This window comes from Bradyrhizobium sp. Gha, assembly GCF_900113735.1.
Classification (GTDB): Bacteria; Pseudomonadota; Alphaproteobacteria; order Rhizobiales; family Xanthobacteraceae; genus Bradyrhizobium.
On the sequence record NZ_FOQM01000005.1, the window covers coordinates 111,396 to 226,738 of the forward strand.

Sequence of the window (115,343 nt, forward strand, 5' to 3'; positions counted from 1 at the left end):
AGGAAAACACCGACGAAACGGTATTCTCCGCGGCCCAGTCGGCGATCGCTGCGAAAGTCGCCCAATATGGCTCTTCCGTCAGGCTGGCGGCCTTGGGTTCGGCGCCGGTGACGATTACGCCATCGAGGCGCCTGTTCAGCAGATCGTCGATTCCACGATAGTATCGCCGCACGTAGTCGCGGCCCCATTCCGAACGGGGGGTCGCCGCCATCGTATAGAAATGCAGCCTGACGAAAAGGCGTCCGGCCGCCGCATTGATGAGATCGAAGAGCTGGCGCTCGGTCGACATCAACGCAGCATCCGACATGTTGTTGATGACCCCGATGTCGAGGCACTCCACCTGGTTTCCCGGTGAGGCCGTCGCGTAGGCGCCTGCGCTCGTCGCTCTCGAGAAGAGGTGGTGTTCGTGCGAATCGATGTCGATCAAGACAGTCATGCGAATGCCTTCATGGTTCACGACACATCAATTCGCAGCACGGAGGGCCTGATCGAGATCCGCGATGATGTCGTCGATGTGCTCGATTCCGACGCTGAGCCTGATCATCTCCGGCCGCACGCCGGCTTTGTCCTGTTCTCCTGGCGACATTTGCCGGTGCGTTGTCGACGCGGGATGACAGGCGAGTGTTTTCGCGTCGCCGATATTGACCAGCCGCTTGCTGAGCTTCAGCGCGTCGTAAAACCGCTTGCCTGCCTCGAAGCCTCCAGCCACGCCAAAGGTCAGCAACGAGCACGCCCGGCCACCTAGATACTTCTGCGTCAGCGCATAATAGGGGCTGTCGTGGAAGCCCGCATAGTTCACCCACCCGACTCGGCGGTCGTCTCGCAAGAACCGCGCGACCTTCTCGCCATTTTCGACGTGCCGCTCGATGCGGAGCGCGACTGTCTCGATACCCTGGAGCAGAAGGAAAGCGTTCATCGGCGCCAGGACGGCGCCGGTGGTCCTCTGGGAGACGGCGCGACAACGCGCAATGTAGGCGGCGGCCCCGTAGCGCTCGGTGAAAACAAGACCGTGGTAGGATTTCTCCGGCTCGTTCATCATCGGGAAGCGCCGGCGGTGCTCCGCCCATGGGAACCTGCCGCTGTCGATGATAATTCCACCGAGCGTGGTGCCATGCCCGCCCATGAATTTCGTCAGCGACTCCACGACGATATCTGCGCCAAACTCGATTGGCCTGAGCAGAATCGGTGTCGGCACCGTGTTGTCGACGATCAGCGGGACGCCGTACTTGTGCGCGACTCCGGCCATCGCTTCGATGTCGCAGACGTTTCCGGCCGGATTCCCGACGCTTTCGCAGAACACCGCCCTCGTATCGTCGTCGATCAGTCTTTCTACGCTCTCCGGCCGGTCATCCTCCGAAAACCTCACCGCAATGCCCTGCCTCGGCAGGATGTGCGCGAACAACGTATGCGTGGTGCCATACAGCTGCGGGACCGAGACGATATTGGTGCCCATCTCCGCGATGTTGACCACCGCATAGTTCACCGCGGCCTGACCACAGGCCACGCTGAGTGCCTCGATGCCTCCTTCGAGGGCGGCGACGCGCTTCTCCAGCACGGCGTTGGTCGGATTGCCGATCCTGGTGTAGCGGAATCCGTCCGCTTCGAGATTGAAGAGCGCGGCTCCATGATCGGCACTGTCGAATGCATAGGAGGCCGTCTGGTAGATCGGCACGGCGACGGCCTTCGTTGCCGGATCACTTTCGAAGCCGCCGTGGACGGCGAGAGTCTCTCTTCTCATGAAGGCTTGCCCTTCGGCGTTTCCCTGCCGGGCTAGCTCCCGACTTCCGTCGCGCATCAGAGCTCCTCGAGACCCGAAGGTCCCCCGCGGCGGGTCTGCGCGAATCCCAGAAGGTCCCGCACCGCGATCGGCCACTGGGCGACGTCTTTGCCGTGCGTATGGAACATGGCGACGGCGAGACGGTCCATTCCGAAGGCCACGCAGGCGGTGTGGGCCGGTTGGGAGGCGGCATCGACAATGCCCCAAGCGGTGCCGAAATGATCTCGGTGGTAGTTGAAGCTCATGCATGCGGTCGGCCGCTGCTCGGAGCGTAGAGGCACCAGCAACTCGAACTTCAGCGACTGCTGCTTTTGGCTCACCGCCATCATCTGACCGACACGGCCGAAGAAGGGGTCGTTCGCATAGTCGACCTTGAAGGTCAGTCCGAGATCCCGGGCGATCTCCTGGGCCCGTATCATCCAGCGCTCCCGGAACGACGAGACATGATCGGGGCTACCGATACAGACGAATTCGCGCATTCTGAATGACTGCAGCCGGTCGAGATGGCGGGAGGGCTCGCGACGGAAACAATCGGCCGCCACGTCGAAACTCCAGCCGCCAGCCGGCACCGGACCTCGGCTCGCCGCGATCGGATAGACCGGATAGCAGGCGGCCGGCGACAGAACGAGATCGGCCGCTGATAGCGACGCGGTCCAGTCGCCGCCGGCATCGAAGCGGTTGAGCACCGCATCGATCTCGCTTGCCGTGCCGTGCAAGCCACAGACGCAGCCGAGGAGGTTAGGAAAGCTCTTCAGATAGCCCGACCTTTCGAGCTGGGCGCGGTTCATGACGGGGGGGAAGCGCATCACCTCAGTGTTCGGTTCTCGATTCCGCGAGATCACCGACCCAATTCGCTCCACGACCTCTTCATAGAGCGCGGTGCGGCCATAGACGCCGGGGGATCCCATCTCATGGAACAGCGTGTCAGCGAGATGGTCCAACGGATCGGCCGGAGACGGAGTGGAGTCCGCCGGTGCTTCGACAATGCTCAGGTTCATCAGTCCATTCCTTTGGGAGAATTCAATCGCGAAGAGCCTCCGGGACGCTGCTCATCAGCGTGGCGGTGCCGATGCTGGCGAGGATACGATCGTTGTTGATCATGATCGGTGCGGACAGCACGTCGCGCAGGTGGCGGCCGATACTTACGTCGGTGTCGTTGCGGTAACCCGACAGGCCGCAGGCGCGCATTGCGTGCATAACGGCCGCGACGGCGAGCTCGGAGGCCTCCACCTTGAGAAGATTGATCGAGGACTGGAAGTCGACGGACGACAGCGCACGCTCGTCCCGTTCACGAGATTCATAGAACTGGAGATTCGCAGTGATGACGGCGCGCAGTTTCGTCAGTGTCATTTTAGCGGCGGTGAAATGCGCCGCCCCGGGAGGCATATTGCCGCCCGCCCCGCGGGCCGCCTTGCGGATGAAGAGCTGCGCTCGATCCACCGCCGCAGCCGCGACGCCCGCCCAGACCGAGGACCAGCACAGATGGGCGACGGGTGTCATCGTCTGCGCATGGATCCTTTCGTATGGCACGGGGAATATCCGGTCGGCGGCGCCCCTGAAATTCAACTTGAACCCGGCGCTGCAGGTTCCGCGCATGCCAAGCGTCTCCCATGCGAGAGTGGGCTCCAGCGTATAGTCGTCGCGGGTGATGGCCAGCAGCACCTGATCGGATCCGGCGGAGGAGTCGGAGCGGCGGGCAACAGTGACGATGCCGTCCGCCTGGGCCCCGTAGGAAATCACCGTCGCGTCGCGCACCAGCGAAATCTCGGTATCAGCGCGCTCCACTGCGGCCGAGCTGAAGCGTATGTTTCCGCCGTTCTGGCCTTCCGTGGTCGATGATGCCAGCAGCAGCTGTTCGGCAGCCACACGGCGCATGAGGCTTTCGTGCCAGCCGCTGCCCGCGCCGTGGCGGACCAGACACGCCACCTTGGTCTGATGCATCGCGAAGATCATCCCGACGGAGGCGCACGCACGGCCGAGGCCGTAACACATATCGGCCACCTCGGAGATAGACGCACCGTCCCCACCGAACTCGATCGGTATCTGAGCGCCGAGAAGTCTCTCCCTGCGCGCCGCATCGATCGCCTTCCGCGGGAAGCGCGCCTCGCGATCGACCGCCTCGGCCTCGGCCGCAGCGACCTCCGCCACATTCGCGAGCCGTTGCCCGAACGAGGAACCGTCGGGACAGAAAGCTGCTCGGCCGACTTCCGTTGCGAAATTGCGACGCTTGACCTCCTGCACACTCATGCGGCAAAGCCTCCCTTTTTCATCGCTGGACGACGCGAACCGGGTCGAGACAGGTCCGCTCAAACTGCTAGCCCACTTCCCTTGCTGCGTCGTTGGCGCAGAAGTGGGTGTGGAGGAGCTATCACTCCCGGGCGAGGTACCTCCGAAGCAGAGCTATTGACCCGAGGAGCAGTTGGGTATCGTCGTCCCGATTGTGATCACGCTCGACCACGGCGAGAGGCCAAGTGAGATGCACGACTTTGTCGTCAACGTTCAGAACCGCGTTCTATCCGTCGTCAGAAGCGTCCTCCAGCAGAACGCGATCACCGCCGATGTGCACCCGGAGTCGCGCTTGGTGGATATCGGGCTGAGCTCGATGGGCATGGTCGAGCTGATGCTCAAGGTTGAAGCGGAGTTCGATCTCATCCTTCCCCAACTCGAAATCACGCCCGAAAATTTTCAATCCGTGAAGACGATGGAGCGGATGATCCTCAACCAGCTCGGCTGCGCACGGACGCCGATCCAGCCAGACCGCATGATCACATCGTGAAGACAGCCGTGATCCCGCGGACGACCGGACCGGCTTCGCAGCGCAGGCGCTCTACTGCCAACACGTGGCTGCAAGGCATCGCGCGAACCGCGCGGCTCGAAGGCCGGCCGCATCGGTTATTCGCCGACGTCGTGCAAGAATGGGCACAGCGTCAGCCCGACCGGCTCGCCTTGCTCTCGGATGGCCAATCCTTCACCTATGGCGAACTCGCCGCCCGGATCAACCGGTATGCTCGCTGGGCGCGGGACCTTGACCTTCGCGCCGGCCGCACCGTCTGTCTGCTGATGCCGAACCGGCCGGACTACATCGCCTGCTGGCTCGGCATCAGCAGCGTCGGAGCAACGGTGGCGCTGATCAATACGAGACTGGTCGGCCGGTCCCTGGCTCACTGCATCGACGTCGCGCAGGCCGATCACCTCATTCTGGCTTCCGATTGCGTGAATGCGTTTGAGAACGCACGTCCGCACCTTGACCGCGTGCCGCAACTTTGGACCCTCGGCACCGGCGACGAAAGCGATCTGGATAAGGCGCTCGTCGCCCTCGATTCTCGTCCGCTCTCCTCCGCCGAACGTGGCGACGTCACGATCGATGCACGCGCGCTCCTCATCTACACTTCGGGCACCACGGGACTACCGAAAGCGGCGAATGTCAGTCATCGCCGGATACTCACCTGGGGCGGATGGTTCGCCGGGCTGACGGACGCATCCACCGACGATCGTCTCTACGATAGCCTGCCGCTCCATCACTCCGTTGGTGGCGTTGCAGCTCCCTGCAGCATGCTCTGTGCTGGTGGTTCGGTCGTCATTGCTGAGAAATTTTCCGCAGGCAGCTTCTGGGACGATATCCAGCGTTTCGACTGTACCATCTTCCAATATATCGGCGAGCTCTGCCGCTATCTGCTGAAGGCGCCGGCGTCGGAGCGAGACCCGCGACACGGACTGCGACTGGCTGTCGGCAACGGATTGCGCGGCGACATCTGGGAGGTTTTCGCCACCCGGTTCGCAATTCCGCAGATCCTCGAATTCTATGCCGCGACGGAAGGCAATTTTTCGCTGTTCAACGTCGAAGGAAAACCCGGTGCGATCGGCCGGATTCCACCGGTGCTGGCGCATCGCTTTCCTGCCTCGATCGTCAAGGTGGACGCCGACAGCGGCAATCCGCTCCGCAGCGACGCCGGGCTCTGCATCGCCTGCGCTCCTGGCGAGACCGGCGAGGCTGTCGGGCATATCGGCAGTGCTGGTCGCGGTGGCGTGCCTTTCGAGGGTTACACAGATCAGGCCGAGACCGCGAAAAAGATTCTGCGCGACGTCTTTGCTGAGGGCGATGCATGGTTCCGCACTGGTGATCTGATGCTGCGCGATGAGCAGGGTTATTTCCACTTCGTCGACCGCCTCGGCGACACCTTCCGCTGGAAGGGCGAAAACGTCGCGACCAGCGAAGTGAACGACGCAATTAGGGACTGCCCCGGCGTTCTCGATGCGTCGACCTATGGAGTTGCCGTGCCGGGGGTCGATGGCCGCGCCGGCATGGCGGCGCTGGTGGTGGACCGCCGTTTCGATTTCGGGATCTTCAGAGAACAGCTTTCGTATCGGCTCCCGCGCTATGCAGTTCCAGCCTTCGTCAGGTTGTGCCGTGCGCTCGAAGCGACCGACACCTTCAAGCAAAACAAGCAGAGGCTGATCCGCGAGGGGTTTGATCCTTCGGTGACGGACGATCCGCTGTTCCTGCGCGATCCGGCGACCGGCGACTATCGTTCGATCGACCGCGCGATCCACGCGCGCATCATTGCGGGCGAAATCAGGCTCTAGCATCGGCTCGGAAAGCCGAGATGTGAGGTGTACCATGTCAGTCAAGTCGAAGATTTTCTCCGCGATGACGCAGATCGCCGACGAACAGAAGATCACCCTTCCGCCGCTTGAGGACGATCTGTCGCTGAACGAAACTGGCTTCGATTCACTGGCATTCGCCATCCTGGTTGCGCGGCTCGAGGACGAGCTCGGTATCGATCCATTCACCGTCGCCGAGGACGCAGCTTTCCCGTCTACCGTCGGAGAGTTCGTCAGAGCCTACGAGAATGTCCCCGCCTGACATCATCGCGCCGCGCCAGTATCTCGGGCAGGCGTCCAAGAACCGCACGATTTCCGATGCCGGCACGTTGCGTCGCTGGCGGTATGATTCAGCACAGTTGCTTGACTGGCAGATCCTGCGAGTTGTCCGGCCGCTCTTGACGCCGACGCGCCGCCTCTCCCCGACGCCCAGGGGTTCGTGGATACCGGCGAAATGGTCGAGCTCCGCGGCGACAGATACCTAACGCGGCTTGACTGCTGGAGCAGGCCATGGACTCGAGCCTGGCCCGCGTCAGTTTTGTAGACCCTCCCCTCGGCTCTAAACCTCGACCGGGCCGTGCAGTCATTTCAGCGACAGCCCATTCAAATACTCGAGCATCGTATCGCAGGCCTTCTCCGCTTCCGCGAAGGTCGCAAACGCCGAACCGGCAATCCTGATCGCGCCGTTCCCTCGATAGAGCAGCCGCCACGACGCCACATACCCAGGACGTCCATGAAAGCCGGCACCAGCAGGGGTCTCATACGTGATCACAAAGGAAAAGCCGTCGCGGGCCGCGCTCCAAATTTCCATGTCCTCGACGGCACGGTGAAACTGAAGGGGCATCAGGATGCGTCCGCGCACTCGCTTTCAACCACAGAGTCTCGGTCCTGTTGGCAAGCCGACTACGGAGACGGCCCTGGCCACTTGGGGGGCAGGGCAGGAAAGGGCCAGGGCCGCCGCTCCAGATGTGCCGAGTGCAGTCGGCACACCTTTTCGTCTGCATCTGGATGCCGTTGGTTACCCGCGACCTGTTCTACCTGACAACGGACGAACCGCGATGAACCCAGAGCTGCAGATGACGAATAATTGCACTTTCCTCCCGCCGTCCTGGCTGCAATTCTGGATCAACCGCCAGTCCTGACGGACTACCCATTTAGCTTTCCGCACATTGGCCTAGCCAATTAAGCAGTTCCCGCCGGGGCCGGCGCTTCCAATAGTCCCATCGCGGCTTCGACGAATGGTGGTGCGTGCAGACCTTCTCAGCGATCGCCATTCGTCGGACTCAATCCGGAGTGCGGAGGCTTCTCCCGCGCGGCCGCCGCGCGATCATGCTGCGAGATGGCAAGGGCCGCGAGCACCGTCCGATTGCTGATTTCAAGCTTTTGAAAGATGTTGTGAAGGTGCACTTTAATGGTGCCGTCGGCAATGTTCAGCCGCCGCCCGATTTCCTTGTTCGACAATCCCTCGGAGACCAGACGCATGATCTGGCGCTCGCGTTCGGTCAGCGTTGTCAGCCCATTCTCCCAATTTGCGCCCTGCTCGTGCGACACGATCGATTCGGATGGGGTGGACGGCAGCACGTTGTGACCGTTGGCGATCAGCCGGAGCGACTGCACCAGCGCGTCGGGATCGGAGTCTCTGAGGATGATGCTGCAGGTCACCGGCGTCGCCGCGAGCACCAGTTCGCAATCCTCACTCGCAGCGAAAAACACCACATGCGTCGAACGATTTTCTGAATTCACGGTCGAAAGAATTTTCGCGGCGGCAAGCTCAGGCATTGCGGGATCGACAATCGCGATATCGGGCGCCAGGTCCCGGATCGCCTCGATGCAACTCGCCGCGTCGCTACAAGATGCGACGATGATGAAATCGGATGCGGCACCGAGCACACTGCTCATTCCGCGCAAGACGACCGGGTGCCGGTCTGCAATGACTACACTAATACGTCGCATTGGGCGCTCCTCAGCCTATCGCCTCCCAAAACATAAACTCCGCACACCCTTTTGCTATTTCACCTACTCTTAGGAGACTCACCCGAAATTTCCATTAATACAACAACTGTCGACGTCGCAGGGCAATACTTAGAGTTATCAGGCACCGCTGCTCTGCTCGCTTCCCGACTCTCGCTCCATCAATTTGCGATTCGAAAGCCCGTAAGAACCCGGCAATCAGCCCGTGGCGCGCCGGCCTCCATGTCTAGCCAGCCCGGACAACAGCGTTAACGTCACCGTGCAGGCCTTCGATATTCCTCTATCTCAGATCGATATGCGCCCTCGTCGACACACTCACAGGATGTGTTCGTGCAGACGTCGCATCGACGAACAAAGACATCGTCAGGTTTTTCACTCTTGAATGAACATCGCTATCTAATTCACCCAGAGGCTGCGCCAGAAGGTGTTTTTCTGCACCGTACTTGCACGGGTTAACGCTGCCTACCGCCTATAACGAACGATATATAGGGTGATCTTAAATTCGCATCTAACATTCAAAAAAGTTTACTCAACTTTAATTACTCGATTTCCGCCGACGTCGTCGGACAAAACAAAAAGGGAGGATCGCGATCGAGGTAACTCGATATTTCTGAAGACCAGAACCGGAGGGAGAACGACCAAACGAACAACAAGGGCACATTCGTCCGTCGAGAAACCAAAGAAACTAGATTGAGTTTAACCGCCCATCGCTGTTGTGTCATTGCGTAGTAGGCTGGAGGGTAAAATGAGGAGGCGGCATTCTTGCGAGACCGTTCTTATTGGAAAGAACGTTTTGATTAGAGAAGGCATTGCTAAAATCTTGCACGCGGCCAATTTTCACATCCCGGTCTCGGTGTCGAGCCCCGAGGAATTGCCGCACTCACTTCAAGCAGAGAAATTGATGTTCCTTATCGTCCATACGGGCGACGGCTTCAATCTCACGATAGCGCAAATCGGATTTGTGAAAGATCGCTATCCGGATGCGCGCATTGCGATCGTTTCGGACAATTATCGGCCAGTCGACCTCGCCTCGGCATTTCGCGCAGGGGCGAACGGCTACTTTGTCAACGTCAATTCATGCGACGCATTCATCAAGTCGGTCGAACTCGTGACAATGGGCGAGACCGTCTTTCCACCTGCATTCCTGTCATTCGCCCTTGATGCTAGTCGCGAACGCGAAACGGCGGAGCCCGGCGAATGCGAACACGCCATCCTCGCCGTTGCGGAGGACGCGATCTTGCCGCAGCTCTCTCCTCGCGAGAAGGCAATCCTGTCCTGCCTTATCGAAGGCGATTCCAACAAGTGCATTGCCAGAAAGATCAACATCGCCGAGGCCACCGTGAAGGTTCACGTCAAGGCGATCCTGCGCAAGATCCGGGTCCAGAATCGGACACAAGCGGCGATCTGGGGAATGAACCATGGGTCGCGGATACGAGCGATGGACGGTAGCATCCCCTCAGCCGTGGATACAGGCAGAGGGATCGCGACGAATCTCGAGGTGATCTCCGAAATGAAGCATCTCGAGGAGCCGGCTTCATTGGTTCCCAACGCTGGTCACGCCGCGGTACCGCCCATCGACGGCCTGCTTCGCAAGGCCGGAGTTCGAGGGCCTGGCGCAGCGGTACGGCTCTGCAAGTAGATGCAGGGTCCTCGAAGCGCCCAGGGGTCTTGAACCTCTAACGTCGCGCGACCGGTCCATCGTGGAGTGGCGCCGCGACGTTTTCGTCGACATCTCGACACCGGGCGCTTCGCACGATGTCCCTGCTACTCCAGCGCGGGTAGCAGGCGTGATCGCCGGACACTCTCCTCGGGCGGTGACCACGCCGAACGCGCAGGCCGCGGAGCCCGCTGTTGATCGCTCCAGCGGCGTCTCCTGCTTGTTTGTATCTTGCCCAACGCGGAGAGACGGTGGCTGACGATCCTGCGCGGGCCTGTCTCAATCTCGACCGTCACCCCCGAGCCTGAGCCCATCCTCGAACTTGCATGTCATGTCGCGTTGACCCGCAGGCGGCGTGCCCGGACCACAACGCTCCTGGTTTTTAAGGCTCCTCGCCTCGCGTAAGCGGCCAATCGGGCCGAGCGCCGCGCTTCCTCTGTAGGAGTTCACTCCACAGCCGTCGTTCAATGGACGACCACCGAGTTACCTATTTATCGCCAATTCCCATTCAGCCGCCTGTAATATACTGATTTCGTCGACTTGAGCGACGGAGTGGTAGAGTGCCATGGGCGATGCGTTCTTCACCAATCTGCCGGCCTCTACAACGTTTCCCGCACATTTGGTCGACGGCGGCAGAGCGACCCCAGCAAGCGTCGGTAGGGGTCGTTTAGTTCTCTCGTGCGACTTCGTCTGCTGCCGACCGACGTCCCCCTTGGTAAATCGCGGCACATATTCAACACAGGCATCGTCGCGAAGCCTCAACTGACAGCGCTGGTACGAAAATGATGCAGACCAATAGAACGGACAATCGGGATAACATGCCTCGTCCGGCACCGTCCGTGTCGCTGGTAGAAGTGCTAACCTTCATACGACGACATCTCTGGACCATATCGCTGACATCCGCCGCAGCGCTTGGCATTGCTATACTTTATCTCGTCGCCGCGGTACCGACGTTTACTGCGAAGGCGGAACTCGTCGTAGATTCGAAAGCGATCGACCCTACGTCGGTGTCAACGGTCGTGGAAAGTCAAATCAGGATCATAAAGTCTGACTACATCGCGAGCGCTGTGATCGGAAAGCTCGGCCTTGCTCAAGACCCGGAATTCGCCGACCAAGCCAGCCTCTTGCGCACTATGACCAGGTCGATATCCCGTTTGCTTGGCTGGAGTAACCCGGACACGAAAGCAAATGCCGCCCGCTATGTCGTGGAATCATTCCAACGTAAGCTTTCGGCCAAACGTCTCGGCCCTACGTATCTCGTCGAGATTACTTTCGACTCCAGAGATCCTAATCGAGCGGCGCAGATCCTAAACGCGGTCGCGGAAAAATATATTTCCCGGCAAATGGACAATGCCGGCTTGCAAGATGATTCATGGGTGAAGGATCGATTGAACGATTTGAGGGCCCAGGCATCGGCTGCCCAAAAGGCACTGGATGATTATAGCAGAAAAGAGAAAGATGCTGCGGAGTCCGCGGCTACCATGGACAAGCTGGCAGCCGCTGCCGAATCATCCAAAGCCGCCTATGACAATTTTAGCCACGTGCTGCGCAAGACGGAAGCCACGCAACAACAATCCTCGCCGGTGTTTGAGGCGAGTTTCATCACGGGGGCTTCGCCTCCCTTGAGCGCCAGCTCGCCGAAAGCCAGAATTGTGCTTGGAGCAGCGATCATTGTAGGCGCACTTCTTGGCATAGCGATCGGAATACTGCGCGATCTTTCGCAAATTCTCGCCAGCGGGCGAGAACCTGGTCTAAGCGCGCACGATGACGGCATCGAGCGAGCTATTCCGGATGTGGTTCGAGCAGGTCTTCAGTCTGACGCATCGGCAAAGACACGGCCGGCCCGCCTCACGAGTTCGGGGTGAAGGATCATTGGCCGATCTCGGCCTCGATCACATGATCCATTTCGATCCCGAGGCGCGCCAGCTGGCCGGGGAGACGTCGTTCAAGCGATCCGACATCGCCAGATTGCGCGCAACGCTCCCCTGCTCGGCTTCGTCTATCGCTCCCGCAGCGCCTCCTGCTTGTATCGCGCCAGGGGTGAGAGCAGGTAGCTGATAATCCTGCGCGCGCCGGTCTTGACCTCGACCGTTACCGCCATGCCCGGGCCGAGCTTGACGAGCTTGTCCTCCACCTGCATGTGCGTGCGGTCGAGGGAAATGCGCGCCGCATATTCCAATTCCTGGCCCTTCGGCTCGCTGCTGCCTTGCGCTGTGCCCGACGCGCGGTCGTTCGATGCGCCCGGCCTGTCCCGCGTGATGGCGTCGGTCGATACGCTGAGCACGTCCCCGTGCAGCAGCCCATAGCGCGTGAAATTGAACGTATCGACCTTGATTTCCGCCTTCTGTCCGGGATGGACGAAACCGATGTCGCGGTTCGAGAGCATGGCCTCGATCTCGAGCTGACTCTCGCTCGGAACCACGACGGCCAGCGCCTGCGCCGGCGTCACCACGCCTCCCACCGTGTGAACGGCGAGCTGCTGCACGACGCCGTCGACCGGCGCAGTCAAATGCTGAAGCTTCGTGCGCCGTTCCGCCTTGACTACTTCCTGCGCAGCGGTCGCCGCCTTCTGCTCGGCCTTCGCAAGTGCGTCATAGGTCGCACGCCGATACTCGGCGGCAGTCTTTTGCTTCGTTTCCTTCAGCAAGGCGATGGCGGCATCGGCTTCGCGGAGCCTGCTCTGCTGGAGCACCAGATCCTGCTGAAGACCGACAAGCTCCTGATACTCGGAGAGATAGACAACCTTCGAAGCCAAGGCCTTGTCGACGAGACCCTTGCGAATGTCGACCCGCTCCTGGAGCACCGGTATCGTCGCCTGTAGCTTCGCCACGCTCGCCAACGTGGTCGCCCGCTCCGCTTCCTTCTGACCTTGCTGGCGCTCGATCTCGGCGAGCTTCGCGTTCTGCTCGGCACGCTGGCTGATCAGAAACTGCCGATGCATCTCGATCTCCGCGGCGCTTGCGTCCTGCGGTGCCCGGAAGGCGGCAAGCGGATCGTCGGTGAGTGCAGCGCGCAGCCGCGCAACCTCGAGCTCGGCCGCAACGAGATCGCTTCTCTGGCGTTCCTGATCGGCTTCCGTCATCGTCGGGTCGAGCTCAATCAGAACGTCGCCGGCCTTGACGCTCTGTCCATCGCGCACGTGGATCGCGCGAACAACGCCCGTCTCGAACGGCTGGATCAGCTTGGTGCGTCCGCCGGGCACGATCTTACCCGTCGCAGTGGCAACGATATCGACGCTGCCGAATGATGCCCACAGCAGTGCAACGCAAAAGATCGCGATGATGCTCGCCCCGATCGCGCGACCGATCGGCGACGGTGGCGATTCGGTGATCTCGAGGGCCGCGGGCAGAAACGCAATCTCATGCTCACGCCGTCGAACCTGGGCTCTGGGAAACGTAACGATATTTCGGCTAGCGGAAGTCATTGATACCGGCCTGCAGATAGTGGAGGTTGGCGTATCGCCCGTTCGAACGAATCAGCTCATCATGGCTGCCGTCTTCGACGATGCGGCCATGCTCGAGAGTGATGATCCGGTTCGCATTGCGGACGGTCGACAGCCGATGAGCGATGACGAATACAGTCCGGCCAGCGGCAATCCGTTTCATGTTCTGCTGGATAGCGCGCTCGCTCTCGTAATCGAGCGCGCTGGTCGCCTCATCGAGGATAAGGATGCGCGGGTTGGTAATGAGCGCGCGAGCGATCGCGACACGCTGTCGCTGTCCGCCCGATAAACTGCTGCCGCGTTCGCCCACGATGGTGTCATACCCCTCGGGCAGTTCCAGGATGAAGTCGTGAGCGCCGGCGAGTGACGCTGCCTCGATGACACGCTCCATGGGCATGCTCGGGTCGGCGAGCGCAATGTTCTCGCGAATCGAGCGATTGAACAGCACGTTCTCCTGCAAAACCACGCCGATCTGACGTCGAAGCCAGGTCAGGTCGACCATCGCGAGGTCGACGCCGTCAACCAGCACGCGTCCGCTCTCCGGCACGTAGAGACGCTGGATCAGCTTGCCGATGGTGCTCTTGCCCGAGCCCGAAGAGCCTACGATACCGACGACCTGGCCGGGCTCGATGCCGAAGGATACGTCATGGAGCACTTCGGGCCCGTCAGAGCGATAGCGGAAGGTTACATGCTCGAACGTGACCTTGCCGCGGATGGGCGGCAGCGCGGCGCGGGCCGAACTGAAGCTCGGCTCCGGAATGGTGTTGAGAATGTCGCCGAGACGATCGACCGACAGACGGGCCTGATGGAACTCCTGCCAGATCTGCGCGAGCCGAAGCACGGGCATGCTCACCCGCCCCGCCAGCATGTTGAACGCGACCAGCTCGCCGACCGTCAAGTCGCCGCCGATCACGAGCCTTGCGCCAAAGTAGAGCGTCGCGGCGGTGACGAGCTTGTTGATCATCTGAACCGCTTGACTCGCCGTATTGTTCAGGCTGAGCACGCGGAAGCTCGCACCGACGTAGCCGGCGAGTTGCTCCTCCCAGCGGCGTTGCATTTGCGGTTCGACCGCCATCGCCTTCAGCGTCTCGACCCCTGTCACGCTCTCGACCAGGAAGGCCTGGTTCTCCGAGCCACGATTGAACTTCTCATCGAGACGCCGGCGAAACAGCGGCGCGGCCCCGACGGAAATTCCGATGTAGAACGGGAACGATGCCATGACGATCAGCGTCAAGGTCGTCGAATAGTAGAACATGACCGCCAGGAAGACGACGGTGAACAAGAGATCGACGACGAGCGTGAGCGCCGAACTCGTCAGGAACTGGCGGATGTTCTCGAGCTCGCGAACGCGTGCGACAGAATCGCCAACGCGGCGTGTCTGGAAATATGCGATCGGCAACGCCATCAGGTGGCGAAACAGCCGGGCGCCGAGCTCGACGTCTATGCGGTTCGTCGTGTGCGCGAACAGATGGACGCGCAACGTGCCGAGAACGGTCTCGAACAAGGTCAACGCGACGAGGCCCGCGACCAGGACGTCGAGCGTGCTGATGCTTCGATGCACGAGCACCTTATCGATGACCACCTGGAAGAACAGCGGGGAGACCAGCGCAAAGACTTGAAGGAAGAACGACGCGATCAGCACTTCGCCGAGCAGACGGCGATACTTGTGGACCGCACCGAGAAACCAGCTGATATCGAAGCGCCGGGAGAGATCCGTCAGCGCGGCGCGCCGGGTCATCAAAATGATGTCGCCGTCCCAGATGACCTCAAGCTCCGCCTGGGTCATGGATTCAGGGCGGGGGGACAACGGGCGCTGAACAAGAAGCTTGTCGTCGATGACCTTGCCCAGGATCAGGAAGCCGCCGTCGCGCAGCACGGCAATTGCGGGCAGCGGCGTGACGGAAAGCCTGTTCCAGCTCGATCGCTGTGCACGAGCCTTCAGCCCGTACTCCCTGGTACAACGCAGGATTTCGGTCACACCGACCCGCGACGCCCCCATGCGATGCCGAATTTGCTCCGGGTCGGCCGCAATGCCATGGCAACGCAGCAATATCGCCACCGCAATGAGCCCCGACTGATCGCCACTCTCAGGCTCAGGACCCGCCTCCTGGACGGGCGTCTCGCGACGCTCGGCGGAATAGGCACGCGTCAGGGCGTCACCGGCCTGGCCAACCAGATCGCGCCCGCGCGCAATCAGACCGGCAAAGGCGTGATGTGCCCGAGCGGCGAGACTATGAGATCCGGTCAGGATCAACCGGCCGTCCCAGATTTCCTCGAATTCCGCACGCGGCATCAACTTCGGATGTGACGAGGTCGGATGCAGCACAAGCGCGGCATCGTCCTCGACCTTCCCGAGCAGCAGAAATCCGCCATCACGCAGCGCTGCGATTCCGGGCAGGCGGATGCCTGCAAGCTGCTTCCAATGTGTCGTGCGCGAACCGACCTTCAGCCCGAAATCGCGGGCGCAGCGCAGCATCGCCTGGATGCCGATTGCGCTCTCGCCACAGCGAGAGCGGAGCTGGTCGGGCTCGGCGTTGACGCCGTGAAGGCGCAGGAACAAAGCCAGGGATCGAAACCCGAGATCCGCGGCATGGGCATTTCCATTCTGGATCGCCATTTTTTACTCAACCTTTCGCGGCTACCGACCGCGTACGTGGTTCCTTCTCATGCATTCACTGAGACCGACGGTGCCGCACCCAGGCACTGAGCCTGGGTGCGGCCCGGCATTAGTGTTGCGGTCGGGCCAGCAAAGGTTCGTGGCCCAAACCGATCGCTTGCGACACAGCCGACACGATCTGACCGGCATCCACATGGCCGGTGTGGCCGGCCAGATACTGGTTCAGTAGCGCAAAGCTCTGGCTTGCCAAGGACGCCATTCCGGCCCCAACCGGATGATCTGCAGCAGCAATCGGCTGCGGCGCGGTCGTTGCCAGAGTGCTGGCGGCCGGATCAACATGCTGTTGGAGCAGCGCGAAGGCCCGGCTTGCCAAGGACCCCGTGTTCGCAGCGGTCTCCTGCGGATGGACCGCAGGGTCGACCGTGTGTGGCGAGGTCTGAGTCACCGCCGTCGTGGTGGGATCGGCATGGTGATGATCCGTCGCGAGGTGGTGGTGGTGGTGATGGTGGTGATGATGAACCGCGGAGTCGATCGTCTGTGACGACGTCGGCGTCACGGCCGTCGTGGCGGTAGCAGCATGCTGATGATCCGTCGCGACGTGGTGCTGGTGGTCGGACGACGAGGTGGTGGTGGCCGTGGCGGCCGTGGGTTGAGGATCGATCACGGTGATGGTCTGCGGCGAAGCCGTCGAAACTGCGCCGGTTGACGGATCCTTCGCACTTGCCGTCAGGGTAAGTGTCGCAACCGGATGGCCGCCGCCGCGATAGCTCGAGGTCAGCACCAATCCGCTGTCGACCTGCGCGGCCGTCAGCGTGATGTTGTTTCCGCTGAACGTTTTACCGTCAAGCTTGTCAGTGATCGATTCATACTTCGGCAACCCCGTGATGTTCACGGTCACGAGATCGTTTGAATCGGTCGTTGTCACCTTCGCACCGAGATCGACCGTGCCGCCTCTCCCGGCCACCGTGAGCGAGTTATTCGCAATGGTGAGAACCGGCGTGGTCGACGACGGGGTGGACGGCGTCGTTGGCGTCGTTGGCGTCGTTGGCGTCGTTGATGTCGTTGAAGTCGACGACGTCGGGTCGACCTGCAGACCGGAGAACGTTTTCACCGCGCCGGCAAGGTTCGCAGCGACACCGCTGGCGTCCTTGATGGCCGCACCGCTCGGAAGATTGACCCCGGTGATGGCAAGCGCCGAAGTGCTGGTGTTGGTCGAGGCGACAGTCGTTTTGAAGGTGAGCGTGCCCGTGCCCGAACCACCGGCATAAGTGGCCGTGCCGCCGTCATTGAGCGACAGCGTCGGCGTACCCGTCACCGTGACCGCCTCATTGAAGCCGAGCGTCAACGTGATCGCGTCTCCGACGTGCTCGGTGCCAGTGCCCGGAGAGGCCGTGGCCTGCGTCACCGCCGGCGCGATCGGATCGATCTGGAGACCGGCGAAGGTCTTCACCGCGCCCGACAGGCTCGCTGCGACACCGGAAGCATCCTTGATGCTCGCGCCACTCGGAAGGTTGACGCCGGTGATGGCAAGCGCCGAGGTGTTGGCGTCGGTCGCCGCGACAGTCGTTTTGAAGGTGAGCGTGCTCGTGCCCGAACCACCGACATAGGTAGCGGTATTGCCGTCGTTGAGCGAAAGCGTCGGCGTGCCCGTCACCGTTACGGCCTCGTTGAAGCCGAGCGCCAGGGTGATCGTGCTTCCTGCCTGTTCGATGCCCGTGGCCGGGGAAGCGGTGGCTTGCGTCACCGCCGGTGTGACCGATGGGGTGGTGGGTGAGGTGCTGCCCGACGGTGTCGGCGTGCCCCCGCTCACCGCCTTGAGCATTGGAAGGACCGAATTCATGTCCAGACGGAGCGCGTTCATCGTCGCTGAGTCATAGGAGTTCGCCTGGGTGCGAATGGCGGTCTGGGTGCCTCCAGTATCGACGACGTAGGCGCCATATTGCTGGAGGGCGTGGAACACCTCCTGGCCGAGCGTCGAAAGGCCAGAGGGCATTGGCGTTCCGGGCGCAATGGCCAGAAGCTCTCCTTCCTGCATTATGCCGCTGGAACTGCTGCCGTCGGTGGCGATAGCGGGGGAGACGTAGCCTGACTTCAGGAGCGAGCCGTCAACGGCGAGCTGCAGGGCGTGATCGATCGTGCCCGTGTCCGTCTGCGCCTTGATCAGCATCCCGCCCAGCTCGCTCGCGCCGACGGCGAGGATGCCTGCGCCCTTCCCGGCGGTGCCCCAACCGGTGTCCGTGACAGCGTTTGCTTCGCCATATGACTGGGCGGTCGCGGTGGTGTTGCTGGTGCGGTTGAAGCGCCAGAAATTATAGACGTTGTCGCCGTCGACGATAACGATCGAGGAGTCGGTGGGGGTCCCGCCGGTCGCCCCGACCGGAACATGGACGCTAACGGTCCCGCCGGGCCATCCCCAGCTGGCGGGAACAGACACCTGCACGACAGGGTCCGACGACGAGGCGACGTAGACTGGCACGTTGCCCCAGCCCACATCGTAGTTCCAGCCGGTCGAGGTGGGCCAGTTGAGCGAGGTATAGGTTGCTCCGGTCGGGACCAGCTGGTTCCAAGCAGAAGTCGACGAGAACGGAGTGGATGACAAGTTGAACGACATACGTACCCTTTCGTTCGATTTGCAGAGTTACAGAGTCTTTTCGTTGGCAACGGAATTCCACTGCCGCGCATCGCGAAGGCGCGCGACATACCACGTGCCCGCAACCTCAGGTCGCGAGCAAATTCCAACGCATCGCTGTCTCTGACCGCGAGCGGATTCCAACGCATCACAGTCTCGGACTGCGAGCGGATTCCAAAGCAGTGGGATTTTTGGATTTGCCCCCCGACTGCTAGGTCGGCTGGCTAATGAGCAAAAATGGCGAAAAAACTTTCAAAGTGTGATTTATACCCAAGTATGTCGCGCTCTTACGGGCCTATGTTGCGCAAGGTATTGAATTGGTTGGCTCAAGACTCGCGCGTTCAATTTACCTATCAGCTTGTTTCGCCCTGGGAGAGGTACAGCTGTGTGCCCTGCCGGGATGGGAACGTCGCGTAGGCGAGCACATCATTGCTGGGCGCTGCTCTTGTCCGCATGCGCCAACGCGTTGTGCAAGAAGTGCAGGCGGCAACGCATGCAATGTGGCGTCGGTGGTCGATCTGTTTGAAGCAAGGTGGCGTTGCAATTCCACCGGGCGGCATAGCGCAGTCGTCTTGCGGCTGAACAGTTGCGCTCCACGGCGTCTCTATCGCGGGAGCTGGCAGTTGCCCGTCCGGGTCGGCACCCGAATCTTCGAAATCGCATTTTCAATGAAGGTTTTGAAAGCCAGTTGCTTCCGCTCTCAGTGAGGATTCACATCGGCTGGCGTCCCTGCACGTGCGCGCCTCGGCGCCAGCGCCGCATAGGCAGCGAGGAGGGAACGCTTTTCGAGCTCCCACTGAAATGCGCCGTAGGCACGTTCCCTGCCGTAGTTCCCCATACGCTTGCGCCCGGCCTCGTTTTCAAGCAGCGCCACGATTCCTTCGCCGAGCGCCCGCGGCGTCGGCTCCGCCACCACCAGGCCAGCGTCGCCCGCATCACCCCTCGCCTGTGCCAAGTCGAAGAGGACGAAAGGCAGCCCGAGGGCCATGTATTCAAAGACCTTGATCATCGACATGACCACGTTGCAGGCATTGGGCGGATCCGGAACGACGCCGATGTCGCAAGCCGCCAGCATGGCGGGAAGCGGATCGCCCGAAACGTACCCGGAAAATTCGACATTGTCGGTGATCCCGAGTTCGCTTGTGAGCGTCCTGAGCCGACCTGCCTCCGGCCCGTCGCCGATGATCAGACAGGCGATATCCGTTCGATGCAGGCGCTTGACGATGTGCTCCATCGCTTTGACCAGGAGGTCTACGCCGTCCTGCTCGGCCATCATTCCCACATAGCCGACGAGATATCGACAGTTCCGCCTGACCGACAGTTCGGGCTTGACGCGGCTGAAGCGCCCAAGCTCGGGGACGCTTCTGACAATCCACACGCTGTCTGGCGGCATGCCGCCTCGCTCCACGGCCTGCCGCTTCAGGGTAGGGTTTGTCGCGAGGCTCCCGTCGGCCAAACGAAACGTCCAGCGTTCAAGCAGAAGCAGGACACGATAAAGGAAATCCCGGCGGCCGAACTTGACCTCATAAAGTTCGGGCACGGGATCATGCTGATCAAACAGAAATTTCTTGCCGAAGAAGACTTTGTAAAAAATCGCAATCAAAAAGATCAAATCCGGTGGATTACATGCATGAAGGATATCGAATCCATGCCTGTACAACACCTTCAACGAGAGAACGAATTGCCAAAAAAGGGCGACGGTATATTCGATAAGATAAGTCAGCGCGCTCGAGCCTTCCACACCCCGTGGATGGCGGTAGATGTGCACACCGTCCATCTGCTCGTACGCCTTGTCATATCCCCGCCCTTTCGGACAAATGACCGAGACGGTGTAACCAGCCTGGTGCAGCGCTGTGGCCTGCGGCCAGACCCGGCGATCGGCCGGCACCGGCAGGTTCTCAACGATGATAAGGACCGCGCCGGCTGCATCACCTGCCGCAGATATCTTCGTTGAGAGAACCATTGCGTCTACCTCGGTCAGTGGGAACACGGCCAGCTTTCGTATAGGACTTCCCAAGCACAATCGCGAGGTCGCGGACGATTGGCAGGATGCCCTCAAACGGATTAAGCCAAAAAAGCAAGATCACCGCGCCACCCGCGATCCGAGCCCTATTCAGGCTATGAGGGCTGGTCGATCCGTCCTTTTTTGAAAATCCGAACATGCGGCAGATCGCGTTCAGAGCGCGATCGTAGGGCAGATGCGCGGACCGGCAGCATGAGGAAACGAGAGGCCAAGCTGAACGCGGCGGGCGCGCTCAGCCCGTCACCGCTGCAGATGTTTCCCGGGAGCTTTCCTGCGTTGAGTGCCGGGTTCCCCAAGGGCCGGTGATAATATTCTTCTGAACGATCTTGGCTGGATTGCCCATCACGATGGATCCCGCCGGGACATTTTGCAAAACGACGCTATTTGGTGACACGATGCAGTTATTTCCGATCTGAACTCCTGGCATTATTACCGAACCCGCTCCGATCAGACAGTTGTCGCCAATATAAACGTCCCTGTACCTTCCGTTTATGAAATCATGAGCAAGTATTGCTGATCGAAAGGCGACCGCAGTATTCTGACCAATGTGTATGCCCGTAGGATTTGTCTTATCAAGCTTTGCGCTAAGCGAGATGCGTGACCCCTCTTTTATGTCCATTTTCCAAAAGTGAACAAAATACAACCGCCTCAATTCATAGTTGAGCAGGGCTAACTTGGATCTAACGCGCGAGATCATCGGTGTTGGCATGTTATTACTCCGCACCATACTTGCTGCCGCAATCGTCGCGCGCTCTCGAGGATATTTTCAGCGCGTGCCCGCTTGGCGAGCCGGAATCTGTATGTCGCGTCCCACCGACGCTGCGGAGCCATTGCTCCAGCACGACGATGCTAAAGAGTATCTTGTGGTGGTCGCCCCGGCCTGCCGCGTGGTCGCGCAGCATGGATTGCACCGCGGCCGGCTCCAAGAACCCGTAGACCTGTGACTGCGGATCGGCCAGGTATTGCCGGATCCGTCCGTCGAGGGATTGGTGAAACCAGCCATCGACCACGTTCACCGCAAATCCGCGTTTCTTGCGATGGACTATTTCCGACGGCAACAGCCGCTTGCTCACTTCGCGATGAAGCCACTTGCGAACACCGTGACGCACCTTGAAGGACGCGCCCAATTGCTGGACATGCTCGACCACTTCGCGATCGAGATAGGGTACGCGAACCTCGAGGGCGTGCGTCATCGACAGCTTGTCGCCATACATGAGCAACTCGTCCGGCAGCGACGAGCGCAGCTCGAGCAACTGAAAGGCGTTCAGGTCGTCCAGGTTTTCGAAGGCCGGCCGGTATTCCTCCCAGCAACGGGATGCCACGGTCGCTTCGCCATCAGCGATCAGCTCCGGGCGAAAAAGCCCCCGCATCGCCTCATCCGAAATCAGGGAGAATACCTGCTGGAAACGACGAAGCCGGTCGGGTTCGTGCAGCGAGTAAACGCCACGCTTCATCGTATCGTTCCGCGGGAGGGCGCGCGCGAGTGCAGCACTGGGTGTCCGCAACCAGCCGGGTAGCGCGCGCCAGGCGGCGCCAAGGTGCACGCCTAGGTGTCGGGTATATCCGCCGAACAGCTCATCCGGCCCCTGGCCGATGAGCGCCACCTTCACGTTTTCACGAGCTCGCTGGCAGACGAAATACATGGGCACGATCGACGAAGAGGCGACCGGTTCCTCGAGGACCTCCACGATGTGGGGCAGGACGTCTTCAAACGTTTCCCGGGTGAGGTGAACCGCGTTGTGTCTGGCCCCGTAGGTCCGGGCCGTTTTGACGGCATCCTCGAGCTCATCATCGGCATACAACGATCCATACCCGACGCTGAACGTGTCCCAGTCGCGGCCATAAAAGCTCATCAGCGCCAGCAGCAGGCCCGAATCCAGTCCGCCGCTGAGCAGCAGTCCGACCGGAACGTCGCTGGTGAGATGCCGCTTCATGGCCACCTTGTACAGCTCGATCAATTTTTCCGCCGCCTCCTGCGGGCGGGGCTGCGGGGCGAATGGCTCCGGGACGAACTGGTAGTAGCGCGAGACGTGCACCTGGCCGTTTTCGACGACGAGTTTCTCACCCGCGGCCAGTTTCTGGATACCTCTGAACATCGTGCGCGGGGCCGGCGTGTAGCGATAGCGCAGAAAAAGAGCGACGGCTTCGGGATCAACGCCCGGCGGCTCGCCGAGAGCAACGCGGACCGGCCGGATCTCCGAACCAAAAGCGAGCGATCCGTTGGAGATCGCGTAGTAGATCGGCTTGATGCCCATCGGATCGCGCGCCAGCAGCAGCCGGCGCCTGTTCACGTCCCAGATGGCGAGACCGAACATGCCGTTGAAACGGTTCAGCACGGCGTCACCCCACTGCTTGTAGCCGTGCACGATGACCTCGGTGTCGCAGTTGGAACGAAACACGTGGCCGTGCCCCTGCAACTCGTGCCGGAGCTGCTGATAATTGTAGATCTCTCCGTTGAAGACCACCCACACCGTTTGGGCCTGGTCAGACATGGGTTGGTGGCCGGCGGGTGACAGATCGATGATCGACAGCCGGCGAAAACCCAAGCCGAGATTCCCGTCCAAATGCTGGCCGGCGTCGTCGGGACCGCGGTGGATGATCGTGCCCATCATCGCTTCGATGGTGGAAGCGGTGGCGGGCGCACCGCTGCCGAAGTTAAACTGCCCGCAGATGCCGCACATGGTGGAATCCTTTGGCGTGCTCGATCGTCTCGTCAACGACAAACCAGGAAGACAGAAAACACTCTCGCATTGCCTGGTCGAGACTGCCTGGTTCGGCGATCATTTCACCAGCGCCCGCGATCCGCCGCCCGGCAACACCCTGATGCAGCGCGGGCTATCACGCCTAGTTCTGGGCACCATTATCGCAGCAGGAACTTGTCGTTCATTGAAGCCTCACCGGATGGATACGCCGAGATCTTCGTTAATACCTTATCATACGGCAGGTTTCCCAAACTGTTTCTTCAATTCCAGCGCCGGCGTGACTATCGGCGGTGAAGTATTCGTCGGGACGGCGTGCCGTTGATCAACGATCGCCATCGGCGCCTTCTCCTGCTTCCCGAAAGAACGCGCTCGTACAAAGATTGTATTCGCCTTGCGACCTTTGCAAGCGAAAGTTCATGAACTGCGGCACAACCACCGGAAAGACGCTTTCCACGGACCAACACCTTCTCTGCAGCTTCCGCGATAGAGGTCGGTTCGTCAGACACGATGTAACATCCCTCGACCTCTTTAATTCGCTCGGCCACGTCGCCAACGTCGACGGAAACAATCGGCAGATTGCAGGCAAGAGCTTCTTTCACGATGTTCGGAGAGCCCTCATGAGCGGACGTAAGCAGCAAGCAATCGACGGCGTTCAGGAATCGCGCCACTTCTTCTTGAGGTCTCTTATCGAGTGTGAGCAATTGGGCAGATGGATTGGATTTTCGAACCAACTCAAAAGCGGCTTCGGCGAGCGGGTATCTCTTATAAGGCCCTGCTGAGGGCCTGCCTGCAAACAGGACGTGCTGCTCGTCTTCCTTTAGACCTACTTCGTGCTTAGCGACCGCTCTGGGATAGAAGACATCGAGATCCACCCCATTGGGAATGATGGACGTTGTTTCGGCGCGAAGATATTTTGCAAGGCCGGCACTCTTCGCAATATTGTGAGCCGTCGCACACGACAATAAACGGGAGAATAGTCCGTGCAACACTCGATTCAAGGGTCGATAGTCTCCCCGGTCATTGCAACTTCCAAATACGTCGTTGCCCATAAAAGAAACAACGAGTGGCAGGTTGGTAGCGAATCTGGCTGTCCAGCCTGCGTACATATAATGCGCATGAACGATATCGTAGTGCCTCGAACGCAAAGCCTTCCGTACTTCAGCAACACCATTGATATATTTACCAATGCCATTGCCCTTGAGCAGGCAAACATCAACATCAATCCCAATCTGCGCCAGCGACTCCACTTGAGTGCGGATGAAAACGCCCGCAGACGGATTCTGTGCAGTAGGGTACGCCCCCGTAACATGCAGAACAATCATCGCAGCTTGCTCCTCGTAGCCTCCCGGAAATGGCTACCACCTGAAAATTCGCTCATCCGATTCACGTCAAAACCCCCGTTTGATGGCCAAATAGGGAATCAGACCCAGCTCTACTATCGCGGGCAACGGGTCCTCTGAGCTGAACACCGATTCAATGCCGGCTCGTCGTAGCGAGCGAAAGTAAGCCCAGAAATCCTGCCGGCCTCGCAGGATTTCCAGGGCCGCGGTCGGTGCGTCAGTGACCAGGCGAACCCAGTTGACACCGGCGCGGCCGCGGCAGGGTTTCACCGGGTATCCAAGCAGATCCGCAAAGAGAAGATAGGGAAAATCCACGCCGGCACCCGAGCCGAGGCTGTGATAGCCCCACGTACGTGCGTTGACGTCGAGCAATTTGTACTTGCCGTCGCGCGGATCTAATTTGTACTCCAGCTCCACCAATCCGTAGTAGTTGATGGCGCGCAGGAAGCGTTCGGACATGGTCTCGAGCACGGGAATGTCGATCGTTTCAACGTAGGTGCTTGCCCGCCCGAATTCAGGCGGGTGCTGCCGGCGTCGTCGAACGACCATACTTCCGATCGCCTGGCCGTCTTTGAAAAAGGCGCAATAGGCAAACTGCTGACGGCCGTCGCCAGGAATCAACTCTTGAACCATCACTTCTTCCGGGCCGACCTGAGCGGCCGCCCGCCCGAAGAGCTCCCGTAATTCGGCGTGGCTGTCGGCGCGCCAAGCCTTTGCCTTGGTCGTGTAGATGAAATGCTCTTTGATGGCCGGCTTGATAGCAAACGGCGGGCTGGCGGTGACGTCCGGTAACTCCCCCGTGCTGCGCGCATACCAGGTCGCGGGCGTCGCCAGCCCGAGTTCATTCGCCAGACGATACGTATTCCGCTTATCCCAGACCCACTTGACCGTCTCCCAAGCGGGCGTCGGCAGGCGAAAGAATTCGGCCAGCGCGGGCCGATACCGCGAGAGCGCCGCAACGGTCTCATCCCGCGTCGGATATACGACCCAACCTTTCAGGTCCAGGCGATGGCCAAGGTCCAGGATGATATCTGCGGCCTGTTTTTCTTCACGCAGGCTCGGTACCTTGATGGCATGGGTGGTGTAGCGGGAAAAACGGGCGATGGAGATTTCGTCATCGATGACGCAGACGGGAACGTTGCGGCGTCCGAGGCTGCGCGCGATGCCTAGACCCTGGTAGTCCCCTCCAATGACGAGGGCGCCCACCGGCTTTTTTGCGGACCCGGCCGACAATTGCCGTGTGGTCAGGAACTCGCGATTTGCGGCAAGCATCAACGTTGTCCCGTTTCAACGGGAGCGAGATGGTTTTGCTGCGATGCTCGGACCAGTGCGTGAGATGCGTAACGTGCGCCGGAGACAAACTGCATGAGCGGGCCGAAACTCCAGCGGGCCGGCGCGCCGATGATGTGAAGGCCCGGGACCGACGTTTCAAGCCCCGGTTTCAACCGCGGGTAGCCGTTGAATCGGTCGATGGAATGAACGAGGCTTGGGGCAAGGAATTTGTACTTGGACACATCGACCCGGTAGCCGGTCGCGAGCAGAATGTGATCGACGGTGCGCTCGCTGTGATCGTCCAGTTTAACCTTCACCTTTTCCGCAAGCGGTGTAACCCCTACAACCGCCCCTCCGAGCCTGATCGGAGTATTTTTGAGCCGGTCCACGAGCCAACGAGCCCCGGCCGGCCGGACGGCACGTTTTGTGAGCTTGTCCTGCAAGGCGCGCGGCAATTGCCTGACCAAGTGCGGACGGGCCAGGAGCTGGCTCAGCACCGCCGGCCCGACGTCCGTCGGTGCGTACAGCAGGTTTCGCGTAAACTTACCAAGCCGGTGGTGCAACGTTCTGGAGGCCCTCCCGCCAAGCCAATGGATGCGAGGCGAACGTGCGACGATCTCAACCTCGGCGCCGCCTTCGTGCAGCAACGCCCCCGATTCCAAGGCGCTCTGCCCGCCTCCGACGATTAGCAGCCGCTTTCCCGCGAACTTCTGGAAGTCGCGGTGCTCTGAAGAGTGGGACGTGAGGTTGGTGGGCAGGCTCTGAAACTCCGGCGGCCGCCAGGCGAACGAACCGATGCCAGCCGCGATCACCACACGCCGAGCAAGAAGTGAATCGCCGTCGTCCAAAAAGAGGCGGAACCCTTTCGGATGCGCTTCGAGATGAGCGACTTTCCGACGATCAAGGTCAGGCACCGCCTGGCGTTGATACCAAAGTCCATAACCGACGAAGTGCTCGATCGGCACCGGTAAGGCGAACTTGATGCCATGCGCCGCTTGGTACGCTTCCAGGGTCAGTTCATCGTTCGGATCCGCGATCTGCGTAGCTGTCCAGTTCGAGCGGAGAAACATGCCGACGGGCATATTCTGATCCCAGAACGACATGGGTTCACCAAATACGCGAAGCTCCAAGCCCTTAACGGTGCGGAGGTGTGCCCCCGCAGCGAGGCCGTAGGGGCCCGCGCCGATGATCGCTACATCGAGGATCGTCATCCTATACGTCACATTTTCCGTAATGGTCTACGCTTCCCAGCCGATCTGAAGCCCCGCAAAGACCACCGGACCATAATTTTTCGGCGTGTTGCGGCATCAAGTTCAATCGGATCTCCGTGTTGCACGACTGGTATTTACCACCGCGGGTCTAACCGAGGAAATCTGCTTTCGAGGTATCCCGTTCGGCGTAGGCGCAGCATCACTGCTCGAGGGATCTGCTCTTCGTAGAACTTGATCACCTCGATCAAGTTTTCGATTCCGAAGTCGGTGAAGGCCATGAGGACATCTTCTCAGGCGCGATAGGATCGGCCACGCTTTGATGTTCGTCTCCTTGGGATCAAAGGCAGCCGTGACCCTCGTCCAGAATTTGCACGGGCGTAACGCCGGAAACGGTGTCCATCTCATAAACAAGGTGATCATTCACCCGAACCGCGTACGCAATCCTGGCTCGTTCGCTCCCCTTACCGATAATCCTCCAGGAGCCTTCCAAATTAACGAGCGCCAACTCACTCCGGACCTTCCACCATTCAGCGATTTGGCCGGGCAAGGCGACGCAGAGCTTGCCCATGGCGCGCAACTTGGAAAGGTATGCGAGCAGCTCGACGTAGACTTTTCGCGGTGCCGGATCGATGACGTAGTCGGGGTGAACGATGAAGCTGATCAGGCCGTGCTTGGCACGGATCCGGTCGATTTGCTCCTGCCAGAGCCGGGTCGAATGATCCTTGAGCACGTGAAACAAAGAGTAGTCCTGCGTCGCAGTTACCGGCAGTTCGACGGTTGTACCGATGAAAAAGGGAAAAACGGTGCAGCACCCGCCACGCTGCGGGTCAAGGTGCGCCACATTCGGGATCGACATGTCATAGGCGAAACCGAGTGAATCGCACCAGTCCGCATTCCGGTACAGCACCGCTGAGCGGAAGCCCGAAGCCTTGAATTCTTGCGCGTAATGTTTGATCCGTTCGGCCCGGCGCAGAAACTCGGTGTGGTCGTCAAAAAGATGACCGTCGTGATTCAAGTCGTGGACGTTCACTTCGAACCCTCGCTGCCGGATATCCTCCAGAACGCTGGGCGGCAGCGCGTATCTCCCTTCCGGCACAAGCTGGAAAGAGGATTTGATGCCGAATGAATCGTTGAGATCCATGAGCTGCGGGCAAAAGTTCAGGCCAGCGCGCGTTTCGACGTCATGCGTTACCATCGCACAACTCTGGTGGCCATCCGGCCAGAACCAGATGAACGGAACGCGCTCGAGATTTCGGGATTTCATTGCCAGGATCAGCAATCGCTCCAGAATGTTCTCGACCGTCATATCCACCGGCCAGCAGGGAAACGGAATTTTTTCCCACCCCCGCAAGTACCAGGATTGCAGGTGCTTACGTATCGCGACGGGCATAAATGGGCGCGCCGTGTAGTACAGGTTTCTTACAATGTTGCTAGCCCAGGGCGGAACGCTGCGCGCTGCGGGTATGCCACTATACCGCTCCAGGCGCAGGTTATTCACCACCTGGACCGGATCGAAAGGGAGTAAAATCGTATCACCCTGCGCCCTTGTGTGCATAAACGCGTCGGAAAGATTTCTCGCCGGCAAAGTCGAGCAAACCCTGAGATGGCATTGCCCGAAACAGACCGCTCCGGATCCGAACTGAAAATAACCCGGCACCGGCGGAAGATCTCGTGCGACCGCGAATTCGACGAGATCGTCGGGACATCGATAGTGGCCCGACAAAAGCGTCTTAGTGTCGGTTTGTAAGAAGCGCATTGTGCCATCAGCGATGTGCCCTTGCGTCATGCACTCCTCTCCTTCGTGCGTCGAGGACACTTTACACGAATTGCCCAAAAGCCGGTTCAATTCCAAGCCGATCGCGCACGAGATGCAGCACCCGCTCTCAGCGTCCCAAGGTGCCCTCGTGTACATTCCCTAGAGCGAGTTTATTGGCGCCGCTATTCCTCTACTTGCAACAGACTCGGCCAGAACCTCTAGGTCCGAACGGCCCCGCCACGTGAGCGAGGCAACGCTCGGCGCCCGACGAATATCTCCCCTAATGCATATTTCGCCATAATCCGCCCCCTCACCGTCTGGTCCGCGATGCAATCGCATCCGCCATCGTGCGCCGAACGTTGCAAGGTCTCCGGCTGCGCGGCGAGACTCGAACACGCAATCCGGCACATTCCGACGAATGCCTCTCAGCAGTGTTCAAAAAGGGCCGTTCGATTAATCTGAAGCGCCAGCTCGCAGTCAAACCTCAACAGAAAGCGCTATTCCCGCTTGCCAGCTGCCGAAACAACTCAACGTGCTTCTGCACCATTTGTTCAATTCCGAACTTCTGCTCGACCAGCGCTCGTCCTGCACGACCGAACGCGCTTCCAAAGTCAGGACGATCGACAATTTCCATTATCCGCGACGCCAGTGCATTTTCGTCTCCGGACGGGATCAAGAATCCACTCTCTCCGTCCTTGACGACCTCGCGATTGCCCGCCGCGTCTGTGGCTATGACAGGCTTTTCCAGCGCCATGTACTCCAGAATCACATTAGATATTCCCTCTCCGTTTGTTGAAACCAATACTCCGACGGAAAAGGTTTTTATGATTTCTTCGACCCGTTTTCTGGCGCCCAGAATGCGTATGTTCGACTGACCGTCGCACTTCAAACGCTCCTTGAAGCTTTCCAGATCCGGACCTTCGCCCACAGCGACGAATGTAATGTCCTGCCGCTCGCTGCACACCAATTTTGCCGCCTTGAAAAACGTACTGTAGTCTCTCTCTGGATGGAATCTTCCGACCATTCCGACTACGTGTTTGGTTCTTATATCCATCGAACGCTTGACGTCGTTGACATCCGGAAGATCGTTTACTCGATCAAAATTAAAACCGTTTCGTATGCAACGACCTTTTTTTTCATCAACTCGAAACGCTCGCAGTCCCGCCAGCGAGTTTGCCAATATTACAGTTGAAAATGGAGCCGTCAGAAGGAAACGTCGGTACGTATAATCTTTAAAATTCAAACAGAGCGGTGCGTTTTGTATCATCCCGTTGATCAAGGCCGATCCGGATATCAGGGCAATCGGAGACGCATACACCGAACACATCGACTCCCATGAATATATTATGTTCGGTCGGTATCGTCTCGCCAGGCTATAAAGCTTTTCGAAAATGCTGAAGTCCCATGGCCGGCTTCTTTTGAAGATGTGAATTTTTATTCCAAGTGACATAACCTCATCGTAGTGGATGGTATCTGATAGAACGACCAGTTCGTTGATGAACCCATCTACTTTGTTGAACCCGCGCAGCAGTTCAACCAATTGCCGCTCCTTGCCCCCGGAGCCTAAGGCATCGGTTATATGCAGCACCCTGATTGCGGGCCTTGATGGATTCAGCATTCCTACACCCGACCTTATGACCGCAGTCGCAGCGCCCACTCTGATATAGGTTGATATCCGTTGGCGACGCGGAGAATCCTCTCGATGAAGTGTTCTCTGTTCCCTCGACGCTTGGCGCGGACTGCCAGCTCGTCACAGGTCTGCGCCGCTGACCTCTCTGAGCCGTCTTCGGATCTCCGCCGGCACGCCCATCACGAGGACACCGTCGGGCACGTCCTTCGTCACCACCGCACCGGCCCCGACGATCGCGCCAACGCCGATTCTGACGCCTGGCAGTAGGTTGGCTCCCAGGCCGATCGCCGCGCCGCGCGCGATATGGGGCCCGAGCATGGGAGAGCCATCGTAGCCGTTGCGGCCGATCGCATTGTCGTTCGACGTGCCGACGCAGCCCGAAACAAACACGTCGTCTTCGATCGTCATATTGCCCGCCAGCCAGGTGTGATCCTGCACCCGCACGCGATCGCCGATTTGCGTGTTGTAATTGACCGTGACGTAACGTCCGACAACGCTCTTCGAGCCGATCCGTGATTGTTCACGGATCGAGGCGCCGTCACCAATCAGGGTCCCCGCGCCGATCGAGACGTCGTAGAAGATTACCGAGTGCGGTCCGATAGAACAATCGGCACCGATATCGACCCATGTCTCGAAATGCGGCGGGCGCGACAACGCGCCGGCGCCCTTAGGCGCCTTGCCGATATAGGCCCCCGGAAAGATTTCGACGTTGTCTCCGATTCTGGCGCCGCTCTCAATCACGGCATGCGGGTGAATGACCACCCCGTTGCCAATCGTGACATCAGATCGCACCACGGCGAACTCGGCGATCGTCACGGCCTCACCGATCGCCTCGGTCTCGACCACCGCCCACGCACTGATTCGATTCATCACCACTCCTTCTCGACCTCGGCCTGCAGTGCGGCGGACGAGTACGTCGACTTCCGCTGCAAGTTCGTGTGACCGTCCCGCTCGGCCGCAGCGCGCACAATCGCGGCGACACGGCGCACCTGGTCGCGTGTGAGCTCGGGGAACATGGGCAAGGACAATGATCGCGCCGCCACCGCTTCGCAGCACGGCAAGTCGCCGTGCCTGTAACCGAGATGGTCGAAAGCAGGCTGTAGGTGGAGCGGCACCGGATAATGGATCCCTGTCGCCACGCCAGCTTCCTCTAACTTGCTTCGCATTGCGTCACGATCGTTCGTGGTGATCACATACAAATGGAAGACGTGCGTCGACCCCGTTCGAACGAACGGCGTGTTGATCCCCGACTGCGCCAATTCCGCGGCGTACCACTCCGCAGCGCGCCGCCGATTGGCGTTCCATTCATCCAGACGCCGAAGCTTGATCTGCAGGACTGCCGCCTGGAGCGCGTCTAGCCGGCTATTGAACCCGATCTCGGCGTGGCTGTAATGGGTGGTTCGACCGTGGTCACGCAGTCGTTCGATCCGCTCGGCGATCGCTCGATTGTTGGTAGTGACCGCTCCGCCGTCCCCATAGGCCCCGAGGTTCTTCCCCGGGTAAAACGAGAAACATGCAACGTCACCGAGCGCCCCGGTTCGGACCCCCTGATACTCCGCCCCGTGCGCCTGGGCTGCATCCTCTAGTACGTACAGGCCGCGCCGCCGTGCGATGTCCTTGATTGGACCCATGTCGGCTGGCTGCCCGAACAGGTGGACCGCGATGATCGCTCTTGTACGATCCGTTACGGCACGCTCGATCATCTTGGGATCTATCGTGTAGGTGCCCGGATCGATATCGACGAACACGGGTCGCGCTCCCGTCGACACGATTGCGGCCGCCGTGGCAATGAAGGTATGGGCGGTTGTAATCACCTCATCGCCATGACCTATACCCAACGCCCGCAGCGCCAGATGAAGCGCGTCCGTGCCGCTCGCCACACCGCGCGCATAGCGCACCTGGCAATACGCGGCGAAATCCCTCTCGAACGACGCAAGTGGCTCGCCGCCTATGAACTGCGCGGAGTTGAGCACGCCCCGAATTGCTTCGGCCACCTCGTCTTTTAGTGTCTCATATTGCGCTTTGAGATCGACGAACGGAATGTGCATTTTTCGAACCTCACGAGAATCCGTCTTTATTCCTTGGGAGCGTCATCGGGCACCGCGCCCCCGCAGCACCGCGGGAAACGTCAGGGCAATCAGCTTCAGGTCGGTCCATAAGGTCCAGTTCAGTGCATACTCGACGTCCATCTCGAGCATCACCTCCGGGCTGACACGACCCCGACCGCGCACCTGGGAAATTCCGGTTATTCCGGGCTTCACGATGTGACGCTTATGGTGCCAGTCCCGGAAGTATTCGAGTTCGTAAGGGATCGCCGGCCGCGGACCAACGATGCTCATTTCGCCGCGCAATACGTTGAGGAATTGAGGCAACTCGTCGAGGCTGGTTCTCCGCAGCAACCGTCCCACGCGCGTCACGCGGGGATCGTCTGTCAGCTTGTATGGGGCGGCGGGGTCGTTCGAGAGAGGTTCCTTTGCCCACGCCCTCCGGATCGCATCGCGATGGACGTTTTCGTCAGCGTCGTGGCGGAGTGTCCGGAATTTGAAGCAGTTGAACGGCTTCTCGTCTCGCCCGATGCGACGTTGGCGAAAAACTGCTGGCCCCGGACTGTCGAGACGGATTGCTATCCACACCACGATGAAGACGAGGGCCAGTGGCACGATCGCAAGAACGCTGATCGCGACGTCGAGCGCCCGCTTGCCCAATTCCCGGAGGGACGGTCGCGTGGCCTCATGCGACGGCAATTTCGGGACCTCCCGCCGGCAGGTTTCGCCGCCGAAACATTCGTTGATCCTTACCGTTGCCACCGTGCTTGTGCTTGAGCCGCAGGCACGCCGATGCCGCCTCGAGCGCTTCGACAACGCGCAGCCCGTGCATTCCATCCGCGCGCGGCTGTTGCCCGGTCGTGATCGCGTTGACGAAGTCGAGCACCTCGAGTTTCAGCGGTTCGGTGCTGGATATGGCGGGGATATGCACGTCGCCGTGATGATAGGCAGACTGGAAGTCGGCATAGGAGTCGCCGGTGATCCGCGGCCTGAATCGCTTCTGGTAAACGCGTACTTTCTCGGACGGCTGCACGTCGTCAAACACCAGCATTGCATCGCTTCCGACGACCGTGATCTGGCGCACCTTGACCGGATCCAACCAGGAAACATGGACGTGGGCGGTCGGGCCGCTCTTGAAGCCCATCTTGGCGTAAACGACGTCCTCGACGTTGGGCAGAACGTGCGCGCAACCCCAGGCGCCGATGGTCTGCGGTACCTCCTCCAGCAAGCAGAAGATGATCGAGAGGTCGTGCGGCGCCAAGTCCCAAAGGACATTGGCGTCCTGCCGATACAGACCGAGGTTTAGCCGCCGCGAATCAATGTAGTAGAGTTCGCCCAGAGAGCCGCTCTGGATCATCTGGCGCATGACGCCGACCGCCGGGTGATATTCGAACGTATGCCCGACCATCAGCACACATTTGCGCTGTTCGGCGATCGCATTCAACTCGCGGCATTGCGCGCTCGTCATAGCCAACGGCTTCTCGACGAGTGCGTGCTTTCCGGCCTGAAGCACCGCTCGCGCCAATTCAAAGTGCGTCTCCACAGGGGTGGCGACAATGACTCCGTCTATAGAAGGGTTATTCAGTACCGCGCCGATGTCACGCGAAACGGCGACAGAAGGATATTGTGAACGGATATATTCCAATCTGTCAGGGCGTGGATCAACGGCCATCGACAGCCTTGCGTCGCGTATATCGCAGCTGACACGGATGTGTTTCGAACCCCAGTAGCCGCAACCGATGACGGCGAGCGACGGGCTGCCGTTCGCGGTACGGATTGCCGCGACTTTATTCGCCATGTTGGCTCCTTGTTTGAGGGCGCTCAGCGTCCAATTCCCGCAAAGATAACGGATTGCTCGCGCGCGCTGAGGTAGATCATGGATTATGATCTATGCTCTTTTGGAGTACACATGTTGGAACATCGCGCGCCTCCCTCTTGTGGCGTCGGTTGCAACTAAAGTAGCTGATCGGCTGATCCGATATCTAACGCCTTGTCATTCCAGTGGTTCTTCAGCGCAACGGCCGCGCCGGTTGCGACAAAGAGCTGGGTGTTCTGATCCATGAATTTCTGGATCGTTTTTTTGCCGGCCTGCTCAAGCGAAGGCGCCAAATGACAGCGCGGCGGCTTGAAAACTAAGCGCGAACTGAGGGATTTACAGATCGGTCAACTAGCTCTGGGCTGCTGGTTGAAGGTGAGGCTTATCGCCAAAGTTTGACGACCGACCCGCATCAGCGGCTTTGAAGATGAAGAACCTTGGGCTGCACAGCCCAGCGCTGATGGAGAACCATACCATTGCGCCGGCGTCCTCCAGTGGAAACCTGGCGATCTTTGATATAGGACTCGCCAAAGAGGAGCACAGTCTCGAGGTCCCGGACGATCCGCAGGATGTCCGCTGGCCTTGCCGAGGAAAGATGCGACAACCGGGATGGAGTGCCGACGCCATGGACACGGGGTCTTCGATCGCGCTTCTGCTCCGCAACGACGACACCCCTTTGCCCGAGGATCGCAATCTAACGGAAATCCTCGACTTTTTCGGCATTCCCTGGACGAGGCTGACGGTCGGCGAAGCGAGCGCGGACAAGGTCGCCTCGTTGACGGCAAGTCATCCGCAGTTCTCCATCCTGACTTCCGCGCGCTGTCTCGCCGAAAGCTTGCAGCCCTGCACGGCCGGAACGTTTCCGGCTTGGTTGGCGGCAGCCGCTTCCGTGTTCGTCTATGGATTTCGAGCTGACGATCGCTGCCGAACTCTGCTGCGCCGGATCACGGGAGACCCGGAGGCGGACATCCGCGGCATCGACGCGTGGCCGATAACCGTGTCGGTTACTGATGATTTTCCGGAAATGTGCGGCCCAATGTCGGCCCTGCAGATCCAACTCGAGCCCGGCGCCGCGGACGCGGCGCTCGTCATTCGGGATGGTGGCGAACTGCAGAGCATCGTCGGGGCATCCGAGAGACACCTGTTCGCCCGACTTGCTCGGTGTGGCGTGCGTTTTTTTATCGATGCGTCGCTGGCGATGGTGGACATTCACGAACGCGCTGCGACCTATTTTGATGTAAAGAAGCGTTTCGCCGGTGCGGTGCCACTCGTTCTGTATCTGAAGTGGTCGTTCCGCGGCGTCTGCTGGACCACTTCCGAAACAAATGCGTGCCTGATCATCGACGATCCGCCCCTCTGGCCAAGGTACGGCTTTCTCGATTTTGGCGAGCTACTGCACTTGGCCAACAAGCAGACGTTCGCGACGACCGTCGCCTTCATTCCATGGAACTGGCAGCGAACAAATTGCGACACCGTTGCCGCCTTTCTGAAAAATAGCGGAAAACTGTCCGTCTGTGTGCACGGCTGCGATCACACCCGTGGTGAATTTGCAGCCCGCTCAGCCGAGCTGCTCGACAGAAAGCTGAAGACCGCCAAGCGTCGGATGCAGTCCCTTCTCAACAAAACCGCGCTCGATCATGAAAATGTGATGGTTTTCCCGCAAGGGGCATTTTCGCCCGAGGCAGTATCGGCTCTCAAGCGAAACGGCTTCGTCGCGGCCGTGAACACGGAAGTCGCGCCAGCCGATGAGGCATCGAACGAAACGACACTTGCCGACCTGTGGAGTGTCGCCTCCGTCCGCTATGGGGGATTCTCGATTTTTACCCGGCGGTACATTCACCACGGCATTGAAAACTTCGCATTTGACGGAATCCTGGGCAAGCCGTGTTTCATCGCCGCGCATCACGACATTTTCCGGGGCCATGGCAGCGAACTAGCGGAGTTCCTCCGACAGCTTGCATCCTTACGATGGAAACTCTGTTGGCGGACTCTCGGGCACGCCGTTGTCCGCAGCTACAGCATCAAACCCGGCGATGGAACGAGCCTAGTAAGGATGTTTGCTGAACAACTCCGCATCGAGAACATGGAGGCGGTGACGCGACGGATCCAGGTTGTGAAGGAAGAACCACAGGTCGTCTCCTTGAAAAATGTTACAGTCAACCAGGAGGTCGTCGCGCACGAATACATGGATGGATGTCTTAGAGTGATCCTCGATATCCCGCCCGGCAGAACGGCGGATATACGCTGCGTTTATCACGAACAGCCGGATGCTTTCCGGGGTTCAGAATCGGTCTCATACCGACTTCGAGTGGCGGCTCGGCGCTATCTATCCGAACTTCGAGACAATTACGGGTCCAGCGGCCTGCTTCGTTTTCGCCTGTAGCCGGGAGGCGCATCGTAATCGAGGGTGGCCCGCGCCGTCTCGACGATGTCTGGTGTGAAGGGCATTGCGGCCGCGGCTTGGCGCGCTGGTAAAGGGATTACCCCCAATTCGCAGAGTTCACGCAGCATCAGACACTTGCATCTGAAGCGCGAGACGGCGACTCTCGCGCACTATCTCAATCTGGTCGCGAATGAGATCAGCTGCTGGTAATCGATAATGCCGGGTTCGATTGACGGCGCGACTTCGTCATCCGTGATGTCGCTGACGATGACGGCGCACAAAGGGTCATTCGACAATACGGCGATCGACAGATGAACGGCTCCTTCTCGAATTCCAGCTCCGTCCCACTATTGCGAGCCGACACTTTGCTCCTGATTCTCATTGGGATCTTCGGCGTGATCGGGGGCGGATTGACGGCACTGGTCGGGGGAGCGATTCCCTTTTTCCTTTATTCGTTGCCGATTGCCGCTGCGGTGGTCCTCGCCAACTACCGGAATGGAGTCTGGCTGTTGGTGTTACTCTTGCCCTTCGCGTCGACCCAAATGATTCCGCGTCAGGTATTCGGGGTAACGGGACTTAACCCGGAAAATTGCCTCCTCGTGCTCACGTTCTTGTCCCTATGCTTGGCTACTCTCCGAGAGGCCGTTCGGTTCCCGCAGCTGCCGCTGACCCTGTTGGTGTATGTCGCACTCATTGCACTTGCCGCCTACAACGGGTCCGGTTCGGCAGAGCACGCAATCACGATTCCTGGTGAGGAGCCTTTAACCGTGACTGCCTACGTGCTCGACAGTTTCGCTAAGCCGATGGTTATTCTTGTCGTGGCTTGGCTGGCGGCTGTGGTCTCGCGAAATGGAAATGGGCAAGCTCTGATCTGGGCGCTCGCAGGTGCACTCGTCATCTTCTTCGTGCTCGTCGTGAGCGACCTCATTGGCAACGGCATCAGCCTGAACAGTCTCGCGTCCGCAGGAGAGCGCGGTTTTCTCAATTGGACTGGAATGCACGCCAATGAAATCGGCCTCATGGCGAACTTGGGGTTTGCGATCCTGCTCCACACGGCGGCCGCCGCCTCCCGACCGCTTCCCCGCCTGACGCTTTTTGCATGCGCCATCGCCGTTGCGGCGACGGCGGCGCTGACCTTTTCTCGAGGCGCCTTTGTCGGACTTGCCATCATCGTTGGACATTATCTGATCACCCGGCGCCGAACAGGCCAGATTGTTCTTGCACTGGCGTTCACCGTCGCTGTCGCCTTGATATTGCCGGACGCCTTCGTCGAGCGGGCGACGACGGGCTTCCAGACGGAGGATACCCAGGCAATCTCGGCCGGTCGCCTGGACATGATCTGGCTCCCATTATTGCCAACCTTCTGGGAAGCGCCCATCCTCGGGCATGGCCTCGGTTCGACCCAGTGGGCCACTCCCAATATCGAGGGAGCCATGCTGCCGGTGGGACACCCCCATAGCGCTTATCTCGGCGTTCTTCTTGATCTGGGAATCGTGGGCGGTGCAGTCGTTGCAGCCTTCTTCTGGTCGGCTTGGACGATGTTCAGGCAACTCGCGAAGAACCATCCTGATCCACTATGGCGCGGGATTTTCCAAGGTGGGGTCGTCTGTCTGATATGTCTCGCCGTCCAGGGATTGACGGATGACCGATTTGTGCCGACCTACCCGCAGGTGGCCCTTTGGTTGTGTTACGGGCTTGCCCTCGGCCAAGCCCAATCAACCTATTCGGCCCAAAGAACGCAGCCATGAAGGTGTGTTTCGTCGGCCTTGAAAACCTCCCTGTCCTTGCCCCGGAATACAATCGCCATGGGATTGGTGGGGAGGAGGTCCAACAGACGCTGCTCGCGAAAGCACTCGTTGCTCGTGGGTACCAGGTTTGCATTGTCGTCGGGGATTATGGTCAGCCCGACGCAGAAACCTGGCAGGGCATCACAGCCTACAAAACATATCGCGCGGAAGCGGGTCTTCCGGTTCTCCGTTTTGCTTATCCACGTTGGACCGCAACGTGGGCGGCGCTGATGCGAGCCGATGCCGACGTGTACTACACAAGTAGTGCCGCCATGCGCGTCGGCCTGGTCGCGATGTTCTGCCGCCGGCATGGACGTGGTCTCGTCCACCGATTGGCACATGACACGGATGCCGATCCAGAGAAGTTGCTGATACGCTACACGCGGGACAAAAAGCTTTACGAATACGGATTGAGGAGGGCCGACAGTGTTCTTTGCCAGCACTCCGGCCAGCAACGCACGCTCTTCGCAAATTACGGATTGACGAGCGTGGTCGCTGACATGCTGGTGGATCCGCCGGATCGGCAGCTGGATCGTGATCAGCGCGACCTGGAAATCCTTTGGGTCAACAACCTGCGTGACTTCAAGCGCCCCGAGCTCGCCATCGAGTTGGCGCGTCGCATGCCTTCCCGACAAATCCACATGGTCGGCGGTCCACAACCGGGCTACTCCGAGCTGTACAGCAAGATCGAGTCTGCCGCGAAGGAGCTGCCGAACCTGACGTTTCGCGGACGAGTGCCTTATCACGCCGTCGGAGATCTCTATGACCGCGCCAAGATTTTCGTCAATACGTCGCAAACTGAGGGTTTTCCCAATTCCTTTCTTCAGTCCTGGCGTCGCGGTGTTCCGGTCGTATCGTTTTTTGATCCTGATGGACTTATCAAGCGCGAAGGCCTGGGTGCCTCCCCCCAGTCCATCGATGAGATGGCTCACGTCATCGATCGCTTGGTTGCCGATGAAACGGAATGGCGAAAGGCCTCCGAGCGATGCAGGAGCTACATGAACCGAGTACATGGCGATGACGTGGTGCTGAAACCCTATCTCGCAGCAATCGAGGACGCGGTTCGCCGAAGGAAGAAATGACGCGCGTCGAACAAACCGGTGTAGCGATGTGGTTCCTGATCAACGGCAATCGACGCAGGAGGGAAGGCATGCATGCGCGTCAGCGCGTGCATGGCCTCATTTCCCTATGACCGATGCGCTCGCAGCACGAAAGTCTGCTGGGCAAGGCCCCATGGAGGGGGGCGCGCGCGGCACGACGTCAGGGATTCGCCGCAAGGCTGGTTTTCTGGCTGCTGCAGGGGTGTTCGAGTATGCCATGCAAATGGCGCTGCCGGTCATCCTGGTCCGCCACCTGAGCCAGCAGGAGTTTGGGGACTACCGCCTGATGTGGTTGGTTGCCGGGACAGGGTTGATCCTGTTTTCCCTTTTCTTGCCGCAGTCCCTGATTTATTTCCTGCCGCGCGCCGCTCCCGGAACTCGGCCTAAGCTAGTGGGGAATACGCTACTCAGCCTGTTCGCGCTCGGTGGTCTTTCGGTTCTCTCGCTTCTGATCCTGATGCCCGTCTTGCCTGGCTCGATCGCCGGCTTGCAGCGCTACTCGCCGCTGGTGCAGATTTTCGTCGGCACCTGGATATTGGCGTCAATCCTCGACGTATTGCCGAACGCGGATGGCAAGACGGAGTGGCAGGCCGGCATAACGGTGGGCTTTGCGATACTCAGGGCGGCGGCATTGGCAGGTGCGGCAGTCGCCTCGGCCGACGTGGCCTGGGTTCTGGTCGCCATGTGCAGCGTGGCTGTGGTGAAAGTCGGGATAGCGCTCGTCTACGCTCTGTTTGCCGCGGAGGAAACGGGACTCGCATTCGACCGGCAGCTCGTGCGCATGCAATTGAACTATTCTTTGCCCTTTGCCGTCGCCCAGGGACTTTTCCTTTTGCGCGTGCAGGCCGACCAATGGGTCGTGGCGGCGAACTTTTCGAGCACGGCGTTTGCACTTATCTCGATTGCATCGACGGTTCTGCTGGTCGGAACGTTAACTCGCCAGCCGCTCAATGATGCTCTTCTACCTAAAATCAGCTCCTTGGTTGGGGCTGGCAAACTTGATGACGCTCGCTCCCTTATACAGAAGGGATATCTCGTGTTGGGACTTATGCTGCCCCCAATTCTCGGGTTGCTGATCTCGACCGCGAACGAGCTCGTCGAACTCATATATACGCGCGAGTATCTGGGGGCCGTGCCGCTCATGCGCGTCTATCTGCTGGGACAGATGGCTACCGTCTTCGCGGCCGGCCATCTGCTTCAGGTATTTGGATTCGGCCGGCGGGCTGCAATGATCGGCACAATATCTCTTCTGCTGTCGATTGCCTTGAGCATTCTTGGTCTTCAGTTTTTCGGACTAGCCGGCGTAGTTGCAGGAAGCACCACGAGCCTTGTTGTTTGGGAGTGCTGGGCCTTGAGCATGGTTGCCAAAGCGCTGGGAACCAGCATGGCTCAATTGATACGGCTGGATCAGAGTTTCAAAGTCATCGTTGTGGTCGCAGTCGGGGTCCTCGTCGTCCACTTCCTCTGCTCCGGGCTGGACACATCCGTCTTTCTTCGCCTCTTCGTGAAGTCCTCGGTCTTTGTGATGGCTGTGGGGCTTGGGTTTGTGCTCACGAACATGCATCGGCCGCTGATATCTCTCCTTCGTGAACGGCGGAAGTGACGCCCAATGGCTGAACGAACCGGCGCCGACATTCGGTTGGGTTTGCGTAAGGTCGAGACAAACACCAACAAATGCGAGCCAATCGCGGTACTTGAAGTTCATTGGAGTTGGAGGGTGTATGGAAGAAAAACGACCGCACGCACCGTTCGTGGTGCTGGGCGTTGGTGAGCGGGCCGGAAGATACGCACCCCTGGCAAAGAGCGCCTGGAGCGCATGGTTCACTCATCGAGCGTGTCTAGGAGCGCTGCTGGCCGCTCTAAGCTTCGCCGCCGCGCATGCAGGCCCTGCCAAGAGCGAGCCATACGTCTGGACAAACGTGAAGTGGGGCGGGGGTGGGTACGTCACCGGAATCGTCGCACATCCATCCGCCCCCAACCTGCTCTACATCCGCACCGATGTCGGTGGATGCTACCGGTGGGATGCTGCCAACCAGCGCTGGATTCCATTGCTCGACTGGCTCCCGCTCTCGCAGCAGAATTTGTTCGGCGGAGAGAGCATCGCCATCGATCCATCGAACCCCAACAACGTCTACTTCGCTGGCGGGATGTTCAATTGGTGGCGCGGCGGACCGTGGGATGTACTTAAGTCCACGGATCAAGGCAAGACATGGCAGCGCACCAATCTAAACGTCGTAATGCACGGCAACGATTTCCAGGGCGCGCTCAACGGTGAGCGCCTGATTGTGGATCCGAATGACGGCAACGTCCTTTACTTTGGTTCACGCAACGATGGCTTGTGGAAGAGCACCAACGCCGCAGCCAGCTGGCAGCGGGTCGAGAGTTTCCCCAAAGGCACGGCGGGAGTCGGGATCACCTTCGTGGGCATCGATCGCACGACAGGCAGGGCGGGATCGCCTTCTTCAACAATCTATGCCGCCGTACGCGGCCGCGGCGTCTACCGCAGCATGGACGCGGGGGTCACGTGGACGCTCACAGCCGGCAGCCCGGTTGACCCTCACCGCGAGGCCATCGCCTCTGATGGAACCCTCTACGTGACTCACGACGAGGGAATCGCGAAATTTTCCGGAGACGCCTGGACCAACATCTCGCCGTCCCAGGAGAGGCGCAACTTTTCGGCTATCAGCGCCGACCCGACCAATCCGAACGTCGTGGTCACGATGGAGAGCCATTACGGCTGGTATCGCTCCACGAACGGCGGCGCCACTTGGACCTCTTGGAACGTGAGAGCCACTTCCTCGGTTCCGTGGCTGCCCAACAGCGAGTTTGCCGATGGGCCGTCGGCGATGGTAATCGATCCCGCCGATCCGAAGCGGGTTTGGTTCACGGACACTGGCGGGGTGTGGCGCACCGACGACATTACCGCCAGGCGCCAAATTTGGCAGAGCTATGTAAATGGGCTGGAGGAGATGGTCGTCTTCGACGTCAAGTCCCCGCCCCGGGGCGCTCCCCTGCTGTCAGCTGTGGCTGACCACATCGGTTTCCGAAACGCCTCTCTCACCACGCCACCGCCCAACGAGTTGGGATATACGCCCTTTGGCACCTCCACCGGAATCGATTTCGAGGAGGCGGATCCAGACTTCGTGGTGCGGGTGGGACATGCTGGAGACACCTCGCCGGCCGGTGGCTATTCCATCGACAATGCGCAGACCTTCACGGCTTTTTCATCCTACCCAAACGGAAACTTCGACGGCCGAGTGGCGGTTTCGGCCACGTCACGGCGGATCGTATGGCTGCCGAAAGGAAGCCCTCCCTACTACTCGACCGACCTGGGCGCCTCGTGGACGCAGTCGGTTGGAGCGCCATCGGCCGCCGTCGAAGGAAAGCACCACTGGACCAAGAACAAGCCGCTGGCCGCGGACCGGACAGATGGAAGCAAGTTCTACCTGTACGACTACAACAGCGGGCATTTCTACCGCTCGAACGATGGTGGGGCGACATTCGAGAGCATCTCAACTATTCCGTCGTTGGGCTGGCGACAGCAGGTCGTAGAAGCCGCCCCAGGAATGAACGGGGAGGTTTGGATGAGCAACGGTGCCTCGGGCCTTTATCGTTCGTCGAACGCAGGCGGGACCTTCGCCAAGCTTGCCAACGTCAACGCCGCCTTGATGTTCAGTTTCGGAGCGCCGCCGAACGGGTCGAAAGTCCCGACGATCTTTCTCCACGGCACAGTGGAAAACATGACGGGGATATTTCGGTCCGACGACATGGGCACCAGCTGGGTTCTCATCAATGACACCCAACACCAGATGGGCGATCTCGTAAACGGAGCGGGGGCCATGGCGGGCGACCGGCAAGTCTCAGGCCGAGTGTACATCGGGACCGACGGACGGGGCGTCTTCTACGGTGTACCATCTGATGCGGCCCCAGGCGCGCGGGTGCAGTGATTGATTTTGTCCGCTCCTCAACCCGTGAAGATTTGACGAAGAGCGCCCCTCCTCTGTAACTTGCGACCTTTCGAGTATCGTTCTTTTTGCAAAGAAAAATGATCGGGCAAGCATGTGCGGAATTGCCGGCATAGTCGAGACCGAGAAGCCGGTTAGCTTTCAATTGCTGCAAGGGATGTGCAATGCACTCGCCCACCGCGGCCCGGACGACTCTGGTGTCTGGCTCAGTCCTGATCGGCGGGCCGGCTTAGGTCATCGGCGCTTAGCCATAATCGATCTCAGCCCCCTCGGTCATCAGCCAATGAGTTCGGATGATGGCCAAATCCAAATTGTTTTTAATGGTGAGATTTACAATTTTCAGGACGTTCGAGCCGAACTCGAGGCGCGCGGAAACAGCTTTCGCAGCGCAAGCGATACCGAGGTCGTGATCGCCGCGTATCGAACGTGGGGCCCCGCGTGCCTCGATCGTTTGGTCGGAATGTTCGCGCTCGCGATCTGGGACGGCGCCAAACGACGCCTGTTCGTTACTCGCGATCGAGCTGGCGAAAAGCCTCTTTTCTATTTGCACAAGAACAACCGGTTCGCTTTCGCATCGGAACTGAAGGCTATTCTCGTTGATCCGGACATTCCACGGCGGGTCAATCGCGAGGCGCTCGACGATTACTTGGCGTATGGTTACGTTTCCGGGTCGCTTTGCATCCTCGACGGATTTGCAAAACTACCGCCGGGGCATTGGCTGACCTACGAACCCGATCTGGATCGGCTGCAGATCAGCAGATATTGGGACCTACCGACACGTGCCAGCGACACCGCACGCAGCGATCTGCAAGAGCTCACGAGCGAACTCGAAGCCCTGCTGATGCAGAGCGTGCGCGGCCAGCTCATCGCCGATGTGCCAATTGGCATCATGCTGAGCGGTGGCCTTGATTCGAGCCTCGTGGCTGCCGCAGCCGTCAGAAGTTCGGAACAGGCTATTCGCACTTTCAATGTCGCCTTTCCAGACTATCCGAGCTTCGACGAGTCGCGCCATGCGCGTCGGGTCGCCGATTATCTCGGATCAAACCATACTGAACTCGTGGCTGAGCCGGGCTCGGGCGAGTTATTGCCTTCACTCATCCGTCAATATGACGAGCCAATCGCGGACAACTCAGTGCTTCCCACCTACCTGGTGAGTCGCGCAATTCGAAAGGAATGCGCTGTCGCCCTGGGAGGCGATGGGGGCGATGAACTCTTCGGTGGCTACATTCATCATCCCTGGCTTCTGAAGATCGCGCAACTGCGGCAGTTTGGTCTGCATCGGCTCGGGTTGGAGGCACTCGCCGCAAAATCGATACCCGTGGGTATCGAAGGACGCAACGCGATCTTGGGACTACTCAGCAGGAGTGAGCCACACACAGCAGTGACGCGACTGCTTGATCCGATTACGCGCTCGCGACTGACGGGCAGGCTTGTGTCGGTTGCCCCGGAACTTCGCCGCGCCGGATTGGAAACAGTCTACAGAGGCATAGATGCGATTTGTGCCACCGAGTTCCGCAGCTACCTGCCCGATGACATTCTTGTCAAAGTCGATCGAGCCAGCATGCTCACGTCCCTGGAGGTGCGCGCGCCGCTCCTGGATCATCGAATCGTCGAGTTTGCTTTTGGACGATTACCCGGAGCGTTCAAGCTCGAGGACGGTCGAAGAAAGATCATCTTGCGTGCTCTCGCACAGCGCTGGCTCCCTCCCGACTTTGATAGCCATCGAAAGCAGGGTTTCTCAATCCCTCTGCATGAATGGTTCAAGGGACCTTGGAGACCGCTCGTGGACGATCTCATCGCGACCGGCTCGCCACTTTTCGACAAACGGTTCTTGGCGCGCTTCCTGTCGAGACTTCGGTCGACAGAGCGCGGAAGTCGCCGCCTATTTCAACTCATGATGATCGAGATGTGGCGCCGTGAGTATCGTGCTTCCGTACCGGAATAGTTTGCAGCTCGGTTCGAGCGCGTTCGCCAGTAGCGCCTGCGCCTGGTGAATCCTGGCGCCGGCGTGATCATCGACGGCAAGCGTTCGTCGGCGATGCGTACCGTTCTCCAACGATCGTCATCTGCGTGCCCATGGGTTACGAGCAGGAACTCCAACAGCAAGAGAGCGGCCAATCCGCCCCCTTCCGACGCGCCCTGCGATCGCCGCACCTCCATCGACCGGAAGGCGGGTACAGGCCCGCAAATTGATGAAGGACGCCAAACTGGATGGAAATTGGCGAAAACCGGATGGAAGGGGCAATAAGTGGGTAACTACGATGGTCGGTTGAGCCCGGACAGCACGCGACTAGATTCGGGCAGCAATCGTTCGATTGGTTTTTTTGAAGGGCACCGAGCGGTTCGGCGCCAGAGAACAGAACGTAATTCGCGGATCGCCTGTGTGGACGCTTACTCTGATGGTCGTCGACTTGCTGCTTTCCGCGAACAAACAAAGACTCTCACTTCGGTGACCACGTTCGTACAGGGAATGACGCCATGCCGAACTCCAGACTGCGCAATAGCTTCCATGTCGACGTCTCTGGCAGCGACCTGGGTCGTTGCCTCAAATGGGCCTTGGTGGCTGTTGGCCTGGCAATCTCCGTCACTCAAGCAAAGGCGGAATATCTGGTAAACATCGGTGATGTGCTGGAGGTTGCGGTGGCCGGCGTGCCGGAGCTTCGGCATCGCGCTCCCGTTCAAATGGACGGGACTATTTCGTTGCCTCTGGTTGGAACGCTTCCAGCGGCCGGCCTGCCCTTACCACAGATCCGAGCCAAAATCGGGGCTGCACTTGCGCGCAAGGTATTTCGGCAGCGGACGTCCGATGGCCGCGAGACGGTCGTCGTGATTGACGCAGACGAGGTCACGACGATCATCGCGGAATACAAGCCCATATACGTAAATGGGGATGTATCGAAGCCGGGCGAATACCCGTATCGTCCGTCTATTACCGTACGCCAGCTCCTCGCGGTCGCAGGCGGCTACGACATCATGCGGGTCAAGATGAATAACCCGTATCTCGAGGCAGCAGACCTGAGAAGCGAGTATGGTTCGCTTTGGACGGAGCTAGCCAAAGAACAGGCGCGTATGTGGCGCATCAAGACCGAACTTGGTGAGGGAGCCCAAATCAATCCAGCCCCCACGATGGACGCGCCCTTGGCTCGATCGGCGATTTCGGAAATCGTTAATTCGGAAGCGGAATATCTGAAGACCAAGCAAAGTGATTATCAGCAGGAAAAGACGTTCCTCCAGCGCGGCATTCGACAGGGAGACGACGAGATCCGGGTGCTGTCAGACCAGCAGAAGAAGGATGAAGAGGGCCTTCAGGGCGATCTTGAAGACCTGCAGAAGACGACCGAGCTCTTCAGCAAGGGTTCCCTGATCAGCCCTCGCGTTACGGATGCGCGTCGCGCGGTGCTGTTGTCATCAACCCGGAAGCTGCAAACCTCGGCGCAACTGCTGCAGGTCAAGAAGCAGCAGGACGAGTTCGTCAGGAAGCTGGCCAAGCTAGATGACCAGCGAAGGCTGGACCTGCTCCGTGAGCTGCAAGATACCAGCGTAAAGCTCAATGAAATTCGCGAGAAGCTGCAGAGCGTCGGCGAGAAGCTTCAGTACACTGCGATGGTTCGATCGCAACTCGTGCAAGGAACCGGCAACACCCCGGAGATTGCCATCATCAGGAAGGGCAATAAGGGGCAAGACCGGATCATTGCCAATGAAGATACCGAGTTGCAGCCGGGTGACGCCGTCGAGGTCAGCCTCCAATACCAGGATGGTCCTGCCGTCCCTCCCCGGAGGCTAGGCAGTTCAGATACTCCGGCTGAGACAGGCCGGACCGGTTCGGTCGCTGGCGGTTCGGTACGTGTCGGGCAGAGATGATAACGGCCGGCCTCATTCCGGAACGGAAGCTGCGGCACCTTCCCGCGCATCCTCGCGCCCACGGACCAAATGATTCTGTTTGCCGGAGGACTGGTTGGATCGGGTTGCATGTCGGAGTCGCGTTGCCGGATGCTGATCCGGCGGCCTTGATCGGCAAGGAGCGCGACCTTGCTGGGCTGGAAAGCAGAGCAGGTCCGACTTGGAACGTCAGGACGCTTGGAAATGGGTGATGCGACGATCGTGAGCGCTGTAAGTCTTGGTCGAATTGATTTCGGCACTCGGGAAAACCTGGACGATACGCGGAGTGTCCCATCAGAGGTAATACGTAAGGTTCGCAATCTCGCCACCCCCGTGGCGCGACTTGCAAGTAAGGTGATGTCGACCCTCAGAGACAAGTGATGCTGCATCAGGGTGTTTGCGTTCTGGCCGGTTCCGCGACGGGCCTCAGCAGGGCCGCCGGGGCTTCATTGCAGCAAGTTCTGTTGCGAGGTCGGCTCTGGAGAACCAGGCCGGCGCCGATGCAGGCATAGGAAGGTTGTGCGAGTGCGGAAGGTATCCGAGATGATCTTGGTGACCGGAGGTGCCGGCTACATCGGGTCCCACGTCTGCATCGCATTGCTGGACGCCGGGCTGGACGTCGTCGTTGTCGACAATCTTTCGAACAGCACCAAGGCGTCGCTGGACCGCGTGCAATCCATCTGCGGGCGTTCGCTCGTCTTTCGGCACGCCGATATCCGGGATGAAGAGGTGATCTGCGAGATACTTCGTGACTTCGGAGTGACCGCGGTCATTCACCTTGCAGGGCTGAAGGCGGTGGGCGATTCCAATGTACGACCCATGACGTATTACGAGAACAACGTCCTGGGAACGATGCGGCTCGTGTCGGCCATGAAAACGGCGAATGTAAAGACGCTCGTCTTCAGCTCGTCTGCGACCGTCTATGGGATACCTAGATACCTGCCGCTTGACGAAAGGCATCCCCTCGCCCCGACCAATCCGTATGGCCGCACAAAGCTCGTGATCGAACAGATGCTGAATGACCTCTACAGGTCTGACGACAGTTGGCGGATCGCCAATCTGCGCTACTTCAATCCGGCTGGTGCGCACGAAAGCGGGCTCATCGGAGAAGACCCGTTAGGCGTTCCCAGCAACCTGCTGCCGTTTGTCGCGCAGGTGGCGATAGGACGGCGGGAGAAGCTGCGCATTTGGGGAGGCGACTATGACACGCCTGATGGCACCGGCATCCGCGACTTCATTCATGTGGTCGATCTCGCAGCAGGTCATTTGAGTGCCTTACGCCAACTCAGACAACCCGGTCTGCTCACGGTCAATCTTGGAACGGGCTACGGCAACAGTGTCTTGGACGTCGTTCGCACATTCGAAGCGGCGAGCGGGCGGTCAGTCCCATATGAAATCGTGGAGCGCCGGGCCGGTGATGTCGCCGCCTGCTATGCCGACCCGACCTTTGCGAAGGATGTGCTGAGCTGGACGTCGACGCGGTCGTTGCGGCAAATGTGTGCGGACCATTGGCGCTGGCAATTGCAGAACCCCAATGGCTTTCGTGCAGGCGAGCTCCCGAAGGCTCCAGAGCGGTCCAGTCATCTCCGCCGTCATGCGTGAGCGCTCCGGCCCAAGGTTTTGGCCGAGGACCGGAGCCCAATCGCATGAGCTGAATTCGGGACGAGCCTCGGCAGCAAGCATACCGCCCAACAGAGGTAGCTCGTAATGACCCGAAATCTCCGCGCCGCGGAGCAAGGCTGCAGCTAAGATGCTGTCGCGCATGGGAAGACGCGATGCCACACTATCGTGCATACGTTCTGGACGAACACGGCCGCCTGGGGGGCGTCGTCAATCTTGAATGCCCAGACGACGCGTCCGCAACCCAGCGGGCCGGGCAGTTGGCGGACGGTCACGAGGTTCAGCTTTGGCGGCTTGTCGCCGAGCTGAAATTTGATGACCCGCAGCACCGATCCAAGCGACGGCGGAATGTCCGGGCACCCATGCACTAGGCGCTCGATTGGCGCTTCTGTGAACTGCGCCTCGGAGAAGGTGCCGTTCCGCGGGGCATGTGAATCGCAAGAAGCCCTGGGTGTGAAGATCAGCCTGCTCGTCAACAGCGTTTGTGTGTCAACGGGTCGGTATCTTCGCCAAATGCGCCATCATCCGATGGGACGCGGCGGACACCGCGAAACCGACGCAGGCCGCGAGCGCATCGACCACAAAATCCGCAAACCTCGCGTGCCGTCCCGGCACCCATAGTTGCATGATTTCAAGCAGGCCGATCAGGAGAACGGCGAGCGCAGAAACAGACCAGCGCCGCTGCGGATAGGCGAGACCGAAGCTGATGCCGACCAGAACGAAGGCGAGCGCATGGTCCCCGTGCTGTCCAAGGATCGGGTGAGGCCGAAGATCGTGAGGACCGAGCGTTACGAAGGTAACGGCGGCCGCAAGCAGCCAGGCGACAAGCCGAAGAAGAGCGGTAATAACCACTAAAGCGTCTCGATTAACCACAGCCGGGGGCTCGTCATTTCTGGACTCGATTTCAAGAGCACGCTCCCTCCGATCAACGCAAACGCCGCCATCAGTTCCAGTTCAGCGTTTTCTTGGTTTAACTCTTATCAGCCGGCTTCGGGGAGTTTGCAGGACCAAGTATAACCGGATGATTCAGGTCGCGTTGAGCCAGATCGACCTGCCGGTTTCCACGTCTGAGGATGGATTCCCGTGTGCGCGCACGACGGGGGAGTACTCCAAAGGAGGGTTCTGCAACGCCTCAGCCCGCGTCCTCAGGCGCTTGCCCCGGCCCGGGGCACCCGGCCGATTGGTTCCGAAGCAGCATAAATCCCAGGCAATTTCATCGCGGTTCACAGGCGCTGACCAGCATAGGGAGTACCCATCCATGGCAGTTGTTCAATAGCGCTCCTTGTTGGTGAAATCGCTTCTGTTTTCCTCACGAATGAGGGGAATGCAATGGCGCCCCGGGAAGGCACTGCTCTGAGCCCAGCTTGCCGATGAAAGCCCACGCAGACAATCGAACGGGACGGCAAAGTCCTGGCGCCGCGTACCTGGCAGCACGTGATGGAGCGCAAGGTCATGCTTCATGAGGAATTGAAGATCTCCCTGAGGTGGGACCGAACTGCACCTCTGTGGATGGCAGCGGTCCTGCTCGCTATGACTTGGGCGTCCGAAACGGTGGCTTCACCGGATCAAACGCGGCACCTCGCAGATGCACAAGTGGCGACGACTGCCTTCAACCTCGGTGCTGACGAGGTCGAGACTTTGGTGCCGCGCCCAGGCGGCAGCGCCAAATCGATGCAGCTTGCGCAAGCGACGAGGAGCGACATCGGAGCCCAGCAGCTTTCGGAGCCGCAACGCGACTGGGCCACGTCACTGTCCTGCGAACTTGGCAATGCAAGGCGCGACATAGCGTTGCTGCAACGTCTGGAGCAAGAGCATGATCGGGCCGAGGAGCTGTTGAAAAGTCTTGAGGATGCGCGGCGCGAGGTCGAAACGCAAAAGGCGTCGGCAGCGAAGGCCGTCGACGACGCTTCCCGACCAAAGCAGGCATCCCAACCGAATCAAGCGGGCGAGAGTGGCATAGCTGAGTTGCAGGCATCGCTACAGCAGGAGCGCGAGCGATCAGCACGGCAGGAGCAGGACCTCGTGGCCGCCAGGCGCGATATCGAAACCCAGACTGCATTGGCGACCAAAGCAGGTGAGGAAGCGTCAGAGCTGAAACATGCGTGGGAGAGCAACGCCCTGGAGCTACGGAAGGCCCTGCAACAGGAAAGCGATCGTTCGGCGCGGCTGGAGCAGGACCTCCTGGCCGCCAGGCGCGACACCGAAACCCAAACTGCATTGGCGACTAAGGCAGGTGAGGAAGCGTCAGAGCTGAAACATACGTCGGAGAGCAACGCCCTGGAGCTGCGGAAGGCCCTGCAACAGGAAAGCGATCGTTCGGCGCGGCTGGAGCAGGACCTTGCAGCAGCGCGACATGATGTCGAGTCCCAGACCGCGCTGGCGGCAAAGGCGAAATCGGAACTTTTGAGGCAATCGATGCAAAAGGAGCGTGACAGGGCCGAGGTTCCGTCACAAGACTTCTCTCTGACCCGGAGCGCAATTTATGCATACGAGGCCCAGACCCTCAAGGCTGGAAGCGACTCTGCCGAGCTCAACCTAGCGGCTGCAAACGCCGTGCCGCTCCCGACGCAGGACGCGCGCGATCGGATGGAGCGGCTGCAGCAAGAGCTCGCGGTGGCGCGGCGCGAGGCTGCGACCCAAACGGCACTGGCGGCCAAAGCCAGCGAGGAAGCGTCCCGGCTGAAAGCGGCAGGCGAGAGCGACGCAGCGGAGTTGCAGAAATCCGCGCAACAGGAGCGGGAGCGGACTGGTCAGCTCGAGCAGGCGCTCGCCGCCGCACGACGAGATATCGATGCGCAGACGGCACTGGCCGCAAAGGCGGGCGACGAAGTCGCCAGGCTGACGCAAGCGGCGAAGGCTGACGCCGAAGAGCAGAAACGGTCGATACAGAAGGAGCACGAGAGAGCCGATGCGCTGGCGCAGGATCTCTCCATGGCCCGCAGCAAGATCTACGCATACGAAGCTCAAGCCGCCCAAGCCAGTGAGGAAGCGGCACAGCTCAGACGAGCGGCGAGCGATGCCGCCTCGTTGGAGCAATCGCAGCAGCGGGAACACGAGCGGGCTGAACAGCTGTCCCAGGATCTTGCGAAAACGAGCCGCGAGCTCGACGCACAGACCAAGCTGGCGTCCAAGGCGAGCGAGGAAGTCACACGCACCAAGCAGGCCGCCGAGCGCGGCTCGGCCGAGCTGCAGAGTTTATTGCAGCGTGAGCGCGAGCGCGCCGACGGATTGGAAAGGGATCTGGCGTTGGCGCGTCAAGATCACGGCGCAGTTGTCGCGAAGGCTCCCTACGCCGCGTCTCCGCCGGCTACGACCGGCAAGGCCGGGCGCGAGGAACCGGCGTCAGCGCCGGCGCGGCCAATCCAAAACCGGCCGGTCCAAGACCGAGCGGTCCAAGACGTAGCGGTCCAAGACAAGCCGGTCGAAGATCAGGCCATAGCGGCGCGGAGCCAGGCCGATGCTCAGGTCCATCCTAGCGACGGGGTGCAAGCGGTGAAATTGATTGCGCGCGCCAGCGCGCTACTTGAACAGGGAAACATCGGCGCGGCGCGGATCGTGCTGGAGCGCGCCGCTGAGCTGGGGAGCGCGCAAGCAAGCTTCCTGCTGGCGGAAACCTACGATCCGCTGATCCTTCCAAATTTTGGAACGTACGGAACGCAAGGCGATCCCACTAAAGCGCAAACTCTTTATGCGCGGGCCGAGGCTGGAGGAATCAAGGAAGCGAAAACGCGAGCGGAAGCGCTGCGCCGATAGCACGGTCTGGTGAGGCGATTTCCAACGGCGCGCGCGCCGCGACGATGCAATCAAGGATCGAAAGCGCCGCCACGGCCGACGCATGTGTAGAGGAGTTCGTCGATGAAAAGGCTTACAGGATTGCGTCGGCTGCTCTTGCTCGCGGCGCTCGCACCATTGCTCCTGACCCCTCAGCTCGGGGCAGATGCGCAGCCGCAAGATATACGACCTCACAAGGTTCGCCTGGCACGGCCCGGGCCGCCGCTGCCAAGGCCTGAGGTGGTCTCCATGAACGCCTGGACGGTCGGCCTCGCCGGAGGTCTGCTCGAGGGCGCACCAATCCGCCTCGCGGCGGAGATCGCCCGTGTGGTCGACGATGGGGAGAACCTGCACGTTCTGCCGGTCGTCACTCGCGGTGCTGCGGAAAACCTCAATTCCCTGCTCTATTTGCGCGGCATCGATGCGGCAATCATCAACTCCGACGCGCTCGAGGAATACAAGAGCCAGGTTCCGGACATCCAGCGACGAATTGCGTATGTCCTGAATCTGTTTCCGTCCGAGCTGCATATTTTCGTTCGGCCCGAGATTCAGAGCTTGAGTGATCTCGCCGGCAAGAAAGTCAATTTCAACACGCAGGGCACCGCTGCGGCCTATTCGGGGCCGCTGATCTTCAGCCGCCTCAATCTTGAGGTCGAGAAGACTTTCATTCCGCACCAGGTCGCGCTCGAGCAGATGCGCAAAGGCGAGATGTCAGCCGTCGTCTTCATCACATCGAAGCCGGTTGATGCTTTCGTGCGAGGCCGTTGGGAGCCAGGCTTCAAGTTCCTGCCCGTTCCATACGAGAGCAAGTTCGAAGACTACTATCTTCCTGCCGCCCTCGATGGGACCGACTATCCCAATCTGATCAAGCAGGGCGAACACGTTTCGACGATCGCCGTGCCAACCGCACTAGTCGCCTTCAATTGGCCGGTGAAGTCCAACCGATCCGAGCGTGTCACGCGCTTCATCGATCACCTATTCTCCCGGATCGACAGATTGCAGGCGCCCGGTTTCGATCCGAAGTGGAAGTCCATCAACCTCGCTGCGACGGTCCCGGGTCTCGCGCGCGTCCCTGCGGCGCAGGCGTGGCTGGACCGTCAGCCGCGCGCAACACAAGCATCGCAATGAAGCACGCCGCGATCCTCCTTCTTGTCGCACTCGGGGGTACAGGCCACCTTGCGTTGGCCCAGGATCCCGCGACAGAGCTGCGTTCATGCCTTCAGAAGGAACACGCGGACCGCCTGGGGTGTCTGAATAAATTGACGCGTTCCATCGCGCCTCAAGATCGCTTGGCGCCCGAAGACGACTGGATCGTCAGCCTGACGACCTCCCCCATAGACTACTCGCCGATCGCGACCGCTACGACGTCGTCCCACAGCGGGACCGGCGACTCCATGATGCAGTTATCGATCCGCTGCCGCGCTGGCCGGACGGAGCTGGCGCTCACGGGGCCCGGCATCTCACGCGGAGGCGGTGATGAGGCAATTTCCTATCGCGTCAACGATAGTCCGGCAGTGCAGGTCGCAGCGGCCACGCCGTCCTTCGGTCCTGGCGTCGCGTTCGCCGGCGATGCTGTTCGACTGGTGCAGTCGCTTCCGGACGGCGGGGATCTAATCGTCCTCCTCTCGTCACGGGGCGGGGCTGCGCATGACGGAGCGTTTTCCCTTGCCGGGCTGGACGCGGCGCGCGCGAAGATGACCTCAGCATGCAGGTGGCCGCGCGCGATTGCAGCACCTAATCATTGATGGCGAACAGATGATCTTCTTCGATGGAGGCGTATAATGATCAAGTTTCATCATAATGCCAAAGCGGCCGCGATGGCGGCGTTCGCCATTCTGGTTTTTGCATCGCCTGCGGCCGCGGAGCAAGGCGGCAAGTACTGGACGCCGGCGGACGGGCAACCCGTCCTGCATAGGGCGAGCCATGCGAGGCACCACATAGTGAAGCAGACGACGGCCAAGCGAAAACAGTCCGCGTTTGCCCGTATGGATGATCCGACCGCAACCGAGAAGCGAGAACATCATCTGATCCTTCAGGTGAATACCAACGACCCCGCCTCGATGAATCTCGCGCTCAACAACGCAACCAACGTGGCGCAATATTACAAGGACGCCGGCGAGAAGGTGAAGATCGAGGTGGTGACGTTCGGGCCCGGCCTGCACATGTTGCGGGAAGACACATCGCCGGTAAAGGCGCGCATTGAAGAGATGGCCCTGAGCACGCCCGAGGTTTCGTTCAAGGCGTGCGGCAACACCCGGGAGAAGATGCAGAAAACCGAGAGCAAGGACATACCGATTGTTCCGCAGGCGGAGGTCGTGAAGTCGGGCGTCGTGCGCGTGATGGAATTGCAGGAAAAGGGATGGACCTACGTCAAGCCGTAAGCCGGACAGATCGTCCATCCATTTTCCAACAGAGCGAACATCATCCAGGCAAGGCACGATCCAGCCTTTCCGAAGCAACGAGACTGATCAGCTGACGTTCGCGCCTTCGAAAGCAGCGCCTGTTGTTCGTTGATTGTCTCCACATTTTCTTCGACCTGTCGGTGCACACGTCGTGCACGCGTCACCAATCCCGTAGCCAGATGTAGTGGACTCATGGCCGGATTGGTCCATCGCGTTTATTACCCCCGAGGTAATCGAATTGGGTCCCGCATCGGCGCATCTTCGGTCATGACGGGAGATGACCATGATCGCACTGCTGCTCTACCGGACCATCGCAGACCACGTGTTGCCTCGAATCGCTTCTTGGGCCGTCACGTTCGCGGCCCGTATGCTGGCGCGAGGACTCAACATGCCCGAGCCGCTGGTGCACTCGACGGGTGACTATGTCGTCGCGCAGGTCACGGCGTTCGAGCACAGCGTCGGCAGGAGCCTCTTCCCCATCCTGAGCCGGCTGCTCCGCGCCTGGTGGCGCGGACTGCACTGAGTTCCCCCCGCGTCCCACCCAGCCAAGGAGACCTCTGATGATCGACGCATCCACCTTCCTGCGCCGCGCCCTGCTCGCCGACGCCCTCTTCAGCGGCGTCGCCGCACTCGGCTTCACCGTCGGCGCCGGTACGTTCGCGACGGTATTCAACCTGCCCGAAGCGCTGTTGCGCGAAACCGGCCTGTTCCTGATCGCCTACACCGCACTGGTGGGATGGCTCGCCTCGCGCACGGTGGTGGTGAAGCCGCTCGTGCTGCTGGTCGTGGTCGGCAACGCCGCCTGGACGGTCGGCAGCATCGCACTGCTGTTCTCGGGCGCGGTGTCACCGAACCTCCCCGGCGAACTCATGATCGTGGCGCAGGCAATCGCGACCGGCGTATTCGCCGAGCTGCAATATGTGGGCTTGCGAAAGAGCGGGAGCGCAGTTGCTGCTTAAACAACGATGTACCCCATGTCCCGCCTAAGGCGGGGCATGACGGCGGGACCAAAAGGGCGACGCGCGGGTTATGCCCGTGCGCGGCTCTTTTTCGCAACGGCATGGCCGTTGAGCTTCTTCTTTTTGGTACTCTTCTTGAGACTTTTGGCACCCGCCTTCTGCGCCTTGCGCTCCGCGCGCGCCTTCACCTTGGCACGTTCCGCACGCGCCTCGGCGCGCTGCTTCTTGCGCTTGTTCTCACAGGAGGGACACTTGCAGCCGATCGGCTTGAGATAGGCTTTGAAATAGTCGCTGCCGTAATCATAGTTGATCTCGTCGCCCGGCTCGATGTTCTTGATGGCGCGAATGAACACCTTGCGCTCGCGCGGGCGAACGTCGGATTCCGCGTTGGGCCGACACGAATGGTTGATGTAGCGCGCGAGATTCTTGCGTACCGAGCCATCGATAGTCCAACGGCCGTTGAGCTCGAACAGATATTTGTTCTCGATCTCGTCGTGCTCAGGAATGCGGCAGTCCAGGATCGGCCCGAAATAGCGGATGATCCGGGTGCCTTTCTTGATCGGCATGGTGGCGAAGAGGCCAAGTCCGGTCTTGGAGCGGCCGACGCGATAGGATTTGCGAGAAGCGATGGCTGGCATGATCGAGAGACATGAGGACGCAAATAGGGCCGGATGCCCCAAGCGAAGCCGCTCTTCTAGAACGATTCCGCGCCGCTGTCAGGTCTATCTCACCCCGCTCGAGCCTTGCCCACAGTCAACTTGCCCGTAGTGAAGGTGTCGATTGCTTGAGTTCCGCAGGACACAGGCGCCTCATCTGTCTGTCACATTCCCTTTGCCAACGTCAGGTCGGCAGTCTCCCCGCCACCGTCGACTTCAGGATCGCTTCCAGCAGTTGCTCGGCCGTCGTGCCCGCGGGCAGCCGTTCCAGAATATCCTCCAGCCGCCCGTCGAGCAGCAGCATGGTGAAACCGTGCACCATCGACCAGGCCCGCGCGATCGCCGCGCCCTGCTCGACGGTCAGGTTGTCGCCGCGGATCGGCTCCTGCCGCATCGCGCCGATGGCATTGGCAAGTCCGGCAAAAGAGGATTCCGCCGCCTCGTGCAGCGAGGGCCTGGAATAGTCGAGGCGCTCGGTGCGGAACATCAGGCCGTACATGCCGGGATGCGCCTGGGCATAAGCCACATAGGCTTTCGGTCGCGCCAGCGCCCGCTCCAGCGGCGAAGTGACCGCCTCGCAGGAGGCGGCCATCGCCGCGTTGAATTGGCGGAAACCGATCGCCGCGAGCTCACTGACGAGCCCCGTGAGATCGCCAAAATGATGCGTCGGCGCGGCATGCGACACGCCAGCCTCGCGTGCCACCGCGCGCAGCGTCAGGCCGGCGAGCCCGTCGCGCTCCAGCACTCGTTCGGCGGCCTGGAGCAGAGCCTGGCGCAAGGCGCCATGGTGATAAGGCGTCTCGGTCTTCACGCTGGCCGGGCGGCGAGCCGGGCGAGGTGCCGGGGATGTCTTCTTGGGCGGGCGCGTGCGGCGAGCCGTTTCGCTCTTGGTATCGCTCTTGGTATCGCTCTTGGCCATTTACAAGCTATATGACGCTATATTGACAGTGTAAAGATTCCACTTGACGGAAACGGTGATCGGCCCTATGCCATCTTTACGATGTAAAGATAGAGAGGATACGCCGTGCATCAGGATGCGACCGCCGAGCGCCGCAACAACATCGCGCCGATTCCGTTCGAGGCGGACGCGCCTTTCCTGAAGATCGTCGGCGAATTGCCGCGCGAGCTGAACGGCACGCTCTATCGCAACGGTCCCAACCCGCAGTTCGAATACCCTGGCGCACACTGGTTCGTCGGCGACGGCATGCTGCACGCGTTTCACCTCGAAGACGGGCGTGCCTCCTACCGCAACCGCTGGATCCGGACGCCGAAATGGCTCGCCGAGCACGATGCCGGCCGGGCGTTCTTCGGCAAGGGCTTCGGCAACAGATTGCCGGACGCGCCTGCTCATGTCACCGACGGCGGCGTCGCCAACACCAACATCATCTTCCACGCCGGCAAGCTGCTCGCGCTGGAAGAAGCGCATCTGCCGACCGAGATCGAGGCGGGCACGCTGGCGACGCGCGGCTACCATGATTATCAGGGCCGCGTCGCCGGCAGCTTCACCGCGCATCCGAAGATCGACCCGGTCACGGGCGAGCTGGTGTTCTTCGGCTACAATGCGGCGGGGCGGCTGACATCGGCCCTCTCGTACGGATCAATCGATGCCTCCGGCAAGGCAACGCGCTTCGAGAGGTTCGAGACGCCCTATGCCAGCATGGTGCACGACTTCATCGTCACCGAAAATTACGTGCTGTTTCCGATCCTGCCGCTCACCGGCAGCATGGAGCGCGCGATGAGCGGCAAGCCGCCCTATGCCTGGGAGCCTGAGAAAGGTGCCTATGTCGGCGTGATGAAACGCAACGGATCGAGCAAGGACATCGTCTGGTTCCGCGGTGAATCCTGCTACGTCTTCCACATCATGAATGCGTGGGAAGAAGGAACTCGCATCGTCGCCGACGTCATGCAATTCGACGAAGCGCCGCTGTTTCCGCATCCCGACGGCTCGCCCGTCAAACGTGAAACACCGTTCGCGCGCCATTGCCGCTGGACCTTCGATCTCGCTGACAATACCGACCGCTTCCAGCAGGTTTATCTCGATGATCTGACCGGCGAATTCCCGCGCGTCGACGATCGCCGCGCCGGGCTGAAGAGCCGCCACGGCTGGTACGCCTGCGCCAATCCGAAGGCGCCGATGTTCGGCGCGCTGTGCGGCGTCGTCCATGTCGACGGCACCGGCAAGCGGCTCGGCCAATATCTGCTGCCGGGCGGCGACACCATCTCCGAGCCCGTCTTCGTCGAGCGCTCGAAGGATGCGCCCGAGGGCGACGGTTGGTTGCTGGCTGTGGTCTGGCGCGCGCGGGAGAACCGCAGCGACCTCGCCGTGTTCAACGCCACCGACATCGAGGCTGGCCCCGCCGCTCTGGTGCAGCTCGGCCATCGCGTGCCCGACGGCTTTCATGGCAATTGGGTGGGAGCGCAATAGGCCGCCCCCTGGCCGCTCCGGCACTGCGGATGCATCAAGCGAGACCGCGCATGCACGCCCCCACGACTACCGCAAACTATCTCGCCATCCTGGCGCTGATCTACGCTGCGCTTGCGCTCCAGGTGATCCGGCTGCGTCGGAGCAACGGCGCCGCCTTCGACGACGGCGGTAACGAACGCCTGCGCAGTGCGATCCGCGCCCACGGCAATTTCATGGAATACGTCCCCATCATCACGCTGATGGGCGCGCTTCTCGAAATGTCCGGCGTATCGCCGTTGCGCATTCATTTGCTGATGGGGGCGCTCGTGCTGTCGCGGCTGTTGCATCCGCTCGGCATGTACGCGACGCCGGGCTCGCTCAGATTCGTGATCTGCCGCGGCGGAAGCATCTTCCTGACCATCGGTCTTCTGGTCTCGAGCGCGCTGACCGTCCTGTCGCGCCTGCCCTGGGCTGCCGTGGCCGACGAGATATCCGACCAAGCCATTGCAACAATTCATTTTTTACAGGTCATTCACGTCATTTTGACACTGTAAAGATTTTGCTTGACCCGTCGCCAGCCCTGAACTACCAATCTTGACATCGTAAAGATGGCTTCGATCGAGGCGACCATGACGATCTTCCTGATCCTTGCTCCCTACGGCGCCTACACCTTTCTGATGTTCATGACCTCGGCGACGATCTCGGTGTTCGCGGCCTGTGCGATCTGCCTCGCCACGATCGCAATCGACGTTGCGCGCGGCCGTTCGGTGAAGATCTTGGCTGCGGGTTCGGCGATCCTGTTCGCCGGCATCGGCCTCTTCCTCGCGCTGCACGATCCCTGGCTCAGCACGCTCGGCGTCAAGCTCTCGGTCGACATCGGCATCTTCGTCATCTCGCTCGGCTCGATGCTGGCGCGCCGCCCGTTCACGCTGCAATACGCGATCGAATCCGTGCCGGCCGAAACCGCGGCGATGCCAGGTTTCCTGACTGCCAACTACTTCATCACCGGCGCATGGACCCTGGCTGCTCTTCTGATGATGGCCGCCAACATCGTGCTGCTCTACTTCCCGGGCCTGCCGGTTTGGCTCGGCATCGCAGTGGCTTTCGCTGCCCGCAACAGCGCGATCTATTTCACCAAATGGTATCCCGAATATCGCCAGATCAAGTATGGTACGCCCACTGGCGCGCTGCCCGAAGTCCAGTGATACAGGATCGACAATGAAGGACGCATTCGCCCGCCTCGCCTCCGACTTCCTGTCGGCCATCGTCTTCCTGGTGATCTATCTCATCACCGACAACGTCATCCTGGCGACGTCGGTGGCGGTTGCAGGCGCGATCGCGCAAGTGATCTATGCCCGCGTGAAGCGACGCGAGCTTGGCTACATGACCTATGCGAGCCTCGCGCTCGTCGTCGTGCTTGGTACGGTGACGCTGCTGACCAACGACCCTCGCTTCATGTTGGCAAAGCCTGCGATCGCGCATTTCGCGATCGGCGCGATCATGCTCAAGCGCGGCTGGATGCTGCGCTATATGCCGCCGGTCGTGGTCGAGACCGCGCCGGAATATGTCACCGCTGCGGGCTATGCCTGGGCGGCGCTGATGTTCGTCCTCGGCGCCGGCACGATCGCGGTCGCCTCGACCGGTGACCTGAAGCTGTGGGCGTTCTACATCTCGGCGGTCGCAGGCGGCGCCAAGGCCCTCGCCTTTGCCGTGCAGTACGTGGTGTTCAGGCTGGTCGTCACCAGCCGCCGGCGCGCCGCCGCCCGCGCCTGAATGCCGCCCAGCGAACGTTGAAGGGCCGTTAGGAACCCGCCCCGACTTGCGCTATAGGCTCAACCCAGGACTGGCTGCGGATCATCGCAGCCCGCCGGGATCATGTTCGGGAGACGCGAATGGCCGTGGACGGCAACTGGAATCTCACCATGACGACGCCGATGGGCGAACGCCAAGCGACGCTGAGCCTGAAGACCGCGGGCGGCACCCTCACAGGCACGCAGGGCGCGGACGGCAATACCACCGAGATTTTTGACGGCACCGTCTCTGGCGACAACGTCTCCTGGAAGGTCTCGATCACCAACCCGATGCCGCTGACGCTCGAATTCACCGGCACGGTTGCCGGCGACAGCATCAACGGCGAGATGGGCATCGGCCCGATGGGCAGCTTCCCCTTCACGGGCACGCGGGCCTAAGCCTCTCCCTTGCCCCGCTCTCGCGGGGCGAGGTGAGGACTAGCCCAAGTTCAACTCCTTGAAGAAGTCGTTGCCCTTGTCGTCGATGATGATGAAGGCTGGGAAGTCGACGACTTCGATGCGCCAGATCGCTTCCATGCCGAGCTCGGGATATTCGAGCACCTCGACCTTCTTGATGCAGTGCTCGGCGAGGTTCGCCGCCGCGCCACCGATCGAGCCGAGATAGAAGCCGCCATATTTCTTGCAGGCCTCGCGCACCGCGGGCGCGCGGTTGCCCTTTGCTACCATCACCATCGAGCCGCCGGCGGCCTGGAACTGGTCGACGAAGGAATCCATGCGGCCTGCGGTGGTCGGACCGAACGCACCGGAAGCGTAACCCTCGGGCGTCTTGGCTGGACCGGCATAGTAGACCGGATGGTTCTTGAAATAGTCCGGCAGCGATTCGCCCTTGTCCAGACGTTCGCGCAGCTTGGCATGCGCGGAGTCGCGCGCGACGATCATGGTGCCGGTCATCGAGACGCGCGTCTTGATCGGATGCTTCGAGAAGGTCGCCAGGATGTCCTTCATCGGCTGGTTGAGGTCGATCTTGACGACCTCGCCGCCAAGCGCCTCTTCGACCTCAGGCAGATATTGCGCGGGATTGTGCTCGAGCTCCTCGAGATAGACGCCATCCTTTGTGATCTTGCCGAGCACCTGGCGGTCGGCCGAGCAGGACACGCCGAGCCCAATCGGGAGCGATGCGCCGTGACGCGGCATGCGGATCACGCGGACGTCGTGGCAGAAATATTTGCCGCCGAACTGCGCGCCCACGCCCAGGCTTTGCGTCATCTTGTGGATTTCCTTCTCCATCTCGACGTCGCGGAAGGCGTTGCCATCGGGCGAACCGTGGGTCGGCAGCGCATCGAGATAGCGGGCGGAGGCGAGCTTCACCGTCTTCATGCACAGCTCGGCCGAGGTGCCGCCGATCACGATCGCGAGGTGATAAGGCGGGCACGCCGCGGTGCCGAGCGTCAGGATCTTTTCCTTAAGAAAGGCGAGCAGCCGGTCCTTGGTCAGCACCGAGGGCGTGGCCTGGAACAGGAAGCTCTTGTTGGCGGAGCCGCCGCCCTTCGCCATGAACATGAACTTGTAGGCGTCGTCACCTTCGGCGTAAATCTCGCACTGCGCCGGCATGTTGTTGGCGGTGTTCTTCTCCTCGTACATCGACAAGGGTGCAACCTGCGAGTAGCGCAGATTGCGGCGCAGATAGGCATCGCGCGCGCCTTCCGACAGCGCCGCCTCGTCGTCACCGTCGGTGATGACGTTGCAGCCCTTCTTTCCCATGATGATTGCGGTTCCGGTGTCCTGGCACATCGGCAGCACGCCGCCGGCGGCAATGTTGGCGTTCTTGAGGAAGTCCAGCGCGACGAACTTGTCGTTCGGGCTCGCCTCGCCGTCCTCCAGGATCGCGCGGAGCTGCTTCAGATGGCCGGGTCGCAGATAATGGTTGATGTCGCCGAAAGCCGCCTCGGACAGCGCCCGCAATGCCTCGCGCGACACCACCAGCATGTCCTTGCCCAAGACCTTCTCGACCCTGACACCCTCGGACGTGATCTTCTTGTAGGGCGTCTCGTCCTTGCCCAGCGGAAACAGCGGGGTGTGCTTGTAGGGCGGCACGGGCTTCGAGGCGTCGGGGAAGGCGGTTGGAGCGTTCATGAGGCAAATCTCGGGGTTCTGGAGCCCTCGTGCGGGCCCTGGCTGAGAAGCGTTCTAAGCTTTTTTACCGCAAAGGGAAGGCGTTCTGGCACGGCCGGGGCATCCCCATTCGGACCGTGACGACCGTCTTGGCGGCCGGCATCGTCGATGGGTGGTGTTGACTGTGCCCAACAGAGCCAGGTTGCACCCCCTTGCACTTCGCGCGCGGCAACGGTTGAATGCGCGCCCTCAAGGGGCTTTTCATCATGATTTTCAAATTGGACTTTCGCGGCGCGATGCTGGTCGCCGCCGCAATCACCGGCCTTGTGACGCTTGCCGCGCCTGCGCGCGCGGACCAGTGCGACGACATCGCAAAGCAGCTCGCCGGCGGCATCGATGGGCTGAAGGTCAATTTCAAGGCCGCCAACATCATTTACCTGACGCATCCGGCGGCAAAGGAGCTTTCGCTCGGCTGCCGCGCGCGGGGACAGGCCTATTCCAACGAGCTCTACGCCAAGGGCGACCGCAAGCCGACACCGCAGTTCTATGATCTGGTGGCGTCCGCGACAGCAATCATCTTCACGGTGACGAAGGACGACACCACGACAGGCGCAACGCGCTGCCTGAAGCGCATGGGCCTCTTGCGCGGCGACAAGGTCACGATGCGCTACAAGCGCCTCAACATGGAATGCACGCGCACCAAGACGGACGCATCGATCGCGATCACGCGACCGAAGGACGAGTAGCGCGCCGCTCCTTCGCTCTTTCCGCGCGCAGGCGGCCCACCTATCGTGACGCTGCCTACCGCGTGCTCCGTCGTTGCGAGCGAACCGAAGCAATCCAGTCTATCTCCGCGGTGACAGTCTGTATTGCTTCGTCGCAAGGGCTCCTCGCAATGACGAGGAGAGAGCAGTCCCTCCCTTACAGAGCGCAGTAACCAGCCGCCCAACAGCGCAGTTCACCGCGCCAGATCCCTCGCATTTTAACGATTGGCTTGACGGAAGCTTCGTCTCCCCGGGCGCAGGGTCAGTTGTTTCAATCTGTGAGGATCCGTGGATGAGCGTTTCAAGCGTTGCACCGCCCCCCGTCACGATCGTGGTCCCGAGCTACGACACGACCAAGCAGCCGGACGACCAGACCAAGGACGACGACGCGACCAACCAGCCAACGCAATCTGCGCCGCTGCCGCCCGGCCAGGGCACGCGGATCGACCAGCTCGCCTGATCGCGCCTGCCTGCGATGAACAACCCGGTCCCGACGGCCGGGCTTTTCGCGCGTCCGGCCGCATCTTTGCCGGATAGCGCCGCCAGACTCATGCGAGCCTGCCGGGGAACCGCGCATGATCGCACGCCTGTTGTTGCAAAACACGATCTTCACCGCCGCGATGGGCGCGCTGCTGTTCGCATCCGCCGGCACGCTGCGTTGGCCGTCGGCCTGGGTGTTCCTCATCACTTCGCTCCTGGTCGGCCCGCTCTGCGGCTGGTGGCTCTACCGGATCGATCCGGGCCTATTGGCAGAGCGGCTTCGTCCGGTGATCCAGAGGGACCAGCCGGGCGCCGACAAGGCCTTCATGATCGCCTTCATGGCGGCCATCCTGGTCTGGCTCATTGTCATCGGTCTCGACCGGCGCGCTGTTGCCTCGAACGTACCGCTCGCGTTGCAGGTCCTGGGCTTCGTGCTGTACCTCGCCTGCACGCTCTTCACGATGTGGGTGTTCCGCGAGAACTCGTTCGCCGCGCCCGTGGTGAAGCTGCAGGCCGAGCGGGGCCAGCACGTGATCTCATCGGGGCCTTACGCCCATGTCCGCCATCCCATGTACAGCGGCATGCTGATGTTCTTCGCGGGCGTGCCGCTAATCCTCGGCTCGTGGTGGGGTCTTGCGATCGCGCCGATCCTCGTCCTGTTGATCGCGGTGCGCATCAGCATCGAGGAGCGCACGCTGATCGCGGGGCTATCAGGCTATGCCGATTACGCGGCGCGGGTGCGCTACCGCCTGATGCCCGGCGTGTGGTAACTCACGCGTCCAGTTCGCGATAGCGCCGAAAGATGCCCTGCTCGTTGTAGGGAATGCGGCGCTCGCTTGCCAGATAGGCCTTGATGTTCGGCCGCGCCGCGACGCGGTCGTGCAGGCCGACAAGGCCGGGAATGTTCCGCTCGAACGCCTTCATGCGCTTCGCAAAGGCGTAGCGCAGCCCGTCGACGATCTGGAACAGCGAGAGATCGACATAGCTCAGCCTGCGACCGGTGACGTAAGCGCCGCCGTTGGCGTCGAGCAGCCCTTCGAAATAGCCGAGATATTTCGGCACGCGCTCGTCCCAGAATTCGGTGGTGCGCTTCTTCGCGGGCGCCCTCTGGTCTTCGTAGTACAGCGACGGCCCGAGCGGATGATGGGTGTCGTGGATCTCGACCACGAAATCGGTGATGGTCAATTGAAGCTGGTGCACCCAGAGCTTTCCAGCTTCCGTCTTCGGCGCGAGCCCATGCCGCGCGCCGAGATAGAGCAGGATGTTGGCGGTCTGGCCGATCACGAGCTTGCCCGCTTTCAGGAACGGCGGTGCAAAGGGCGGCGTACCCTTGCGAACGTCCATCATCTTCATCATCGCAGCCGAGCCGCGCGGACCGCGCGCGACGTCGACGTAATCCGCGCCCGCCTCCTCCAGCGCCAGCCGCACATATTCACCGCGGCCCTGGATTTCGGGCCAGTAGTAGAGCTCGTAGGTCATGGAACAGTTCCTGTGACGCGCGGGACAAGCCTAGCACGCGACGCAAGTTCGGTCGTCACACACTCCTGGTAACGTCGGGGGACCTCAATTCGCCGCGAAGCAATACAGCAGGCCGTCGCCGCCGGTACTCTTCAGATCGGCCTGCGAGCAGCCGCCGTCGGGGCCGCGCGAGGGGTGAGAGCTGTTCCAGGACTTCGAGGGCTCGTCGTCGCTCAGGCCCTGACGATCGGCATGGCCGACGATCGCTGAGCCTTGCGTGCTCGACGTCCAGTTCTTGCAGGTCTTGTCGTCGCCCGCGGCAAAAGCGGTGCCGTCGGCCTGCGATCCCGTGAGGATGTCATGCCGGTTCGGCGTATCGCCGCGGCCGTTGGTGACCTCGCCCTTCTCGCTGAGCGCGGTCTGCTTGGTCAGGTTGTTGCTCGCGCTGTGCAGGTCAGCAACGTCCTTGGCGATCACCACGCCCTTGGCATTCTGCCAAGGCCCCTTGCCGATACGGTCCTTGGCGTTGACGGCTGGCTTGCCGTCGGCCGCCTGCGTCGAGAGATAGGCGCGCCAGGTCTTCGTGCCGGCGCCGGCGGCTTGCGCCAGCTTCTGGCAATGCGCGTCGGCTCCCTCCAGGCCGCCGAGATCGGCACCTTTGCCTGGCCCAGCGGAGGTCACGAAGAACGTCATGTCGGCCGATTGCGCCTCGGCCGATGGCGCCGCAAGCAAGGCCATCGCGAGCGCGAAGCCTGACATCGTCACGGTTCTCTCGATTCGGATCATCTTGCCCTCCCGGTGTGTTTTGTTTGGCCGCCTGATGTGAACCCGACACGCGCCCGGTTATTCCGATGCCGCGATGCGACACCTCCAAAAGAAAAAAGGCGCCGCGCGAGATGCACGACGCCTTGGTTTTTCCGATCGCGCGCGATCAGTTGGTCTGCTGGATCGCCGACAATTCCCAGGGGCTGCCGGTGCGGCGCGCGAACGTCCAGACTTCGGTGACCTCGCCCGGCTGCTCGCTGCCCGCGACGATGGCGCCGGTGTTGCGATCGACCGTCTTGTCGGTGAGCGCGAAGCGCATCGCCACCGTGGCATAGTCGGTTTCGCCTTCGCGCCAGGCTTCCGCGAGGTCGCCCTGCAACAGCTTGACGTTGGTCACCTTGTTGACGGCGTTGCGCGCGCGGTTCTCTGCGAGATCCCTTTCGAAATAGGAGACCATTTCCGGCGTCGCCAGCGTGTGCAGCTTGGCCACGTCCTCATTCGACCACGCCGACTGAATCTCGCCGAGCAGGCGTTCGAACGCCTGGTAGTCATCCGGCTTGATCTCGAGTGGCACGTTGTTGGCGCCGAAGCCGAAGCCGCCACCAAGGCCGCTGCGATAGTTCGTCTGCGGTCCGGGACCGGCACCAGCATCCGCGCCGGCATAGGCCGCTTGCGGCGCGTTGCGGCGCTGCCACCAGGACATGGCCAGACGAACCACGAACACGACGAGCGCAATCTGGATGATCAGACCCAGGATCGACGACAGGCCGCCGAGGCCGCCGAACAGGCCACCACCGAACAGCATGCCGAGAAGGCCTGCACCGAGGAAGCCGGCGGCAAGACCTCCGAGGAAGCCGCCGCCGCGGCCGAACAGGCCGCCGCGCGCAGGCGCGGCCGAGTTCATCCCGGCGCCGGGCTGGCTGTAAGTGCGATTGAACTGCGAGGCGGAGCCCGGCGCGGTCGTGGTCGACGGCGGGGCCGAGAAAGTGCGCGAACCGCGCGAGCCCGACGAGAACCCGCCACCGACGCGGGCGTCGGCGGAGGAGATCGCAAGCGTCGTTGGCAGCGCGAGCGCCAAAACGATGGCAATCGTCTTCACGAGACTGCGGGACCATTGCGAGAAATTCATGTGCGTTTCCCAAATTCCCCGGCATGGGGACGTGATCCTAAGATGGGCAGCCATCTAGAAAAAGGAAGCCGGTTTGGGAACCCGCGACTGCGGCCCTCAGTCGCGGGCAGGGGACAAAAGCCCCGTATCTCTCGGAGGGTTGGCTAAATACTAGCGGGGAGCTGCGGTCGCCAGTTACCGGCGATCTTCCGGCGAGAGCTCCGCTCTGTCCGCGTCATTGCGAGTTGGCACCGGCCGAAGGCCAACCCGCGCTACTGGCGCCGCGGAGACAGTCTGGATGTCGTCGCTTCGCTCCTCGCAATGACGGAGTACGAGGCACGACTATCCCGCCCTCAACCCTGCTTCGTCATCGTCTCCTTCACCGCCGCCACGAGCTGGCTGAGGGTGAACGGCTTGGGCAGGAAGTCGAACTGCTGGCCCTCGGGCAGACTCTTCTCGAAGGCGTCCTCGGCGTAGCCGGAGACGAAGATGAACCTGATATCGGGGTTCCTCTCCCGCATCGCCTTGAGCAGCGTCGGGCCATCCATTTCAGGCATTACGACGTCGGAGACAACGAGATCGATCCCGCCGCTGTGATCTTCGAGCACCTCCATCGCCTCGACGCCGTTCTCGGCCTCGACCACGGTGTAACCGCGCGAGCGCAGGCCGCGAGCGTTCAGCGCGCGAAGACCCTCTTCGTCCTCGACCAAGAGGATCGTGCCCTGCCCCGTGAGGTCGGTGCGGGGCTTCGCCTCCACCGTCGCAGGCGCGGCATCTTTCGGGGCGCCCTGAGTCGCGCTCGGCACCGGGGGAAGCTCGACCTGCACGTCAAGCTCGGCGTGGTGGCGCGGCAGGAAGATGTAGAACGAGGTGCCCTGCCCCGGCTCGGAATCGACGTAGATGAAGCCACCGGTCTGCTTGACGATGCCGTACACGGTGGAGAGGCCGAGGCCGGTGCCCTTGCCGACTTCCTTCGTGGAGAAGAACGGCTCAAAGATCTTGTCCCTGATATCGGCGGGGATGCCGGTGCCGGTGTCGGCGACCTCGATTCGCACATAATCCGCCGCCGGCATGCCCTTGTAGGCGAGCTTGCCGGCCTCATCGGTGGCGACATTGGCGGTGCGGATGATCAGCTTGCCGCCGTCCGGCATGGCGTCGCGCGCATTCACCGCGAGGTTGACGATGACCTGCTCGAACTGGGAGACGTCGACCTTGACCGGCCAGAGATCACGGCCGTGGATCAGGTCGAGCTTGACCTTCTCGCCGATCAGCCGGCGCAGCAGCATGGTGAGATCGGACAGCGCGTCGCCGAGATCGAGCACCTGCGGCCGTAGCGTCTGGCGCCGGGAGAACGCGAGCAGCTGCCGCACCAGCGTCGCAGCACGCGTCGCGTTCTGCTTGATCTGCATGATGTCCTGGAACGACGGGTCGGTCGGCTTGTGCGCGTTCAGCAGGAAGTCGTTCGCCATCATGATGGCGGAGAGCACGTTGTTGAAGTCGTGGGCGATGCCGCCGGCGAGCTGGCCGACCGTCTCCATCTTCTGCGACTGGTTGATCTGGTTCTCCAGCGCGCGCCGCTCAGTGGTCTCGAGCATGTGCACGATCGCGGCTTCCGCATCGTTCTCGGCGGCATCGACGGGCGTGACGAAGAACTGGCCCCAGCGCTCCTTGCTCCCTTCCAGCGCCACCTCGACCGGGGCGATGTCGGCCTTGCCTTCGGCGGCCTGGTTGATGGCCGCGATCACCAGATGGCGGTCGCGCGCGTTGACGGCGCGGAAGATCGACTTGCTGGCGCTGTCCAACCCGAGCCCCTGCGCGAGCTTGGCGTAGCGCGCATTCGCCCGCACGACGTTACCAGCGCGATCGACCGTGGCGATCGCCATCGGCGTATGATCGAAGAACCGCATGAAGCGCACTTCGGCGGCGCGATCGGGATCGCTCCGCTCGTCGCGGGCCCGGCTGATGACGAGCGTGCGCGACGGCCCGGGCGCGCCATCGGCGCCGAAGGCGAGCTTGTGATAGAGCCGCACCGGCATGGTCTTGCCGGTGCGCATGCGCAGATCGATGTCGAAGACCTCGGTCTTCACCTCGCCCGGCACCGCCACGATGGCACTCAGCAGCGAAGCGCCGTCGCCGGACACGATGTCGGCGAGCCTCAAGCCGCCCGAGCCGATCTCGGCAAGGTCGTAGTCGAGCCAGTTCGCCAGCGTCGCGTTGACGTAAGCGAGCTCGCCGGCGGGATTGACCGAGAAGAAGCCGCACGGCGCATGATCGAGATATTCGATCGCGTGCTGGAGCTCCTGGAACACATCCTCCTGGCGCTCGCGGTCGCGGGTGATGTCTGCAATCGACCATACCGCATATTTGGCCTCGCGCTTTCCGGAGCCGAGCGGACGCACCCGCATGCGCAGCCAGCGGCCCTGGCTGCCGTCCTGGCCGGAAATGCGAACCTCTTCCTGCTGGCGCTTGCCTTCGCGCGCCGCCTTGAGCAGGCGGAACACCGCTTCGGAGACGTCGGGGTTACCGATGAAGACGCGCTCGACCGGCCGCACGTCCTGAGGACCGGCCGCGCCCGTCAGCGTCAGATAGGCCGCGTTGGAATAGACCACATGGCCGCGCGGATCGGTCACCGCGAGGCCATCGAAGGCGTAATCGGAGATGCGGCCGATGATGGGATCATCGAGGTTGCGGTCGGCGAAGCGGATGATCCCGGCGGCAAAGGCAAACAAATTGAACAGGCCGATCATCGCCAGCACGGCGAGGATGCCCAGGATATAGGGCTGCGCCTGCGCGCGCCCCAGCGTCATCAGCCCGACGGCGACCGCAACGAGGCCGGTGGCCACCAGAAGCACCAGCGCAATGCTGCCCGACCGCGGCGACGGCTCATGCGCCGCAACGGGCTCGCGTGACAGGTCGTGGTCGGTCTCGGCGGTCATTTCACGCTAGTGCAGCCTGTCGGCAGAGAATCAACGTGCCACGGGGCACGTGGGGTCCTCCTGCCTGAATCGGACCCGCAGACGCAAGGGCGGCGGGAGCCAAACGTACCCTGATTCCCAGTTTACAGCCATTTTCGGTACTTTTCGGGGGTTTTATTGCCGCGCCGCGCTGAAACCGCGCTTCATCCGCATGACGTAGCCGATGACTTCGGCGACCGCATGGTAATGCTCCATGGGGATCTCCTGGTCGATTTCGACCGTGGCGTAAAGCGCGCGGGCCAGCGGCACGTTCTCGACGATCGGGATATCGTGCTCGCGCGCGATCTCCCGGATCTTGAAAGCCAGGTTGTCGACGCCCTTGGCGACGCAGATCGGCGCCGACATGCCGCGCTCGTAGGCCAGCGCCACCGAATAGTGGGTCGGGTTGGTGATGATCACCGAGGCCTTGGGAACCGCCGCCATCATGCGCTTCTTGGAGCGTTGCTGGCGCAATTGCCGGAGCTTGCCCTTGATGTGCGGGTCACCTTCCGACTGCTTGAACTCTTCCTTGATCTCCTGAAGCGACATCTTCTGCCGCTGGAACCAGCTGCGATACTGGAAGAAATAATCGCCGATCGCGATGATCGCGAGGGCTGCGACCACGGCGCCGAGCAGATGGACGGTCATGCCGGTGGTGGCGCCCAGCATGGCCATCGGATCCAGCTTGACCATCGCCTCCGTGCGGTGCCGCTCCGGCCACAGGATCGTGGTCATGACCGCGCCGAGCACGACGATCTTGCCGATGCCCTTGAGAAAATTGACCCCGGCCTGCTTGCCGAAGATGCGCTTGAACCCGGCCGCTGGCGAGAGCTTGCTGAACTTGGGGGTGAGGGATTCGGCCGACCACACCAACCGGTGCTGGAGCATATTGCCGGCAATGGCCGCGATCACCAACATCAACAGCGGCACGCCGACCGCAGCCAACACCGCGGCCTCGATCTGCCGCATCAGCACGAGCAGATTCCCGGGATCAGTTTTGATCATCCAGGAATTGGCCAGCAGATTGCGCATCGGCGTCAGCAGCCCGCTGCCGACCGAGCCGGAGAAGGTCGAGATGACCAGCGTGCCGCCCGCTATCATGAACCAGGTGTTGATCTCCTGGCTTTTCGCAACGTCGCCGCGTTCGAGCGCCTGTTCGAGACGCTTTTGTGTCGGGTCTTCTGTTTGACTCTCTGGATCGTTGTCTTCCGCCATCGATCACCTATCTGAGCGGCAGCATCTGGTGCATGACACCGATGAAGTAGTCGAGGTAGGTGCCCATCATCGCCGTGAGCACCACCGCCAGCACCATGAAGCCCGCGAAGATCGACAGCGGCACGCCGACGAAGTAGACCTGCATCTGCGGCATCAGCCGCGCCAGCACGCCGAGACCGATATTGAAGACGAGGCCGAACACCAGAAACGGCCCCGACAGCTGCAGCCCGAGCAGGAACGCTGCGGAAAAGGCCCGCGTGGCGAGCGCGGCGATGTCACCACTCGATACGGTCTCGCCCGGCGCGAAGATGGCGTAGCTGTCGTTCAGCGCCGCGATCACCAGATGATGGCTGTCGGTGGCGAACAACAACGTCACACCGAGCATGGTCAGGAAGTTGCCGACCAGCACGCCCTGCTGTCCCTGAGTCGGATCGACCGAGGTGACGAAGCCGAGCCCCATCTGCTGCGCGATCACGGCGCCCGCGACCTGCAGGGCCGCTAGCGTCACGCGCGCGGTGGCGCCGAGCACGATGCCGATCACGATCTCATGCAGCATCAAGACCAGCATCGGCGCGAGCGAGCCCATGTCGACGTGATAGGCGTTGCGATGCAGCGGCAGGATGATCAGCGTGAGTAGAAGCGCGATCGACAGCTTCACCCGCGTCGGGATGTTGGTCTCGCCGAGCCCGGGCAGCAGCATCACCATCGCGCCGACCCGGGCGAAGGCGAGCATGAAGGCCGCGGCAAGCGCCGGCAGCAGCGAAACGTCGATGCGCATGACCGGCGCATTGTGCCTCAGCCGCCGATGATTCGCGACGAGATCCGCAGCATGTGGGAATGGAGGGCGTCGGCCATGAACGGCAGCGCCAGCAGCATTGTGGCAAAGATGGCGAGGATCTTCGGCACGTAGACCAGCGTCTGCTCCTGGATCTGCGTCAGCGCCTGGAACAGCGACACGATCACGCCGACCACGAGCCCGACCACCATCAGCGGCGAGGATACGATCACGATGGTCCAGATCGCGTCACGCGCGACGTCGAGGGTCTCGGGTCCGGTCATTGCATGCTTCCTTTATTCATTTCTCGCCTCCTCACGAAGGCCTATCCCCTCGTCATTGCGAGCGTAGCGAAGCAATCCAGACTGCCTCTGCGGAAAGATTCTGGATTACTTCGGTTCGCTCGCAATGACGACGGAGGCAAAATCAGATCGGCATCTTCATGATGTCTTCATACGCCGCGATCACACGGTCGCGGACCGAGACCAGCGTGGACACCGCGACATCGGTGTCGGCAACCGCCGTCACCACGTCCATCACGTTGGCCTTGCCGTTGGCCATCGCCACGGTCTGCGCATCCGATTTGCGGCCGGATTCCATGACGCTGCCGACGGCGTCTTTCAGCAGCGCAGCAAAGGATTGCCCGTTCGCTTCGCTGCCCTTGCCTGCGGCGGTGTTTTCCAGCACGCGCGCAAGGCTGGCATAAGCATTGGCCGCGATTGTCGGTGTTGCCATGGCTTAAAGGTCCTGTTCAGCTCTTGAGGATGTCGAGCGTGCGCTGGATCATCCGGCGCGTCGCACTGATGATGTTGACATTGGCCTCGTAGGACCGCTGCGCATCGCGCATGTCAGTCATCTCGACCACCGAATTCACGTTGGGGTATTTGACGTTGCCGGTGGCATCGGCCGCCGGATTGCTCGGCTCGTACTTGACGCGGAAGGCGGACTGGTCGGGCTTGATCTTGCCGAGCGTGACGACCTGCGCGTCGAGCGTGCGGTCGAGCGCCGACGAGAACGTCGGCACCTTCCGCCGATAGGGATCGCCGCCCGAGGTCGCCGAGGTCGAGTCCGCGTTCGCGATGTTCTCGGAGATCACCCGCATCCGCCCGGCCTGCGCCCGCAACCCGGAGGTCGCGATCGCCATGGAACGGGCAAAGTCGCTGCTGTCATTCGCCATGATACGGCTCCTCTAGCTCTAGCCCTTGCCGATCGCGGTCTTCAGGAGATGCAGGCTCTTTGAATAGAGCGAGGTCACCGCCGCGTAGTCCATCTGGTTATTGGCGGACTTCATCATCTCCTCTTCGAGATTGACGGCATTGCCCGCAGGGCGGGTCTCGAAACCCGCATTCTTGTTCTGGTCGAAGCTGGAGACCGCGCCTGACGGCGTCATATGGGAGGCGCTGGTGACCGTCATCGCCAAGGTCCCCATCGAACCCGTGGTGGCGCCGGTCTTGTCGAATTTCGGCTCGACCAGGTCGCGCGGCCGGAAATTGGGGGTGTCGGAGTTGGAGACGTTCTCGGACAGGACGCGCTGGCGTTCCTGGTGCCATTGCATCTTGGTGCGAAGCGCCGACAGCACCGGAAGATCGTTGATGGACATCGTTGCGGCCCCCTCCGCCCCTTGCAGACCCGTGGTCCGGAGCTAGGCAGAATTTGCCGCGTGTATGGTTAACAGGTGGTTAAAGCACGGGCGGATCCGTGTCTCGGGCCGAGACATAGATCGCGTTCCCGTGATTCGGCCCAATGCAAAAGCCGTATTAACCCAACCGCTTGGCCGCCCCTCCCTAGAGGCCAAGAAGTCATTTTGGTTCGAGCGATTCATAGGCTATTAAGAGTTGGGGACGGCAAAACTTGCCGTGGGACATTAAGAGATCGCAGTTTTGGGGCATCGCAAGCCGGTGGCCGGCACCGCCGACCATAGGCAGGCGAGAAGCGCCATTTACCGGGGACAGGTATGAACGGTAGCCCTATCACCTTCATCGTCGCGTTCATCGTCGTGCTGGCGTTGATCGGCGTCGTCTTTTGGCTACTCCGCCGATTCGCCTCGACCCGGCTCGGCGCCAACACCCAGCGCGGCAGGATGCCCCGGCTCGCCGTGATCGACGCCGCCGCGCTCGATGGCCGCCGGCGCCTGGTCCTGGTCCGCCGTGACAATGTCGAGCATCTCCTGATGATCGGTGGCCCGACCGACATCGTCGTCGAGCCGAACATCGTCCGCGCCGCAGCCGGCCGCGACCAGATTCCGCAGCGTTCCAGCGCCGCCGAGCCGCCGCGCCTCGCCCCGATCCCGGACGCCGGCGGTTGGGCCGACGAAGTGCCGCGGCCCGAAGTGCTCGACCATCCCGAGCCGCAGATGCCCGAGCCGCCGCCGCGGCCGGCACGCCCCTCGTTCGCCGACGAGCTCCGCCGCCCGGCACCCGCCCTGGCTGAGCGCCGCAGTGAGCCGCAGCTCGGCGGCTTCTCACCTGAACCGATGCCGCCGCGGCCCGAGCGTGAGCCCCGTCCCGAGCCGATGCCGCCGCGCATTGCGCGCGGCGAGCCGGCGATGCCGCGTCCGCCGCGCCAGAATGAGCCGGCGAAGATATCACCGGTGCGCGCCGAGCGCGCCCCTGCGCCGCCGCCTCCGCCCATCCCGCAGGCCCCGCCAGGACCACAAGCTGCTCCGCCCGTTCCGCCGCCGGCTGCTGCGGCCGCGCCGTCGAGCGCCGAACAGAATCTCGCCGAGATGGCCCAGCGTCTCGAGGCGGCGCTCCGTCGTCCAGGCGGCGAGACCATCGCGCCGCCAGTCGCGCCGGATCCACCCGCCCCCCTGCCGCGCGCAGGACGCGTCGAGCCGTCGTCCGCTCCGCCGCCGGCGAGACCGGCCGCGGAGAAGACCAGCTTTGAAAATCTCGAAGATGAGATGGCCTCGCTGCTCGGCCGTCCGAAGCCGTCTTCGTGAGACTGCCGTCCTTCCCGCGTAGAGTATTCTTTGTTTCTGTCCTGATCGCCGCGGCCTCGCTCGCGATGCCCGCGCATGCGCAGGACATCAGCATCAATCTCGGCGGCGGCGGTGCTGGCGGCGGCGGCGTCACCGAGCGCGCGATCCAGCTGATCGCCCTGCTCACGGTGCTGTCGATCGCGCCGTCGATCCTGATCATGATGACCTCGTTCACGCGCATCGTGGTCGTACTGTCGCTGCTGCGCACCGCAATGGGCACTGCGACTGCGCCGCCCAACTCGGTGATCCTGGCCCTGGCGATGTTCCTCACCTTCTTCGTGATGGGACCGGTGCTGCAAAAATCCTACGACGACGGCATCCGTCCGCTCGTCGCCAACCAGATCAGCGTCGAGGATGCGCTCCAGCGCGCCTCCGTTCCCCTGCGCGGATTCATGCAGAAGAACGTGCGCGAGAAGGATCTGAAGCTGTTTCTGGACCTCTCCGGCGAGCCGCCGCCGGCGACACCCGACGAACTCGCGCTGCGGATCCTCGTTCCCGCCTTCATGATCTCCGAGCTGAAGCGCGCCTTCGAGATCGGCTTCCTGTTGTTCCTGCCCTTCCTGATCATCGACCTCGTCGTTGCCTCGGTGCTGATGTCGATGGGCATGATGATGCTGCCGCCCGCGACGATCTCGCTGCCGTTCAAGCTGATCTTCTTCGTGCTGGTCGATGGCTGGTCGCTGGTGGCGGGAAGTTTGGTGCAGAGTTACGGGGGATAGTGGCCGCGACTTCCGCTGTCATGCCCAGGCTTGACCGGGGCATCCAGTACGCCGCGGCCCCTCGATCTAATCACGACCGGCTCGGAGTACTGGATCGCCCGATCAAGTCGGGCGATGACACCGAGAATGCGAAGCGCCGCCCCCTACCCCTTCACGTCATACTGCTTGCTGAGGTGATCACCGATCTGCACCAGCATGGCGACGCTCTCGGGGAAGCCGGGCTTGTCCCGTGTCGCCTGGTCGGCGTCAGCGCGGAACTCCCAGCTGTCGCCGTCGCGGACGATCGAGATCGTCATGCCCTCGGGTCCGTCGGCATGGGCCTTCAACTCGGCCTGCGCCATGGCGATGAGTTCGGCTTCGGTCTTGGCAGGCTTGGTCATGTCAACGCTCTCCCGGCATGAAGGCACAGAGTGCCGCCTCGTCGGGCAACTGTCGAGAGGTCAGGAGTGGGCAGGAGTCCTGAAGCGCGATGGGCGCTTTGGGTTGTTGCTTGAGCAATGATCTTTCCAGCAAAACCGCTAAGCACTTTTCCGGAGCATGCTCTACCGCGTCATCTTGATCTGCCGCACGACGGGAATCGTCGGCAGCGAGCCGGTGTGCTCGGTCTCGTCCTTGGCCTGCGGCGAGGGCGGCGCCCGCGCAGTGGCGTCGGGGAAGCGCTGCTTCATCTCGCGCAGGAAGCCGTCGAGGGTGTCGACGCTTGCCGCAAGCTTTGCAATCTCGTCGAATTCGGCACTGGAGGCGGCAGCCGGCTTGCTGGCGATATCGAAGGCGAGCCGGTCGGCGCTCTCGCTCATCAAGGGCGCGTATTTCTCCCGAAAGCGCGACAATCCGATCGAATCGTCGGCGAGCGCATAGCCGACCGCGGCGCGGATGATGTCGCTCTTCTCCACCGCGTTGAGCGGCTTGAAGTCGCGGAAGCGTTCGCCGTAGTACAGCTCGATCTGCTCGGCGGACTCGCGCCAGCGCCGGGCCGCCCAGAAGATGTCGGATCGCAGCCGCAGCACCTCACGCCCCGAGACGTTCGAGACGATGTCGAGCGCGAGGTCATGGCGGCCGACGTCGCTCTGCGCCCTCGCCTCCAGCAGCAGGCGCTGCTGCCGCAACTCGCCGGAGAGATCGCTGATGCGGCTCGCGCGCAGCGCCGTGATCGCCATGTCCGGCTTGCGGTTGGCGAGATAGATCATGGCGAGGCGCGCGGCGACCTGGGCACGCGCAGCGCCTTCAAGACGATGATCGACCTGGTATTGCAGGAGCTCGGCGGCCTGATCGAGCAGATCGATCGAGGCGAGACGATCGGCCAGACGGCGGATCAGCTCGTCGCCGCGGCGGCCGATCGGCGTCAGCTCACGGAACTCGTAGAACATCCCAAGTGCTTCGATCGGCGGCAGCTCGTCGCCCTTGGGACCCAAGAATATCTGCGTGAACAGATCCGACGCCAGATCCTGCGCCTGACGCGAGGCTTCCGCGTTCGGCTGCAGCTTGGTCGCGGTGCGCGCGGCGGTCAACGCGTCGCGATAGCGCCCGGCCTCGGCATACAGCTGGGACAGCATCTGCAGCGTCTTGACCTCGATCGCGTCGCCGCGCCAGGTCATGGACAACGTCTCGAGCTCGCGCAGCGCATCTTCCTTGCTGATCTCGTTGCGCTTCTGCAGGAGCGCGACCTGTAGCTGCTTGGCTTCGGCCGCGGCCTGGCGATCGGTGGATTCGACTGCGACGTTGTAATCGTCGAGCGCGTCCTTGTCGTGGCCGAGCGCTTCGGCGAGCCGGCCGCGCAGCACGGCAAAGCCGGGCGCGGCCTCCGGAGGCACACCGACCACCTCGATCTCGCCACGGCGTTTCGAGGCGCCGGCGTAATCCTTCACCTCGAGCGAGGCGCGCATCGCATCCATCGTCACGATGCGCTGGATGTCGAGCGGCAGCGAGGCGATGGCAAATTCGACGTTCTTGAATTTCTCGCGCGCGTCCGCCCATTTGCCCTGCCGCGCATAGGCGAGCGCCTTCCAGAGCTGGGAATCGTGGCTGTTGCCGATCACGGGATTGGCGAGATCCTTCAGGCCCTGTGCCGGTCGCCCGATCAGGATGCTCGAGATCGCGTGCATGATCAGCGCCCCGCTCTCCTCCTTGTTGAGGGGATCGCTCAGCATCAACTCGGTCACGGACTTGGCTTCGTGGTACATCGCGCGCGACATGTAGAACTGCGCGAGATCGAGCCGCGGCAGCGAACGCTGCGCCGGATCGACGGCCGAGATCGCCGTGATCAGCTCGCTCTGGCGCGTCCAGAAATCTTCCGACTGGCCCTTGCGCCAGCCCTCGGGATTGAAGATCGGCCGCACCGCAGTGGGTGCCCGCTCGGCCGAGACGTCGACCGGCGACAGCGTCAGTCCGCCCTTCTTGCCGAGAATGACCTTGTCCAATCCGACCTCGACGCCGACCTCGTCGGAATTCGGCCGGATCGCGATGCCGTGCGCGGATTCCAGCAGCGAGAGGTCGACGAGATCCTGCCGCTTGATGAAGCCACGGACCGGCCGCCGCGCGGTGACGACATAGAGCACGTCGCCGGCGTCAGGATCGGTGAGCTTGTGTAGCAGGCCGGGATTCGCAAAGGGAATGGCGATGTTGGCGAGCGCGGGATCGGTGATGTTGCGCGACATCATCAGCGGCAGCGGCGTCGCCTGGATCTTGTCGGCGAGCGTGAGCAGCCAATTGGTCTCCTTGCCGACCTCCTCGCTGGTCAGCGAATAGACCAGCGGACGGGTGAGACGAATGCGCACCGCCTGGCCCTTTTCGAGCGGCATGCGGCTGACCTCGCCGATCATCGCACCACCCTTGCTGCGGATCGCGTCGACATCAACGGGCTTTTGCGAATCGAACACCAGCCACACCGTGTCGCCGCGACGGAACGCGGCAGCTGGCGTCGCGACGGAAAGCGGGAACGTCACGAGCAGTCCGTCGCTGTCACGCCGCGCATCGACGCTGGCCGTCGTGGGCGGCGGTGCAGCCTCTGCAGGCTTGGCTTCGGCTTTCACAGCCTGTTTGGGCGCATCCTTGATCGGCTCCCTGGCCGCTTCCTCCAGGACCATCGGCGTGGCCACTTCCTTGGGCGCCTGGGCAACCGCAGGCATCGCCGGCATCGCGACTTTCGGTGCTTCCTTCGATACCTCCTTCGGCCCTTCCGCGTGCGGAGCTTCGGTTGCCGGTGCCGTCATCGCCGGTGCCGGCTTCGGCGCCTCAGCGGGCGGCATCGCGGCGGGTGCCTCCGGCTTGATCTCGGGCTTGATCTCGGGCTTGATCTCGGGCTTGATCTCGGGCTTGATCTCAACCTTGGCTTCTCGCGCGATCGCCTCCGAGGTCGGTGGTGCGATCTCCTTCGGCTTTGCAGCCGCCGGCTTTTCCGCGGCCGGTCCATGACCGCTCGCTTCCACCTGCGCGATGGCGGCCTCGGGCGTCGCGGCCATCTTGGCCCTGTCGGGCTGGAAAGCGATGTCGACGACATAGTTCTTGTCGTCGCGGAAGGAGTGCACGTCGGAATCGCCGATCAGCGCGATTTCGACGCTGGTCTGGTCGATATCGCCCTTCTGCTTGATCGAGGCGACGTTCGGCGGCGCTGCGACGACAGCATCGGCGAGGTCGAAGTTGAGATTGGCGTTGAAGGCGAGCGTGAGCTTCTGCTCGTTCAGCACGGAGGAAACGCCGACGCCGTCCGGCATCTCGAACACGAAGCGCACGAAGGTGGGCTGCACCGATGCGCGCACGCGGATCGGTGGACGCTTCTTGCTCTCGGCCGCCGCGCGTTGGGCGCGCAGCGCGCGCTCGGCGACGCGGGCGCGCTCGGCGAGTTCCTTCACCACGTCCATCGGCAGGCTCGGCGGCGGCCCCTTCCAGCCTTCCGGCAGCAGGTCGATGAAGGTGCGCTCGCCCGCATTCATGGTGTTGACGGTGACGCGACGCGCCAGCGAGAGACGGATCGCGCTGCCGTCAGGATCGCGGCGGGCAGAGTTGACGTAATCGGGCGCGCCTTCCGGCACGCGCTCGACTGGCACGTCGACAGGGCGGTCGAAACGGATAATGAGAATGGACCCCGCGGTCGTGACCTCGGAGGGGACGTCCTCACCGAGCTTGATCACGAGACGGGCAAAGCCGCCGCTCGCCGAAAAGCTCGCCTCGCCGCGGACCGCATCGCCGGCCCGGGCGGCGGGCGCGCCGAGGCCGATCAGGAGGCAGGCTGCCAGCATCGGCGCCTTGCGGACGCGGCGCGACAGCCGCAGCGCCAGAGCGCGGGCTCGCGACACAAATCCAGCGGCAGCCTCTCGCCCCATTGGCGGCATTTCTTCCAGTTCGACGGGTCCACGCCGGCACTGATGCCGGCCCATGCCTTCGAATGTAGGTTTTCGCAATTAAGGACTTCTTAAGTATGAGCCCTCAATTCGGCTTTTGCGTCGGCTTGCCGTCGATCTTGGGGAGATCGCCGGCGGAAGCAGCCTGATCCCCGCCCCCGTTGGCACGGCGCGCCATTTCGACCGTCAGCCGCTCGGCGGCTTCCGACGACATCAGTCCCAGAATGTCGGACATCTTGCGCGGGGCGATCGCCGAGGCGATCTCGATCAGCACGCTCATCTCGAGCCGGTCGAACACCCGCGCGGCGTCCTTGGGCTTCATGCCCTCATACATGGTCACGAGGCCCTTCAAACGCTGGGCCTCGGCGGCCTTCTGTTCGGCCTGGGTCGCCGTGATGCGGGACTCCACCGCCTTCATCTCCTCGACCTTGCCCTCGATGCGCTTCTCGGCCGATTTCAACAGGCTTTCGCGGATGTCGATCTCGCGCTGGCGGGCCTCGATCTCCTGGCGGCGCGACTGCAAACGTTCCAGGATCGCGCGCTCCGAGGCCGAAACCTGCGGCTGGGCCTCGTCCATATTGACCGGGGTGCCCTCGGGCTTGGTCTCGGGCGCAGCCGGTTTCGGTGCTTCCTTCGGCGCGCCATGCGTCGAGCCGGTGATGTCGGGGTCGTCTCGCCCGGTCGGAAAGTTCAGGTTCTCCTGCGCCCAGGACTTCTTCATCGAGTTCGGCTGGTAGTCGAAGACATAGCCGCCATTGATCACGAGCCCCGCCACTTTCAGCATGGCGAGACCTGCGACCGCAACCAGGACGACCGGAATGACGCGAATGTTACGAAAGGACTTCATACCCAGACTTTATGCGGCGAGACCGTTGGACCTTCGGCGCTCGGAGAAGGCTTCGGCAGCAGCTGCAACCGCCTTGGCCGCAGACGGCTTGGCGGCGGGGGGGGCTGCGGCTTCGGGATTCGTCACGGGGCGCGCCGCGATCGCGATCTTCGAGAGGCGGCGCACCACGTTGTCGGCTTCGCCAAGCTGCTTGTAGAGCTGGTCGGACATATGCGTTGCGGCGGCCAGTTGGCTGCCGAGATTCTCGTTGACGTCGCGCACCGCCAGCTTGAGCCCGCCGATCGCGCGCTCGGCGATCTCGGTCGCGGTGATCAGCTCGCCGATCACGGCCTTCAGCGAATGCTCGTCCGCCTTCAGCCGCGTCAGCCGCTTGTTGAGCAGCATGCAATAACCGATCGTGAGCATGAGCAGGATAGCCACCAGCGTCTCGATCGCCATTCCCAGGGAGTGGTTCATGGGGCCTCCATCAGCTTGTTCTGTTCGTCCACCTTCTCGAACATCGCAAGTGTCGTACTTGGCTTGCGCAAGGGTTTCGTCACGCGGATCGCGACGCGGTCGCCGACCCGACCCATCCGCCCCTCGGTCAGGGTGACGTCGCCGCAGCGCACGGTCACGTTGGCGTCGGCGCGCATGTCCAGCGGCAGCGTGTCTCCGACCTTGAGCCGCATCAGCTGCTTGAGCGGGATGTCGGCTTCGTAGAGCACGGCATCGACGGCGATCTCGGCCTGGTTGATCTCGGTTGCGAAATGGCCTTCCCAGATCGGGTCGCGGCCGAACTTTTCGCCCATGAACATCTGGAGCAGCACGCCCCGGATCGGTTCGATGGTCGCGTAGGGAAGCAGCAGCTCGATGTTGCCGCCGCGATCTTCCATGTCGATGCGCAGCCGCACGAGGATCGCGGCGTTGGCGGGACGGCTGATCGCGGCAAAGCGCGGATTGGTCTCGAGCCGGTCGATGGTAAAGGTCACCGGCGACAGCGGCCGGAACGCCTGCTCGGCATCGGCCAGCACCACCTCGACCAGGCGTTTGACCAGCTCGGTCTCGATCGTTGTGTAGGGCCGGCCCTCGATGCGCAGCTGGCTCGAGCCGCGGCGCCCGCCGAGCAGCACGTCGATCATCGAGTAGATCAGGTTGGAATCGACCGTCGCCATGCCGAAGTTTTCCCACTCCTCGGCCTTGAAAACCGAGAGCACGGCAGGCAGCGGGATCGAGTTCATGTAATCGCCGAAGCGCACCGAGGTGATGCGGTCGAGCGAGACTTCGACGTTGTCGGAGGTGAAATTGCGCAAGGACGTCGTCAACAACCGCACCAGGCGGTCGAAGACGATTTCGAGCATCGGCAGACGCTCATAGGAGACCATCGCAGAATCGATGATCGCGCGGATGCCGGAATGATCGTCGAGGGTGACGTCGCCGACGGTAAAGCCGAGAAGATTGTCGATCTCCTCCTGCGAGAGCACCCGCTCGCCGGAGTTCTTGCCGTTGCCGAGATCGCGGCTGCCGTCCTCGACCATGGCGGCCCATTGCAGGGCCATGGTCTCCGAGAGTTCGTTTTCAGCAGCGGCCTTCGCGGCCTCCGCGGGATCCTCGGAATCGAGCGACGCCTCCCATTGGGCGGCAATCGCATCCTGGTCCATCTGTTCGTTGCCGGCCATGACGCTAGCCCGTAACCTTCCGCAGCATCATCACTGGAGCACGACTTCCTTGAACAGCACCGCGCTGACCTGAATCGGCGCGACGGCGGCGTTGACGCGCTTGGTCAGCTCTTCCTTGAGACGGAAGACGCCGGCGGAGCCGTTGAGGTCGGAGGAACGGAGCTCGCGCACATAGGTCTGGAAGATGTCGGTGACCCGCGGCATCGACGGCTTGATCGCCTCGATCTGCTTTTCTTCCTTCAGCTCGAGCACGATCTTGAGCTTGAGATATTGCACGCGCTCGCCCGGCGCGCCGGCGAGGTTGACCATCATGTCGGGCACCTCGACGAAGGCCGGCGGCTTCGGCGGGGGCGCGGCCTCGGCATGATGCTCCTCGTCGCCGTGACGGAAGAACAGGAACCAGGTCGCAGCGCCGCCGCCGAGCAGGACCAGGGCGGCAACGACGATCAGGATCAGCTTGAACTTGCTCTTGGGGGCAGCGGCTTCCGCGCCTTCGACGGCTGCGCCGCCTTCCGCTTCACTCTCTGCCATGGTCGTCCGGGCTCGCTGATCTCATAGGGGGCGAGAGAGCAAAGCCTCCTGGCAGACAGTGACGCGATACAAATGTCCCGGCGCAAAGCGCTCCTCTTCACTGCAAACGCTACGGTAATAATGGTTAACGGAACCTTTCGATTGGGCCTCCGCTAGGAAAATTCTGCCGGGCAAACATGGCTAACAGAACCTTTCTGCCCCCTGCCGCGAACTCCGAAAAATCACCAAGCCATTGTATTTACACGCCATTTTAGATTGGCACGACTTTCGCTGAGAGAGGGCCGAGACCGAACGGTTTGGGAGAACCAGACGGCCTCTTTCACGGGATCGGCCAAGGCGCTTGGGAGAGCGAAATGGCCGGGCTCACTCGAGGGGAGATTGACCGATGCAGAACGCACTTCTGATCGGCTTGTCACGGCAGATGACGTTGGAACGGCAGATGGATGTCATCGCCAACAACGTCGCCAACGTGAACACCAACGGCTTCAAGGCTGACCATTCGCTGTTCGAGGAGTTTCTCCGCTCGAACGCTCATGAGGACAATTTCGTCGGCTCCGACCGCCGGGTCTCCTATGTGCAGGACCGCGGCACCTATCGCGACGTCGGCCAGGGCCCGATGGAGGCCACCAATAACCCGCTCGACATGGCGATCAGCGGCAACGCCTTCTTCGCCGTGCAGGCCAACGGCGCCGAGCGCTACACCCGCGATGGCAAATTCGCGCTCAGCAGCACCGGCCAGCTCATGACCTCCGACGGCAATCTCGTGCTCGGCACCGCCGGCCCGATCGTCTTCCAGCCGACCGACCACGACATCAACGTCGCCCCGGACGGCACCGTGACGGTGCTGGAGGGCACCGCCAAGACCGACTCGATCCGCGGCAAGATCCGCATGGTGAGTTTCGACGATCCGGCCAAGCTGACCAAGCTCGGCGCCAATCTCTACGACGTCGGCTCCGCCAACCAGCAGCCCGACGCCAAGTCCACGCTGCAGCAGGGCTACATCGAGAAGTCGAACGTGAATTCGGTCGGCGAGATGAGCCGTATGGTCGAGGTGATGCGCAGCTACACCGCGATCGCCAACCTGCTCCAGCAGCAGAGCGACCTCCACAAATCGGCGATCGAAAAGCTCGCCGACGTTCCGGCCTGATTGAGGGAGAACTGACATGCAGGCGCTTCACACCGCAGCGACCGGAATGGCGGCACAGGAACTGAACGTTCAGGTGATCTCCAACAACATCGCCAACCTGCGCACCACCGGCTTCAAGAAGCAGACCGCGGCGTTCCAGGATCTGATCTACGAACACATCCGTCGCGTCGGCGCGCAGGCTTCGGACCAGGGCACCATCCTGCCCGTCGGCGTCGACATCGGCGGCGGCGTCAAGACCGTCGGCACGCCGCGCAGCATGACCCAGGGCACGCTGTCGCAAACCGGCAACGATCTCGACCTCGCGATCTCGGGCGAAGGCTTCTTCAAGATCCTGATGCCTGACGGCACCTTCCAGTACACCCGCGACGGCACGTTCCAGATGGACAATCAGGGCCGCGTCGTCACCGCGGGAGGCAACCCGGTGCAGCCGACGATCACGATCCCGAACAACGCCTCGGGCATCACCGTCAACGAGCAGGGCCAGGTGACCGTGACGCTGCCGGGCTCGTCGACCAACACCATTCTCGGCCAGATCGGCGTGACCCGTTTCATCAACAAGGCGGGCCTGCAGCCGGTCGGCAGCAACCAGTTCGTCGAGACGACGTCGTCGGGCACGCCTCAGGACGGCACCGCGAACTCCGAAGGCTACGGCAAGATCACCCAGGGCAGCCTCGAACAGGCCAATGTCGACGTCGTCTCGGAGATGAGCGACCTGATCGCCGCGCAGCGCGCCTACGAGATGAACGCAAAGGTGATCAGCGCCGCCGACCAGATGATGCAATCGACCACGGCGCTGTTCCGCTGAGTGATGACCATGATCCGCACCACGCTTCTCACCCTCTCCGCGCTGCTCGTGCTGGCGCTGCCGGCGCAGGCTGCCGACGACGGCATCGCAACGCCGACGCTGCGCGCCAGCGTCACCGTGACGTCGGACGTGGTCCGGGTCGGCGATCTCATCGACAATGCCGGTGCGGCCGCGCAGATCCCGGTCTATCGCTCGCCCGATCTCGGCACCACCGGCGCCCTGCCTGTCGCCCAGGTCCTGAGCGTGCTGCGCGCCAAGCAGGTGATCGGCGTGATGACCGGCGACATCAAGGAAGTCCAGGTCACCCGACTCGCCCGCACGCTTGCCAGCAAGGATCTCGAAAACGCAGTCGCCTCCGCGCTCGAGCGCCGTTTCGGCCTCGGCGACGCCGCCAACATCACCGTCACCTTCGACCGTGGCATGTCCGACATGCGGCTCGATGCCACCAACACCGGCGCGCTCCAGGCGGTTGCGACCCGCTACGATGCCCGCAGCGGCCGCTTCGACATCTCCTTCGAGGTCAGCAACGAGGGCACGATCCCGACCAAGCTGCGCTTCACCGGCACCGCGATCGAGACGGTTGAGGTTGCCGTTCTGACCCGCGACATCGACCGCAGCGAGATGCTGAAATCCTCCGACGTCGCGCAAGAGCGCCGGCCGAAGGCCGAAGTGACCGGCGAGCCCGCGCTGCGCGAGCGCGCCGTCGGCATGCAGCTGCGCCGGCCGATGCGCGCCGGCATGCCGATCCGCGTTGCCGACCTCGCCAAGCCCGAATTCGTGTCGCGCGACCAGAGCGTCACCGTCATCTACCAGGTCCCCGGGATCTATCTCACCACCCGAGGCAAGGCGATCGAGGCCGGCGCCGAGGGCGACACCGTGAGTGTCCTCAATCCGCAGACCAAGCGGACGCTCACCGGCGTCGTCACCGGCCGTGGCCAGGTCACCGTGCAGGGCGCCAGCCAGTCCGCGCCGATGACGGCCGCGATCGAGCAGACCTCCTCGCTCAGGCGCGACGAAGCACCCGCCCCGGTCGACACCGCAGCCCTCCTCCGCAACCTGGTCCAGGCGCCTTCGTCGCCGGCCCAGATTGCACAAGCCCAGATCCCGCAAGCTCGCGTCTCGCAAGCACAGGCAAAGTAAGAGTTAGTCATGTCCGCTTTCAGTTCGGCTTACCGTCTTCGTCGCATCGCGATCTCTGCCCTGCTGCTGACAGCCAGCGCGCTCGGCGGCTGCTCATCGATCGACCGCCTGTCGCAGATCGGCGAGCAACCGAAATTGTCGGCCATCGACAATCCGACGACGCAGCCCGGCTACAAGCCGGTGCAGATGCCGATGCCGAAGCCGGAAGTCGCCTCCTACAATCCGAACTCGCTATGGCGCAACGGCAGTCGCGCCTTCTTCAAGGATCAGCGCGCCACCCATGTCGGCGACCTCCTGACCGTGACCGTCAACATCACCGACAAGGCCAACATCGAGAACGAGACCCAGCGCAGCCGCTCCAACAAGGAAGATTCGGGCATCACCGATTTCATCGGCGCGAAGACCATTACCCAGGCCAACAAGATCCTGCCCGGCCGCATCCTGACGGCCGATTCCACCGCCTCCAGCGACGGCAAGGGCTCGGTCAACCGCACGGAAGCGTTGCAGACCAACGTCGCAGCCGTCGTGACCCAGGTGCTGCCGAACGGCAACCTCGTGGTCGAAGGCAAGCAGGAGATCCGCGTCAACTACGAAATCCGCGAACTCGTGGTCGCCGGCATCGTCCGCCCCGAAGACATCCAGAGCGACAACACCATCGATTCCAGCAAGATCGCCCAGGCCCGCATCGCTTACGGCGGCCGCGGCCAGATCACGGACGTGCAGCAGCCCCGCTACGGCCAGCAAGTCATGGACGTGCTGCTACCCTTCTAGCCTTCTTTTAAGAGCTCCCACATCGTGCTCGCGAACCTAGGCGCGAACGACGATGTACTACGCGGCCCTCGCTAGCTCCCCTGGCGAGGGCCGCATGCATTTTGCAGTAGCGAGCCAACGCTTCGCGGTCAGTTGACGCACTCAAGCGTCGCACCAACCTCCGTCATTGCGAGCAAAGCGAAGCAATCCAGGTTGCGTCCGCGGAAAGATTCTGGATTGCTTCGTCGCTCCGCTCCTCGCAATGACGAGGACGGATCGCGCGTCACGTGAACTCCGCCTCCACCACGCCGAGCCCGTCCAGCTCCATCCGCACCTTGTCGCCGGCTTTCAGCCACAGCGTCTTCACCAGGCTGCCCGTCAGCACGAGTTGTCCCGCGTGCAGGCCCTTGCTTTCGGCGGCGAGGTGGTTGGCCAGCCAGGCGAGTGCGTTGTGGGGATGACCGAGCACGTCGGCGCCGGTGCCGTGACTGACCTCCTCGCCATTGACGATGGCGCGGCCTTTGACCGCTTTCAGGTCCGGCACCGACGAGCGCGGAACCGAGGCGCCCAGCACACAGCCGGCGGCGAAGAAATCATCCGCGATCAGCGTCGGCGCGCCCATCGTCTCCCACTTCACGTAGCGGTCGTCCACGATCTCGATGGCGGGATGGTAGCTTTCAACGGCTTCGCCGACCCATTCGGCCGTGAACGGCGCCTCGCCGGCGGCGAGGTTGCGCTTCAGCCGCACCGCGATCTCGCATTCGACGCCGACACGGACATAGTCGGAGGCCGCGAGCTTCACGCCGCTGTGGTGCACGCCCTTCTGGAACACGCCGCCGCCGCAGGGGTGCGGAATGCCGATATACTCCTGCATCACCTGGCTGGTGCAGCCGATCTTGTAGCCGACCAGCGGGCCGACATTCTTCAGCAGAAGATCATGCAGCGCACGCTGGACCTGATAACCCTCGGCCTCGTCATCAGGTGGAACCTGGAGTGCCGCGAGCGGCGCATGGTTGCGGCGCGCCAGCGCGATCGCCTTTGCGGCTTCAAGAATTTTGTCCATCGGCGCCGGCTCCCACGCAACCACAACCATGGCCCGCACTTCAGCATTCCCGCCGGAGCCTGACAAGCGCGGGGGCATGCGCCCATGCGGGTGGATTACGCCTTGACGGAAGCGGCCGACGGCCTCTTGTCCGCCTTTAAGGAAATATTGAGCTGGTCCAGGCTTCATGGGGATGCGCGCGTTGCAGCGTCGCACCGAGGCCTGATTGCAGCGATGCCTGATGCAGCTGGACCAGAGTCTCAGCATGCGAGTCGATCTCCTTGATGCGACTCGCAAAACCTCCCGCACCTGAAGTGAAGGCTATGTCTCAGGTGAATTCACGTGAGCTTGCAGCAATGGACTCTAGCCCATTGATCACGATTCGCTTTTCGCCATCGCGTACGTGTCAGGCACGCGGCGGCAAGCGATAGGCACAGCGCAGACTACGGCGCGAAACGGCGCGCCTTGCGTCCAAAAACGAAGAGCCGCATCTCTGCGGCCCGATCTCTATTCGTCGCGATAGACCTTCTCGCGTTTCTCGTGGCGCTCCTGCGCTTCCACCGAGAGCGTCGCGATGGGCCGGGCCTCGAGCCGCTTCAGAGAGATCGGCTCGCCAGTGTCCTCGCAATAGCCGTAGGTGTTGTCCTCGATGCGCTGGAGCGCGGCGTCGATCTTGGCGATCAACTTGCGCTGGCGGTCGCGGGCGCGGAGTTCGATGGCACGGTCGGTTTCCGACGATGCCCGATCGGCAAGATCGGGGTGGTTCACGTTCTCCTCCTGCAGAGCCTGCAGGGTGAGCTTGGACTCTTTCAGGATCTCATCCTTCCAGGCGAGGAGCTTCAAACGGAAGTACTCCTTCTGCCGGTCGTTCATGAAAGGCTCTTTTTCGGTCGGTCGGTAGTTTTTCAACTTTTCCAAGGGCGGCCTATCTATTTAAGCAACGACTCGCAACGAAACGGGTCCGTTGAGCCGGGGCTTATATAGCTACCCCTTGTGACAGACAATATTTCCTTAATGGCGCAGTTACCGCCCCCAAGCCCTTGCACAGGAACGTTTATCCGCAAGTGCCCGGGGGCGGCCAAAAGCCTAGTAGCCGACCGTGAAACGCTGCCGCAGATGCGCCGGCTTCTCGATCTCGTCGGCAAGCGCGATGGCGTAATCGGCGAAGCTGATCCAGCTCTTACCGTTCGCATCTGCGAGAAGCTGATCGGTGCCGAGCCGGAACTTGCCCGTGCGCGCCTCCTCGACGAACAATGCGGATGGCGAGATGAAGGTCCAGTTCAGGTCCTTTTCCTGCCGCAACAGGTCGAGGAAGACGCCGCCCGCTTCGGCCTCGGCCTTGTACTGGACCGGAAAAGCCGGGGTTGTGACCAGTTTGACACCGGGAGCGACCTCCAGACTGCCAGCGCCGCCGACGACCAGATAGCGACCAACCTTCGCCTCCTTGGCCGCACCGATCAGCTTGTGCGGGTCGCTCGCCAGGAAGTGGACGGAACTCACCGCAACGTCATGCCCGGTCCAGAGTTTGGCGAGACCGGCCTGGTCGAGCACATCGCCCTTGGTCGGCGTGACGTTTGGCAGTGCGGCAATCTTCTCGGGGTTCCGGGCGATGGCGGTAACCGCATGGCCGCGGCGGGACAGTTCCTTGGTGATTTCCGAACCGGCCCGGCCCGAGGCGCCGGCAACTGCGATTTTCATGGAAGGCTCCTTTGCTTCTGTTAGTAACCAATGGTGACTAGATATCCCAAATAATGCTGGTGTTAAGAGAGCACTTTGTGCTTACCTGCTTACACAGGAGTAACTGGCAACAACCGAGGCCGAGCCAAGCGAGCGCAAGGAACCGAGATGAAACCCAATGTCTATGCCGCCGAGTGCCCGACACGCCAAATCCTCGATCGCGTCGGCGACAAATGGGCCGTGCTGATCCTGTTGCTGCTGCGCGAGGAGCCGATGCGCTTCAATCAGTTGCGCCGCACGATTGAAGGTATCTCGCAGAAGATGCTGAGCCAGGTTCTCAAGTCGCTCGAACGCGACGGCCTGCTCAAGCGCCACGCCATCGCGACCGTGCCGGTGACGGTTGAATATTCGATCACGCAACTCGGCCTGACACTCGCCGCCGCGGTTGATCCGCTACGCGATTGGGCGGAGGAGAATCTGAAAGACGTGCTCGCCGCCCAGCGCCGCTACGATGCGCAGCAGAAGGAGGAAGCGGCGTAAGGCTGCAAAGCTCCGCCAGGCGACCCGTCATCCCCGCGCAATGGCGAAGCCAGTCGCTGGAGGTGCGAGTGGCGCGATGCAAAGCATCGGGCCGGGAGCCTCGAAGGATGAACGGCCGAGATGCAGCCGGGCCGTCGCCCTGCGAGGCTCGCCTTGCTTCGCAGGGCGCGCACCTCGGGATGACGGATGGCTCTCAAGCCTGCCCGGCCTTCGCCAGTTCGACCTCGACGCGCAGCTCGATCTCGGACAGCACGGAATCGAGACCGGCATCGCCGGAGGACGATTTCAGGTTTGCCGCCGCATCGCGCAGCCGCATCACCGTTGAGGCGTCGAGATTGCCGGACAAGAGTCCCATCTTCAGATCGTCGAGCACGTCGAGCGCGGTCTTGCCGCGCGCGACCGAGCGCTTGCGGCGTTCGATCGGATCTTCCTCGATGCCTTGCAGCGCGAGCAGCCCGTCGATGTTGGCGGTGGCCTTCGGTGCGGCGGCGCTGCGCGTCTCCTGCGCCGACGAGGTGTCGGGCAACACGAAGGTGCCGGAGCTCGTTCGCCTGGCCTGGCTGGCCGGAGTCCCAAGCGTGGTGCCATTCGGTCCGTAGATGCGCATCGGAGCAATCCGGGTGATCGATGCGCCACATTCGCCGCTTTATGGTTAACGGGGCGTAAACGGCCCGGCAAAATCTGCCGGCAGGCGGCAGTTTCGCTCCTCAAGGCGAACGGCTTCTAGCCTCGATCTAAAGAGATTTATTCAACCTATTCAATCGCCTAGCCCCTCTGCCCGGGTTGGCACAGCGCTCGCAAGGAAAGCGTCGGACCAGCTCGTCATGGGAGTGTCTGGCAGGTCCGAGACGTGAGGAGGCTCGTTGAGGAGCCTTGGGGAGCAGAGGATGCCAGGCGTTCGTTGGGTGAGGATTTTTGGGGTGGCCTGTGCCGCGCTGTCAGTGCTGGCCATTTCGGTCGCGTCCGCAAACGCGACCTCGCGCATCAAGGATCTCGCCAATATCGAAGGTGTGCGGCAGAACCAGCTCATCGGCTACGGCCTCGTCGTCGGCCTCAACGGCACCGGCGACACCCTCAACAACATCCCCTTCACCAAGCAGTCGCTGCAGGCGATGCTCGAGCGCATGGGCGTCAACATCCGCGGCGCCACCATCCGCACCGGCAACGTTGCCGCCGTGATGGTGACGGGCAATCTGCCGGCCTTCGCGACGCAAGGCACGCGCATGGACGTCACCGTATCGGCGCTTGGCGATGCCAAGGATTTGCGCGGCGGCACCCTGCTCGTCACCCCCCTGCTCGGCGCCGACGGCAACGTCTATTCGGTCGCCCAGGGCTCGCTCGCGATCTCCGGTTTCAATGCCGAGGGCGAAGCGGCGAAGATCGTGCGCGGCGTCCCGACCGTGGGCCGCATCGCCAACGGCGCCATCATCGAGCGCGAGATCGAGTTTGCGCTCAATCGCCTGCCGAACGTGCGGCTCGCGCTGCGCAACGCCGACTTCACCACCGCCAAGCGCATTGCGGCCGCGATCAATGACTATCTCGGCGTCAAGAGCGCCGAGCCGATCGATCCCTCGACCGTTCAGCTGACGATCCCGCCGGAGTTCAAGGGCAACGTGGTCGCCTTCCTGACCGAGATCGAGCAGCTCCAGGTCGATCCTGACCTCGCCGCCAAGATCATCATCGACGAACGTTCCGGCATCATCGTGATGGGCCGCGACGTTCGCGTCGCCACCGTCGCGGTCGCGCAGGGCAATCTCACTGTCACGATCTCCGAGAGCCCGCAGGTGAGCCAGCCCAATCCGCTGTCACGGGGGCGCACCGTGGTCACGCCGCGCTCTAGCGTCGGCGTCACCGAGGACGGCAAGAAGTTCGCCGTGGTCAAGGACGGCGTCTCGCTTCAGCAGCTCGTCGACGGCCTCAACGGCCTCGGCATCGGCCCGCGCGACCTCATCAGCATCCTCCAGGCGATCAAGGCCGCCGGTGCGATCGAAGCCGACATCGAGGTGATGTGATGCAGACCGGCATGCTCAACACCGCACGCGTCGCCGCTGCGCTCTCCTCGAACCCGGCCTTCTCGGTCGAAAGCCGCAACGGCCGGCCCGACTTCGAGCTCGCCGCCGCGGTTCAGAAGGTTTTGCCACAGCAGCAGGCCAAGGCGCAGAAGACCGCCACCGACTTCGAGGGCATGTTCCTCAACAGCATGTTCGCGCAGATGACTTCCGGCCTGAAGGGCGAAGGCCCGTTCGGCGATACGCCGGGCACCGGCGTGTGGCGCTCGATGCTGACCGAGCAATATTCCAAGAACTTCGCCAGCGCCGGCGGCATCGGCGTCGCCCGCGATGTGTACCGCACCCTGATCATGCAGCAGGCCAAAACCACTCTGCGCACGGCATAAGGTCAAGCGAGATGAACCACTTCAACGCCTCACGTCAGCCGATGCCCGCGCAGCGCCCGAACAACACACCCGGCAGCGCCGAGGCGCGTAAGCTCGCCGAGGATTTGATGGATGCGATGAGCGCCCTGCTCGGCTTGATCGAGCGCGAGACCGAACTGGTCCGTGCGGGCAAGGTCCGCGAGGCCATGACGATGGAAGGCAAGAAGCAGGAGCTGTCGAGGCGCTATGTCGGCGCCATCAGCCAGTTGAAGGCGAACCAGGACAAGCTGGCGAAATCCGCGCCCGAGCTGCTCTCGACATTGCACCGCCACCACGACGCTTTCCGCGCCATGCTTCAGGTCAACCTCACCGTGCTCGCGACCGCTCATGCCGTTTCCGAAAGCGTCGTGCGCGGCGTCAACGCCGAGATCCAGAAGCGCAACGTGCCGAATACCTATACTGCTGCGGGACGCCGCGCGGCGCCCGGCCCGCGCCACATCACGCCACTCGCGGTCAGTCGCACGCTCTAGGCACATACACAAAGTATTGCTTTGAATTTTAGGAAAAACCGCCCGCCAAAAGCGTCGCGCGGTTAGGCACGTTTCCTTACTGGATGTTCAATCCTGGTGTTCCATGGTTGCGTATTGAGAGGGGTTGGGATTTGACTCACGCAAGGCAACCAGGAGGCTGCCATGAGTACAGATTTCAGCATCAGGCCGGTGGGGATACCGGCCCCCGTACAGATCGTAACGACGTCGAATTCGGCGGCGAACGATGCCGTACAAACCGATTTGCCAGTGAGCCAGACGGTCGCCGCAAGCGATACGACCGCGCCTGCGCGCAATGATCTGCAAAGCAGCAGCGAGAACATTTCGCGCCAGGTCGTGTTCGACCAGGCTGCTGCATCCATGGTCTTTCAGGTCGTCAATGAAAAGACGGACGCGGTGGTGAACCAGTTCCCCGACGAGGCGATGCTGCGCCGGCGCGCGTATTTCCACGCAATTGATTTGAAATCGGAGCCCAACCGTCCGGCCAATACGGACCTCAGCGCCTGACGATCAGGTATCGAGCGTGGCCTGCGCCGTGTCGAGATAAGTCGAGCCGGTCGCGGGATCGGTGACGACGTTCTTGATCTGCGCCTTCCCGACATTGGTCAGCGTGAACTTCGTATTGCCGAACCGGAACGAGTTGTCCTTGATCAGCACCTGCTGATACTGCGACGTGCCGCTGCTCTGGTAGCGGATCTGCGCCCGAAATCCGTTGACCTGCGAGATGCTGAGCGAGAACTTCTTGCCGTCGGGATAGGTGCCGCTCCAGCTTCCCTGATAGAGCGCGGGGTCGACCGCCACATACTTGGTCTTGCTCGGCGCAGATACGCTTGCCGACTTGTACGCGCTCGACAGGATGCTCATGACGTCGGCCATGGCTGCGCTCCGCTCAGGGACGGCCGGACAGGCCGGCAGCGATGTTGCGGTTGATCTCGATCAGCGGGCGGAAGTGATCGAACTGCGGGCTCATCTGCAGCGCCGCGGTCTGGCTCAGCACGAAGACGCTGATATTGGCGATCTTCTGGCGGACCTCGAGCGGCTGCGGATTGTTCTCGCGCATCGCTTCGCTGAGGAAGATGGTCCAGAGCTTGCGATTGAACATCAGCGCCTGTGTGGTCTGCTCGCTGAACGGATCGGCAGCGTTGATCGCGTCCTGGAGCTTGTTGGCGGCCTTCAACAAGGTCTGCGCCTCAACGTCGCGAGGAGATGCGGTGGTCGTTGCAACACGCGCGTAGGCCGAGGCAGCGGAATTCGACATCAATCACACCTTGGAAGTTACCTAGCCCATTGAACGGACTTAAGGATTTCTTTCCCAACCCTATGCATCACCGCTTAAGATTTGCTTACATGCGCGCTTGGAAGCTCTCCGGTTTATTACGGGTCACTTCGTGAGCGCGATGATAGAAGCGCAAGACGCAAGCTGTAAACCTGCACTGCATCATGCCCATCGATCGCAGCTAATCCAGTCTTAGCGAACTCCTTCAAAAGAACGGCGGAGCATTAGCCCCGCCGCGCCTCTCGAGATTCGATTCTGCGTTTCCGGATTAGCGGAGCAGCTGCAGCACGCTTTGCTGCGACTGGTTCGCCAGCGACAGCGCGGAGACCGCGATCGACTGACGGGTCGACAGTGCCTGGCTGTTGGCCGCTTCCTCGTTGGTGTCGGCCAGCGTCAGGTTGGATGAGCCGGTTTGCAGCACGTTGATCAGGTTCTTCGAGAAGTCCTGACGCACCTGCACGATCGAGAGATTGGAGCCGAGCGCCGAGCCTTCCGAGCGCAGCGTGCTGGAGGCGGCGTTCAGGCTCGCGAGCACCTTGTTGGTCGCCCCATTGTCGATGAAGTCGACGCCGTTGACGAGATTGCTGAGGCCGAGACCCGCCGCGTTGAACACCACGCCGTTGATGTTGAGCGTGGAGCTGCCAGTCTCGTTGAAGATGAGCTTCAGCGTATCGCCATTGAGCAGGTTGACGCCGTTGAAGGAGGAGTCCTGCGAAGTCGTATCGATCTGCGCCAGAATGTTGTTGAATTGGCCGACGAGACTTGAACGCGCCGTCTGCGCGACCGGATCCTGGATCGGCGGCTGCGCGGTCGTGAAGGTGAGCGAGCTCGTGATGGTACCGCCGACCGCACCGCCGGCGATCGTGGAACCCAGCGTCGAGGACGCATATTCGTTGACAGTGGAAACCGTAAGCACGCCATTGGCGTCGATCGTTGCGGTCAAGTGGTTCGCCTGAAGCTGCGCGTTGAGCTGGTCGAGCGTCTTGACCGTGCCGTTGGTGCCGTCACCGAACGTGACGTTGACCGGCGTGCCGCCATTGAACGAGGTGAAGGTCAGGGTCTTGCCGCTGATGCCGCCAACGCCGCTCTGGCGGGCCGCGGTGAAAGCCGATGCGGTGCCCGTGTTGCCGGCCAGTCCGAGCGCGGCCAACGAGTTCCCTGTGCCCGTGATCGACAGATCAGCATTGATGCCGGTCGACAGCTTGAGCTGGCCGGAGGTATTGATCGACGAAGCGCTTTGCCCCGACGCGGTCGCAAGCGTGCCACCGCCGCTGCCGTTCAATGTGAAGGTCTGCACGCCGGTCGCGAAGTCGATCGCCTTCAGCACATCGGCGATCGTGCCGGTCTGTAGATAGACCGTCGAGTTGCCGTTGCCGTCGGTCTCCACGTTTCCGCTGACGCCGAAGCCGCTCGGAACAGCCGGAGCATTGGTCGAACCCGGAACCGGTGCATTCTTGAAGGTGATGACGTGGCCGTCGACGTTGAGCGTCGAGCCGTCCTGGATCAGCGAACCGAGTGAGCCGGGAGCGGTCGCGCGCGCGATATTCAGCGTCGCGTTGCCGCCACCCGTTGCAGTGGTGAGGCCTAAGGCCTTGAGGAAGTCGGCCTTGCCCGTGATGGACACGTCGGCGCCCGTCGAGGTCTCGATCGTCGCGATACCGCTGGCAAGAGACGAAGGAGTCGCGCCGGAGGCAACGCCGATAGTCGCAACACCGCTGTTGTTGATCGAGGCGGTCTTCACGCCGCTGGCCAGGTCGATCGCACTCAGCAGGTCGTTGACTTTCGCGACCGGTGCACCCGTCGTGCCGAGATAAACGGTCGAATTGCCGTTGCCGTCAGTGAGAATCGTGCCGCTTGCGTTGACACCCGATCCGGCCGGAATGGCCGTGCCGGCCGGAGCCGAGCCGGCGCGGAAGGTAATCGTGTGGCCGTTGACGGTCATCGTATCGCCGTCCGAGGGAGACGAGGCTACGAGGTTTGAAGCACCTCCGACGCCGATCAGGGTCGCAGTGCCGGCCAGCAACGTCGAGTTGTCGGAAGCCTTCACCGCAGATGCGGCGGGTGTGGCATAACTGCCCTGAGCGGCGCTGCCCAGCAAGGTCGTCGCCTGGGCAGGCGTGGTACCACCGGCCGTGCCATCGAAGAGCACATTGCTGGACGCCGTTGCGCTGCCATAGCTCGTGGTGCCGCGCAGGTCCGCGGGCGTCGCGCCGGGGATCGTGGTCGAAATGTTCGACTTCGTGGAATAACCGACCGTGGTCTGGAGCGCCTGATTGGCGATCGACTTGGCGCTGTCGATCAGCTTTTGCAGCGAAGTGATGCCCGTGTTCGCCGCCTGGAGCACCTGCACACCGTTATTGATGCCGTCGAGCAGGTTGCTGATGTCGCTCGCCCGGTTGTCCAATCCCTGCGCGGTGAAGAAGTTGGTGGGGTTATCCAGCGCCGTGTTGACCTTCTTGCCGGTCGAAAGACGCGACTGGGTGGTGGCGAGCAGGTCGGCCGTTGATTGCAGCGACAACAGGTTCTGGCGAACTGACGCCGAGAGAACGATGTTGGACATTGGCGGTCTTCCTTTTGAACCGGATACGAATCGGGCTCGCCGATCTGAAAGCGGGCTTTGGTCGAGTTTTAGGGGTTGTCCTTTAAAGTATGGTTAACGGCGGCTTAAGGGACAGGGTTAATGCCAGGTTAGCGCCCTGCCCGCCCATTCCGAGGCAACAAAAAAGCGGCGGGGCCTAAGCCCCGCCGCTCTCATTTATCTCGTAATTTCAGTTACTTCTTAGCGGAGCAGCTGGAGCACGCTCTGCTGTGAGGTGTTGGCCAGCGACAGCGCGGACACCGCGATCGACTGGCGGGTCGACAGCGCCTGGCTGTTGGCCGCTTCCTCGTTGGTGTCGGCCAGCGTCAGGTTGGACGAACCGGTCTGCAGCACGTTGATCAGGTTCTTGTTGAAGTCCTGGCGCACCTGCACGACGGAGAGATTCGAACCGAGGGTTGAAGCCTCAGACCGCAGTGTGCTCGATGCCGCGTTCAGGCTGGTGAGCACCTTGTTGGTCGCGGCGTTGTCGATGAAGTCGGTGCCCTGCAGCAGGCCAGCCAGACCCAGACCCTTCGAGTTGAAGGTCACGCCGGTGATGTTCAGGCTCGACTTGCCGGTCTCGTCGAACACCAGCTTGAGCTGATCGCCGTTGAGCAGGTTCACGCCGTTGAAGGAGGAGTCGACCGAGGTCGTGTCGATCTGCGACATGATGTTGTTGTACTGCGCAACCAGGTTCGAACGAGTGGCCTGAGCAACCGGATCGACGGTCGGTGTGGTCGCATTGGTCCACGTCAGGGCCGTGGTAATCGTGCCGCCGATCGCACCACCGGCGACAGCCGAGCCGATCGTCGAGGACGCATAGTCGTTGGTCACGGACACCGTGAGCAGGCCGTTGGCGTCGATCGTGGCCGTCAGGTTGTTGGCCTGAAGCTGCGTATTGAGCTGATCGAGCGTCTTGACCGTACCGCCGGTGCCGTCGCCGAAGGTGACGTTGACCGCCGTACCGCCGTTGAAGGAGGCGAAGGTCAGGGTCTTGCCGGAGATGCTGCCGGGTGCGGCGGCACGGGTCGCGGTGAACGCAGTGCCGGTGCCGGTCGAACCGGTGAGACCGAGCGAGGACAGCGCGTTGCCAGAACCGGTAATCGACAGATCCGAGTTCGCACCGGTCGAGATGTGCAGCGCGCCGGCGACGATCGAGGAGTTCGTCGCGCCCGCGGTGGTCTGCAAGATCGCCGTGCCCGAGGTCGTGGACTTGATCGTCTGCACGCCGGTGGCGAGGTCGATCGCGGTCAGCACGTCGGACACCTTGCCCGCCTGCAGATACACCGTCGAGTTGCCGTTGCCGTCGGTGACCACGTTGCTGCCGGTGCCGGCAATGCTGGAGCCGGTCGGAACGTTGGCCGTCGCAGGCACCACCGCGTTCTTGAACGTGATGGTCTTGCCGTTGACGTTCAGTGTCGAACCATCCGAGATCAGCGAGCCGAGGCTGCCCGAGGCAGTCGTTCGGGTCGCGGTGACCGTGGCGTTGCCCGAACCGGTCGCACTGGTCAATCCCAGGGCACCCAGCAGGTCAGCCTTGCCGACGACATTCAGATCGCCGCCCGTCGAGGTCTCGAGCGTGATCTTACCGCCGGTGATCGAGGACGCAGTGTTGCCCGTCGGGGTCGAGAGAGCGGCAGTACCGGCGGTCGTGTTCACCACAGCGTTCTGCACGCCGCTCGCGAGGTCGATGGCGTTCAGAACGTCGCCGACCGTCGCGGTGGAGTTGGACGCACCGGAGCCCAGATAGACGATCGAGTTGCCATTGCCGTCGGTGGCGATGTTGCCGGTCTGGCCGTAACCGGCCGGCAGGGTGTTGGTCGACCCCGTCACACTCGGAAGGTCGCCGGACTTGAAGGTGATCGAGTGACCGTTGACGGTGAAGCTCGTGCCGTCCGTGAACTGCGTGGCTCCGATCAGTGACAGACCCGCGTTCGCTGGCGTGCCGCCGCCGGTGCCGTACAGCAGGGTGCCGGTGGTGATGGCCGTTGCCGTGGTCTGGTTGTCCTTCACCTGGCTGCCGGTCGTCGCGCCGATGGTGCCGCCGAGCGTGGTGCTGCCCGCAGCCGCCGTCGCGCCGCCGGCGGCGCCGGAGAACAGCACGTTGGTCAGCGCGGTCGCGCTGGTGTAGGTCGTCGTGCCGCGCAGGTCGGACGAGGTCGCACCTGCGATCGTGGTCGAGACGTTCGACTTGGTCGAGTAGCCGACCGTGGTCTGCAGCGCCTGGTTCGCGATCGACTTCGCGCTGTCGATCAGCTTCGAGAGCGAGGTGATGCCGGTGTTGGCGGCCTGGAGCACCTGCACGCCGTTGCCGATGCCATCGAGCAGGTTGTTGATGTCGCTGGCGCGGTTGTCGAGCGACTGGGCGGTGAAGAAGTTGGTGGGGTTATCGAGCGCCGAGTTCACCTTGTTGCCGGTGGCCAGATGGTTCTGGGTGGTGGCGAGCAGGTCGGCGGTGGACTGGAGGGAGAGCAGGTTCTGGCGAACCGAGGCGGAGAGAACGATACCGGACATACTGTTACCTTTCTGGTAGCTACGCGTCCTGTTTGACCGACATTGATCAAACGACCGGCGGACGGTGCCTTCGAGCCTCTAACAATCCGTGAAATGAAACCGCCGGTTTGTCCGAGTCGCCCCCAAATTCGCCTCTCGGGAGTTTTCGGGCATGGCGTCGCCCGCTCCTAACTCCTTGTATTTTCTGTGCCTTCCACCACGCCGGCAGGCGTTTACGACCCGTTAACCACAGTCGGCAAGGATTGGGCCCAAATCAGAGCGGGCAACCTTCATTGAAGCGACGCGTGCGCCGCTCGTTACCAAAGCGTTGATGGAGAACAGGCATGGCTCTCAAGGTCGAGCTCAAACCGCACGAACGCATCATCGTCGGTAACTGCGTGATAACCAACACCGAGCAGCGCGCCCGACTTCTGATCGACGGCGAGAACGTGCCGATCCTGCGCGAGCGCGACATCCTCACCCCGGAGACGGCCGACACACCGGCCAAGCTCGTCTATCTGGCGGTCCAGCTGATGTACATCTCGCCGGATCCGCAGACCCAGCACGGTACCTATTTCAACCTGGTACGCGACATCGTCACCGCGGTGCCGAGTTCCTGGTCGATCATCGAGGGCATCAACAACAACATCATGAGCGGCGATCTCTATCGTGCGCTGAAAGAAGCCCGCAAGCTGATCGCCTACGAAGAGAAGTTGCGCGACCAATACAAGGCCACTCATCCCGAGCCTGACGTGAGCTCTGCCGCCTGATCGCAAAACTGCCTCAACGACAACGGCCCCGGATCATCTTGCGGGGCCGTTGTCGTTTCAGTTGACTGCCATTACTGCGCGGCGAGCGGCGGCGCCTCGACCTCGATCAATTCGCCGGTTCGCTGCGCGCCGAACTTGATCACCGCCGCCACCAGCGCGTCTATATCGCTCTCCGCAGTGCGGTGATTGACGATCGCGGCGCGGATCGCGAACTTGCCGTCCAACGTCGTGCTCGACGGCGCCGCGATGCCGGACTCCTGGACATCGGCGACGATCTCGCGATTGACCGCATCGTCGGCGCGATAGCGGAAGCAGACGATGTTGAGATTGACGAACGCGAGCAGCTCGAGCCGGGGCTCGGCAAGCACACGCGTTTCCAGATATTTCGCGAGCGCGCAGCTTCGCGCAATCACCGCGCCCAGCCTGTCTGTGCCGAACGTCTTCAGCGTGAACCAAGTCTTCAGCGCGCGGAAGCCGCGCGACAGATCGGGACCGAGATCGCACGGCCAGACCGTGCCGGCCGCAAGCCCCCTCGCCTCGCGACCGAGATAGGCCGCCGGTTGCGCAAAGGCCTGCCTGTGACGTTCGCCGTCGCGCACCAGCAGGAAGCCGGCGTCATAAGGCACCTGGCCCCATTTGTGGAAGTCGAGCGCAATCGAGTCCGCAAGCTCGATGCCCTCGAGCATCGGCGCGACCTCGGACGAGAGGATCGCGAGCGCGCCGAAGGCACCGTCGACGTGAAACCAGATCCCCTCCGCACGACACAGCTCCGCGACCGCCTTGAGATCGTCGATCGCGCCGATGTCGACGGTGCCGGCGGATGCCGTGACCAGGAAGGGCTCGAAGCCGACATCGCGATCGACAGCGATCTGCGCGCGCAACGCGGCGACGTCGATGCGATGATCGGCGTCGACATCGATCTTGCGGAGTGCATCGGTGCCAAATCCTGCGATGTCCATCGCGCGGGAGATGCAGCCATGCGCAGCCTTCGACGCATAGGCCGTGAACAGCGCGCCGTCGTTGCCGATGCCGTACTGGCGTGCCGGCGCGCCGAGCGCGCTCGTGCGCGCCACCAGCACGGCCATCAGATTGGCCATCGACGTGCCCGTGACGAAAATGCCGCTCGCACCTTGCGGAAAGCCGAACAGGCCGCGCATCCACGCGACGATCTGACGCTCGACCTCGATCGGCATGTGATCGCGCCCGCCGAGATTGGCGTTGAGGCCGGCTGCAAGCATTTCTGCAACCATGCCGACGGCGGTGCCGCCACCATGCACCCAGCCCATGAAGCCGGGATGAACATTGCCGGTCGCGTAAGGCGCGACGTGCTCGCAGAATTCGCGATAGACCTCCGCAAGATCGCTTGCCTCGCGCGGCAGGTCGGTTCTCATGGCGGCGCGAACCGCGTCCGGGATCGGTTGCCAGACCGGACGCGCGCGTACATTGGCGATGCCGTCGATCGCGTCATCCAGCATGCGATGCGCCAGCGCGCGAAACTCGCTCCAATCCTGCGGATCGAGCGATCCGTTCGCGACGCCGGCCAGCGTGTTGCGGATGATCTCGTTCATGCTGCGCTCTCCAGGCCCGACTTGTCAGTCGGCCTGGCATGCCGCGACAGCATCGCGGTGAACGCGGCGAAGATCTTGCGCATCTGAGGCGGCTTGTAGGGGAATACGACCGGCGAATCCATGTTGTGGACGACCGCGGTGTTGTCGGCCTCGAACACCAGAAGCTCGCCGTTCTGATTCTCGGCGCAGTCGACGATGAAATAGTCGAGCCCGACGCGCCGGCTCATTTCGTCGAGCGCGCCTCTGTGGCGCGTCGCGAAGGCGTTGTCGAAATCCTGCATGAAGATCGCTTCTTCGGCGCGCTTCTCCTCACTGAACGCCATGTAGGCGTTGAGATACCAGATGTCCCAGCGATCGGCGATCGCCATGTGACAGGCATAGGGCTTGCCGTCGACCATCGCGAGCCGGATCTTGCGATAGAGCCCGTCGGGACCCGCATAGTTGACGAAACGCGCGACGAAGAAATCCTGCTCCTCCCGCGCGGCAAGATAGGCCGCGAGCGCCGCCGCATCGTCGAGCTTCGCAAGTCCGACGCCGGCATGGGTGCCGCGCGGCCGCGCGATCATCGGAAAGTGCAACTCGCCCGTGATGTCGTTGCAGGCGATCCGCCCCTCCGAGAGAGCAATCAACTGCCCGCGCGTCGCGTGGGCGGTCACGGGAATGTCGAGGCCCGGGATATCGGCCAGCAGCCGAAACAGCTTGTCGCGATCGAGATTGCCGATCCGTTCCGGCCGATTGAGCAGCGGTCGCGGCCAGCGCGGCGCAGCCTTTTCGATCAGCGCAAGCGGTTCGCGGCATTCCTCGGAATCGGACGCAACCACGATGGCAACGTCATGATCGGGTAGCGTATCCGGCAGTCCGCTTGTCTTGGTCACATAGAGCGTCAACAGCTCGATATCGGAGCCTTCGAGCAGGAATTCGATCGGCGTGTTGCCGCCCATGTCGATGTCGGCCGCCAGCGCAAGCAGGCGCAAGCCCGGCTTCGGCGCGCTGGACGGCGTACGAAACAACTGATGGAAGGAGAGCACCTCGGACTGGATCAGGAGCCCGGCCTCCTTATCGCCCTGAAGCTGGGCAATCAGCGACAGATCGAGTCCCTCGCCCGCCTGCGCCGTTCCCTCCGCGACCCGCGCCAGCAGATGCGCACGCAAGGGGTGCAGATCGACGCCCTCGAAGGCCTGGCGCGTCAGACGCGCAAAGCCGATACGGTCGGCATAATCAGGCGCGGCAAGCGGATGCAACATCTCACACCTCAAACAAGGCTATGCCGGCACGGCGGCGGTACGGTCGAGCAGCAGCTCGATCTTCACCAGAGCATGGGCGATGCGATCGAGAATGTGCTGCACATTGCGTTGCGCCTGCGCGCCGTCGGGCGACCAGGCGTCGGTTAGGAGCCGCGCACCGACGCATAGCCGGAGAGCAGCATGCGAAACGCCATCGGGTTGCTCCAACCGCACCGGCTGGCCGACGAGATAGCGTTGCGCCGCCACCTGCCGGTCCGCCGGGCTGCCGCTGATAGCATCATTCATATCGCGCGCCAACGCACGGTGAACGGCGCTGGTGTCGGCGATGGATGCCGGCTTGCCATCGCGCAACAGCGTGAACGGAAAAATCGAACGTTGCGCAAATTCTTCATCGTCGGGACCAGCGGTGTCAGCGGGCGCCGGGATTGCGCGCAGCGACGGCGACAACGCGATCATGCTCTCGATGCCGGACGCAAGCTCGGCGAGCGTCCTGGTGCGGAACGCGCCGGGCACGGCATAGTAGCCGCCGATCTCGGCGAGCGCCGCTTCCCAGCGCAGCCATTGGCCGAAATTCGGACGACGCTCGAAGCGCGAGCGCAGCGCCGTCCAGGCCATCGGCCAGTCGCAACGGCCCGCATAGTCGAAGAAACCAGGCGCGATCCCTTCGATCCGGTCGAGCGCCCGGGACAGTCCCTTCGGCATCAGCAGCGCGCCGCTGAAGGCGGGGCCACCAAAGAATTTCGAGCCCGTGATCAGCACCATGTAACCGCGATCGAGATAGGACCGCAGCCTCCGACGGCCGAGCCGCGCCTGACAGGCATCGACGACCACCTGAACCTTGCGCGGCCAGCGCTGCGCGATCTCGTCGAGACAGGCGGCGCTCGGCGCACGCCAGCCGAGCTTTGACGAATCCATGATGTGCAACAGGACGCGCCGGCCTTGCGCCAGGCTGCTCTCGATGGCACGCATGACTTCGGCATCCGCGTCAATACGCATCGAACGGCCGGAGGCGTCGAGCAGCGGGATCGCGCTGCTGTCGCCGGCGAGGCCCGCGATCGCAGCGTCCTTGCGCACGGCAATGCCGCTCGCCGTCATCGTGCTGAAGTGGTGCCCGCGCGCGGTATGAACGGTGCCAGTGCCGGTCTGGTCCGCGCCAACCACGATCGTTAACGGCGGCGCACCGAGCACCGCGCGCGCGAGGAACAAGGCATGAAGCTGAGAGTCCGTGCCCGACGCTGAGAACACCACGTCAACGCGCGGCGGCAGCTGGAAGTGGCCGCGCAGCTCGTCGCGCATATCTTCGCAGCGCCGATCGAAGGCGATCTCGACGTCGTCGAACAGCGATTTGTGGACCAGCTCCTCGCGTGCCAGCGCGGCGCGGTCATAGGCGGCCTGCGAGATCGGCGATGCCGTCGACGAGGCGAAATTCCAGATCTCGGGTTCGGGCGACGCCCCGCAGCCATAGGCATTGACGCGGTCGTGGGGGCCGAGCGCCAGTCGCAGATCTCCGCCGGACACGAGCAAGGTATCCAGCGGTGTGAAGAGGTCGCGCAGGCGATGGCGCGAGCCGCCCTCGGAGGCGCGCTCGATGTCGGACGGGCGGGATGCGCCGATGCTCATCCCGACAGGCTCACGCCGCGTCGGCCGCCGCCGCAGGGGCCGGCGTAAATTGGGAGGCGATATCGCCATGGAATACCGACGGCCCGACATGATCGAGCGAGCTCTGGATATCGGCCCAGATCTCGCCTCCGATATCGGTCCACCGCTTGCAGAACGCGAAGTCCTCGGAGAGATACGTGCCGGTCGCAGGATCGATCATGCACTCGAACAGCGCGAACCGGTTCTGGCTCGCGGCCAGCGAGTCGTGCGAATGCTCGCGAAAGAATTGCAAACTGGCATAGTCAGGATGGCGGCACATCGCCTCCAGCGCCTGGCGGCGGATCATCAGGAAACCCGTCCCGGCATAACGTACGCGGGTAAAACCGTTGACCACCACGATGCGATCAGGATTCTCGATCTCGAGCACGTAGTCGAGCGAGGCCGCCGTCACGTCGGTGCGGCCGGCCTGGATCGCCCGCTTCGCCTTGTCCCAATTGACCCGCTTGATCGGATAGCAGCCGGCGACGACATCGGCGCCGGACTCGATCAGCCGGAACACCTGCTCGGGCCTGAAGCCGATATCGGCGTCGATGAACAGGAAATGCGTCGCATCGGGATCGTCCAGGAACATCGCGACCAGATTGGCCCGTGCGCGCGTGATCAGCGCATCGCCGTCACGCAGCAGCACCTTGAGCCCGAGATTGGACATGCCGTGCACGGCGCGCTGCAGCGCGAAGATGGAGCTCGCGTAAATGCTCGACACCTGTCCGCCGAAGCAGGGCGTCGCCACCACCAGTTGCAACTTGTCCGACATTGACGGCTCCGCGCCCTGCTCGACTCCTCTCCAAGAGGTAAACAGGCATGGTTAATGGCGCCTTAATGCGCCGTTACAGGTACTTGACCAGCGAGAGCTGCGCGAGATTGGCGGTAGTCTGATAGGACGCCTGCAGCGCGTTCTGAAGCGACAGGATTTCGCTCGCGACCTGGTCGGGCGATGCGGACTCCGCCTGGTCGACGATCGTCTGCAGCTGCGCTTTGGCCTGGGTCTGGCGCGTGGTCGCGTCTTTCATCGTATCCTGGGCCATCGCGATGTCGGTCTGGATGTCCTCGATCTTCTGCTGTCCCGCCTGCGGCGTCAGCGCCTGCGTGGTGCGCAGGCTCAGCGCTGCGACCGCCCCACCCGAATATTGCCCGGTCGGCGAGGTCGAGAACGTGCCGTACACGGCGATCGCCTGCAATTGCTTGCGGATCGCGTCCTCGTCGGCCTGCGCGCCATATTGCACCGTGACCGAATCGTCGACCCGTGCCACCGCGGTCGAGCGCGCCGAGCCCGGCCCGTCATTGCCGGTGTACCATTTCACCGTTGTGGCCGAGCCGTTCACCAGCGTCGTCGCCGAACTCGCCGGCGATGAGCCGACGCGCAGCGGCGGTTGCGTCGCGGTGATCGAGGACGACGCGAAGCCCAGCGCGCCGAGCGCTGCGGTGGCGCTCGCCGTCGAGCCGGAGATGCTCAAGGTCGCGGCATTGTCGGTGTTGATGGTGATCGAGCCGCCATGGATCGCCGATGGCTTCGAGGTGCCCGTGATCTGGTCGATCTTGCTCATCAGGGTCTGGATGCTGTCGGTGACGTTGAGCTGGTTGCCGGTCGCGCCTGAGGCAACGAAGCTCAGCGTGGTGCCGTTGACGGTGATGCTGTCGCCGACCGAGAAGCCCGGCGAGATGGAATCCGAAGGCGCCGTGCCCGAGAGCGCGGTGGTGCCACTGATCGGCGCCGGAGGGCTCGCCTGATTATTCTTTGCAGCGCCGATCGCCGAGCTGTCGGTGTTGAAGAAATTGTCGCCGGCGGTGACGGCCGATGCCGCGACCAGCGAGGTGTTGGCGAGCTTCGTGATGGCGGTGTTCAGCGCGGTGTTGAAGTTCGTCGCCGTGGTGACCGGGTTGGGCGCAACCGGCGGAACGGCCGAGGGATTACCGGTGTCGACCGCAAAGCTGCCGACCGGCACCGGCGTCGCCGTGCTCGCGGTCAGGTCGACCTGCTCGGTCGAACCGTCAGGCAGCGAGAACTGCACACTGATCTTGTCGCCGTTATTGGGAGGCGTGGCGCCGAAATTGACCGAAAACGACACCGGCGAGCCGCTCGGACCGGTGACCGTTGCGCCCGTCAGGTTCGAGGAGACAGCTGAGATCTTCAACCCGAACGGCGATGCCGGGCTGTCTTCCGCCACCTGAACCGAGGTGGTGGTCGGTTGCGACTGCACCAGCCGCCCCATGCCGTTGGCGCCGAGGTCGGCGGCCTGGCGCTCCGCCATGACTTGCTTCAGGCCCGCCTGCGTGGTCGTGCCGTTGATGATGTCGCCGGCATTGGCGACCGATTGGGTGTCGTAGGCGGTGCCGGAGAACAGATAGCGGTTGCCCGACTGCGTGTTGAGCACGCCGACCATCGAGCCGAACTGCGCGGCCGCGGTGTTCTGCGCCACCGTCTGGCCATTGACGTTGAGATCCTGCGAGCTGGTGGCCGAGCCCGTCTGCACCGTGTTGCGGATCGTCGTCAGCGACTGCAGCGCCGTGTTGGCGAGGTTGATGTTGACGTTGACGTTGGTGATCGTGTCGGTATAGGCGGCGATGTTCGAAAGCTGCGCGCGCGAGGCGATCGCAAAGCCCTCGTTGGTGCCCATGCCGGAATAGTTCTGCGACAGCTTGCCGGTCGAGAGCTGCGTCGACAGGTCGGTGAGCTGCTGGTTGATGTTGCGGATCTGTGCGCCGAGCACCGACGAGCCGTAATTGATGCTGCTGATCGACATGTTTCAGAGCCCTACTGATTACCCTTGAGCCTGGATCAACGTATTCATCATGCTCTGCACAACCGACATCACGTGAGCGTTGGCGGCATAGGCATTCTGAAGCTGGATCAGGTTCGACATCTCCGAGTCCAGATTGACGCTTGAGGTCGAGTTGAACTTGGCTTGCAACGTCGAGACCACGACGCTCTGGCCTTGCTGGAGCGCGGTCGCCTGGGTCGAGGCATTGGCCTGGACGCTCAGGAACTGCTGCAGGTAATTCGAGACGCTGCCGGTGAACGGCTGGCTCGCCGAGCCGAGACCGGTCTGCGGCGAGTAGGAGTACACCGCGCTGGTGAGCTGCGAGTAGAGATAGTCCGAGCGCGTGGTGTCGCCCGTGGGCGTCACCGGCGAGGTGCTGTAGATCGACAGCCTGGTGGGGTCGGCGGTGAGCTGCGTGTTCACGGCGATACGGCCGGCAAGGCCGGTCATCTGCGAGCCGGACCCGGTGATCGCGCCGGTATAGAGTGCCTGACCGCCGTCGGTGAACAGCGGCAGTTGCGGACCGCCCGAGGCCAGCGACGAGACCGTCTTGCTGCTCGACGCCGCTGTGACCTTGGCGAGGCCGGAATTGTCATCGGTGACGCGCAGCGTCGTCGCAGTCGCAGGCGACGGCGCCGGGGAAAACGACAGATGCGAGCCCGGGAGCGCGCCGTTGAGCGCCGCTGCTATGGCGCCCATGCCGCCTGAAAAATTGATGCCGATCTGCACCGGGTTGGCATTGGTGCCGTTCGGCAGCGGCAACGCCGTCGGATCGGTCACGTTCACCAGGGTAACCTGGCGCTGGGTGTTGGTGGAGTCGGTATAGGTGATGTTGACGGTGTTGCCGGGCTGCGCGCCGGCGAGATCGATATCGAAGCCGGCGGGCGGCCCGGCGACGGTGGTGCCCGCCGTGGTCTTGTCCGACAGCGCGCTCGACATCGTCGCGGCGAGCTGGTCGACCTGGTTCTGTGCCTGCACCAGCGTCTGGTCGCGCAGCTTGAGGTCGGCCGCGATCTGGCCGGAGGAGACGACATTGTTGCCGGCGACGTCGATGGACGAGCCGTTCGGCAGCTTGATGGTGAGCGCGCCGACCCCGGACTTCGTCGGATCGATGTTGTAGAGCGAGGTCGCCGACAGCGCGCCGACAGATGCGAAAGAGAATTGCGAGGCGAGCCCCGCGCCGACCAGCTGGATGCCTGTGGTGGTGTAGATGTTGGCCTGGTTCGATCCGTCGGTGGTGACACGGACGTCGACATACTTCGAGAGTGAGTTGATGGCCTGGTCGCGCTGGTCCATCAGCGTCGCTGCAGAGGGATCAGTCGGCGCGAGGCCCTGAAGCTTGGTGTTGATGTCGGCAATCTGGTTCAGCGCGGCATTGGCGGCTTGCGACGAGGTGCCGAGATCCTGCTCGACGTTCGAACGCAGCGACTGGATGCCCTTGGTGGTGACGTTGAGCTGCGTCGCCAGCGCCTGAGCGGCGGCGAGCGCAACGCGCTGCGCCGACGAGGAGCCTGCGCTGGTGGAGAGCGCCTGCAGCGAGGAGGTGAAATCGTTCAGCGCGTTCTCGAGCGTGCCGCTGTTGCCGGGCGTGCCGTAGACACTCTGAAGCTGCTTCAGGATGTTGGCCATCTGGTCGGCGTAGCCGCTGCCGCCGGTCTCGGTGCGCAGCTGGTTCTGCACATAGCTGTCGATGTCGCGGCTGACGCCTGTCGTCTTCGCCGTCGAGCCGAAGTCGCCAGTGGTGACTTCGATCTGGTTCGGCGTCTGGGCGACGTAACCCGGCGTCTGCGAGTTTGCGACGTTCGACGAGACGATCGAGAGCGCCGCCTGGTTGGCGCGCAGACCGCTCATCGCACTGGCAAGGGCTGAACTCAAACCCATCTTACTTGCCGCCTTCGGTTACGTTGCGCGCCGATCAGCGCAACACGTTCAGGAGATCCTGGACCATCGAATTCGCCGTCGTGATCACCTTGGTATTGGCCGAATAGGCCTGCTGGGTCACGATCAGCTTGGTGAACTCGTCGGCGATGTCGGTGTTGGATCCTTCCAGCGACGAACCGCTGATGGTGCCCGAGGCGCCGGCGATCGCCGGACCCGACTGGTCGGTCACCGCATAGGCGCCGCCATCGAGTGCCTTGAGGTAGTTGGTGCCGTTGAAGTGCGAGAGCGTCACCTGGGCGAGGTCGAGGTTCTGACCGTTGGAGAAGGTGCCGACCACGATGCCGTTGTTGTTGACGGCGACCGAACGAAGCTGACCGGCAGCGTAGCCGTTCTGCGTGATGGTGTTGATGGTCACCGCGCCGCTGGTGCTGGCATATTGCGTCAGCCCGCCAGAGGAGATGTTGAAGGCGACCGAGCCGAGCGACTGATTGTCGACCGAGACATTGTTGAGGGTGATGCCCGAGCCGGCCGGCGAGGTCAGCGAGCCGTCGCTGGCAAAGGTGAACGCCTGGCCCGCGTTCGTCCATGCAGGATCCGCGCCGGTCGTGTTGCTCTGGTAAAACAGGTTCCACGTGTCAGCATGACCTGCACCCAACGAAGCACTATCCGTTTTGGCCCAGCGCAGTTGGAGGTTTACCGGCGTGCCGGCCGCGTTGTAGGCGGTCACGGCGCCGCCGCTGATGGATTCCTTGGTGAAGGTCGCAACCTCGCTGCTGAGCACAGTGCCTTGGCCGGAGCCACCGCCGCCTCCGCGATTCTTGGAGATGGATGACGTGAAGCCGAGGGCGGCGAAGGCAGCACTGGCGGTGGCCGAGCCAGACACCGATACTGACAGGTCGTTGATCTTGCCGGTGTTCAGCGTAACGACCCCGCTAGAGTTGACCGAGGATCCGTTCGCACCGCTGAGCGCGTCGATCTTGCCCAGCAAGGTGTTGATGTCATCGCCGACGTTGATCTGGTTCGCCCCTGAGGCACCCGACGCCATGAAGACCAATGGTTTGCCGTCGACCGTAATCGTATCGCCCGCCTGAAAGCCCGTTGAGAGAACTTCCGGACCGCCGGCGGTCGCAGTACCGCTCAGCAACGTTGTGCCCGTGATCGCTGGATTGGACAGAACATTGCCGCCGCGGGTCACAGTGCTGAGGCCGAGCGTGGTTGCGGCCTGGCTGCTGAGGACTGTCACATCGGTAGCGGTGCCGGTTGCGATCTGGATCTTTCCACCGGCGGTCATAGTCACGTTGCCGGCGGGGACGCCGGCGGCTGACGCGATCGCACTCAGGACGTCTGACACCTTCGCCCCAGTGCCTGCGCCGAGGCCGATCGTGGAGTTTGTGCCGAGCGAGACGGTGGTGGTGTTGTTGAATTGTATGGTGTTGCCGTTAACCGTCAGCGTCTGACCAATGAGCGAGCTGAGGTCAAGATGCGGGGTCGTTCCGGTATCGAGGGACGTGCCGCTATTGGCTGGGGCCGAGGCGCTGTCCTGAAGCGCGACAGCCCCTGTCGCGGTGGTGGACGTATAGGCTGAGCGCAAGTTGCCGGTGGCAGCCGATCCGGCAACCGCCACGCTCGTATAGGGTGCGGGGGGCGTGCCAAAGATCAACGGGTTGTTTGTGAAATCGGATGGATTCAGCCCACCGGCCGCAAGCAACGACCCGCTCGCTCCCGTTGAGCTCGCCGGCGTGTTCGGCTGGGTCGGCAGGTTCGCCGCGTACTGGATCGACGACGTCGCCTGCGCCGGGACGAAATTATTCTGGAATTGCAGCACCGTCGGCACGTTCCCAGTCGGGTTGCCGGTCTTGGGGTCGACCGCGACGCCCATCAGATAATAACCGGCACCGTTGACGAGGTTGCCGTTGGAATTGATCTGGAAGTCGCCGCGACGAGTGTAATAGGAGACGCCGTCGAACACCGGCGCGTTGTCGACGGTGCCGGTGGCCTTCTGCACCGAGAAGAAGCCGTCGCCCGTGATCGCCATGTTGGTGGCGACCGAGGAGGACGAGATCGTGCCCTGGGTGGTGATGGTCGCCTGTGCGTGCGCGGTGACGCCGCCGGCAACCTGCTTGCTCGGCACGGAGGCGTCGGGAATGAGATCCTCGAAGCTGGTCCCGATGCCCTTGTAACCGGTGGTGGACGAGTTCGCGATGTTGCCCGAGATGTTCTGAAGCGCGTAGGACTGCGCCTGCAGGCCACCCACCGAGGTGTTCATTGCATCGAAGATACCCATAACTTTGTCTCCAGATCCGATCTCGGCGGCCGGTCGGTGGTGGCCGCAGTCGGGAGAGACAGTCGCAAGGGCTATGCCAAAGCGGGTATTTTCATGAAATCAATGACTTAAATAGAAATGCCCCGGTCGAATGACCGGGGCACAATTGCCGGGCCGGCAACAATTGCCGGATCAAACTTCACGTTGCCGACGGTGTCGCGGGGTGGAACACCAAGCCGAAACCGTCGATGCAATAGCGCAATCCAGTCGGCTTCGGACCGTCATCAAAGACGTGACCGAGATGACCGCCGCAGCGACGGCAGTGCACCTCGGTACGCACCATGCCGAAGGTGCGGTCCTCGGTCTTGCCGACATTGCCCTCGATCGGCTGGTAGAAGCTCGGCCAGCCCGTGCCGCTCTCGAACTTGGTCTCGGACGCAAACAGCGGCAGGTCGCAGCCGGCGCAGGCGAAGATCCCCTTGCGGTGCTCGTTCAGCAGCGGGCTGGAGCCCGGGCGCTCGGTGCCCTCCTTCCGAAGTATCTCATATTGCTGCGGCGTCAATTGCGCACGCCACTCGGCGTCGGTCTTCTCGATCTCGAATTTTTGCGCGACTTTCTCTCCAGCCTGCGCCGGCGTTGCTCTCAGCCAGCGGAAGGCTGAAAAGCCAAAAAGGCCGGCGACGGTCGTTAGCAGGATGCGGCGGTCAAACATCTCATTCTCCGTGCGCGGGGAGTCCATGCCCTGAGATACGGGCCCTCACGGCCGATGTTACACTTCCAGGCGGAATTTTTCGCGCCCTTATTGCGAGACGCCCTGCTCCTCGGCGACCGGTTCCGCTTCCTTCGGCGCAGCCGGCCGCGGCGCCGGCGGGGCCACACGCGGCCGAACCCCTGAGGGCTGACGGCGCGGACCGGTGCCGGCGGCCCGGTTGGCCTTAGCGAGCCTGGCCTCGCGCTCCCGGTCCTTTACCTGTGCCCGCTCGCGATAGCGCGCAAGCGACCCCGCGGCAGCGGAACTCGCCCTGCCCCATAGGCCGACCAATTGGCCGGCAACCCGCCCGGCGGTGCCGCCGGCCCAGACCAGCTCGAATGGCGAAAACAGTTTCCATCGGTCGTCGCCCGACAGGATGCTGCGCGCGATCAGCTGCCCGGACATGGCTGAAATGTTCATGCCCTGGCGGCCGAACCCGCTCGCCACCCACAGGCCTTTGCGCAATTCTCCGATCTGCGGCATGCCGTGCACGGTCTGCCCGGTGGCGCCGCCGAACGTTTCCGATATCTCGACATTGCCGAGCTCGGGGAAGATCGACCGGATCCGTCGCTTGACGCTGCCCGCAAAGCGCTGCGGCCGCGCGGCCCAGGTCGTCTCCGGGCTCTCCCACATCAGGCGGTCACCGTCGACGATGCGAAAATGATCGACGCCGTCGGAATCCATCACCGATCCCTTGAAGCCGATGATCTCATGCACACGATCGCCGAGCGGCGCGGTGATGCCGGCATAGCGCCAGACCGGAAGCAGCGTCTCCGACAGCCGCCGCATCGGCGCGCCGAGATGAATGTTGCCGGCGAGCACGATGTGGGCGGCACGCAGCCGTGCCGAGGGCGTCACGATGCGCTTGCGGATACCGGAATGATCGATGCTGACGACAGGCGTATCCTCGAAGATGCGCGCACCCGCGCGCCGCGCCAGCGCGGCGAGGCCGTGGACATATCTGCGGCCCTCGACCTGGAACGCTTTGGGGTAGTGGACGCCGTGGAAATAACGATCGGTCTTCAGCGCGGCGCGAACGCGATCGACCTGCCAGCCCTCGGCCTCGGTGTCGAAATCCTCATTCAGCATCTGCAGCCGGCTGATCAGCCGGTCGCCGGCATCGACGTTGGAGACCTCGAGCACGCCGTCGGTGAGGCCGATATCAGGCATGTTTTCTTCGCTGGCATTGGCGCGCACGAACTCGGCGCCCTGCTTGGAGAGCGTCCACAACTCGATGGCGTCCTCGAAGCCGATCCGCTCGATCAGCTCGGTGAGCGGCAGCGCAAAACCGGGCATCACCGTGCCGAGCTGGTTGCCGGAGGCGTTCCAGCCGATATGGCGGCCTTCGAGCACGGCTACGCTGGCCCCGAGCCGGGCCGCCTCAAGCGCGATGGAAAGGCCCGCGAGCCCTGCCCCGATAATGCAGATATCCGCGTCAAGATCGAAGGACAGCCGGATACGCTCGCGAAAGCCGGCTTCTTCCTGGGACACGCTTGTGAAAGTCTCGTTCATAGCGTTTCTTAAGATACCCATCGGCCGCTTGTCACCTTGTCCTCAACAGGCGCCTGTAGATTATTCAAGATGTGGAACGATTCGAGAATGCCATGCGCCGTTTGATGCTGCTGCGTCACGCCAAGACCGAGACGGACGCGCCGAGCGGCCGCGACCAGGACCGCCGGCTCGACGATCGGGGCCAGCGGGATGCTGCCGAGATGGGCGACTGGATCGCCGCCCATCATCCAGTCCCCCAGATGGTGCTGGTGTCGCATGCGGTCCGGGCCCGGCAAACCTGGGACATCGCCTGGGAGGCAATGAAGGACCGCGTCGCGGCGCCTGAGGTCGAGATCCTGCCGGAACTCTACGGCGCGGACCCCGCGCGGATTCTCGAAACGGTTCGCACTGCAACCGTCCCGGCCAACCCAAGGCAATTGCTGCTGGTCGGGCATAATCCAGGCATGCACGAGGCTGCCCTGATGCTGACGGGCGGCGGCGATCCGGCGGCCGCCAAGTCGCTCGCCGACAATCTGCCCACCGCGGGGCTTGCGATCCTGGACTTTGACGTCAAGGATTGGAGTGACGTGGCCTACCGCCGCGGCAAACTGGTGCTGTTCGTCAGCCCCAAGTTGCTTCGACTGGGGTGAGACGCGCTGGCGCCTTCCCCATGTTGATCCAGCTTGGTCATTAGGGAGGCGCAGATGTTCAAGTCCATCC

The 115,343-nt window shown here is 62.2% G+C and carries 100 protein-coding genes (2 of these 100 cut by a window edge); 41 read left to right on the forward strand and 59 right to left on the reverse strand.

Annotated features, from left to right (window positions below; all coding sequences use genetic code 11):
- The 4 genes in view from metA to BM222_RS09960 are tightly spaced (at most 56 nt apart) and all read right to left on the reverse strand, a layout consistent with a single transcriptional unit that may run on beyond the window.
- A protein-coding gene (metA, locus tag BM222_RS09945) for a homoserine O-succinyltransferase MetA (RefSeq protein ID WP_092228081.1) crosses the window boundary here: on the reverse strand, positions 1-436 show its beginning. Its footprint begins 722 nt before the window's first position; 436 of the gene's 1,158 nt are visible here — the first part of the coding sequence; it begins with the start codon at positions 434-436; the stop codon falls past the left edge of the window.
- A 27-nt stretch (positions 437-463) separates the two neighbouring features.
- On the reverse strand, positions 464-1,738 hold the full coding sequence (locus BM222_RS09950) for an O-acetylhomoserine aminocarboxypropyltransferase/cysteine synthase family protein (protein ID WP_092228082.1): 1,275 nt from the start codon (positions 1,736-1,738) through the stop codon (positions 464-466).
- Between the two features lie 56 nt (positions 1,739-1,794).
- Positions 1,795-2,775 carry an amino acid--[acyl-carrier-protein] ligase gene (locus tag BM222_RS09955; RefSeq protein WP_092228083.1) on the reverse strand — a complete coding sequence of 327 codons (981 nt, stop codon included), beginning with the start codon at positions 2,773-2,775 and terminating at the stop codon, positions 1,795-1,797.
- A 22-nt stretch (positions 2,776-2,797) separates the two neighbouring features.
- Positions 2,798-4,024 (reverse strand): acyl-CoA dehydrogenase family protein, encoded by a 1,227-nt coding sequence (locus tag BM222_RS09960; RefSeq protein WP_092228084.1) that lies wholly within the window; start codon positions 4,022-4,024, stop codon positions 2,798-2,800.
- 229 nt (positions 4,025-4,253) lie between these two features.
- On the opposite strand from BM222_RS09960, the gene BM222_RS09965 reads away from it, so the two are divergent.
- The 3 genes from BM222_RS09965 to BM222_RS09975 are packed head-to-tail and all read left to right on the forward strand — an operon-like array spanning position 4,254 to position 6,641.
- A complete protein-coding gene (locus BM222_RS09965) occupies positions 4,254-4,553 on the forward strand; it encodes a phosphopantetheine-binding protein (RefSeq protein WP_177243134.1) in 300 nt (99 codons plus the stop codon).
- Positions 4,550-6,361 (forward strand): long-chain-acyl-CoA synthetase, encoded by a 1,812-nt coding sequence (locus tag BM222_RS09970; RefSeq protein WP_177243115.1) that lies wholly within the window; start codon positions 4,550-4,552, stop codon positions 6,359-6,361. Before BM222_RS09965 ends, BM222_RS09970 begins: the two co-directional genes overlap by 4 nt.
- 34 nt (positions 6,362-6,395) lie before the next feature.
- Positions 6,396-6,641, forward strand: coding sequence for an acyl carrier protein (locus BM222_RS09975; RefSeq protein ID WP_177243116.1), 246 nt, complete (start codon positions 6,396-6,398; stop codon positions 6,639-6,641).
- Between the two features lie 321 nt (positions 6,642-6,962).
- Here the strand turns inward: BM222_RS09975 and BM222_RS09980 are convergent, their stop codons facing one another.
- Positions 6,963-7,223: a hypothetical protein gene (locus BM222_RS09980; RefSeq protein ID WP_177243117.1), complete on the reverse strand. Its 261-nt coding sequence runs from the start codon at positions 7,221-7,223 to the stop codon at positions 6,963-6,965.
- A 416-nt stretch (positions 7,224-7,639) separates the two neighbouring features.
- Positions 7,640-8,332 carry a LuxR C-terminal-related transcriptional regulator gene (locus BM222_RS09985; RefSeq protein ID WP_177243118.1) on the reverse strand — a complete coding sequence of 231 codons (693 nt, stop codon included), beginning with the start codon at positions 8,330-8,332 and terminating at the stop codon, positions 7,640-7,642.
- A gap of 763 nt (positions 8,333-9,095) precedes the next feature.
- Between BM222_RS09985 and BM222_RS09990 the strand changes: the two genes are divergently transcribed.
- Complete coding sequence (locus BM222_RS09990) at positions 9,096-9,989, forward strand: LuxR C-terminal-related transcriptional regulator (protein WP_244547082.1); 894 nt, start codon at positions 9,096-9,098, stop codon at positions 9,987-9,989.
- A gap of 800 nt (positions 9,990-10,789) precedes the next feature.
- Positions 10,790-11,872: a Wzz/FepE/Etk N-terminal domain-containing protein gene (locus tag BM222_RS09995; protein WP_092228089.1), complete on the forward strand. Its 1,083-nt coding sequence runs from the start codon at positions 10,790-10,792 to the stop codon at positions 11,870-11,872.
- A gap of 134 nt (positions 11,873-12,006) precedes the next feature.
- Here the strand turns inward: BM222_RS09995 and BM222_RS10000 are convergent, their stop codons facing one another.
- From BM222_RS10000 to asnB (BM222_RS10025), 6 genes are all read right to left on the reverse strand, one after another.
- Positions 12,007-13,431: an HlyD family type I secretion periplasmic adaptor subunit gene (locus tag BM222_RS10000; RefSeq protein WP_092228090.1), complete on the reverse strand. Its 1,425-nt coding sequence runs from the start codon at positions 13,429-13,431 to the stop codon at positions 12,007-12,009.
- Complete coding sequence (locus BM222_RS10005) at positions 13,418-16,066, reverse strand: type I secretion system permease/ATPase (RefSeq protein WP_092228091.1); 2,649 nt, start codon at positions 16,064-16,066, stop codon at positions 13,418-13,420. The genes BM222_RS10000 and BM222_RS10005 overlap by 14 nt, the downstream gene beginning before the upstream one ends.
- A 109-nt stretch (positions 16,067-16,175) precedes the next feature.
- Positions 16,176-18,677, reverse strand: a complete 2,502-nt coding sequence (locus BM222_RS10010; RefSeq protein ID WP_177243119.1) for a hypothetical protein — start codon at positions 18,675-18,677, stop codon at positions 16,176-16,178.
- A 718-nt stretch (positions 18,678-19,395) separates the two neighbouring features.
- A complete protein-coding gene (locus tag BM222_RS10015; protein ID WP_244547083.1) occupies positions 19,396-20,685 on the reverse strand; it encodes a glycosyltransferase family 4 protein in 1,290 nt (429 codons plus the stop codon).
- Positions 20,686-20,950: 265 nt separating this feature from the next.
- Positions 20,951-21,427, reverse strand: a complete 477-nt coding sequence (locus tag BM222_RS10020) for an acyltransferase (RefSeq protein WP_210188498.1) — start codon at positions 21,425-21,427, stop codon at positions 20,951-20,953.
- A gap of 4 nt (positions 21,428-21,431) precedes the next feature.
- Positions 21,432-23,399, reverse strand: coding sequence for an asparagine synthase (glutamine-hydrolyzing) (gene asnB / locus BM222_RS10025; protein WP_092228092.1), 1,968 nt, complete (start codon positions 23,397-23,399; stop codon positions 21,432-21,434).
- On the opposite strand from asnB (BM222_RS10025), the gene BM222_RS40960 reads away from it, so the two are divergent.
- Entirely contained in the window at positions 23,314-23,742 is a 429-nt protein-coding gene (locus tag BM222_RS40960) for a hypothetical protein (protein WP_177243101.1), read from the forward strand. The two genes, asnB (BM222_RS10025) and BM222_RS40960, sit on opposite strands and share 86 nt — an antisense overlap.
- On the opposite strand, the gene BM222_RS10035 is transcribed toward BM222_RS40960, so the two are convergent.
- The 10 genes from BM222_RS10035 to BM222_RS40965 form a co-directional block, all read right to left on the reverse strand.
- Entirely contained in the window at positions 23,702-24,742 is a 1,041-nt protein-coding gene (locus BM222_RS10035; RefSeq protein WP_092228094.1) for a glycosyltransferase, read from the reverse strand. The two genes, BM222_RS40960 and BM222_RS10035, sit on opposite strands and share 41 nt — an antisense overlap.
- 66 nt (positions 24,743-24,808) lie before the next feature.
- Positions 24,809-26,032: a carboxylate--amine ligase gene (locus BM222_RS10040; RefSeq protein ID WP_210188499.1), complete on the reverse strand. Its 1,224-nt coding sequence runs from the start codon at positions 26,030-26,032 to the stop codon at positions 24,809-24,811.
- Positions 26,032-27,243, reverse strand: coding sequence for an FAD-dependent oxidoreductase (locus tag BM222_RS10045; protein WP_210188500.1), 1,212 nt, complete (start codon positions 27,241-27,243; stop codon positions 26,032-26,034). The genes BM222_RS10040 and BM222_RS10045 overlap by 1 nt, the downstream gene beginning before the upstream one ends.
- Positions 27,244-27,580: 337 nt before the next feature.
- Positions 27,581-29,029 carry a polysaccharide deacetylase family protein gene (locus BM222_RS10050; RefSeq protein WP_143105925.1) on the reverse strand — a complete coding sequence of 483 codons (1,449 nt, stop codon included), beginning with the start codon at positions 29,027-29,029 and terminating at the stop codon, positions 27,581-27,583.
- 454 nt (positions 29,030-29,483) lie between these two features.
- Positions 29,484-30,539 (reverse strand): glycosyltransferase, encoded by a 1,056-nt coding sequence (locus BM222_RS10055; RefSeq protein WP_177243120.1) that lies wholly within the window; start codon positions 30,537-30,539, stop codon positions 29,484-29,486.
- Positions 30,540-30,749: 210 nt separating this feature from the next.
- Positions 30,750-31,475: an acyltransferase gene (locus BM222_RS10060; RefSeq protein ID WP_210188501.1), complete on the reverse strand. Its 726-nt coding sequence runs from the start codon at positions 31,473-31,475 to the stop codon at positions 30,750-30,752.
- Positions 31,476-31,498: 23 nt separating this feature from the next.
- Positions 31,499-32,677, reverse strand: a complete 1,179-nt coding sequence (locus BM222_RS10065; protein ID WP_092228097.1) for a DegT/DnrJ/EryC1/StrS family aminotransferase — start codon at positions 32,675-32,677, stop codon at positions 31,499-31,501.
- 42 nt (positions 32,678-32,719) lie between these two features.
- Entirely contained in the window at positions 32,720-33,373 is a 654-nt protein-coding gene (locus BM222_RS10070; RefSeq protein WP_092228098.1) for a sugar transferase, read from the reverse strand.
- A complete protein-coding gene (locus tag BM222_RS10075; protein WP_092228099.1) occupies positions 33,360-34,472 on the reverse strand; it encodes a Gfo/Idh/MocA family protein in 1,113 nt (370 codons plus the stop codon). Before BM222_RS10075 ends, BM222_RS10070 begins: the two co-directional genes overlap by 14 nt.
- Before the next feature lie 155 nt (positions 34,473-34,627).
- Entirely contained in the window at positions 34,628-34,783 is a 156-nt protein-coding gene (locus BM222_RS40965) for a hypothetical protein (RefSeq protein ID WP_177243121.1), read from the reverse strand.
- A 134-nt stretch (positions 34,784-34,917) separates the two neighbouring features.
- Here BM222_RS40965 and BM222_RS10080 point away from each other — a divergent pair, with 134 nt between their 5' ends.
- From BM222_RS10080 to galE, 8 genes are all read left to right on the forward strand, one after another.
- Positions 34,918-36,873 (forward strand): polysaccharide deacetylase family protein, encoded by a 1,956-nt coding sequence (locus tag BM222_RS10080; protein ID WP_092228100.1) that lies wholly within the window; start codon positions 34,918-34,920, stop codon positions 36,871-36,873.
- 311 nt (positions 36,874-37,184) lie between these two features.
- Positions 37,185-38,621, forward strand: a complete 1,437-nt coding sequence (locus tag BM222_RS10085) for an O-antigen ligase family protein (protein ID WP_092228101.1) — start codon at positions 37,185-37,187, stop codon at positions 38,619-38,621.
- A complete protein-coding gene (locus tag BM222_RS10090; RefSeq protein WP_092228102.1) occupies positions 38,618-39,742 on the forward strand; it encodes a glycosyltransferase family 4 protein in 1,125 nt (374 codons plus the stop codon). The genes BM222_RS10085 and BM222_RS10090 overlap by 4 nt, the downstream gene beginning before the upstream one ends.
- A 106-nt stretch (positions 39,743-39,848) precedes the next feature.
- Positions 39,849-41,363, forward strand: coding sequence for a lipopolysaccharide biosynthesis protein (locus BM222_RS10095; protein WP_092228103.1), 1,515 nt, complete (start codon positions 39,849-39,851; stop codon positions 41,361-41,363).
- A gap of 118 nt (positions 41,364-41,481) precedes the next feature.
- Positions 41,482-43,707: a beta propeller repeat protein gene (locus BM222_RS10100; protein ID WP_092228104.1), complete on the forward strand. Its 2,226-nt coding sequence runs from the start codon at positions 41,482-41,484 to the stop codon at positions 43,705-43,707.
- A 112-nt stretch (positions 43,708-43,819) separates the two neighbouring features.
- On the forward strand, positions 43,820-45,670 hold the full coding sequence (asnB, locus tag BM222_RS10105; RefSeq protein WP_092228105.1) for an asparagine synthase (glutamine-hydrolyzing): 1,851 nt from the start codon (positions 43,820-43,822) through the stop codon (positions 45,668-45,670).
- Positions 45,671-46,203: 533 nt separating this feature from the next.
- Positions 46,204-47,586, forward strand: a complete 1,383-nt coding sequence (locus tag BM222_RS10110; protein WP_092228106.1) for a polysaccharide biosynthesis/export family protein — start codon at positions 46,204-46,206, stop codon at positions 47,584-47,586.
- A 561-nt stretch (positions 47,587-48,147) separates the two neighbouring features.
- Positions 48,148-49,206, forward strand: coding sequence for a UDP-glucose 4-epimerase GalE (gene galE / locus BM222_RS10115; RefSeq protein ID WP_092228107.1), 1,059 nt, complete (start codon positions 48,148-48,150; stop codon positions 49,204-49,206).
- Positions 49,207-49,713: 507 nt separating this feature from the next.
- On the opposite strand, the gene BM222_RS10125 is transcribed toward galE, so the two are convergent.
- Entirely contained in the window at positions 49,714-50,070 is a 357-nt protein-coding gene (locus BM222_RS10125; RefSeq protein ID WP_177243135.1) for a VanZ family protein, read from the reverse strand.
- Positions 50,071-50,661: 591 nt separating this feature from the next.
- Between BM222_RS10125 and BM222_RS10130 the strand changes: the two genes are divergently transcribed.
- The 5 genes from BM222_RS10130 (at position 50,662) to BM222_RS10155 (ending at position 56,356) form a co-directional block, all read left to right on the forward strand.
- The gene (locus BM222_RS10130) at positions 50,662-52,977 is read left to right on the forward strand and encodes a coiled-coil domain-containing protein (protein ID WP_092228109.1); all 2,316 of its coding nucleotides are present in this window, start codon (positions 50,662-50,664) and stop codon (positions 52,975-52,977) included.
- Between the two features lie 102 nt (positions 52,978-53,079).
- Positions 53,080-54,123, forward strand: a complete 1,044-nt coding sequence (locus BM222_RS10135; RefSeq protein WP_092228110.1) for a TAXI family TRAP transporter solute-binding subunit — start codon at positions 53,080-53,082, stop codon at positions 54,121-54,123.
- Positions 54,124-54,776: 653 nt separating this feature from the next.
- On the forward strand, positions 54,777-55,376 hold the full coding sequence (locus BM222_RS10145; protein WP_092228112.1) for a DsrE family protein: 600 nt from the start codon (positions 54,777-54,779) through the stop codon (positions 55,374-55,376).
- A gap of 304 nt (positions 55,377-55,680) precedes the next feature.
- Positions 55,681-55,920: a hypothetical protein gene (locus tag BM222_RS10150; RefSeq protein WP_092228214.1), complete on the forward strand. Its 240-nt coding sequence runs from the start codon at positions 55,681-55,683 to the stop codon at positions 55,918-55,920.
- Between the two features lie 37 nt (positions 55,921-55,957).
- Positions 55,958-56,356 (forward strand): hypothetical protein, encoded by a 399-nt coding sequence (locus BM222_RS10155; protein ID WP_092228113.1) that lies wholly within the window; start codon positions 55,958-55,960, stop codon positions 56,354-56,356.
- 68 nt (positions 56,357-56,424) lie between these two features.
- On the opposite strand, the gene BM222_RS10160 is transcribed toward BM222_RS10155, so the two are convergent.
- Positions 56,425-56,994 (reverse strand): SET domain-containing protein, encoded by a 570-nt coding sequence (locus tag BM222_RS10160; protein WP_092228114.1) that lies wholly within the window; start codon positions 56,992-56,994, stop codon positions 56,425-56,427.
- A gap of 202 nt (positions 56,995-57,196) precedes the next feature.
- Entirely contained in the window at positions 57,197-57,931 is a 735-nt protein-coding gene (locus tag BM222_RS10165; RefSeq protein WP_092228115.1) for a TetR/AcrR family transcriptional regulator, read from the reverse strand.
- 105 nt (positions 57,932-58,036) lie between these two features.
- On the opposite strand from BM222_RS10165, the gene BM222_RS10170 reads away from it, so the two are divergent.
- The 5 genes from BM222_RS10170 (at position 58,037) to BM222_RS10190 (ending at position 61,605) form a co-directional block, all read left to right on the forward strand.
- On the forward strand, positions 58,037-59,437 hold the full coding sequence (locus BM222_RS10170; protein ID WP_092228116.1) for a carotenoid oxygenase family protein: 1,401 nt from the start codon (positions 58,037-58,039) through the stop codon (positions 59,435-59,437).
- Positions 59,438-59,487: 50 nt separating this feature from the next.
- Positions 59,488-59,970 (forward strand): MAPEG family protein, encoded by a 483-nt coding sequence (locus BM222_RS10175; RefSeq protein WP_143105928.1) that lies wholly within the window; start codon positions 59,488-59,490, stop codon positions 59,968-59,970.
- A 75-nt stretch (positions 59,971-60,045) separates the two neighbouring features.
- Positions 60,046-60,621, forward strand: a complete 576-nt coding sequence (locus tag BM222_RS10180) for a hypothetical protein (protein WP_092228215.1) — start codon at positions 60,046-60,048, stop codon at positions 60,619-60,621.
- Positions 60,622-60,634: 13 nt separating this feature from the next.
- Positions 60,635-61,189 carry an inner membrane-spanning protein YciB gene (locus BM222_RS10185; RefSeq protein WP_092228118.1) on the forward strand — a complete coding sequence of 185 codons (555 nt, stop codon included), beginning with the start codon at positions 60,635-60,637 and terminating at the stop codon, positions 61,187-61,189.
- 119 nt (positions 61,190-61,308) lie between these two features.
- Positions 61,309-61,605 carry a hypothetical protein gene (locus BM222_RS10190; protein ID WP_092228119.1) on the forward strand — a complete coding sequence of 99 codons (297 nt, stop codon included), beginning with the start codon at positions 61,309-61,311 and terminating at the stop codon, positions 61,603-61,605.
- Positions 61,606-61,644: 39 nt separating this feature from the next.
- Here the strand turns inward: BM222_RS10190 and BM222_RS10195 are convergent, their stop codons facing one another.
- On the reverse strand, positions 61,645-63,300 hold the full coding sequence (locus BM222_RS10195) for a fumarate hydratase (RefSeq protein ID WP_092228120.1): 1,656 nt from the start codon (positions 63,298-63,300) through the stop codon (positions 61,645-61,647).
- Between the two features lie 245 nt (positions 63,301-63,545).
- Between BM222_RS10195 and BM222_RS10200 the strand changes: the two genes are divergently transcribed.
- From BM222_RS10200 to BM222_RS10205, 3 genes are all read left to right on the forward strand, one after another.
- Positions 63,546-64,025, forward strand: a complete 480-nt coding sequence (locus BM222_RS10200; protein WP_092228216.1) for a hypothetical protein — start codon at positions 63,546-63,548, stop codon at positions 64,023-64,025.
- A 310-nt stretch (positions 64,026-64,335) separates the two neighbouring features.
- Positions 64,336-64,503, forward strand: coding sequence for a hypothetical protein (locus BM222_RS40970; protein ID WP_177243122.1), 168 nt, complete (start codon positions 64,336-64,338; stop codon positions 64,501-64,503).
- Positions 64,504-64,618: 115 nt separating this feature from the next.
- Entirely contained in the window at positions 64,619-65,293 is a 675-nt protein-coding gene (locus BM222_RS10205; protein WP_092228121.1) for a methyltransferase family protein, read from the forward strand.
- Between the two features lies 1 nt (position 65,294).
- Here the strand turns inward: BM222_RS10205 and BM222_RS10210 are convergent, their stop codons facing one another.
- The 10 genes from BM222_RS10210 to flgB all read right to left on the reverse strand — a co-directional run bounded on the left by BM222_RS10210 (position 65,295) and on the right by flgB (position 74,398).
- Positions 65,295-66,002, reverse strand: a complete 708-nt coding sequence (locus tag BM222_RS10210; protein ID WP_092228122.1) for a glutathione S-transferase — start codon at positions 66,000-66,002, stop codon at positions 65,295-65,297.
- A gap of 84 nt (positions 66,003-66,086) precedes the next feature.
- Positions 66,087-66,767 (reverse strand): lectin, encoded by a 681-nt coding sequence (locus BM222_RS10215; protein ID WP_092228123.1) that lies wholly within the window; start codon positions 66,765-66,767, stop codon positions 66,087-66,089.
- A 145-nt stretch (positions 66,768-66,912) separates the two neighbouring features.
- The gene (locus BM222_RS10220) at positions 66,913-67,875 is read right to left on the reverse strand and encodes a Tim44 domain-containing protein (RefSeq protein WP_177243123.1); all 963 of its coding nucleotides are present in this window, start codon (positions 67,873-67,875) and stop codon (positions 66,913-66,915) included.
- Positions 67,876-68,207: 332 nt separating this feature from the next.
- Complete coding sequence (gene cckA, locus BM222_RS10225; RefSeq protein WP_092228125.1) at positions 68,208-70,790, reverse strand: cell cycle histidine kinase CckA; 2,583 nt, start codon at positions 70,788-70,790, stop codon at positions 68,208-68,210.
- 153 nt (positions 70,791-70,943) lie between these two features.
- Entirely contained in the window at positions 70,944-72,023 is a 1,080-nt protein-coding gene (gene flhB, locus BM222_RS10230; protein ID WP_092228126.1) for a flagellar biosynthesis protein FlhB, read from the reverse strand.
- 7 nt (positions 72,024-72,030) lie between these two features.
- The gene (gene fliR / locus BM222_RS10235) at positions 72,031-72,801 is read right to left on the reverse strand and encodes a flagellar biosynthetic protein FliR (RefSeq protein ID WP_092228127.1); all 771 of its coding nucleotides are present in this window, start codon (positions 72,799-72,801) and stop codon (positions 72,031-72,033) included.
- Positions 72,802-72,818: 17 nt separating this feature from the next.
- Positions 72,819-73,082, reverse strand: coding sequence for a flagellar biosynthesis protein FliQ (gene fliQ, locus BM222_RS10240; RefSeq protein ID WP_027534765.1), 264 nt, complete (start codon positions 73,080-73,082; stop codon positions 72,819-72,821).
- A 142-nt stretch (positions 73,083-73,224) separates the two neighbouring features.
- Positions 73,225-73,533, reverse strand: a complete 309-nt coding sequence (gene fliE / locus BM222_RS10245) for a flagellar hook-basal body complex protein FliE (protein ID WP_092228128.1) — start codon at positions 73,531-73,533, stop codon at positions 73,225-73,227.
- A gap of 16 nt (positions 73,534-73,549) precedes the next feature.
- On the reverse strand, positions 73,550-73,975 hold the full coding sequence (flgC, locus tag BM222_RS10250; RefSeq protein WP_092228129.1) for a flagellar basal body rod protein FlgC: 426 nt from the start codon (positions 73,973-73,975) through the stop codon (positions 73,550-73,552).
- A gap of 18 nt (positions 73,976-73,993) precedes the next feature.
- On the reverse strand, positions 73,994-74,398 hold the full coding sequence (flgB, locus tag BM222_RS10255; RefSeq protein ID WP_092228130.1) for a flagellar basal body rod protein FlgB: 405 nt from the start codon (positions 74,396-74,398) through the stop codon (positions 73,994-73,996).
- Positions 74,399-74,752: 354 nt separating this feature from the next.
- Between flgB and BM222_RS10260 the strand changes: the two genes are divergently transcribed.
- On the forward strand, positions 74,753-75,739 hold the full coding sequence (locus BM222_RS10260) for a flagellar biosynthetic protein FliO (RefSeq protein ID WP_092228131.1): 987 nt from the start codon (positions 74,753-74,755) through the stop codon (positions 75,737-75,739).
- On the forward strand, positions 75,736-76,497 hold the full coding sequence (gene fliP / locus BM222_RS10265) for a flagellar type III secretion system pore protein FliP (RefSeq protein ID WP_092228132.1): 762 nt from the start codon (positions 75,736-75,738) through the stop codon (positions 76,495-76,497). The genes BM222_RS10260 and fliP overlap by 4 nt, the downstream gene beginning before the upstream one ends.
- 143 nt (positions 76,498-76,640) lie before the next feature.
- Here fliP and BM222_RS10270 read toward each other — a convergent pair whose 3' ends face one another.
- The 6 genes from BM222_RS10270 to fliL form a co-directional block, all read right to left on the reverse strand.
- Positions 76,641-76,877 (reverse strand): hypothetical protein, encoded by a 237-nt coding sequence (locus BM222_RS10270; RefSeq protein ID WP_092228133.1) that lies wholly within the window; start codon positions 76,875-76,877, stop codon positions 76,641-76,643.
- Between the two features lie 162 nt (positions 76,878-77,039).
- Positions 77,040-80,816: a tetratricopeptide repeat protein gene (locus tag BM222_RS10275; RefSeq protein WP_177243124.1), complete on the reverse strand. Its 3,777-nt coding sequence runs from the start codon at positions 80,814-80,816 to the stop codon at positions 77,040-77,042.
- 103 nt (positions 80,817-80,919) lie between these two features.
- Positions 80,920-81,681, reverse strand: a complete 762-nt coding sequence (locus BM222_RS10280) for a MotE family protein (RefSeq protein ID WP_092228135.1) — start codon at positions 81,679-81,681, stop codon at positions 80,920-80,922.
- Positions 81,682-81,690: 9 nt separating this feature from the next.
- On the reverse strand, positions 81,691-82,137 hold the full coding sequence (locus BM222_RS10285) for a DUF6468 domain-containing protein (RefSeq protein ID WP_092228136.1): 447 nt from the start codon (positions 82,135-82,137) through the stop codon (positions 81,691-81,693).
- Positions 82,134-83,336, reverse strand: coding sequence for a flagellar motor switch protein FliM (fliM, locus tag BM222_RS10290; RefSeq protein WP_092228137.1), 1,203 nt, complete (start codon positions 83,334-83,336; stop codon positions 82,134-82,136). The genes BM222_RS10285 and fliM overlap by 4 nt, the downstream gene beginning before the upstream one ends.
- Before the next feature lie 30 nt (positions 83,337-83,366).
- Entirely contained in the window at positions 83,367-83,867 is a 501-nt protein-coding gene (gene fliL, locus BM222_RS10295) for a flagellar basal body-associated protein FliL (RefSeq protein WP_092228138.1), read from the reverse strand.
- Between the two features lie 385 nt (positions 83,868-84,252).
- On the opposite strand from fliL, the gene flgF reads away from it, so the two are divergent.
- Genes flgF through flgH form a run of 4 tightly spaced genes read left to right on the forward strand, consistent with a single transcriptional unit; the run spans position 84,253 to position 87,730 of the window.
- Positions 84,253-85,014 (forward strand): flagellar basal-body rod protein FlgF, encoded by a 762-nt coding sequence (flgF, locus tag BM222_RS10300; RefSeq protein WP_092228139.1) that lies wholly within the window; start codon positions 84,253-84,255, stop codon positions 85,012-85,014.
- A 16-nt stretch (positions 85,015-85,030) separates the two neighbouring features.
- Positions 85,031-85,819, forward strand: coding sequence for a flagellar basal-body rod protein FlgG (flgG, locus tag BM222_RS10305; protein ID WP_092228140.1), 789 nt, complete (start codon positions 85,031-85,033; stop codon positions 85,817-85,819).
- A 9-nt stretch (positions 85,820-85,828) separates the two neighbouring features.
- Positions 85,829-86,959, forward strand: coding sequence for a flagellar basal body P-ring formation chaperone FlgA (flgA, locus tag BM222_RS10310; RefSeq protein WP_177243125.1), 1,131 nt, complete (start codon positions 85,829-85,831; stop codon positions 86,957-86,959).
- A 9-nt stretch (positions 86,960-86,968) separates the two neighbouring features.
- Complete coding sequence (flgH, locus tag BM222_RS10315) at positions 86,969-87,730, forward strand: flagellar basal body L-ring protein FlgH (RefSeq protein ID WP_092228142.1); 762 nt, start codon at positions 86,969-86,971, stop codon at positions 87,728-87,730.
- A 262-nt stretch (positions 87,731-87,992) separates the two neighbouring features.
- Here flgH and BM222_RS10320 read toward each other — a convergent pair whose 3' ends face one another.
- From BM222_RS10320 to BM222_RS10335, 3 genes are all read right to left on the reverse strand, one after another.
- A complete protein-coding gene (locus tag BM222_RS10320; protein WP_092228217.1) occupies positions 87,993-88,772 on the reverse strand; it encodes a 2-keto-4-pentenoate hydratase in 780 nt (259 codons plus the stop codon).
- 486 nt (positions 88,773-89,258) lie between these two features.
- The gene (gene dksA / locus BM222_RS10330) at positions 89,259-89,624 is read right to left on the reverse strand and encodes an RNA polymerase-binding protein DksA (RefSeq protein WP_008554760.1); all 366 of its coding nucleotides are present in this window, start codon (positions 89,622-89,624) and stop codon (positions 89,259-89,261) included.
- A 213-nt stretch (positions 89,625-89,837) separates the two neighbouring features.
- Positions 89,838-90,449 carry an NAD(P)-dependent oxidoreductase gene (locus BM222_RS10335; RefSeq protein ID WP_092228143.1) on the reverse strand — a complete coding sequence of 204 codons (612 nt, stop codon included), beginning with the start codon at positions 90,447-90,449 and terminating at the stop codon, positions 89,838-89,840.
- Positions 90,450-90,596: 147 nt separating this feature from the next.
- On the opposite strand from BM222_RS10335, the gene BM222_RS10340 reads away from it, so the two are divergent.
- Positions 90,597-90,968, forward strand: a complete 372-nt coding sequence (locus BM222_RS10340; RefSeq protein WP_092228144.1) for a winged helix-turn-helix transcriptional regulator — start codon at positions 90,597-90,599, stop codon at positions 90,966-90,968.
- A 193-nt stretch (positions 90,969-91,161) separates the two neighbouring features.
- Here the strand turns inward: BM222_RS10340 and BM222_RS10345 are convergent, their stop codons facing one another.
- Positions 91,162-91,575 (reverse strand): flagellar assembly protein FliX, encoded by a 414-nt coding sequence (locus tag BM222_RS10345; RefSeq protein WP_092228145.1) that lies wholly within the window; start codon positions 91,573-91,575, stop codon positions 91,162-91,164.
- A 280-nt stretch (positions 91,576-91,855) separates the two neighbouring features.
- Here BM222_RS10345 and BM222_RS10350 point away from each other — a divergent pair, with 280 nt between their 5' ends.
- The 4 genes from BM222_RS10350 to BM222_RS10365 all read left to right on the forward strand — a co-directional run bounded on the left by BM222_RS10350 (position 91,856) and on the right by BM222_RS10365 (position 94,397).
- Entirely contained in the window at positions 91,856-92,980 is a 1,125-nt protein-coding gene (locus BM222_RS10350; protein WP_092228146.1) for a flagellar basal body P-ring protein FlgI, read from the forward strand.
- Positions 92,980-93,363, forward strand: coding sequence for a flagellar assembly peptidoglycan hydrolase FlgJ (flgJ, locus tag BM222_RS10355; protein WP_177243126.1), 384 nt, complete (start codon positions 92,980-92,982; stop codon positions 93,361-93,363). Before BM222_RS10350 ends, flgJ begins: the two co-directional genes overlap by 1 nt.
- Positions 93,364-93,374: 11 nt before the next feature.
- The gene (locus tag BM222_RS10360) at positions 93,375-93,872 is read left to right on the forward strand and encodes a hypothetical protein (RefSeq protein WP_092228148.1); all 498 of its coding nucleotides are present in this window, start codon (positions 93,375-93,377) and stop codon (positions 93,870-93,872) included.
- A gap of 162 nt (positions 93,873-94,034) precedes the next feature.
- Entirely contained in the window at positions 94,035-94,397 is a 363-nt protein-coding gene (locus tag BM222_RS10365; RefSeq protein WP_092228149.1) for a flagellar protein FlaG, read from the forward strand.
- 3 nt (positions 94,398-94,400) lie between these two features.
- Here BM222_RS10365 and BM222_RS10370 read toward each other — a convergent pair whose 3' ends face one another.
- The 4 genes from BM222_RS10370 to BM222_RS10385 all read right to left on the reverse strand — a co-directional run bounded on the left by BM222_RS10370 (position 94,401) and on the right by BM222_RS10385 (position 100,258).
- Positions 94,401-94,766: a hypothetical protein gene (locus BM222_RS10370; RefSeq protein ID WP_092228150.1), complete on the reverse strand. Its 366-nt coding sequence runs from the start codon at positions 94,764-94,766 to the stop codon at positions 94,401-94,403.
- A gap of 13 nt (positions 94,767-94,779) precedes the next feature.
- Positions 94,780-95,148, reverse strand: coding sequence for a flagellar biosynthesis regulator FlaF (gene flaF, locus BM222_RS10375; protein ID WP_092228151.1), 369 nt, complete (start codon positions 95,146-95,148; stop codon positions 94,780-94,782).
- Positions 95,149-95,434: 286 nt separating this feature from the next.
- Positions 95,435-97,726 carry a DUF1522 domain-containing protein gene (locus BM222_RS10380; protein ID WP_092228152.1) on the reverse strand — a complete coding sequence of 764 codons (2,292 nt, stop codon included), beginning with the start codon at positions 97,724-97,726 and terminating at the stop codon, positions 95,435-95,437.
- A gap of 219 nt (positions 97,727-97,945) precedes the next feature.
- Complete coding sequence (locus BM222_RS10385; RefSeq protein ID WP_092228153.1) at positions 97,946-100,258, reverse strand: DUF1522 domain-containing protein; 2,313 nt, start codon at positions 100,256-100,258, stop codon at positions 97,946-97,948.
- A 323-nt stretch (positions 100,259-100,581) separates the two neighbouring features.
- Here BM222_RS10385 and flbT point away from each other — a divergent pair, with 323 nt between their 5' ends.
- On the forward strand, positions 100,582-101,007 hold the full coding sequence (gene flbT / locus BM222_RS10390) for a flagellar biosynthesis repressor FlbT (RefSeq protein WP_092228154.1): 426 nt from the start codon (positions 100,582-100,584) through the stop codon (positions 101,005-101,007).
- 71 nt (positions 101,008-101,078) lie between these two features.
- Here the strand turns inward: flbT and BM222_RS10395 are convergent, their stop codons facing one another.
- From BM222_RS10395 to BM222_RS10435, 9 genes are all read right to left on the reverse strand, one after another.
- Complete coding sequence (locus BM222_RS10395) at positions 101,079-102,575, reverse strand: pyridoxal phosphate-dependent decarboxylase family protein (RefSeq protein WP_092228155.1); 1,497 nt, start codon at positions 102,573-102,575, stop codon at positions 101,079-101,081.
- The gene (locus BM222_RS10400) at positions 102,572-103,819 is read right to left on the reverse strand and encodes an ATP-grasp domain-containing protein (protein WP_092228156.1); all 1,248 of its coding nucleotides are present in this window, start codon (positions 103,817-103,819) and stop codon (positions 102,572-102,574) included. The genes BM222_RS10395 and BM222_RS10400 overlap by 4 nt, the downstream gene beginning before the upstream one ends.
- Before the next feature lie 18 nt (positions 103,820-103,837).
- On the reverse strand, positions 103,838-105,439 hold the full coding sequence (locus tag BM222_RS10405; protein WP_177243127.1) for a hypothetical protein: 1,602 nt from the start codon (positions 105,437-105,439) through the stop codon (positions 103,838-103,840).
- 10 nt (positions 105,440-105,449) lie between these two features.
- Complete coding sequence (locus BM222_RS10410) at positions 105,450-106,232, reverse strand: hypothetical protein (protein ID WP_092228158.1); 783 nt, start codon at positions 106,230-106,232, stop codon at positions 105,450-105,452.
- Between the two features lie 73 nt (positions 106,233-106,305).
- Entirely contained in the window at positions 106,306-108,219 is a 1,914-nt protein-coding gene (locus BM222_RS10415) for a flagellar protein (RefSeq protein WP_092228159.1), read from the reverse strand.
- Between the two features lie 18 nt (positions 108,220-108,237).
- Positions 108,238-110,118: a flagellar hook-associated protein FlgK gene (flgK, locus tag BM222_RS10420; RefSeq protein WP_092228160.1), complete on the reverse strand. Its 1,881-nt coding sequence runs from the start codon at positions 110,116-110,118 to the stop codon at positions 108,238-108,240.
- A 34-nt stretch (positions 110,119-110,152) separates the two neighbouring features.
- Positions 110,153-112,402, reverse strand: a complete 2,250-nt coding sequence (locus BM222_RS10425; protein ID WP_092228161.1) for a flagellar hook-basal body complex protein — start codon at positions 112,400-112,402, stop codon at positions 110,153-110,155.
- Between the two features lie 178 nt (positions 112,403-112,580).
- Positions 112,581-113,093, reverse strand: coding sequence for a peptide-methionine (R)-S-oxide reductase MsrB (gene msrB, locus BM222_RS10430; RefSeq protein ID WP_177243128.1), 513 nt, complete (start codon positions 113,091-113,093; stop codon positions 112,581-112,583).
- Between the two features lie 87 nt (positions 113,094-113,180).
- Positions 113,181-114,644, reverse strand: a complete 1,464-nt coding sequence (locus BM222_RS10435) for an NAD(P)/FAD-dependent oxidoreductase (RefSeq protein WP_092228163.1) — start codon at positions 114,642-114,644, stop codon at positions 113,181-113,183.
- 92 nt (positions 114,645-114,736) lie between these two features.
- On the opposite strand from BM222_RS10435, the gene BM222_RS10440 reads away from it, so the two are divergent.
- Together BM222_RS10440 and BM222_RS10445 are read left to right on the forward strand one after the other, a co-directional pair.
- A complete protein-coding gene (locus BM222_RS10440; protein WP_177243129.1) occupies positions 114,737-115,273 on the forward strand; it encodes a SixA phosphatase family protein in 537 nt (178 codons plus the stop codon).
- 54 nt (positions 115,274-115,327) lie between these two features.
- A protein-coding gene (locus BM222_RS10445) for a universal stress protein (RefSeq protein WP_092228165.1) crosses the window boundary here: on the forward strand, positions 115,328-115,343 show its start. Its footprint extends 410 nt past the window's final position; the window shows 16 of its 426 coding nt (coding positions 1-16); its start codon is at positions 115,328-115,330; the stop codon falls past the right edge of the window.

Coding starts and splice junctions, on each gene's coding strand:
- BM222_RS09950 (WP_092228082.1), bottom strand. CDS start 1,738: ATGAGAAGAGAGACTCTCGCCGTCCACGGCGGCTTCGAAAGTGATCCG.
- BM222_RS09955 (WP_092228083.1), bottom strand. CDS start 2,775: ATGAACCTGAGCATTGTCGAAGCACCGGCGGACTCCACTCCGTCTCCG.
- BM222_RS09960 (WP_092228084.1), bottom strand. CDS start 4,024: ATGAGTGTGCAGGAGGTCAAGCGTCGCAATTTCGCAACGGAAGTCGGC.
- BM222_RS09965 (WP_177243134.1), top strand. CDS start 4,254: ATGCACGACTTTGTCGTCAACGTTCAGAACCGCGTTCTATCCGTCGTC.
- BM222_RS09975 (WP_177243116.1), top strand. CDS start 6,396: ATGTCAGTCAAGTCGAAGATTTTCTCCGCGATGACGCAGATCGCCGAC.
- BM222_RS09980 (WP_177243117.1), bottom strand. CDS start 7,223: ATGCCCCTTCAGTTTCACCGTGCCGTCGAGGACATGGAAATTTGGAGC.
- BM222_RS09985 (WP_177243118.1), bottom strand. CDS start 8,332: ATGCGACGTATTAGTGTAGTCATTGCAGACCGGCACCCGGTCGTCTTG.
- BM222_RS09990 (WP_244547082.1), top strand. CDS start 9,096: ATGAGGAGGCGGCATTCTTGCGAGACCGTTCTTATTGGAAAGAACGTT.
- BM222_RS09995 (WP_092228089.1), top strand. CDS start 10,790: ATGATGCAGACCAATAGAACGGACAATCGGGATAACATGCCTCGTCCG.
- BM222_RS10000 (WP_092228090.1), bottom strand. CDS start 13,431: ATGACTTCCGCTAGCCGAAATATCGTTACGTTTCCCAGAGCCCAGGTT.
- BM222_RS10005 (WP_092228091.1), bottom strand. CDS start 16,066: ATGGCGATCCAGAATGGAAATGCCCATGCCGCGGATCTCGGGTTTCGA.
- BM222_RS10010 (WP_177243119.1), bottom strand. CDS start 18,677: ATGTCGTTCAACTTGTCATCCACTCCGTTCTCGTCGACTTCTGCTTGG.
- BM222_RS10020 (WP_210188498.1), bottom strand. CDS start 21,427: ATGCCAACACCGATGATCTCGCGCGTTAGATCCAAGTTAGCCCTGCTC.
- BM222_RS40960 (WP_177243101.1), top strand. CDS start 23,314: ATGATCGTGCCCATCATCGCTTCGATGGTGGAAGCGGTGGCGGGCGCA.
- asnB (WP_092228092.1), bottom strand. CDS start 23,399: ATGTGCGGCATCTGCGGGCAGTTTAACTTCGGCAGCGGTGCGCCCGCC.
- BM222_RS10035 (WP_092228094.1), bottom strand. CDS start 24,742: ATGATTGTTCTGCATGTTACGGGGGCGTACCCTACTGCACAGAATCCG.
- BM222_RS10040 (WP_210188499.1), bottom strand. CDS start 26,032: ATGCTTGCCGCAAATCGCGAGTTCCTGACCACACGGCAATTGTCGGCC.
- BM222_RS10045 (WP_210188500.1), bottom strand. CDS start 27,243: ATGACGATCCTCGATGTAGCGATCATCGGCGCGGGCCCCTACGGCCTC.
- BM222_RS10050 (WP_143105925.1), bottom strand. CDS start 29,029: ATGACGCAAGGGCACATCGCTGATGGCACAATGCGCTTCTTACAAACC.
- BM222_RS10065 (WP_092228097.1), bottom strand. CDS start 32,677: ATGCACATTCCGTTCGTCGATCTCAAAGCGCAATATGAGACACTAAAA.
- BM222_RS10075 (WP_092228099.1), bottom strand. CDS start 34,472: ATGGCGAATAAAGTCGCGGCAATCCGTACCGCGAACGGCAGCCCGTCG.
- BM222_RS10080 (WP_092228100.1), top strand. CDS start 34,918: ATGAAGAACCTTGGGCTGCACAGCCCAGCGCTGATGGAGAACCATACC.
- BM222_RS10085 (WP_092228101.1), top strand. CDS start 37,185: ATGAACGGCTCCTTCTCGAATTCCAGCTCCGTCCCACTATTGCGAGCC.
- BM222_RS10090 (WP_092228102.1), top strand. CDS start 38,618: ATGAAGGTGTGTTTCGTCGGCCTTGAAAACCTCCCTGTCCTTGCCCCG.
- BM222_RS10095 (WP_092228103.1), top strand. CDS start 39,849: ATGACCGATGCGCTCGCAGCACGAAAGTCTGCTGGGCAAGGCCCCATG.
- BM222_RS10100 (WP_092228104.1), top strand. CDS start 41,482: ATGGAAGAAAAACGACCGCACGCACCGTTCGTGGTGCTGGGCGTTGGT.
- asnB (WP_092228105.1), top strand. CDS start 43,820: ATGTGCGGAATTGCCGGCATAGTCGAGACCGAGAAGCCGGTTAGCTTT.
- BM222_RS10110 (WP_092228106.1), top strand. CDS start 46,204: ATGCCGAACTCCAGACTGCGCAATAGCTTCCATGTCGACGTCTCTGGC.
- galE (WP_092228107.1), top strand. CDS start 48,148: ATGATCTTGGTGACCGGAGGTGCCGGCTACATCGGGTCCCACGTCTGC.
- BM222_RS10130 (WP_092228109.1), top strand. CDS start 50,662: ATGGAGCGCAAGGTCATGCTTCATGAGGAATTGAAGATCTCCCTGAGG.
- BM222_RS10135 (WP_092228110.1), top strand. CDS start 53,080: ATGAAAAGGCTTACAGGATTGCGTCGGCTGCTCTTGCTCGCGGCGCTC.
- BM222_RS10145 (WP_092228112.1), top strand. CDS start 54,777: ATGATCAAGTTTCATCATAATGCCAAAGCGGCCGCGATGGCGGCGTTC.
- BM222_RS10150 (WP_092228214.1), top strand. CDS start 55,681: ATGATCGCACTGCTGCTCTACCGGACCATCGCAGACCACGTGTTGCCT.
- BM222_RS10155 (WP_092228113.1), top strand. CDS start 55,958: ATGATCGACGCATCCACCTTCCTGCGCCGCGCCCTGCTCGCCGACGCC.
- BM222_RS10160 (WP_092228114.1), bottom strand. CDS start 56,994: ATGCCAGCCATCGCTTCTCGCAAATCCTATCGCGTCGGCCGCTCCAAG.
- BM222_RS10165 (WP_092228115.1), bottom strand. CDS start 57,931: ATGGCCAAGAGCGATACCAAGAGCGATACCAAGAGCGAAACGGCTCGC.
- BM222_RS10175 (WP_143105928.1), top strand. CDS start 59,488: ATGCACGCCCCCACGACTACCGCAAACTATCTCGCCATCCTGGCGCTG.
- BM222_RS10180 (WP_092228215.1), top strand. CDS start 60,046: ATGACGATCTTCCTGATCCTTGCTCCCTACGGCGCCTACACCTTTCTG.
- BM222_RS10185 (WP_092228118.1), top strand. CDS start 60,635: ATGAAGGACGCATTCGCCCGCCTCGCCTCCGACTTCCTGTCGGCCATC.
- BM222_RS10190 (WP_092228119.1), top strand. CDS start 61,309: ATGGCCGTGGACGGCAACTGGAATCTCACCATGACGACGCCGATGGGC.
- BM222_RS10195 (WP_092228120.1), bottom strand. CDS start 63,300: ATGAACGCTCCAACCGCCTTCCCCGACGCCTCGAAGCCCGTGCCGCCC.
- BM222_RS10200 (WP_092228216.1), top strand. CDS start 63,546: ATGATTTTCAAATTGGACTTTCGCGGCGCGATGCTGGTCGCCGCCGCA.
- BM222_RS40970 (WP_177243122.1), top strand. CDS start 64,336: ATGAGCGTTTCAAGCGTTGCACCGCCCCCCGTCACGATCGTGGTCCCG.
- BM222_RS10205 (WP_092228121.1), top strand. CDS start 64,619: ATGATCGCACGCCTGTTGTTGCAAAACACGATCTTCACCGCCGCGATG.
- BM222_RS10210 (WP_092228122.1), bottom strand. CDS start 66,002: ATGACCTACGAGCTCTACTACTGGCCCGAAATCCAGGGCCGCGGTGAA.
- BM222_RS10215 (WP_092228123.1), bottom strand. CDS start 66,767: ATGATCCGAATCGAGAGAACCGTGACGATGTCAGGCTTCGCGCTCGCG.
- BM222_RS10220 (WP_177243123.1), bottom strand. CDS start 67,875: ATGAATTTCTCGCAATGGTCCCGCAGTCTCGTGAAGACGATTGCCATC.
- cckA (WP_092228125.1), bottom strand. CDS start 70,790: ATGACCGCCGAGACCGACCACGACCTGTCACGCGAGCCCGTTGCGGCG.
- flhB (WP_092228126.1), bottom strand. CDS start 72,023: ATGGCGGAAGACAACGATCCAGAGAGTCAAACAGAAGACCCGACACAA.
- fliR (WP_092228127.1), bottom strand. CDS start 72,801: ATGCGCATCGACGTTTCGCTGCTGCCGGCGCTTGCCGCGGCCTTCATG.
- fliQ (WP_027534765.1), bottom strand. CDS start 73,082: ATGACCGGACCCGAGACCCTCGACGTCGCGCGTGACGCGATCTGGACC.
- fliE (WP_092228128.1), bottom strand. CDS start 73,533: ATGGCAACACCGACAATCGCGGCCAATGCTTATGCCAGCCTTGCGCGC.
- flgC (WP_092228129.1), bottom strand. CDS start 73,975: ATGGCGAATGACAGCAGCGACTTTGCCCGTTCCATGGCGATCGCGACC.
- flgB (WP_092228130.1), bottom strand. CDS start 74,398: ATGTCCATCAACGATCTTCCGGTGCTGTCGGCGCTTCGCACCAAGATG.
- BM222_RS10260 (WP_092228131.1), top strand. CDS start 74,753: ATGAACGGTAGCCCTATCACCTTCATCGTCGCGTTCATCGTCGTGCTG.
- BM222_RS10270 (WP_092228133.1), bottom strand. CDS start 76,877: ATGACCAAGCCTGCCAAGACCGAAGCCGAACTCATCGCCATGGCGCAG.
- BM222_RS10275 (WP_177243124.1), bottom strand. CDS start 80,816: ATGGGGCGAGAGGCTGCCGCTGGATTTGTGTCGCGAGCCCGCGCTCTG.
- BM222_RS10280 (WP_092228135.1), bottom strand. CDS start 81,681: ATGAAGTCCTTTCGTAACATTCGCGTCATTCCGGTCGTCCTGGTTGCG.
- BM222_RS10285 (WP_092228136.1), bottom strand. CDS start 82,137: ATGAACCACTCCCTGGGAATGGCGATCGAGACGCTGGTGGCTATCCTG.
- fliM (WP_092228137.1), bottom strand. CDS start 83,336: ATGGCCGGCAACGAACAGATGGACCAGGATGCGATTGCCGCCCAATGG.
- fliL (WP_092228138.1), bottom strand. CDS start 83,867: ATGGCAGAGAGTGAAGCGGAAGGCGGCGCAGCCGTCGAAGGCGCGGAA.
- flgF (WP_092228139.1), top strand. CDS start 84,253: ATGCAGAACGCACTTCTGATCGGCTTGTCACGGCAGATGACGTTGGAA.
- flgG (WP_092228140.1), top strand. CDS start 85,031: ATGCAGGCGCTTCACACCGCAGCGACCGGAATGGCGGCACAGGAACTG.
- flgA (WP_177243125.1), top strand. CDS start 85,829: ATGATCCGCACCACGCTTCTCACCCTCTCCGCGCTGCTCGTGCTGGCG.
- flgH (WP_092228142.1), top strand. CDS start 86,969: ATGTCCGCTTTCAGTTCGGCTTACCGTCTTCGTCGCATCGCGATCTCT.
- BM222_RS10320 (WP_092228217.1), bottom strand. CDS start 88,772: ATGGACAAAATTCTTGAAGCCGCAAAGGCGATCGCGCTGGCGCGCCGC.
- dksA (WP_008554760.1), bottom strand. CDS start 89,624: ATGAACGACCGGCAGAAGGAGTACTTCCGTTTGAAGCTCCTCGCCTGG.
- BM222_RS10335 (WP_092228143.1), bottom strand. CDS start 90,449: ATGAAAATCGCAGTTGCCGGCGCCTCGGGCCGGGCCGGTTCGGAAATC.
- BM222_RS10340 (WP_092228144.1), top strand. CDS start 90,597: ATGAAACCCAATGTCTATGCCGCCGAGTGCCCGACACGCCAAATCCTC.
- BM222_RS10345 (WP_092228145.1), bottom strand. CDS start 91,575: ATGCGCATCTACGGACCGAATGGCACCACGCTTGGGACTCCGGCCAGC.
- BM222_RS10350 (WP_092228146.1), top strand. CDS start 91,856: ATGCCAGGCGTTCGTTGGGTGAGGATTTTTGGGGTGGCCTGTGCCGCG.
- flgJ (WP_177243126.1), top strand. CDS start 92,980: ATGCAGACCGGCATGCTCAACACCGCACGCGTCGCCGCTGCGCTCTCC.
- BM222_RS10360 (WP_092228148.1), top strand. CDS start 93,375: ATGAACCACTTCAACGCCTCACGTCAGCCGATGCCCGCGCAGCGCCCG.
- BM222_RS10365 (WP_092228149.1), top strand. CDS start 94,035: ATGAGTACAGATTTCAGCATCAGGCCGGTGGGGATACCGGCCCCCGTA.
- BM222_RS10370 (WP_092228150.1), bottom strand. CDS start 94,766: ATGGCCGACGTCATGAGCATCCTGTCGAGCGCGTACAAGTCGGCAAGC.
- flaF (WP_092228151.1), bottom strand. CDS start 95,148: ATGTCGAATTCCGCTGCCTCGGCCTACGCGCGTGTTGCAACGACCACC.
- BM222_RS10380 (WP_092228152.1), bottom strand. CDS start 97,726: ATGTCCAACATCGTTCTCTCGGCGTCAGTTCGCCAGAACCTGTTGTCG.
- BM222_RS10385 (WP_092228153.1), bottom strand. CDS start 100,258: ATGTCCGGTATCGTTCTCTCCGCCTCGGTTCGCCAGAACCTGCTCTCC.
- flbT (WP_092228154.1), top strand. CDS start 100,582: ATGGCTCTCAAGGTCGAGCTCAAACCGCACGAACGCATCATCGTCGGT.
- BM222_RS10395 (WP_092228155.1), bottom strand. CDS start 102,575: ATGAACGAGATCATCCGCAACACGCTGGCCGGCGTCGCGAACGGATCG.
- BM222_RS10400 (WP_092228156.1), bottom strand. CDS start 103,819: ATGTTGCATCCGCTTGCCGCGCCTGATTATGCCGACCGTATCGGCTTT.
- BM222_RS10405 (WP_177243127.1), bottom strand. CDS start 105,439: ATGAGCATCGGCGCATCCCGCCCGTCCGACATCGAGCGCGCCTCCGAG.
- BM222_RS10410 (WP_092228158.1), bottom strand. CDS start 106,232: ATGTCGGACAAGTTGCAACTGGTGGTGGCGACGCCCTGCTTCGGCGGA.
- BM222_RS10415 (WP_092228159.1), bottom strand. CDS start 108,219: ATGTCGATCAGCAGCATCAATTACGGCTCGTCGGTGCTCGGCGCACAG.
- flgK (WP_092228160.1), bottom strand. CDS start 110,118: ATGGGTTTGAGTTCAGCCCTTGCCAGTGCGATGAGCGGTCTGCGCGCC.
- BM222_RS10425 (WP_092228161.1), bottom strand. CDS start 112,402: ATGGGTATCTTCGATGCAATGAACACCTCGGTGGGTGGCCTGCAGGCG.
- msrB (WP_177243128.1), bottom strand. CDS start 113,093: ATGTTTGACCGCCGCATCCTGCTAACGACCGTCGCCGGCCTTTTTGGC.
- BM222_RS10435 (WP_092228163.1), bottom strand. CDS start 114,644: ATGAACGAGACTTTCACAAGCGTGTCCCAGGAAGAAGCCGGCTTTCGC.
- BM222_RS10440 (WP_177243129.1), top strand. CDS start 114,737: ATGCGCCGTTTGATGCTGCTGCGTCACGCCAAGACCGAGACGGACGCG.